The sequence below is a fragment of the Trichocoleus sp. FACHB-6 genome (genome assembly GCF_014695815.1).
GTDB lineage: Bacteria > Cyanobacteriota > Cyanobacteriia > Cyanobacteriales > FACHB-T130 > Funiculus > Funiculus sociatus.
Window position 1 is genome coordinate 57,672 of record NZ_JACJOY010000072.1, and the last position, 113,607, is coordinate 171,278.

General features: G+C 45.3%; 71 protein-coding genes, 1 other RNA gene and 2 pseudogenes (1 of these 74 cut by a window edge). 39 read left to right on the forward strand and 35 right to left on the reverse strand.

The features are described 5' to 3' along the window. Nucleotides 1-877: the 3' portion of an alanine--glyoxylate aminotransferase family protein gene (locus H6F66_RS13450; protein ID WP_190422018.1), read on the forward strand. Its footprint begins 278 nt before the window's first position; only the last 877 of its 1,155 coding nucleotides appear in the window; its start codon lies off the left edge, out of view; the stop codon is at nt 875-877. A 64-nt stretch (nt 878-941) separates the two neighbouring features. Here H6F66_RS13450 and H6F66_RS13455 read toward each other — a convergent pair whose 3' ends face one another. From H6F66_RS13455 to H6F66_RS27655, 7 genes are all read right to left on the reverse strand, one after another. Continuing rightward, on the reverse strand, nt 942-1,079 hold the full coding sequence (locus H6F66_RS13455) for a hypothetical protein (protein WP_190422020.1): 138 nt from the start codon (nt 1,077-1,079) through the stop codon (nt 942-944). 320 nt (nt 1,080-1,399) lie between these two features. Further along, nucleotides 1,400-1,591 (reverse strand): DUF2949 domain-containing protein, encoded by a 192-nt coding sequence (locus H6F66_RS13460; protein ID WP_190422022.1) that lies wholly within the window; start codon nt 1,589-1,591, stop codon nt 1,400-1,402. 612 nt (nt 1,592-2,203) lie between these two features. Beyond that, nucleotides 2,204-2,818 carry a DUF192 domain-containing protein gene (locus H6F66_RS13465; RefSeq protein WP_347269381.1) on the reverse strand — a complete coding sequence of 205 codons (615 nt, stop codon included), beginning with the start codon at nt 2,816-2,818 and terminating at the stop codon, nt 2,204-2,206. 23 nt (nt 2,819-2,841) lie between these two features. Continuing rightward, nucleotides 2,842-3,537: a response regulator transcription factor NblR gene (gene nblR / locus H6F66_RS13470; protein WP_190422023.1), complete on the reverse strand. Its 696-nt coding sequence runs from the start codon at nt 3,535-3,537 to the stop codon at nt 2,842-2,844. Nucleotides 3,538-3,780: 243 nt separating this feature from the next. Continuing rightward, nucleotides 3,781-4,479 (reverse strand): pirin family protein, encoded by a 699-nt coding sequence (locus H6F66_RS13475; RefSeq protein ID WP_190422025.1) that lies wholly within the window; start codon nt 4,477-4,479, stop codon nt 3,781-3,783. A 518-nt stretch (nt 4,480-4,997) separates the two neighbouring features. Continuing rightward, on the reverse strand, nt 4,998-5,474 hold the full coding sequence (locus tag H6F66_RS27650) for a Uma2 family endonuclease (protein ID WP_242019322.1): 477 nt from the start codon (nt 5,472-5,474) through the stop codon (nt 4,998-5,000). Between the two features lie 21 nt (nt 5,475-5,495). Further along, entirely contained in the window at nt 5,496-5,675 is a 180-nt protein-coding gene (locus H6F66_RS27655; RefSeq protein WP_199295464.1) for a hypothetical protein, read from the reverse strand. 98 nt (nt 5,676-5,773) lie between these two features. On the opposite strand from H6F66_RS27655, the gene metH reads away from it, so the two are divergent. Beyond that, entirely contained in the window at nt 5,774-9,358 is a 3,585-nt protein-coding gene (gene metH, locus H6F66_RS13490) for a methionine synthase (protein ID WP_190422027.1), read from the forward strand. A 103-nt stretch (nt 9,359-9,461) separates the two neighbouring features. On the opposite strand, the gene H6F66_RS13495 is transcribed toward metH, so the two are convergent. The 5 genes from H6F66_RS13495 to H6F66_RS28915 form a co-directional block, all read right to left on the reverse strand. Beyond that, entirely contained in the window at nt 9,462-10,199 is a 738-nt protein-coding gene (locus tag H6F66_RS13495; RefSeq protein ID WP_190422029.1) for a Uma2 family endonuclease, read from the reverse strand. 281 nt (nt 10,200-10,480) lie between these two features. Further along, nucleotides 10,481-11,815 carry an MFS transporter gene (locus H6F66_RS13500; protein WP_190422031.1) on the reverse strand — a complete coding sequence of 445 codons (1,335 nt, stop codon included), beginning with the start codon at nt 11,813-11,815 and terminating at the stop codon, nt 10,481-10,483. Between the two features lie 593 nt (nt 11,816-12,408). Beyond that, the gene (locus H6F66_RS13505) at nt 12,409-13,572 is read right to left on the reverse strand and encodes a PepSY-associated TM helix domain-containing protein (RefSeq protein ID WP_190422033.1); all 1,164 of its coding nucleotides are present in this window, start codon (nt 13,570-13,572) and stop codon (nt 12,409-12,411) included. A 37-nt stretch (nt 13,573-13,609) separates the two neighbouring features. Further along, on the reverse strand, nt 13,610-16,420 hold the full coding sequence (locus tag H6F66_RS13510; protein ID WP_190422035.1) for a TonB-dependent receptor: 2,811 nt from the start codon (nt 16,418-16,420) through the stop codon (nt 13,610-13,612). Nucleotides 16,421-16,771: 351 nt separating this feature from the next. Beyond that, complete coding sequence (locus tag H6F66_RS28915) at nt 16,772-16,900, reverse strand: hypothetical protein (protein ID WP_277873963.1); 129 nt, start codon at nt 16,898-16,900, stop codon at nt 16,772-16,774. A 459-nt stretch (nt 16,901-17,359) separates the two neighbouring features. Between H6F66_RS28915 and H6F66_RS28390 the strand changes: the two genes are divergently transcribed. The 13 genes from H6F66_RS28390 (at nt 17,360) to H6F66_RS13575 (ending at nt 60,860) form a co-directional block, all read left to right on the forward strand. Further along, nucleotides 17,360-25,015, forward strand: coding sequence for a non-ribosomal peptide synthetase (locus H6F66_RS28390; RefSeq protein WP_190422037.1), 7,656 nt, complete (start codon nt 17,360-17,362; stop codon nt 25,013-25,015). Next, the gene (locus H6F66_RS13520; protein WP_190422038.1) at nt 25,005-28,154 is read left to right on the forward strand and encodes a non-ribosomal peptide synthetase; all 3,150 of its coding nucleotides are present in this window, start codon (nt 25,005-25,007) and stop codon (nt 28,152-28,154) included. Before H6F66_RS28390 ends, H6F66_RS13520 begins: the two co-directional genes overlap by 11 nt. 162 nt (nt 28,155-28,316) lie before the next feature. Further along, the gene (locus H6F66_RS13525) at nt 28,317-29,756 is read left to right on the forward strand and encodes a condensation domain-containing protein (RefSeq protein WP_242019323.1); all 1,440 of its coding nucleotides are present in this window, start codon (nt 28,317-28,319) and stop codon (nt 29,754-29,756) included. A gap of 127 nt (nt 29,757-29,883) precedes the next feature. Next, on the forward strand, nt 29,884-31,134 hold the full coding sequence (gene ectB / locus H6F66_RS13530) for a diaminobutyrate--2-oxoglutarate transaminase (RefSeq protein ID WP_190422043.1): 1,251 nt from the start codon (nt 29,884-29,886) through the stop codon (nt 31,132-31,134). A gap of 117 nt (nt 31,135-31,251) precedes the next feature. Then, nucleotides 31,252-36,780: a non-ribosomal peptide synthetase gene (locus H6F66_RS13535; RefSeq protein ID WP_190422045.1), complete on the forward strand. Its 5,529-nt coding sequence runs from the start codon at nt 31,252-31,254 to the stop codon at nt 36,778-36,780. Then, nucleotides 36,780-37,826, forward strand: coding sequence for a TauD/TfdA family dioxygenase (locus H6F66_RS13540; protein ID WP_199295465.1), 1,047 nt, complete (start codon nt 36,780-36,782; stop codon nt 37,824-37,826). Before H6F66_RS13535 ends, H6F66_RS13540 begins: the two co-directional genes overlap by 1 nt. A gap of 4 nt (nt 37,827-37,830) precedes the next feature. Further along, complete coding sequence (locus H6F66_RS13545) at nt 37,831-42,408, forward strand: non-ribosomal peptide synthetase (RefSeq protein ID WP_190422047.1); 4,578 nt, start codon at nt 37,831-37,833, stop codon at nt 42,406-42,408. Beyond that, complete coding sequence (locus H6F66_RS13550; RefSeq protein ID WP_190422049.1) at nt 42,405-45,704, forward strand: non-ribosomal peptide synthetase; 3,300 nt, start codon at nt 42,405-42,407, stop codon at nt 45,702-45,704. The genes H6F66_RS13545 and H6F66_RS13550 overlap by 4 nt, the downstream gene beginning before the upstream one ends. A 143-nt stretch (nt 45,705-45,847) precedes the next feature. Next, nucleotides 45,848-47,524, forward strand: coding sequence for a pyridoxal-dependent aspartate 1-decarboxylase PanP (panP, locus tag H6F66_RS13555; RefSeq protein WP_190422051.1), 1,677 nt, complete (start codon nt 45,848-45,850; stop codon nt 47,522-47,524). Further along, nucleotides 47,487-52,256: a non-ribosomal peptide synthetase gene (locus tag H6F66_RS13560; RefSeq protein ID WP_190422053.1), complete on the forward strand. Its 4,770-nt coding sequence runs from the start codon at nt 47,487-47,489 to the stop codon at nt 52,254-52,256. Before panP ends, H6F66_RS13560 begins: the two co-directional genes overlap by 38 nt. Nucleotides 52,257-52,280: 24 nt before the next feature. Then, nucleotides 52,281-53,327: a TauD/TfdA family dioxygenase gene (locus H6F66_RS13565; RefSeq protein WP_190422055.1), complete on the forward strand. Its 1,047-nt coding sequence runs from the start codon at nt 52,281-52,283 to the stop codon at nt 53,325-53,327. A 23-nt stretch (nt 53,328-53,350) separates the two neighbouring features. Beyond that, nucleotides 53,351-59,089, forward strand: coding sequence for a non-ribosomal peptide synthetase (locus H6F66_RS13570; protein WP_190422057.1), 5,739 nt, complete (start codon nt 53,351-53,353; stop codon nt 59,087-59,089). Between the two features lie 364 nt (nt 59,090-59,453). Next, nucleotides 59,454-60,860 (forward strand): aspartate aminotransferase family protein, encoded by a 1,407-nt coding sequence (locus H6F66_RS13575; RefSeq protein WP_190422059.1) that lies wholly within the window; start codon nt 59,454-59,456, stop codon nt 60,858-60,860. A gap of 76 nt (nt 60,861-60,936) precedes the next feature. On the opposite strand, the gene H6F66_RS13580 is transcribed toward H6F66_RS13575, so the two are convergent. Both H6F66_RS13580 and H6F66_RS13585 read right to left on the reverse strand, forming a co-directional pair. After that, nucleotides 60,937-62,970 carry an acylase gene (locus tag H6F66_RS13580; RefSeq protein ID WP_242019324.1) on the reverse strand — a complete coding sequence of 678 codons (2,034 nt, stop codon included), beginning with the start codon at nt 62,968-62,970 and terminating at the stop codon, nt 60,937-60,939. A gap of 771 nt (nt 62,971-63,741) precedes the next feature. Further along, a complete protein-coding gene (locus H6F66_RS13585) occupies nt 63,742-65,133 on the reverse strand; it encodes a carotenoid oxygenase family protein (RefSeq protein ID WP_190422063.1) in 1,392 nt (463 codons plus the stop codon). Between the two features lie 417 nt (nt 65,134-65,550). Between H6F66_RS13585 and H6F66_RS13590 the strand changes: the two genes are divergently transcribed. Continuing rightward, nucleotides 65,551-67,305 (forward strand): DUF262 domain-containing protein, encoded by a 1,755-nt coding sequence (locus H6F66_RS13590; RefSeq protein WP_190422065.1) that lies wholly within the window; start codon nt 65,551-65,553, stop codon nt 67,303-67,305. A gap of 300 nt (nt 67,306-67,605) precedes the next feature. Then, nucleotides 67,606-68,064, forward strand: coding sequence for a YbhB/YbcL family Raf kinase inhibitor-like protein (locus H6F66_RS13595; protein ID WP_190422067.1), 459 nt, complete (start codon nt 67,606-67,608; stop codon nt 68,062-68,064). A gap of 198 nt (nt 68,065-68,262) precedes the next feature. On the opposite strand, the gene H6F66_RS13600 is transcribed toward H6F66_RS13595, so the two are convergent. Then, entirely contained in the window at nt 68,263-68,892 is a 630-nt protein-coding gene (locus H6F66_RS13600; protein ID WP_190422069.1) for a hypothetical protein, read from the reverse strand. A 254-nt stretch (nt 68,893-69,146) separates the two neighbouring features. Further along, on the reverse strand, nt 69,147-69,365 hold the full coding sequence (locus H6F66_RS13605; protein ID WP_190422071.1) for a hypothetical protein: 219 nt from the start codon (nt 69,363-69,365) through the stop codon (nt 69,147-69,149). A gap of 240 nt (nt 69,366-69,605) precedes the next feature. Here H6F66_RS13605 and H6F66_RS13610 point away from each other — a divergent pair, with 240 nt between their 5' ends. Next, entirely contained in the window at nt 69,606-70,712 is a 1,107-nt protein-coding gene (locus tag H6F66_RS13610) for a tetratricopeptide repeat protein (protein ID WP_190422073.1), read from the forward strand. A 324-nt stretch (nt 70,713-71,036) separates the two neighbouring features. Here H6F66_RS13610 and mnmH read toward each other — a convergent pair whose 3' ends face one another. Together mnmH and H6F66_RS13620 are read right to left on the reverse strand one after the other, a co-directional pair. Further along, nucleotides 71,037-72,131, reverse strand: coding sequence for a tRNA 2-selenouridine(34) synthase MnmH (gene mnmH, locus H6F66_RS13615; RefSeq protein ID WP_190422158.1), 1,095 nt, complete (start codon nt 72,129-72,131; stop codon nt 71,037-71,039). Between the two features lie 62 nt (nt 72,132-72,193). Then, nucleotides 72,194-73,375 (reverse strand): aldo/keto reductase, encoded by a 1,182-nt coding sequence (locus H6F66_RS13620; RefSeq protein ID WP_190422160.1) that lies wholly within the window; start codon nt 73,373-73,375, stop codon nt 72,194-72,196. Nucleotides 73,376-73,518: 143 nt separating this feature from the next. Here H6F66_RS13620 and H6F66_RS13625 point away from each other — a divergent pair, with 143 nt between their 5' ends. Further along, complete coding sequence (locus tag H6F66_RS13625) at nt 73,519-74,052, forward strand: DUF3421 domain-containing protein (RefSeq protein ID WP_190422075.1); 534 nt, start codon at nt 73,519-73,521, stop codon at nt 74,050-74,052. Here the strand turns inward: H6F66_RS13625 and rpiA are convergent. Continuing rightward, nucleotides 74,049-74,759, reverse strand: coding sequence for a ribose-5-phosphate isomerase RpiA (gene rpiA, locus H6F66_RS13630; RefSeq protein ID WP_190422077.1), 711 nt, complete (start codon nt 74,757-74,759; stop codon nt 74,049-74,051). The two genes, H6F66_RS13625 and rpiA, sit on opposite strands and share 4 nt — an antisense overlap. Before the next feature lie 298 nt (nt 74,760-75,057). Here rpiA and H6F66_RS13635 point away from each other — a divergent pair, with 298 nt between their 5' ends. Together H6F66_RS13635 and H6F66_RS13640 are read left to right on the forward strand one after the other, a co-directional pair. Next, entirely contained in the window at nt 75,058-76,161 is a 1,104-nt protein-coding gene (locus H6F66_RS13635) for an EAL domain-containing protein (protein ID WP_199295466.1), read from the forward strand. A gap of 37 nt (nt 76,162-76,198) precedes the next feature. Further along, nucleotides 76,199-76,591: a hypothetical protein gene (locus H6F66_RS13640; RefSeq protein ID WP_190422164.1), complete on the forward strand. Its 393-nt coding sequence runs from the start codon at nt 76,199-76,201 to the stop codon at nt 76,589-76,591. 176 nt (nt 76,592-76,767) lie between these two features. Here H6F66_RS13640 and H6F66_RS13645 read toward each other — a convergent pair whose 3' ends face one another. Continuing rightward, nucleotides 76,768-77,310: an RNA-binding protein gene (locus H6F66_RS13645; protein WP_190422079.1), complete on the reverse strand. Its 543-nt coding sequence runs from the start codon at nt 77,308-77,310 to the stop codon at nt 76,768-76,770. Between the two features lie 26 nt (nt 77,311-77,336). Next, on the reverse strand, nt 77,337-78,581 hold the full coding sequence (locus H6F66_RS13650) for a helix-turn-helix domain-containing protein (RefSeq protein WP_190422081.1): 1,245 nt from the start codon (nt 78,579-78,581) through the stop codon (nt 77,337-77,339). Between the two features lie 367 nt (nt 78,582-78,948). On the opposite strand from H6F66_RS13650, the gene H6F66_RS13655 reads away from it, so the two are divergent. Together H6F66_RS13655 and H6F66_RS13660 are read left to right on the forward strand one after the other, a co-directional pair. Continuing rightward, nucleotides 78,949-79,440, forward strand: a complete 492-nt coding sequence (locus H6F66_RS13655) for a YbgC/FadM family acyl-CoA thioesterase (protein ID WP_190422082.1) — start codon at nt 78,949-78,951, stop codon at nt 79,438-79,440. A gap of 237 nt (nt 79,441-79,677) precedes the next feature. Further along, entirely contained in the window at nt 79,678-80,403 is a 726-nt protein-coding gene (locus tag H6F66_RS13660) for a 2-phosphosulfolactate phosphatase family protein (RefSeq protein ID WP_190422085.1), read from the forward strand. Between the two features lie 196 nt (nt 80,404-80,599). Here H6F66_RS13660 and H6F66_RS13665 read toward each other — a convergent pair whose 3' ends face one another. Next, nucleotides 80,600-81,007, reverse strand: coding sequence for a hypothetical protein (locus H6F66_RS13665; RefSeq protein WP_190422087.1), 408 nt, complete (start codon nt 81,005-81,007; stop codon nt 80,600-80,602). A gap of 215 nt (nt 81,008-81,222) precedes the next feature. Beyond that, nucleotides 81,223-82,509, reverse strand: coding sequence for a lipid-A-disaccharide synthase-related protein (locus H6F66_RS13670; RefSeq protein WP_190422089.1), 1,287 nt, complete (start codon nt 82,507-82,509; stop codon nt 81,223-81,225). A 285-nt stretch (nt 82,510-82,794) separates the two neighbouring features. Between H6F66_RS13670 and H6F66_RS13675 the strand changes: the two genes are divergently transcribed. The 4 genes from H6F66_RS13675 (at nt 82,795) to H6F66_RS13690 (ending at nt 88,448) form a co-directional block, all read left to right on the forward strand. Beyond that, nucleotides 82,795-85,089, forward strand: coding sequence for a BamA/TamA family outer membrane protein (locus H6F66_RS13675; protein ID WP_190422091.1), 2,295 nt, complete (start codon nt 82,795-82,797; stop codon nt 85,087-85,089). Nucleotides 85,090-85,208: 119 nt separating this feature from the next. Further along, nucleotides 85,209-86,924: a serine/threonine-protein kinase gene (locus H6F66_RS13680; protein ID WP_190422093.1), complete on the forward strand. Its 1,716-nt coding sequence runs from the start codon at nt 85,209-85,211 to the stop codon at nt 86,922-86,924. Nucleotides 86,925-87,042: 118 nt separating this feature from the next. After that, nucleotides 87,043-87,435, forward strand: a transfer-messenger RNA (tmRNA) gene (ssrA, locus tag H6F66_RS13685). A 467-nt stretch (nt 87,436-87,902) separates the two neighbouring features. Beyond that, the gene (locus H6F66_RS13690; RefSeq protein WP_190422095.1) at nt 87,903-88,448 is read left to right on the forward strand and encodes a hypothetical protein; all 546 of its coding nucleotides are present in this window, start codon (nt 87,903-87,905) and stop codon (nt 88,446-88,448) included. Between the two features lie 103 nt (nt 88,449-88,551). Here the strand turns inward: H6F66_RS13690 and H6F66_RS13695 are convergent, their stop codons facing one another. From H6F66_RS13695 to H6F66_RS13710, 4 genes are all read right to left on the reverse strand, one after another. Then, on the reverse strand, nt 88,552-90,369 hold the full coding sequence (locus H6F66_RS13695; protein ID WP_190422096.1) for a serine/threonine protein kinase: 1,818 nt from the start codon (nt 90,367-90,369) through the stop codon (nt 88,552-88,554). Between the two features lie 89 nt (nt 90,370-90,458). Then, nucleotides 90,459-91,652 carry a 7,8-didemethyl-8-hydroxy-5-deazariboflavin synthase subunit CofH gene (gene cofH / locus H6F66_RS13700; protein WP_190422098.1) on the reverse strand — a complete coding sequence of 398 codons (1,194 nt, stop codon included), beginning with the start codon at nt 91,650-91,652 and terminating at the stop codon, nt 90,459-90,461. A gap of 117 nt (nt 91,653-91,769) precedes the next feature. Next, on the reverse strand, nt 91,770-93,953 hold the full coding sequence (locus H6F66_RS13705; RefSeq protein WP_190422100.1) for a Tex family protein: 2,184 nt from the start codon (nt 93,951-93,953) through the stop codon (nt 91,770-91,772). Between the two features lie 45 nt (nt 93,954-93,998). Further along, nucleotides 93,999-94,442: a DUF4079 family protein gene (locus tag H6F66_RS13710; protein ID WP_190422102.1), complete on the reverse strand. Its 444-nt coding sequence runs from the start codon at nt 94,440-94,442 to the stop codon at nt 93,999-94,001. A gap of 99 nt (nt 94,443-94,541) precedes the next feature. On the opposite strand from H6F66_RS13710, the pseudogene H6F66_RS27685 reads away from it, so the two are divergent. After that, nucleotides 94,542-95,135: pseudogene (locus tag H6F66_RS27685) on the forward strand (restriction endonuclease). 10 nt (nt 95,136-95,145) lie between these two features. Here H6F66_RS27685 and H6F66_RS13720 read toward each other — a convergent pair. Then, entirely contained in the window at nt 95,146-96,171 is a 1,026-nt protein-coding gene (locus tag H6F66_RS13720; protein WP_190422104.1) for a site-specific DNA-methyltransferase, read from the reverse strand. Nucleotides 96,172-96,355: 184 nt separating this feature from the next. Continuing rightward, on the reverse strand, nt 96,356-96,688 hold the full coding sequence (locus H6F66_RS13725) for a hypothetical protein (protein WP_190422106.1): 333 nt from the start codon (nt 96,686-96,688) through the stop codon (nt 96,356-96,358). A gap of 106 nt (nt 96,689-96,794) precedes the next feature. Here H6F66_RS13725 and H6F66_RS13730 point away from each other — a divergent pair, with 106 nt between their 5' ends. Next, entirely contained in the window at nt 96,795-97,757 is a 963-nt protein-coding gene (locus H6F66_RS13730; protein ID WP_199295468.1) for a transposase family protein, read from the forward strand. A gap of 277 nt (nt 97,758-98,034) precedes the next feature. Here the strand turns inward: H6F66_RS13730 and H6F66_RS13735 are convergent, their stop codons facing one another. Next, the gene (locus H6F66_RS13735; protein ID WP_190422109.1) at nt 98,035-98,640 is read right to left on the reverse strand and encodes a hypothetical protein; all 606 of its coding nucleotides are present in this window, start codon (nt 98,638-98,640) and stop codon (nt 98,035-98,037) included. 358 nt (nt 98,641-98,998) lie between these two features. Further along, nucleotides 98,999-99,994, reverse strand: a complete 996-nt coding sequence (locus tag H6F66_RS13740; protein ID WP_190422111.1) for a hypothetical protein — start codon at nt 99,992-99,994, stop codon at nt 98,999-99,001. Between the two features lie 286 nt (nt 99,995-100,280). Between H6F66_RS13740 and H6F66_RS13745 the strand changes: the two genes are divergently transcribed. Then, the gene (locus H6F66_RS13745) at nt 100,281-101,321 is read left to right on the forward strand and encodes a hypothetical protein (protein WP_190422113.1); all 1,041 of its coding nucleotides are present in this window, start codon (nt 100,281-100,283) and stop codon (nt 101,319-101,321) included. A 662-nt stretch (nt 101,322-101,983) separates the two neighbouring features. Here the strand turns inward: H6F66_RS13745 and H6F66_RS13750 are convergent. Beyond that, entirely contained in the window at nt 101,984-102,208 is a 225-nt protein-coding gene (locus tag H6F66_RS13750) for a hypothetical protein (protein WP_190422115.1), read from the reverse strand. A gap of 350 nt (nt 102,209-102,558) precedes the next feature. On the opposite strand from H6F66_RS13750, the gene H6F66_RS13755 reads away from it, so the two are divergent. Continuing rightward, on the forward strand, nt 102,559-103,818 hold the full coding sequence (locus H6F66_RS13755; protein WP_190422117.1) for a DICT sensory domain-containing protein: 1,260 nt from the start codon (nt 102,559-102,561) through the stop codon (nt 103,816-103,818). A gap of 247 nt (nt 103,819-104,065) precedes the next feature. Here H6F66_RS13755 and msrA read toward each other — a convergent pair whose 3' ends face one another. Further along, the gene (msrA, locus tag H6F66_RS13760) at nt 104,066-104,716 is read right to left on the reverse strand and encodes a peptide-methionine (S)-S-oxide reductase MsrA (RefSeq protein ID WP_190422119.1); all 651 of its coding nucleotides are present in this window, start codon (nt 104,714-104,716) and stop codon (nt 104,066-104,068) included. Between the two features lie 275 nt (nt 104,717-104,991). On the opposite strand from msrA, the gene H6F66_RS13765 reads away from it, so the two are divergent. The 6 genes from H6F66_RS13765 (at nt 104,992) to H6F66_RS13790 (ending at nt 110,268) form a co-directional block, all read left to right on the forward strand. Continuing rightward, complete coding sequence (locus H6F66_RS13765; RefSeq protein WP_190422121.1) at nt 104,992-106,041, forward strand: aldo/keto reductase; 1,050 nt, start codon at nt 104,992-104,994, stop codon at nt 106,039-106,041. Nucleotides 106,042-106,263: 222 nt separating this feature from the next. Continuing rightward, the gene (locus H6F66_RS13770) at nt 106,264-106,902 is read left to right on the forward strand and encodes an antibiotic biosynthesis monooxygenase family protein (protein WP_190422122.1); all 639 of its coding nucleotides are present in this window, start codon (nt 106,264-106,266) and stop codon (nt 106,900-106,902) included. Between the two features lie 19 nt (nt 106,903-106,921). Then, nucleotides 106,922-107,668, forward strand: a complete 747-nt coding sequence (locus H6F66_RS13775) for an SDR family NAD(P)-dependent oxidoreductase (protein ID WP_190422124.1) — start codon at nt 106,922-106,924, stop codon at nt 107,666-107,668. 70 nt (nt 107,669-107,738) lie between these two features. Beyond that, the gene (locus H6F66_RS13780; protein WP_190422126.1) at nt 107,739-108,497 is read left to right on the forward strand and encodes an SDR family oxidoreductase; all 759 of its coding nucleotides are present in this window, start codon (nt 107,739-107,741) and stop codon (nt 108,495-108,497) included. Nucleotides 108,498-108,625: 128 nt separating this feature from the next. Then, on the forward strand, nt 108,626-109,819 hold the full coding sequence (locus tag H6F66_RS13785; protein ID WP_190422128.1) for an MFS transporter: 1,194 nt from the start codon (nt 108,626-108,628) through the stop codon (nt 109,817-109,819). Nucleotides 109,820-109,875: 56 nt separating this feature from the next. Next, on the forward strand, nt 109,876-110,268 hold the full coding sequence (locus H6F66_RS13790; protein WP_190422130.1) for a VOC family protein: 393 nt from the start codon (nt 109,876-109,878) through the stop codon (nt 110,266-110,268). Nucleotides 110,269-110,445: 177 nt separating this feature from the next. Here the strand turns inward: H6F66_RS13790 and H6F66_RS13795 are convergent, their stop codons facing one another. Together H6F66_RS13795 and H6F66_RS13800 are read right to left on the reverse strand one after the other, a co-directional pair. Then, a complete protein-coding gene (locus H6F66_RS13795) occupies nt 110,446-111,186 on the reverse strand; it encodes a 4'-phosphopantetheinyl transferase superfamily protein (protein ID WP_190422132.1) in 741 nt (246 codons plus the stop codon). Between the two features lie 260 nt (nt 111,187-111,446). Next, a complete protein-coding gene (locus H6F66_RS13800) occupies nt 111,447-111,842 on the reverse strand; it encodes an AbrB family transcriptional regulator (RefSeq protein ID WP_190422134.1) in 396 nt (131 codons plus the stop codon). Nucleotides 111,843-112,230: 388 nt separating this feature from the next. On the opposite strand from H6F66_RS13800, the gene H6F66_RS13805 reads away from it, so the two are divergent. Then, complete coding sequence (locus H6F66_RS13805) at nt 112,231-113,205, forward strand: alpha/beta fold hydrolase (RefSeq protein WP_190422136.1); 975 nt, start codon at nt 112,231-112,233, stop codon at nt 113,203-113,205. 201 nt (nt 113,206-113,406) lie between these two features. Next, nucleotides 113,407-113,607: pseudogene (locus tag H6F66_RS13810) on the forward strand (IS701 family transposase); the annotation flags it as partial.

A 113,607-nucleotide genomic window follows, 5' to 3' on the forward strand; every position in this document is an offset into this window, starting at 1 on the left:
GGCAGAATTACCCGAAGCTTTCGGTTTAAATGTTGACAAAGTTACAGCCGAATGGGGTCAACCTCTAGATCCAGAACAAATTCGTGCCAAACTCGAAGCCGACACCGACAAACAAATCAAAGCGGTTATTATCACCCATAGCGAAACTTCTACGGGTGTTCTCAACGATCTGGAAACCATTAACCGTCATGTCAAAGCCCACGGCGAAGCTTTAATAATCGTTGATGCTGTCACTAGCTTGGGGGCTGTGAATTTGCCTATTGACGAATGGGGGCTGGATGTGGTGGCTTCCGGTTCCCAAAAAGCCTACATGATTCCCCCTGGTTTAGGCTTTGTATCCGTCGGCCCGAAAGCCTGGGAAGCTTATAAAACCGCTAAGTTGCCCCGCTTCTACCTGGATTTAGGCAAGTATCGCAAAGATGCTGCTAAAAATACTACTCCCTTCACTCCGCCAGTTAACCTGATGGTGGCATTGCATACCGCCTTACGGATGATGAAGGCTGAGGGGTTGGAATCTATCTATGGGCGGCACCAGCGCTTGATGAATGCTACCCGCGAAGCGATGAAAGGGCTATCGTTACCTTTATTTGCCCCTGACGGTTTTGGTAGTCCGGCAATTACTGCTGTGGCACCAACTGGGGTGGATTCCGAAAAAATCCGGTCGGTGATGAAAAAGCGGTTTGACATCGTTCTGGCTGGCGGACAAGACCATCTCAAAGGCAAAATCTTCCGTATTGGTCACTTGGGGTTTGTGAGCGATCGCGATATTCTCGCTGCTGTTGCCTCCTTGGAAGCCACCCTGCGCGAAGTAGGATATGAAGGCTTTACTCCCGGTGCTGGTGTTGCGGCTGCTGCCAGAGTGTTTGCCCAATCTTAAGCGATTAGTAATTAGTTTCATAGGGTGGGCAATGCCCACCCTACAATTATCAAATTGTTGTGACCTAGTCCCAGACTTTAGCTTCCGGAAGTTCTGTGTACTTTGCTTTTAACGTTGGCAGATGTTTTCGCACCAGTTTCACGCCTGTCCAGCCCGGACGACCAACGGGTGTTACCACTATATATTTTATCAAATTTTGCACTTTCAGTTAAGTTGTATTGATGTTAATTAAGCGAAAGCTGCAATTAAAGCAATTCAAGGGTTGGGTGCGGTACTTCTGTAGGGGCTAATTAAGCTAATTAATATATTCCAGGCAACTGACAAACGCTATAAAGACATCTATTACTGAAAAACGAAACCCTTGTCCTAATAACAAAAAAGAGCGGGCCTTTTATCGACCTGCTCTCTTTGTTTGGATAAATTGTAACAGATTGAACCTCCTAGGTCTTCTTCTGTGGGTCAGGATCATACCAAAGCCCAATATTGACATGACTTTTTTGCTCCTCGCCGAGTCATGAATTCTTATGCAGTTTCCAGCCAATCATAAATTTGATCTAACTGTTCTAGCGTTACTAAACCGTACTGCCATAAAATCATCGGCAAAGGCCCTGGATCGTTTTCCCGATGCCGCAAAGCGATCGAAATTGAAGCTTTGGATATTGCCAAATCTTCTTGTAAAAACCGAAGAAACCGAGAATAGCTTGCAGGTGCCATATTAGCTTTCACCACCTTTTATCAAAGTCTGTTTTGTTATTTTGTAATTAAAACGCTGCTTGTTTAAAGTATCGATAGACAGAATCATATCTGTCCACCGTTATCAAAGCTGCTTCCCTACTATTTTCCTTTTACCTGACCGAATTCAGGTGTCACAGATCACCAACTTCCTGTGACAATTGGGCAGATGGTTCTACCATTAACGAAGATAGGGATATAACTGGCTTAGTTTCCAGTTACCTTTGAGCGGGGTTGTTTGGTGACAAAGACACCGGAAACCTAAGTGTGGTTCCATTGTTTCCGCCAAACCCCAACCAATTGTCAAAAAGTAAACTTTGCTTAATATTTTTTTACTTCACCATTTAAATTTCATCCCTCTCTAAAAGGAGAGATTTACTTTTTAAGAGCGCTTCTGTTACACCCACCCCACACCTACACACCGAAACACTCTCTCATCCTTAGAGGAACCAACTCTCTTGAAGCGAGAAGAGGTTTAAGCGTTAACTTTAAATTAAAAATTCACCCTCAAACTCTATCTTGGGAAAGATTACCTTACTTTGGTAACAAATGCGCGAATAGTATGAGTTAAATTTTAAATTGGTTTCATAAGAATTACAAAGCTGGGCGTGTAGGGGTATCCGTATTTGTATCCAGCTGCTCAATGGTAACGCGATCGCCTACTTTTAGACCCAGTTCGGCGGCTCGTCCTCCCCGGAGTTCAATCACCCGATCGGTAGGTGTATCGGGGCCATAGGTAGGACAGATACTGGTAGTGCAGGGAGGGACATTTGCCGCAATAAATTTCACTACACCATCCCGCATAAAAATCATATCTAGAGGGATGAGCGTATTCTTCATCCAGAAGCCAATTGGTCGCGGTGTCCCGAACTCAAACAGCATCCCCCGGTCATCAGCCAAAGACGTGCGGTACATCAAACCCATAGCCTGTTGCTCTGGGGTTCGCGCCACTTCCAACGCGATCGCCTCGCCTGCAATAATAGCTTTAGCAGAAATTGGCAAAGTTTGACCCAAATTATCCTTGATTCCCGAAGCCTGCGCCTCACCAGAAAGCGTTTTAGATTCTAATGGCACTGACAAAGAAGTTGGTGTTGGTGACAACTGCATCTCACCAGAAGGCGTTTTTAGTTCTGACTTTGATACTGGTGGCGAACATCCCATCAGCAACACGCACAGCATTATCCACAGCAAACTAACCCGACTACTCACAAATTCATCCCTCATCCTTATACTTACGCTTCCCGCAAAACATACCCCACACCCCGCACTGTCTGAATCAAACGCTTCTCCCCCTCCTCCTCAATTTTGAGACGTAAATATCGAATATACACCTCAATGACATTCGACTCACCCATAAACTCATAACCCCAAACATTTTCTAGAATCTGTTCGCGGGTCAAAACCTCACGGGGATGGGACATCATATACTTCAACAGTTCAAATTCCTTCATTGTCAGATCAATCGTTCGCCCGTTACGCATCGCTCGGCGAGTAGCTAAGTCTAACACCAGATCGCTAAATCGTAACTGTTCATTAGCACCAGCTTCCGGCTGTAAATAGAGGCGTACCAGCTGCAAAAAGGCATCAGTGCGATAAGGTTTGAGAAAATAATCATCGGCACCAGACTCCAAACAAGCAACCCTATCCTCAACCGTATCCCGTGCCATTAACAGAAGCACAGGCACACGAGAGCCTGCATTTCTCAGCTGAGTACACAACTTTAGCCCAGAATCTCCTGTCAAAACTCTATCTACAACAACCAAAGCTGGCTGGAGTTCGCACGCTTGATGGAAACCGCTAGTGGAGTCGGGCGCAACAACAGTAGTATATCCCGCTTCTCTTAAGTCCAGACTCACACGCTGAACAAGAACTTCGTCTGTTTCCACAAGTAAAACACACGGGCTGCGGTCAAATGCAACATTAGACATAAGCAAAAGTGGCGCAACGCTGCTTTTTTATTTCAGTCTAGCTGAAACCACTGCATCCCTATTTGGAAAGAGTTTTATTTTCTATAGCAGTCCTACATGATTCGTGAAGGCGAGATGCCCGACTTCTCTAAGAAGTCGGGCATCTGAAGGGCTGGCTCACAACTCTACCGAGGATTGCTATAGCACTTCCCTCATCCCCTAACTCGACTACCAAAGGAGAGAAATTAGGGTGGAATTTGCCGATTATGCCATGTCGAAGAGTAGCACTTCTGCCATTTCCTTACCGACTAGCTTTAGTGACTCCTCGTTACTCACAGCCGCACCATCACCTGCTTCTAGCAAGTTGTCGTTCAGCATTACGCTACCTCGCGCTACCTGCACCCAAGCATGACGGTTAGGTTTAAGTTGGTGAATAACTTGCTCACCAGTATCAAGTAAGGTGGTATAGGTATCAACATCTTGATGAATTGTAACTGAGTTACTGCGCCCATCTTCAGAAACAATTAGGCGAAGATTACCCCGTTTTTCCTCATCAGAATAAGTCTTCTGCTCGTAAGTTGGTTTTACCCCTTTTTTATTCGGCAAAATCCAAATTTGCAGAAAATGCACTCCTTCAGTTTGAGAATGATTGTACTCGCTGTGAGCGATACCTGTACCAGCGCTCATTCTCTGCACATCACCAGGACGAATTATCGAACCAGTACCCAAGCTATCTTTATGTTCTAAAGCACCTTCCAGCACATAGGTAACAATCTCCATATCATTGTGGGAATGGGTTGGAAAACCCTTCCCTGGATGTACCCGATCCTGATTAATTACCCGCAGGCTTCTAAAGCCCATGTGAGTAGGATCGTAATAGTTAGCGAAGGAAAATGTATGGTAAGTGTTTAGCCAACCGTGATTAGCGTGTCCTCGATTTTCTGATTTCCGAAGTGTAATCATTTTCTACTCCTATTTACCTCAAAGATGTAGCAGCAGGAATTACAGCTTAAAGTTGGCTATGGCTACCGTCACAATATGGAGAATTACCTGTGTATTTGCAGATACAAATTGCTTTTGGTTGTTTTTCCGTAATCTGAAAAGTCCCAGGAGCAAATTCTGTTACTTTGTGACCGTAAGACTGATTTTTAGATTGTCCGTTACTACACCAGTAATACGTGCCTGTTTCCAGTTCTAAAACAATTGGATTTCTATGAGCGATAACTGGTTATTTCATTGTTGCCGGGTTACTTTTAGATTCAATAATTAAAATATAATCGAGATTGACTAAATTTGTAAAGTATGCACTTAAAAGGAAGATAGTACCCAAAAAGATACTGTATCCAAATAGAAAGCAAGGACAAAACAACCAAAAGACAGGGCAGTTTTATAATTTGATAAAAAAAACGTTATTTAATGGATGAAAACGGTAATTCTGCTGGGGTTATGGGGGATATCGCAGATGAGCCATACTTTCGATATCAACCCGCGTTCCCTGAATTCGGATGTAAAATTTCTTGGATTAGCGCCCGAAATAAACGCACAGTAGCTCTTTGTCCGATAGTTTTAGTTTGTTTAATAAATTCAGGCAATTCTGCTATTGGCAAAAATGGAAAAGCCAGGCTATTTGCCGATAGATCATATTGTCCGTTTACCAAATGATAAACCTCTAGTGTTTGCTTCGTATATCTCCACAGTTCAGGAACACCGAGAGAGGCATAAATTGTAAATTTATCCAGGGAAGAAGTTGTATAGTCAGACTCTATTGCCAAGTCTGGTGGTGGGTCAGTCTGCAAGTCAATTATTTTGCTTCTGACTAGAGATTCATTCTGAATGTAAAAACAGGTATCTGGCTCAATAGCACGGCGTAAATCTTCCCCTTCAAGGAGCAGCGCACCCAGTTCCATAGTCTCGATTTCTAGCAAATCTGCTATGGTTGTGACGAAATACGCCAACATGATTTTAGGTTGTTCATGTTCTTATAATGGCATCCTGATTTCTAAAACTCCTTGGTCATAAGCAATTCTCCAAGCGCGACCATCTCCAACATCTGCCATCAATGCCTTAAAAGTTTGCCATTTAACGCCATTTAAAATAATTGCTTGTGTAGTAACTTGCTCTTGTGGGAGAGTAGATGTATTCGGTGTCTGCACGTTCATCGCTTTGATTACTCCAGAAATCTATTAAATATTGCAAAATATATTAAGCTGATCCTTCAAAGCCTAACTCAATTCATATTTTAAAGCCGTCGCCATCTATGACTAGCCCCTTCCTGACTCGCCTCCACAGTCCCGAACGCCCTGTCATCGTCTTCGATGGCGCAATGGGAACCAACCTGCAAACGCAAAACCTCACAGCTGAAGACTTTGGTGGGGCGCAATACGAAGGTTGTAACGAGTATCTGATATACACAAAGCCAGAAGCCGTAGAGAAGGTACATCGCGACTTTCTGGCGGTTGGTGCGGATGTGATTGAGACGGATACCTTTGGCGCTGCGTCTATTGTGCTGGCTGAGTATGACTTGGCGGATGAAGCGTATAGTTTGAATAAAAAGGCGGCGGAACTAGCCAAACGGGTGGCGGCAGAATTTTCTACGCCGGAGAAACCCCGATTTGTTGCTGGTTCGATGGGGCCAACGACAAAGTTACCGACGCTGGGACATATTGATTTTGACACGATGCAAGCTTCTTTTGCAGAACAAGCAGAAGGGCTGTTTGATGGCGGCGTAGATTTGTTTATTGTTGAGACTTGTCAGGATGTGCTGCAAATTAAGGCGGCGCTGAATGCAGTTGAGTCAGTATTTGAGAACAAAGGCGAAAGACGAGCGCTGATGGTGTCGGTGACGATGGAAACTACTGGGACGATGCTGGTGGGTTCTGATATCAGCGCAGTTTTGACGATTCTGCAACCTTACCCGATTGATATTTTGGGGTTAAATTGTGCCACTGGCCCCGACCGGATGGCGGAGCATATTAAGTATCTTTCCGCACATTCGCCTTTTGTGGTTTCTTGTATCCCGAATGCGGGACTTCCGGAAAATGTCGGCGGTCATGCACATTATCGTCTGACTCCGATGGAATTGCGGATGGCGCTGATGCACTTTGTAGAAGATTTGGGCGTGCAGGTGATTGGCGGTTGTTGCGGTACGCGCCCTGCCCATATTGAACAGTTGGCAGAAATTGGCAAGAGTTTGAAGCCGAAGGAGCGACAGCCTAGCTATGAGCCTGCGGGTGCGTCGATTTACAGCGCTCAGCCTTATGACCAGGATAATTCATTCTTGATTGTGGGTGAACGCCTAAATGCTAGTGGTTCTAAGAAGTGCCGCGATTTGCTGAATGCGGAAGACTGGGATGGGCTGGTGTCTTTGGCTAAGTCGCAGGTGCGCGAGGGGGCGCACGTCCTCGATGTCAACGTGGATTATGTGGGACGCGATGGTGTGCGTGATATGCACGAGTTGGCATCGAGGTTAGTAACAAATGTTACTTTGCCGCTGATGCTGGACTCGACGGAGTGGGAAAAGATGGAGGCGGGGTTAAAGGTTTCTGGTGGTAAGTGTTTGCTCAATTCGACTAACTATGAAGATGGTGAGCCGCGCTTTTTGAAGGTGTTGGAGTTGGCGAAGAAGTACGGGGCTGGTGTAGTAATTGGCACTATCGATGAGGATGGGATGGCGCGGACGGCTGATAAGAAGTTTGCGATCGCGCACCGGGCATATCATCAAGCTGTTGAATTCGGTATTCCAGCTCATGAGATATTCTTTGATACACTAGCTCTACCTATTTCTACGGGCATTGAAGAAGACCGCGCCAACGCTAAAGCCACAATTGAATCTATCCGTCGCATCCGGGAAGAATTGCCTGGATGTCACGTTATGCTGGGCGTTTCTAATGTCTCTTTCGGCTTGAATCCAGCGGCGAGAGTGGTGCTGAATTCCATGTTTCTGCACGAGGCGATGGCGGTGGGAATGGATGCGGCAATTGTTAGCGCCAGCAAGATTCTACCATTGGCAAAAATTGAGCCAGAACATCAAGAAGTCTGCCGCAAGCTAATTTACGATGAGCGCAAATTTGAGGGTGATGTTTGCGTTTATGACCCCTTGGGAGAGCTTACCACACTGTTTGAAGGGAAAACCACAAAACGCGATCGCTCTGGGGATGAAAATCTACCAGTCGAAGAACGTCTCAAGCGTCACATCATCGACGGAGAACGCATCGGTTTAGAAGAACAACTTACCAAAGCTTTAGAAAAATATCCGCCTCTCCATATTATTAATACTTTCCTGCTTGATGGCATGAAAGTTGTTGGCGAGTTGTTTGGTTCCGGACAAATGCAGTTACCTTTCGTGTTGCAATCAGCAGAAACAATGAAAGCGGCTGTTGCTTATCTAGAACCATTGATGGAAAAGAAAGATGCTGGAAATAATGCCAAAGGAACTGTAGTAATTGCCACCGTTAAAGGAGATGTCCACGATATCGGTAAGAATTTGGTGGATATTATTCTTTCAAATAATGGTTACAAGGTGGTTAATATTGGCATCAAGCAGCCAGTTGATAACATCGTTGATGCTTTTGAACAGCACCAGGCTGATTGTATTGCGATGAGCGGGTTGTTGGTGAAATCCACCGCTTTTATGAAAGAGAATTTGGAGGTTTTTAACCAAAAAGGAATTACAGTTCCAGTAATTTTAGGCGGTGCGGCACTAACCCCAAAATTTGTCTATGAAGATTGCCAAAACACTTACAAAGGTAAGGTGATTTACGGCAAAGATGCTTTTTCTGACTTGCATTTCATGGATAAATTGATGCCTGCAAAATCTGCGGGAAATTGGGATAATTTACAGGGATTTTTGGATGAAGTTGCAATATCTGACTCCCTCTCCAACCCTCCCGCGTCAACGACGGAAGGAGAAGAAAGTAACACCCTTCCCGCAGGCGGAGACGGCAAGAATGAGGTGGTGTCCCAACCTGAAGATACACGGCGTTCTGAGGCAGTAGCAACCGATATTGAGCGTCCAATTCCGCCTTTCTGGGGTAGTAAGTTATTGCAGCCTGAAGATATCCCGTTGGCGGAGGTTTTTGAGTATCTGGATTTGCAAGCTTTGATTGCTGGACAGTGGCAATTCCGCAAGCCGAAAGAGCAGTCTCGTGAGGAGTACAATCAGTTTTTGGAGGAGACAGTTTATCCGATTTTGAAGGAGTGGAAGCAGCGAGTTTTAGAGGAGAATTTGCTGCGTCCGCAAGTTGTTTATGGGTATTTCCCGTGCCAGTCTGAAGGGAATTCGTTGTATTTGTACGATCCGGAGGGGATGAACCGCAAAGACGCGAAGGAAGAGAGGGAGAAGAAGGTTGTGGCGACGTTTAATTTTCCTCGCCAGAGGTCTATGCGTCGGCTGTGTATTGCTGATTTCTTTGCGCCTGTTGAGTCAGGACAAATTGATGTGTTTGCGATGCAGGCGGTGACTGTGGGGGATATTGCGACGGAGTTCGCGCAGAAGCTTTTTGCGAGTAATCAATACAGCGATTATCTGTATTTTCATGGTTTGGCTGTGCAGACGGCTGAGGCTGTGGCGGAGTGGCTTCACGCCCGAATTCGGCGGGAGTTTGGGTTTGGTGGTGAGGAACCGGATAATATTCGGGATATTTTGGCGCAGCGTTATCAGGGGAGTCGGTATAGTTTTGGGTATCCGGCTTGTCCGAATATTCAGGATCAGTATAAATTGTTAGAGTTGTTGGGAAGCGATCGCATCAATCTCCACATGGATGAAAGCGAACAACTTTATCCGGAACAATCTACAACTGCGATTATTGCCTATCACCCAGCAGCTAAATACTTCAGCGCCTAAGCGGGTGGCGGGTTAACCTCTCCCTAACCCTCTCCTAGCAGGAGAGGGGAGTCATAATTCCCCCTTCTCTCACAGGGCAGGGATTAGGGGGTTAGGTCTGCCTTCACAACTGTTCCGGGTTAATCCCTCGTTCTCGCAGGAGTTCCTCTAAGGCTTGATAACGCTGTCTTTCTTGTTCCAGCTGAGATAGTGCTTCATCAGCCCGTTGGCGTTCAGTTTCAGCCCTTTGACGTTCCTCATCAGCCCTTTGACGTTCCTGTTCCCTAAGTTGAGCCAATTCAACAAAGGTCAGAAACCGTTCTCCTGTGGGTGAAAAAATTTCCAAATTATCGGATGTCACCTGGAACCTTACCCCTAGACGAGGGCTAACCCATCCGTTCATCTCTTCAATTATCTCTAATTGCTCTCCAGAACGCAGCCAGCCGATTAACTCAATGTCATCTGGATCGTAAATGTAATATTCTTCAACGCCGTAGCGTTCGTAGAACTTTAATTTATGAGCCATTGCTTTAAGACGATTTCCGGGAGATAAGATTTCAAAAACAACCTGTGGGGGAATATTATCTTCTTCCCATTGTTTATAGGAACCCCTATCACCTTTTGGTCTACCAAAGATTACCATTGCATCTGGCGCTTGGCGAGTCTTGTTATCTCCTTCGACGGGATACCAAAGTAAATCACCTGCGACAAATACATCCATGTAAGCGGCAAACAATAATTCTAAGTTTTCCTTAATTATTACAATCCAACGAAATTGTTTAGTGTTGTCTGACATTTGCTGACCGTCGCTGTCAGGGTAGATGATGGCTGGTGCGGTATCTGTTGGTAGTTGTTGTACCATACTGCTGTGTTTGGATCTTGGGGAAATTGTTTTAATTATAGCGATGCCTTCCGCGGGCTTTGCCAACGCATCAATCTCCACAAGCAATCCTATTTGAGTTGTGAAGGATAGCCTTTCAGATACCCGACTTCTCGAAGAAGTCGGGTATCTCGCCTTCTCGAATCATTTAGAACTGCTATATCTCAGTAATTGCTATCTCGTTGAATCCTGAAAAAATTACTTTTAAACGTTTTTTTTAGATTTTATACACCATAAATCTAAAAAAATTTATGCTCATTTTTTCAGGGATTAGGCTCTGTAGCGCGATCGCAGTCTGGGACAATAGTTTCTACATCGCGCAACGCAGGGAAAGCATACCCACCCAAGCCGATGAGCAAACCACAAAAGGAGAAGAGAGTATATTGAAGTGCCATTCCAGATCCAGAGGTAGTACCAAATATACTACCCAAGCTCCCAGCCAGAAAGCCTCCTGGTACCATCCCTGGCTCAAAAACATAGTCAGCTAAAAGTCCAGCGATCGCTAACCCCAGTGGTGCAGTAATCTGAGCAATTAAGTAGCGAGTAGCAAAAACACGTCCTTGGACGTTGGGTTCCACCTTTGATAGCCAAATAGCTTGATTAGAACTACCGATAAAAGGTGAAAAGAAAGCCATAAAAAAGCCAGCTATCATCCAAATTGAGGGCAAATTCCCTAAACCCAACACCATCATGCCAGTAAAGCTCAATGCTGTCCCTAACAACAACCCGTGAATGCGGTGCTGGGAAATGCCCCAAATACTAAGTACCACAGCACCGACTACACCACCTATACCGATGGCGGCTTGTACGCTGGCGAGTACCCCTGCATTATCACCACTACGAGCTAAAATCATCGGAGAATGAATCGCACCATTAGCAGTATCAAATAAATTAGAACTTAGCAGGAAAATAAGGATTGTTAAAAGGCTAGGACGCTTCAAGATGTAACTGAAACCAAATGTCAACTCTTGCTTAATGTTTTGGCTATGGCGACTCTCTTGGCTTTTTTGGGGTTGTGGGATAGCTATAAACCAAAGCGTACTGATAGCGATCGCAAAGGTAATAATATCAATTGTCAGGATTCCTTGGAACCCAATTGTATAGTAAAGCGCCCCCGCTAACGCTGGTGCAATGATACTAGAACCAGAATAGGTGATGTATGAACTCATTGCAGTAGCACGAGTGTAATGCTGTTTGGGTACGATCGCTGACATAGAGGCTGAGTAAGCCAGACTCTGGACGTAGCCAAAGAAACCATTAATGGCTCCTGTCACATAAAAATGCCAAATTTGCAAGTGATTGGTCAACAGTAGTAATAAAATGGCAACTGTCGAGAAACCTGCGGCTGTATCACCCAGCATCATTAAGTATTTACGGTTCCAGCGATCGACAAATAACCCAGCGAAAGAGGCGGCGATTACTTTTGGGATGTGGGTAAAAAATATAATTAAAGACAAGGGCGTTGCTTGATTTGTAAGTTCCCAAGCCCATAAAGTAATAGCAAAGTTAGTCATCTCGGAGCCAAGAACTGATGCCAACTGTCCCATCCAAATAATAAGAAACTTGTTAAGGTTGGTTGGCTGATTTTCTGGTTCCATTAGTTTTTTCTCCTATATAGCAATCCTATTTAATGTGTAGAAACATTGCCTGCAACGCCTCTATTTTTTTTTGACGAACTACTGATACGCTTGACTGATAAAAGAGAGAAATTCATAAATAAATTAATTATTAATTGTAGGTTAGTTTAATCCCAGCATAACCTATGAAAATTAACACATATGCGTTGATTTTTGGTAGGTTTTAGCTAACTTAAGAATATAATTACTGTTTAACCAATCTTGAGATTTTTATGTTAAGAACTTGAGAAAAGAAAAAATTATCAGGTTTTTATAAACTCATACATAACAATTTATGTAGGAATTGCAATCCATGTAGGAATTAAAAAAAATTCGCTCTTTTTTCCAGACTATTCTATATCCCCCAGAGGAGCTGTTTTTTTTACTAAATAAAAATAAAGCTTCTATATAGAAATCCTAACTCATTTACCAACTTCTCTCTTTCCTCCTCCTCTGCGCCTTAGTGGTTCGTTTAAAAGGTAGTCACAGCTCAAATAGGGCTGCTATACACAAGTAAACAGTCAAAGTTTGGATAGGAAAAGTTAAGTTTAAATGGTCGATGGATGTTATAACACTCAAATCCAAGGCCATGCAGTAGTCGTAAGTATCTTTTCCTTCTCTTCTGGTAAGCTTTGGCTTTGGAAAATAGCTTCTTTGCGACGTGCGATCGCCCACTGACGCTGCCGCCACAACGCGAAGCCCGTGATAAATAAAACAGTGGGTGTGAAGCCTATAAACACGTATAAAATTCGCATAGGAATCCCACCAAAGTTACCCATGTGCATAGGAAACAGTGCATTCATAATCTTGGTTCCCAGGGGTAACTTAAGAGAATTTTCTACCCGTAAAACCTCACCGCTGTATTGGTCAACATAAACATTACTGCGACCGCTGGGAGTTGCTTCTTGGGGTAATTTGATGGTGACTCGAAAAGCCACATCCGGTTCGCTAGGAAGGGAAATATAGGTAGCTTCCCCCTCTGGCAATGCTAAAGAAGCTTTTTGTAAAGCTTCATTTAATGCTATTGGTGACTTATTTGGAAAAAGGGTAGATTTTGGTTCGGCGGGTGTTTGTGTATTTGTTAACCCATAAATTACACTTTCAAACTGAGAGTTAAAAGCCAACGCTGCTCCCGTGGAAGCAAGGAGGATTAGGAACGCAGCGGACAAAATCCCTCCTACTTTGTGGATGTCGTAGTTAACCAGTTGCTTAGGAGAATTCCATCGGATTTTGAAACCTTGACCGAACCGTTTCCAACCAGGCCATAGTATTAATCCAGTGATTCCCAGTAGCAGCAGCAATATGCCACAGATACCCACGACTATTTGACCAGTTTCGCCAGCGAGGAGGGTCTTGTGAATGTCATAGATGAAAGTCATCAGAGTTTGTCCCCACTGACGAGAACCTAGAACTGCGCCCGTGTAAGGATTAATGTAAATTTTGTTCCATTTATCATCTTTTGATTTCATCCAGACTTGATGAGTTAATTCTGGCGATCGCGCTAGTTCGATGGAATCAGGGAGAAAGTCTGGGTAGGCTTGACGGGCATTTTTCACTACAGTCTCTAGGGATATGCGATCGCCTTGAGGGACAACTTCCATCAAAGTTAAATTCCGGGAGTGGTCGATCTCGTGCCAGAAGACTAACGCGCTACCAGTCAAGCCAATTACAATCAGCAATAGTCCTACTATTACCCCAACAATTCGATGCAAAATCAATGCGGGTTTGCGTAGTTTCATGTTTCCTATCCTGATTACCCATCTGTGAGCAGTTATATTACCAAGTCAGACGATAGCCAATGCTGATACTTCTACCTCTGGCAGCAAGGTAACTACTATCATCATCACCAGTCGTAGATTGAGAAAATACTGGGAAATATTGATTGTTTAGCAAGTTCTCAATGCCTAGATACAGTTCCCCTTGACCCAACTTTATGCCACTGATGTAGTCAACCACCACGTAGCTGCTGAGTGGTTGACGGAAACCAACCCCATCTTCAAATCCCCGCCTGCGATCGCCACTATATAAAAGTTGCAATCGATTTCGCCAGCCGGGTGTAGTTTGATGTTCAACATATGCTGTGATCTTTATGGGTTGGATGTCGCGGTTGCTAAGAGGTCTAAAATCACCTGTATCTTCTTCATCAATATCGCCTTCAGTCCAACTCACTGTACCACCAAGGGCAAAGCCTCCTCCAGCTTGCCAATCAAGAGTAGCTTCAACGCCGTAGTTCCGTTGTGGAGAACGCAGAAGTTCAAAGTCACCGAAATCATTTCCTGTGAAGCTAAGAACTGAACCTAAAGCTGAGTAGTTGTAGAAACCAGCTATAGATGCTTGCACATTGTTCCAGTTACCTCGTACTCCAATTTCGTAATTATCGACTTTCTGCGGTTCTAAAGCTTGAAAGTCTTTTTCAACTGCAAATCCATCCGGTGGAAAGCCAAGGGCGAAGCTAACGTTAGGTACAGAAAATCCTTGAGAAAAGCTGGTAAACAAACTTACTTCATCTGTTAAGTTATACACGGCACCGATATTAAAAAGGGTGGCGCTAAAGTTTTTCTCTCCCCCTTCAATGTCTCTACCTGGATTTCCCGGCCCTTCATAAGTCGTGTAGTTGTCAATACTTAGACCGCTACGTTCGTGACGCACTCCGCCATTGATTCGGAAGCGATCGCTTAAGTCCCATTGCATCTGGGCAAACAATCCCAAACTTTCAAAGTCATAAGCTGGGGTGTATGGAGTCAGAGAACCAATTTTTCTTAAAGTTCGACCGCCACTGTTGTCAAAAGCTTCTGAGTCAAAAACGTCTACATCGGAAGCCGTATTTTTTTGTTTTTCATAGTCAACGCCCCAGAGTAAACTAGCATTCTCGAATAAGGGCGTGTCTATTTGTAATCGTCCTCCCCAAGTATTCTCTCTTCTCGGAAATTGAGTAATGGCATCAAAGAAGCCGTCATCTCGATAATCGAAAGCAATACTAATCTCTGTATTATCTCGATAATATGCTTGAGCCTGAACGTTACTACCTAAAAGATTTTCATTGGTGTAACCCAAGCTAATCACTGTACCCCGTTGTGCCGGATCGTCTGTGCCGATATAATCTTGTTCTCCAACAAAAATGGCGCGGGGTTTTTGCAAGCCGGGGATACTTTCAATGGTTGTATCTGCTATGTAACTGACTTCTCGGCGATCGCGAGTGTGATTGATCGTAAATTGCAGGCGTTGATTTTCATCAAAGTTCAAACCAACCTTACCCAAGATGCCATAGGTCGTGGTATCGTCTAGAGTCCCATTATCAGTGGGGATGCGATCGCCTTGAGCATCATAAAAGCCACCTGTCCAATTTCCTGAGACGGAAAGCAGATAATCAAAAATCCCTTCTGTACCAGAAAGTGAGTGTTGGAGATTATAGCCAAAACTATCTTCTTCCAAATTCCCCAAAGCAGCTGACACACCAAATTGAGTTGTAGAAGTTAGCCTTTCTTCGCTTGGTCTTCTGGTAATAATGTTAATCGTGCCACCCGTCGCTTGGCTTCCATAGGTTGCACTCGGCCCGCGAACAACTTCGATGCGTTCAATAGCATCAGGAGCAATGTTTCTGAACTGAACAAGTGTAGAGTTATTGTTTTGCTGGGGAACACCATCAATCAAAATCGAAGCGTTACGACCCCGCAAAGTTTGACCATTTGAACGGTTTTGTTGATTGGGAGGGCCAAATCCGGGAACTAACTTGGCAATAGTTTCCCCTAAGTCCCTCGTCAAGGCTGTCTGGCGCTGGATCTGCTCGCTAGTGATTACGGTGACAGAACGCGGTACATCTTCTAGGGCTTCTTCTGTGCGCGTTACCGTTACGATGACCCTCTCCGGCAATATTTCGTTACTTCCCGATGTCCCCCCTGGTCGAGAAGCATCCGGTACAGTTCCAGCAGGTGGCGGCGTTCCCGGTTCAGTTACCGGAGTCTCGGTTGAAGGTGCTGTCGGAGTCTCGGTTGAAGGTATTGTCGGAATTCCGGTTGAAGGTGTTGTCGGAGTTCCAGTTGAAGGTGTTGTTGGAGTTCTGGTTGAAGGTGTTGTCGGAGTTCCAGTTGAAGGTGTTGTTGGAGTTCTGGTTGAAGGTGTTGAAGGTGCTGTTGGAGTTCTAGTTGCAGGTGCTGTCCTTCGCGGAGGCACAACAGCTGTCGCTGATGGTGGCGTTAAATTGAAAACTAAATTTTGGTTGCTTTGAGTTAGTTGTGCTGTAGGTATACCATCTGTACCGATAACTTTAATCCGAATACTATTAGCATCTAGTTGCTGTACTGTCACTGATGCAACATCTTCTGTGGGGTTACTGACACTAAAGCTTTGTCCTGTGGGTAACTTTAGTCGAGTGTTGATGACATCAGTAAAGAACGTGTTGCCATAGCGACCAGTAAAGCTTTGCGCTTCGTTGCCATTGTTAGTTTTGAGGATGACTTGCAAACCATTCGCCGTTTGCTTGAGTTGCACACCTGTTACTTGTACTGTTTGCGCGATCGCAGAAGTGGCCGCTAACAGGGTAGCGGAGCCTGTCAGCAACAGGCTAGAGAGTAATTTATGTAGTTTCAATCCGGTTTCCTCAACACCAATCGATATAGTCAGGTCATAGTGGATGACCCGGCTACTTATTGAAAGTTATTTGCACTAACTTAGTAAAAATAAAATGACTCTACTACCAATGTCAATGGTTATACAGATTTATTTTATTGAGAATTACTATCAGGCTGAGCTGGGGAACCTGCTCACCTCACCCTCTAGCAGCTTTGAACTACTAAAAGAGCTAAGACTGATGGACTGGCACTTTCAACGTTCCAATTGTGGGGAGCCAAACAGATAATTTCGCCAAAAAGAAGCCGAAATGAAGCATTAAGGAAGTTTTTCGAGTCTCTCTTTTAAAGACAGTTGGTTAAGAAGTGTTAACTAATCAGATGCGATCGCCCAAATCCGAAAAATGGCTGGGTAACTTTTCCTTGAAGAAGCCGACACCCCCAAAGGGCCTGTGGCGCGGCGAATAGAGCCGCGTTTGCCACGAAGGTAAAGAAAATCCATCTACTCTTAAACTTATTACCTAGCATCTACCAAAAGGTGTAGAAGATTTAGAATAGCCAAACTCGATTATATTGAATACAAATGATAAAGATTATCTATTGCTAGTTGCCAAAAGTGGATAAAGTTGTTTACTGTAATTGAGACTTATCGAAAATGAGTCGCAATAAGAGCAAAGAATTCACGGTAAAAAACTATCAAAGACTAGCATTGGCTATGACAGCAGCATCGCGAATCCCTGCGATGCTCACTAGCAAGCTTTCATCGATACAACGCTATAAAAAACCTAGCGACGCAGTAGCGTCTCCAAAAGAGAATTGCTCCAACAGCGCAATTGTTCAAAAAACGTGAAGCGTCAAGCTAAGCGCTTCACACAAAAAGAGATTTTCTAGGCTTTGAAGAGATTTGGTTTGACTACAGTCGCCGCATCCGGTCAGGGTTGCATAGAGTACCAACAGCAATATGGCTCAAGCTTCTAATAACTTTCCCAGAATCCCCCGCAGCTGTTCAACTTTAGTAGAGTTACTGCGCTACAGAAGTGCTACACAGCCGGAGCAAATAGCTTTTACCTTCCTCCAAGAAGGCGAAACCCCGGAAATTAGCCTAACTTATCGAGACTTGGACGCAAAAGCACGAGCGATCGCATCCCAACTTCAGACTTTGGGTTTAAGCAGCGAAAGAGCCTTACTGCTTTACCCACCAGGTTTAGATTATATTGCTGCGTTTTTAGGTTGTTTGTACGCGGGAGTAATTGCTGTTCCCGCTTACCCACCGCGCAACCAACGCAACACCCCCAGAATTTTGTCGGTGTTGACAGATGCTCAAGCCGCGATCGCGCTGACGACAACAGCCATCCTCTCCAAAGTACAATCCCTAATTATCAAAACTAACCCAGTCCTCAAGTGGCTCGCTACCGATAACCTAACCCCCGAAATGGAAACCACTTGGCAAGAGCCTTTGATTGAAGGGGATACCTTAGCGTTTTTACAATACACTTCCGGTTCTACTGGAACGCCAAAAGGCGTAATGGTAAGTCATAGCAACTTGCTACACAACGCCACCATGACTTACCAATTCATGGGAAATTCGCCCAGCAGTATATATGTCTCCTGGCTACCTGTTTACCACGACATGGGACTGATCGGCTGCGTACTGCAAGCCCTGTATGGCGGTTTCCCCTGCATTATGATGTCGCCAGCCTCATTCCTCCAGTCTCCTTACCGCTGGCTACAGGTAATTTCCCATTATCGGGCAACCACCAGCGGCGCTCCTAACTTTGCCTACGAACTGTGCATTCAGAAAATTACCCCCGAACAACGGTCAACCCTAGACTTGTCCAGTTGGAGCGTTGCTTTTAACGGTGCTGAACCAATTCGTCAGGAAACTTTAGAGCGTTTTGCCCTTACCTTTGCTGAGTGCGGTTTTCGTCCAGAATCCTTTTATCCGTGTTACGGAATGGCAGAGGCAACTCTGATGGTTTCTGGTGGTGCTAAGGCAGCGTTACCGATAACGAAAACTGTTCAAAAAACTGCTTTTTTAAGCAACCGTATAATTGACGCTCAACCTGATGACCAGAATTCCCAGCGTCTAGTTAGTTGCGGTCAAACTTTACCAGAACAGCAGATTATTATCGCCAATCCGGAAACCTTAACCAGCTGTTCTGAGGATGAAATTGGCGAAATTTGGGTTTCTGGCCCTAGTATTTGTCACGGCTATTGGAATCGCCCTTTTGAGACAGAGCAAACATTTCGCGCTTATCTTTCAGATACAGGTAAAGGGCCGTTTTTGCGGACTGGGGACTTAGGCTTTTTGCAAAATGGCGAACTATTTGTTACAGGTCGAGCCAAAGATTTAATTATTATCCGGGGTCGCAACCTCTACCCGCAAGACATTGAACTGACAGCAGAACGCAGCCATCCAGCGTTGCGTTTGGGTAGTGGTGCAGCCTTTTCAGTGGAAGTAAAGGGCGAAGAACATCTGGTAGTCGTCCAAGAGCTGGAGTTTCGAGCTAAACCGAATGTTGAGGAAGTTATTGCCGCAATTCGTCAGGCAATAACTGAAGAACATCAGGTGCAAGTTTATGCAGTAATTTTAATTAAAGCGGGCAGTATTCCCAAAACTTCTAGCGGTAAAATTCAACGCCGCGCCACTCGTGCAGCGTTTTTGGCAGACACCTTGGAGGTTGCTGGAAGCAGCATTTTAAACAGTACCCATGTAGGGGAAGAAATTAGGCTGACCCGTGAAGCTTTAGTTGCGATCGCGTCCGAAGAACAAGCATCAACTCTGACAACTTATCTTCAGGAAGTAGTCGCCCAAGTCTTGGGAGTTCCGCCATCCCAAGTTAATCCTCAACAGCCTCTTAGTAGTTTAGGACTCGACTCTTTAAGAGTTTTTACGCTCAAAAATCGGATTGAGAGCGACCTGGAAGTTATTGTATCTGTATCAGACATATTTGAAGGCTTTTGCATTACTCAACTGGTGGCGCATCTCCTCAGTCAACTGACAGGGGAAGCTTCTCGTGCGTCGCTGCTTTTTCCCATTGAAAAGTCTGCTTCAGGACATCCACTTTCCTTTTCTCAACAACAACTGTGGTTAGTCCATCAGTTAGAACCGAATAACCTCGCTTATAACATTCCTATAGCCATTCACCTTAAAGGTGAGTTGGATGTAACAGCATTAGAACAAAGTTTAAACGAAATTATCCATCGCCACGAAATCTTGCGGACAAATATTAGAGTTGTGGACGGTCAACCCGTGCAAGCGATCGCGCCCACACTTAGCTTAAACTTGCCCAAGATAGACTTGCGATCGCTATCTCAGACTGAACGGGAAGCTGAAGCACAACACCTCAGCATTGAAGCAGCTAAAATTCCCTTCGACTTGTCACGCGATCGCCTGTTTTCCGCTAAAATTCTCCACCTTACCGAAACAGAATACATCCTAATTCTCACCTTGCACCACATTGTCTCCGACGGTTGGTCAATGGGAGTATTACTCAAAGAACTGATAGAACTTTATACAGCTTTTGCCACTGGAAAAACCTCCCCACTCCCCGAACTTCCGATTCAGTATGTAGATTTTGCTTATTGGCAGCGACAGTCTCTACAAGGGGAAATTTTAGCGTCTGGGCTAAACTATTGGACGCAACAATTAGCGGGAAACCTTCCCGTTCTGAATTTGCCCACCGACCGTCCCCGACCGGCTATTCAAACCTTCAAAGGCGCACGACAAAAGTTTATCTTGCCCCTTGCCCTTACCGAGGCAATTAAGGTACTAATTCAGAAGGAAAATGTCACCTTATTTATGACTTTGTTGGCAGCTTTTAAAACGTTGCTACATCGATATACGGGGCAGGAAGATATTATTATAGGTTCGCCGATTGCCAACCGCAATCGTGTGGAATTTGAACAGTCAATTGGCTTTTTTGTCAACACCTTGGTGCTGCGTACTGACCTCGCTGGAAATCCCAGTTTTCGGGAGCTTCTGCGGCGGGTACGCGAAGTTGCACTGGGCGCTTATGCCCATCAAGATTTATCCTTCGAGCAACTGGTGGAGTCTCTGCACCTAGAGCGGAACCTGAGCCATAATTCTCTGTTTCAGGTAATGTTTATTCTTCAACCTTCTCTAACGTTAACCGCAGAAATTTCAGGGTTAAGTTTGGATATTGAAGAGATTGATAATGAAACAGCAAAGTTTGATTTGACGCTATCAATGGAGGAATCGGCATCAGGATTAACCGGGTTTGTAGAGTACAACACTGATTTGTTTGATGTCACTACCATTAGTCGAATGTTAGGGCATTTCCAAACTTTGTTAGAAGGGATAGTTGCCAATCCTGACCAACATCTCTCGGACTTGCCTTTACTAAAGGTAGTTGAACGACATCAACTGCTAGTCGAGTGGAATCGTACTCAAACTGATTACCCCAAACAATGTATCCACGAACTATTTGAGGCTCAAGTAGAGCGATCGCCAGATACCGTTGCCGTCTGTCAAGACCAGCAATTGACCTATCGAGAGCTAAACCAACGCGCCAATCAAATAGCACACCATTTGCAAAGTTTGGGCGTCAGTACGGAAGTGCAGGTAGGGATATATATAGAGCGATCGCTTTCTATGGTCGTAGGGCTTTTGGGTATCCTCAAAGCGGGTGGAGCCTATGTACCGCTAGACCCTGCTTATCCACAGGAGCGATTGAATTTCATCTTGCAGGATTGTCAAGTGTCAGTGTTACTGACAACTCAGCATCTAGTCGAACGGCTTCCGCAACATGAGATGCAGGTAGTCTGCATAGACGCATGGGATTACAGCCAACACAGTAAGGAGAATCCAGTCAGCAAGACTACATCTGACAACTTAGCTTATGTTATCTATACCTCTGGCTCTACCGGAATGCCCAAGGGAGTCCTGGGTTTGCATCGAGGTGCTGTTAATCGCTTTCATTGGATGTGGGAAACCTATCCCTTTATGCCGGGAGAGGTTTGTTGCCAGAAGACATCTTTAAGCTTTGTAGACTCAGTGTGGGAAATTTTCGGCCCCTTACTACAAGGCGTGCGGACGGTGATTATTCCCGACCGAGTTATCAAAGATCCGCAACAATTTATCGAAACCCTGGAACGCGATCGCATTACGCGGATTGTCCTCGTACCCTCCTTGCTGCGTGTGCTATTAGATACCGACAGCAACATTCAACGCTTGCCGAAATTGAAGTTTTGGGTGGTCAGTGGAGAAGCGTTAAGTGTCGATTTATGGCAGCGCTTTCGAGAAAATCTGCCAGAGAGCATTCTCTTAAACCTTTACGGTTCCTCAGAAGTTTCTGCTGACGTTACTTGCTGCACAAATCAACAAAGCAGCCTTTCTATTGGTCGCCCCATCGCTAATACACAGGTTTATTTACTAGACACTCATTTACAACCTGTGCCTATTGGAGTTCCCGGCGAACTCTACATCGGCGGTGCCGGATTAGCTAGAGGATACCTGAACCGTCCTGATTTAACAGCTGAAAAATTCATCCTGCATTCCTTCACTGATGAACCCAACACTCGGTTGTACAAGACTGGCGATATCGCCCGCTACTTGCCTAATGGTGATATTGAATACATCGGGCGAAGTGACCATCAGGTAAAAATTCGCGGCTTCCGCATCGAGTTGGGAGAAATTGAGGTAGCTCTCAGACAACACCCAATGGTCAAAGAAGCTGTAGTTCTAGTAAAAGAAGATACAGCGGGCGATAAGTACCTGGTAGCTTGTGTTGTCCCGACAGAGGAGACACCGACAATTAGTTGCCTGCGTCGCTTCTTGAAATTGCCAGAATACATGATTCCAGCAACGTTTGCGATGCTGCCGGAACTACCGAGGACACCCAACGGTAAGGTTGATCGTCAGGCGTTGCAAGCACTGGAGACAAGACGGCAACACTCAGATTTTGTGGCTCCGCGCACCTACTTAGAAGAAATAGTCGCCGGAATTTGGGCGAAGATTCTGGGACTGGAACAAGTAGGTATCTATGACAACTTCTTTGAATTAGGCGGACACTCCTTACTAGCTACTCAGGTGGTTTCTCAGTTGCGGCAAGTCTTGGAGATAGAACTACCTGTGCGCTGTTTGTTTGAGTCGCCGACAGTCAGCGAACTCTCCCATCGCATCGAGACGACGATGAAGCTGGGGCAAAAACTGGAGATGCCTATTGAGCGCGTTTCACGGACAATCAATTTGCCCTTATCCTTTGCTCAAGCTAGATTGTGGTTTCTGGAGCAATTGCAGCCTGGTACTGCTGTGCATAACATTCCCGCCGCCGTGCGACTAAGTGGTTCGCTGAATGTAGCTGCGTTGGAGCAGAGTTTTAACGAAATCATCAAGCGTCACGAAGCCTTGCGAACGGTTTTTGTAACGGTGGATGGACAACCATTTCAAGCGATCGCTCCCAGCTTAACCTTAACCCTACCTGTGGTAGACCTGCGCGGGTTGCCAACAATAGAGCAGGACACTGAAGTTCAGCGACTAGCCGCCCAAGAGGCGCAGCGCCCCTTTGACCTAACACAGGGAATGTTACTGCGTGGCACTTTATTGCAACTCGATGAGACAGAATATGTGCTGCTATTGACGATGCACCACATTATCTTTGATGCTTGGTCGATTGGAGTGCTGATTGGAGAGTTAGCAGCGTTATACAAAGCTTTCTGTGCAGGCGTTCCCTCACCACTCCCCGACCTGCCAATTCAGTATGCAGACTTTGCCGTTTGGCAGCAGGAGCGATCGCATCTTGAAGTATTAGAATCTCAGCTTGCTTACTGGAAAAAGCAGCTAGCGGGATTGCCCGTGTTGGAGTTACCTGGCACCAAGCGACCAGCTTCATTAACTAATCAGGGTGCCACTCATTCCTTCGTCGTCTCCCCTGTCCTATCACAAGCGCTCAAGACACTTTCGCGCCAGGAAGGTGTCACCCTATTTATGACCTTGCTGGCAGCATTTGAGGTACTGTTACAGCGTTACACGGGTCTAGAAGATATCGTTGTAGGCACTGATGTTGCTAACCGTAACCGAGCTGAAACAGAACCACTAATTGGTTTTTTTGTCAACTTGCTGGTCTTGCGGACTAATCTAGCTGGCAACCCAAGTTTTCGAGAATTGCTAGGGCGAGTGCGGGAGGTAGCGCTACAAGCATACGCCCACCAGGATCTACCCTTTGCAAAGCTCGTAGAGGCGCTGCGACCGGAGCGCAAAGGAAACCACACACCCCTATTTCAAGTATTGTTTGTTCTGCAAAATGCCCCGATGCCAGCCTTAGAGCTTCCAGGCTTAAGCTTGAAACTGTTGGATATCGACAGCGGCACGGCGAAGTTTGATTTGGCTTTGTTTGTGAGCGAAACCGAGCAGGGAATTGTTGGCACTTGGAACTATAGAACCGACCTTTTCGAGAAAAGCGCGATCGCTCGGATGTCAGGTCATTTAGAAACGCTACTAGAGTCCATTGTGGCTCAACCAGATGCCCGAATAAACACCTTAGAAATGCTTAACGTCGTGGAAAGAACTCAACAAGCTGCTTCAAAAAAAGAGCGCAAAGAATCCAAGCTCAAGCAGTTGATGAACATCCAGCCCAAGGCTGTCAGTTTCTTACCGGAGAAATTGATCCAAACAGAGTTTTTAGGTACTGAAGAAACCCTCCCTCTGGTGATTAAGCCAAACGTTGACGATATCGATCTCATCGACTGGGCTAAGAGCAACCGAGAATTCCTAGAAACAAAATTGCTGCATCACGGTGCGATTCTTTTCCGCAACTTCCGCGTCGCGTCTGTGCTTGAATTTGAAAGTTTTGCTCAGGCAATTGCCACATTGTTCGCTGAGTATGGAGACTTACCGCGTGTGGAAGTCAGCGGCAAAGTTTACGGCTCAACACCTTATCCGCCGGAACAACCTATTTTGTTCCATAACGAAAGTTCCCATCTGCATTGCTGGCCCTTGAAAATCTGGTTCTTCTGCCTGCAACCAGCGCAGCAGGGCGGCGAAACGCCAATCGTGGACTGTCGAAAAGTTTACCAGTTGCTTGACCCCAGGCTGCGAGAAAAATTTCAACAAAAGCAACTAATGTATGTTCGCAACTATACCGAGAACTTTGACGTAAGTTGGCAAGAATTCTTTCACACCAACGATAAAGCTGTAGTGGAGGAATATTGCCATCAAGCGGGCATCGCTTTTGAGTGGCTTTCGGGCAATGGTTTGAGAACTCGCCTGGTTCGTCCAGCAGTGGCTAAGCATCCGAAGACGAATGAGTTGGTGTTTTTTAATCAGTTGCAGTTGCACCATGCCTCATGCCTAGATCCAGCAGTCCGCGAATCCTTATTATCCCTGTTCGGAGAAGACCAGTTGCCGCGTCACGTTTATTACGGAGATGGTTCGCCCATTGAAGACTCTGTAATAGCAGAAATTCGAGCGGTTTATCAAGAAGCCGCGATCGCTTTCCCTTGGCAACAAGGAGACGTATTGATGCTAGACAATATGCTCGCCGCACACAGTCGCAACCCTTATGTAGGTTCCCGCAAGATTGTAGTGGCATTGGGGGAATTAATGCGTAGCGCAGAAATTAAATACAAAGGAATGGTGAAAGCAAATGCACAGTAAAACCCTCGGCGGCTTTCGGCTTTCTCCTCAACAGAAGCGTCTTTGGTTGTTACAACAAGATAGCGCTGCTTACTGCGCCCTTCTTCTAGAAGGAAATCTGAAAGTAGATGTCTTAAAAACAGCTTTAGAGCAAGTCCTCAATCAACATGAGATTCTGCGGACAACCTTCCACCGCCTACCTGGGATGAAGATTCCAGTTATGGTTGTAGCGGATAGCAGCGTTCCCTTGTGGCGAGAAATTGATTTAAGCGATCAGGAACCCCAGCAGCAGGAAGCCAAAATTACGGCACTTTTTCAAGAAGCGAAACGGGCAAATTTTGACTTAGAGCAAGTTTCATTACACTTGTCTTTATTAAAGCTATCAGCAGACAAGTATATTTTGCTGATCAGTTTGCCTGCACTGTGCGCGGATAGCTGGACGCTTCAGAAGTTGGTTGAGAAAATCAGCTTGGCTTATGCTGGGGATTTTTCAACTGAGGAAGTGCAATATGTCCAATTTTCAGAATGGCAGCATCAATTATTAGAAGAAGAGGATGCGACAGGTAAGGAATATTGGGAACACCAGGATATTTCTAATTTAGACAGGATTAAACTACCTTTTGAGCGCAATCTGAAAAAATCAGAATTTGAAATCGATTGTGTTAGTTTAACACTTGATTCTAAAGCGGTTGCTAAGCTGGAAAAATCTGATATTGCTCTCGATATCTGGTTGCTAGCATCTTGGCAAGTTCTGCTGTGGCGGCTCACCGGAGAGGAAATTATTGTTGGCGCATCGGTGGATGGTAGAGAATTTGAAACACTGCATTCGGTTTTGGGACTATGTACGAAATGGTTGCCAATTAAGAGCTGTTTAGAGGCAGATTTGCGCTTTAAAGAAGTTTTGGAACTGGTAAGCCAAGCAATGCGAGAGGCTTCTGAATGGCAGGAGTATTTTGTCTGGGAACCTTTTGATGGGGTGACTAGCAAGGCGCAATTTGCGGTTGGTTTCGAGTTTGAGCAAAGCGTTTTAAAACGCTTTGGCGCAGGGGTGTCATTTTCGCTGTTGAATTTCTACAGCTGCATTGAGCGGTTCAAAATAAAACTGGTTTGCACTCGCGAAAAGGCAGATTTTTACTATGATTCCAACTTGTTCTCAGCCGAGACAATTCAACGGTTGGTAAAGCAATTTCAGACATTGTTTGCCAGTGCTACGGAGAATCCGGAAGTTGCAATTAGTCAGTTAGAGATTTTACAGCCTAGCGATCGCGCTCAACTTTTAGCCCATAACAACACTCAAACCGATTACCCCGAACAGCAATGTATTCACCACCTGTTTGAAGCCCAAGCCGCACAAACGCCGGATAATATTGCCGTTGTTTTTGAAGATCAACAACTTACCTACCGCGAACTCAATGCTCGTGCCAATAAAATTGCCCATCACCTACAGCTGTTGGGAGTGAAACCAGAAGTGGTGGTGGGGCTTTGTTTGGAGCGATCGCTAGATATGGTGGTGGGAATGTTGGGCATCCTCAAAGCAGGCGGAGCCTATCTTCCCCTCGACCCGGCTTTACCCCAAGAGCGTCTGGATTTCATGTCGCAAGTCGCTCAGGTTTTATTGACAAAAAGGCAATTTTGTGGTAATGGTTATGAGGAAAAAACAACGGTATGTTTAGATGAAGACTGGGAAGCGGCTCAACAGAGCAATGCCAATCCCACCAGCGAGGCGAACAGTAAAAATTTAGTTTATGTGCTGTTTACCTCTGGCTCGACAGGAAAACCCAAGCCAGTTGCCATCGAACATCAGCAACTCCTCAATTACCTGAGAGGGATTCTAGACAAGCTGAATTTACGGACTGGTGCCAGCTTCGCACTTGTATCGACCTTCGCAGCAGACTTAGGTAACACCGTTATATTTCCCGCCTTGTGTACGGGCGGGTGCCTGCATATAGTGTCCGCAGAACGCGCTACCGACTCAGCCGCCCTAGCAAACTACTTTGGCCGCTATCCGATTGACTGTCTGAAAATTGTTCCTTCCCACCTAGCCGCGCTTTTGGCATCTTCGCACTCAGCGCAAATTTTGCCACAGCGTTTAGTTTTGGGTGGTGAGGCGTTGAGTTGGCAACTAATAGAGCAAATTCAGCAACAGAAACCTGAGTGCCAGATTCTCAATCACTACGGCCCTACAGAAGCCACTGTCGGCGTACTCACTTATCAGGTAGACAAAGGCGATCGCCATGATTCTGAGACTGTTCCCCTCGGTCGTCCTCTAGCTAACACCCAGGTCTATGTGCTAGATCGGCATCTCCAGCTAGTGCCAGTCGGCGTTTCCGGCGAATTATACATCGGCGGTGCGGGATTAGCACGGGGTTATCTCAACCGAGAAGATTTGACCGCCTTCCGGTTCATATCAAATCCCTTTAGCGACACCGAGGCGCGGCTTTACAAAACTGGCGACCTGGTTCGCTACTTACCGGATGGCAATTTGGAGTTTCTTGGTCGGACTGACGACCAAGTGAAAATTCGAGGCTTCCGCATTGAGTTGGGAGAAATTGAGACACTGCTGAGTCAACACCCATCTGTTCGCCAAGTTGTCATCTTGGCGCGGGAGGATGAACCGGGTGATCGGCGGTTGGTAGCCTATGTAGTTCCGCATCCGGGACAAGTTACCAATACCAATGATTTACGCCACTTCCTGCAACAGAAGCTGCCAGAGTATATGGTGCCATCTGTCGTAATATTGAAGGCTCTGCCACTGACAGCTAATGGCAAAGTAGACCGTGGGGCTTTGCCAGTTCCAGACCAGATCCGGCCTGAGTTGGGATTTGTTGCTCCTGGTACTTCCACAGAGCAAGCGATCGCTAAAATCTGGGCGGAAGTCCTGGGTATCGAACAGGTGGGTATCCACGATAACTTCTTTGAGTTGGGCGGACACTCTCTACTTGCTACCTTAGTTATTTCTAAGTTGCGCCAAGCGTTCCAAGTAGAACTACCTCTGCGCGACTTTTTTGAAATGCCAACTATTGCTGGAGTCGCCAAGAAAATTGAGCAGACGAAGGACAAAGGTGCCTACCTTAATGAACCAGAAATCGTAGCAGTTTCGCGAACGGCGCACCGGGTGAAGCTTTCTTCTTTGAAAGATGGTGATCCTCTCACCTTGTGACTTACGCACTCAACGCTGGGAAATTGATTTCCCAGCGCAAAGCTAAAGTCAGTTTCAACTGACTGAAAACGCAAAAACAACCCATTTCAATCGGTTTTAGCTTTCAGCCGGAACTTTAGTTCACGGGAAGAAAGCTCAAAGCTCAAGTCAGGTATGGTGACGATGAAAGTAGATTTTTCCTCTGATGTTAATACTTCCGAAGAAGATGTCTTTGTATTTCCAGCCTCTTTTGCCCAGCAGCGGTTGTGGTTTTTTGATCGGTTGGAGCCAGGTAGCCTTCAATACATTAGCCCTGTCGCCATACAACTGACGGGTGCGCTTGACGTGCCAGCGTTAGAGGAAAGTTTAAACGAAATTGTGCGCCGTCATGAAGCCTTGCGAACTACGTTTGTGATGGTTGATGGGCAACCTGTTCAGGTGATTGCGCCAAGTTTGAGGTGGAAACTTCCGGTGGTGTTTGTGCGATCGCTGTGCGATCGCGATCGCGATGTTCAGGTGCAAAATGCGATCGCGCAAGAAACCCAACAACCCTTTGACTTGTCCCAAGGGCCTTTACTGCGGACAAAGTTGCTACAGCTGGATGAAGAACAGCACGTATTGCTGCTAACGATACACCACATCATTAGCGACGGTTGGTCTAAGGGTGTGCTGGTTCGCGAAGTAGCCGCACTCTATGAAGCCTTTTCTCAAGGTCGTCCTTCACCGCTTCCCGAACTGCCCATCCAGTACGCTGATTACGCTATCTGGCAGCGGCAAAGGTTGCAGGGACAAGTGCTAGAAGCTCAGATGTCTTACTGGAAGCAGCAGTTGAGTGGCAACTTATCCGTACTAGAGTTACCTAGCGATCGCCCGCGACCGACAGTTCAAACTGGTCAAGGTGCCACCCAATCTTTCGGATTACCTACTAACCTCTCTGAGCAACTCAAGACACTTTCGCAGCGAGAAAATGTCACCCTGTTCATGACAATGCTTGCTGCATTCAAAACCTTACTTTACCGTTACACTAGGCAAGATGATATCCTTACCGGCTCCTCTATTGCTAACCGCAACCGAGCTGAATTTGAGGGTCTAATTGGATTTTTTGTCAATACTTTGGTGATGCGGACTGACCTATCAGGCAACCCAAGTTTCCGAGAACTTTTGCATCGAGTCCGCAAAGTAGCTTTGGAGGCATACGATCATCAAGATTTGCCTTTTGAGCAACTGGTAGAAACACTTCAGCCAACACGTAACCTGAGCTATCATCCGCTGTTTCAAGTGTGGTTTTCGTTGAATAATGCCCCGATGCCAGCCTTGCAGCTTTCAGGTCTAAGCGTAAGTTTGTTAGAGGTTAAAAGTAATACGGCGCAGTTCGATTTGAGCTTCGACATGATGGAGACACCACAAGGACTTATCGGGACGGTGGAGTACAGCACTGACCTGTTTGTTCCCGCCACAATCAGCAGGATGTTAGGACATTTTCAAACTTTATTAGAAGGCATTGTTGCCAATCCTAACCAGCGTCTATCAGATTTACCCTTGCTGACAAAATCTGAGCAGCACATCACTTTCATGCTAGAAAAAGAAGCGACTTTTAACTTCGATTTTGCTTTGACCTTGTAGGTTGGGTTGAGGAACGAAACCCAATACGAACCAGTAATTGTACTAACAAAACCCAACATTAACCAGTCTAATTAAGCTTTTCTTATTACCTCTCACAGCGACCCAATTGCCCAAGGAGAAGAATTATATGAATATCTTTGAAGAACGCGAGTCAAATGTCAGAACTTATTGTAGAAATTTTCCCGATGTTTTCCATAAAGCTGTAGGTTCTACGGTTTATTCGGAATCAGGCGTAGAGTTTATCGACTTTCTTGCTGGTGCTGGCGCTCTTAATTATGGACACAACAATCAATACATAAAACAAAAAGTTATTTCATATTTAGAATCCGACGCGATCGCTCATGGTCTAGACTTACATACAATGGCTAAAAGAGACTTTTTAGAAAAGTTTTCTGAAGCTGTTTTAATACCCAAAAAACTCGATTACAAGATTCAATTTTGTGGCTCTACTGGAACAAATGCTGTTGAAGCAGCTTTAAAATTGGCAAGAAAAGTCAAGCAAAGAACTGGTATATTCTCATTTATGGGAGGATATCACGGTATGACTTTAGGCAGCTTAGCTATTAGTAGCAATAACGGTATTCGCTTAGGGGCCGGAGTAACATCAAGCCATGTAACTTTTATGCCGTTTCCCTATGGATATATGGAAAATTTCGACACCATAGAGTATATGGAAACGGTACTGACTGATGTTAATTCTGGGGTGGAAAAACCAGCAGCAATTATATTTGAAACGGTACAAGCTGAAGGTGGTGTTGTTGTAGCACCGATCGAGTGGATGCAAAGGCTCAGAAATTTGTGCGATCGCCATGATATTTTATTAATTTGTGATGATATTCAAGTCGGCTGCGGTCGCACAGGCCCGTTCTTTTCGTTTGAAAGAGCGAATATTGTTCCTGACATAGTAGCTATCTCAAAATCTATCAGTGGTTACGGGTTTCCCATGTCTTTGTTATTGATTAAGCCAGAGTTTGACATTTGGGAACCAGGCGAACATACAGGCACTTTTAGAGGAAACCAATTGGCATTTGTGGGAGCATCGGCGGCTATAGAGTACAGAGAAAGTATTAATCTTGAATACGAGGTCAAACTTAAAGAATCTTTTTTGAATACTTTCCTTAATGAGGAGATAGCTTGCTTAAGTGAAAAAATAGTTATTCGCGGGATCGGCATGATTTGGGGAATCGATCTGTCGGATAGAGGCGCAAGTTTTGCGAAAGCGATCGCGCAGCGTTGCTATGAACTAGGATTAATCGTTGAAAGGGTGGGAAGAGATGATACGGTAATTAAAATTTTGCCCCCCTTGAATATTGAAATGCCTGTTTTAAGAAAGGGCTGTTCAATTATTAAGCAAGCTTTTTTTGACTGCATTAATTAGAAAGCCGATTTGATTGCTGCCTTTTTTAAATAATCGCCTTGGCGTGCGCTTAAGGTAATTGGTGAAGATTAATGAACGGCAGAACTGACATTTTTAGGCAGGAGATAGACGCAGACGATGACTAAAAATATTAGAAATATTCCTCTTTCTGAAGACTTGTTTACTCAGAAAATATATTGGTTACACAAGTTATCCGGAGAATTACCGGAAACAACTTTGATTGCGGATTATCTAAGGCCAGTACCCTATGGCAAGAAAAACCAATCTATCAGTTTTGAGTTGTCAGAAAATTTATCGGAGGCAATTTTAAAGTTAACTAATCGTTCCTATTTGTCTATCTATTTAGTTCTTTTGTCAGCGCTGAAGATATTACTAAACAGATATACTGGCAATGATGATGTAATTGTCGGTTCACCTGTTTATAAAATAGGAGATAATGAGAAGTTAAATAATTTTGTTACGCTGCGATCGCAGGTAGCAGATAGCCTGACCTTTAAAGATTTTCTTCTACAAGTAAAAGATACTGTTATTGGTGCTTATAGCAATCAAAACTATCCTTTTGATGAATTAGTAGACTTGTTGAAGCTGCCACAAAGTGAGAGTCGATGTTCAATCTTTGACATCATCATCTTGCTAGAGAACATTCACAATCAGCCTAGCTTGGCAGAAACGAAAAACGATATTACATTTTCTTTTGTAGTTAGTGAGAATCGCTTAAAAGGAAAAGTTGAGTACAGTTCACTTCTTTTCAAAGAGGAAACTATCAATCAAGCGATCGCGCACTATATCAACATTCTTGAAATCGCGCTTGGTGACATAAATATTCCTCTAGCCCAGCTTGATTTTCTAACAGCAGCCGACAGAAAGCAATTATTAGAAGAGTTTAATGATAATGCCAAATCTTATCCCGTCACTAAAACAATTCACGCTTTATTTGAAGAACAAGTAGAAAAAACACCGGATCGAATTGCGGTAGTTTTTGAAAACACTCAATTAAAATACTGCGAACTGAACGATCAGGCAAATCAGCTTGCTTTATTTTTGCGTAAACTGGGAATCACAAATGGTAGCTTTGTTGGAATTTTAAAGGAACGCAATCCAAATTATTTAATAGCAATACTGGCTATCTTAAAAGCTGGCGCAGCTTACGTACCTATTGATGTAACTTATCCAGCCGATAGAATCAGATATATGCTATTGAATAGCGAAGTTCAGGTTCTATTAACAGAGTCTTCATCTCTGAATATATTGCCGGAAGTTATATCTGAATGTTCTTGCTTACAATCAATTATTTGCCTAGATGCGATTCCTGATGAGTGCAACCAAAAAATAACCGGAGTAAATTTATATCAGCAAAGCGATTTCCAGCATTTACCGACTGCGATAGATGCTATTAATCGGGGAATCGATGCTGCTTACATGATATATACTTCCGGTTCAACTGGATTTCCTAAAGGTGCAATTATCAGACATGGCGGCGCTATTAATCATATTTATGCCCAATTTGATGCTTTAAATCTTACAGAAAACTTGAGATTCCTGCAAAGCGCCCCGGCTTCATCGGACATTTCTGTATGGCAATTCTTAGCGCCAATCTTAATTGGTGGGACGACAGTTATTGTAGACACGGAAACAGTCTGCAATCCAGAGAAATTGTTTCATGATATCAAAGATAAAAAAGTTACTATTATTGAAATCGTCCCAGTTGTTTTAAGAAGCTTACTAGAATATATTTCCCAACTGTCGAACGACCAAAGACTGTTACCAGATTTGAAGTGGATGATGGTGACGGGAGAATCTGTGTCGGTAGAGATGGTAAATCAGTGGCTTAGTCTGTATCCCGCAATTAAAGTTGTCAATGCTTACGGCCCTACTGAAGCGGCTGATGATATCACTCAGTTGATAATAGACAAGCCTTTAGAGGAACGAACAGTTTCAATTGGTAAACCCTTAGCTAACTTAAATATCTATATTCTTGACCGCAAAATGCAGTTGTTACCCGTTGGGGTTCCTGGGGAGATTTGCGTATCGGGATTTGGTGTTGGTGTGGGGTATTGGAAAAATGAAAAAAGTACCCAGTTAAACTTTGTTCCTAATCCTTTTCCAAATACTGCAAAATGTTTGCCTGGTACTAATAAAGATTTAATTTATAAAACAGGAGATTTAGGAAGGTGGCTTCCCGATGGAAATATTGAATTTTTGGGACGCATTGACCACCAAGTAAAGATTCGTGGCTTCCGGATTGAACTTGGAGAAATTGAGGCTCTACTGAGTCAACACCCAGCTGTACGAGAAACTGCGATCGCATTCAGGGAGGATGTATCAAACCAAAAGCGTTTGGTAGCTTATGTTGTTCCGAGTCCGGATAACCAAGTGCAAAGCGTAGTATCGCAGCTTCGCAGCTTTCTGAAACAGAAGCTACCTGAGTATATGGTGCCATCTGCGTTTGTGCTGTTAGAGACTCTACCGCTGACACCCAGCGGCAAAGTAGACCGTCGAGCTTTACCAGCACCGGATCAAACGCGGTTAGCACCCCAAGAAACGTTTATGTTGCCTCGCACTCCCGTTGAGGAAATCTTAACTCAGGTTTGGGAGCAGGTTTTGGGTATCGAGCGGGTAGGCATCCATGACAACTTTTTTGAATTAGGCGGCGATTCTCTTCTCAGCATTCAGGTGATTGCCAAAGCTCATCAAGCAGGAGTTCAGCTGACCCCGAAGCAAATGTTTCAGCACCAGACAATTGCAGACTTGGCAACGGTCGCTGACACAACTGGGGCAATTCAGGCAGAACAAGGTTTAGTTGTGGGTTCGCTACCACTTACACCCATTCAACACAGCTTCTTTGAGCAAAATTTACTTGACCCGCACCACTGGAATCAATCTCTGTTGCTAGAAGTGCAGCCAGATGTTGACCCGAAACTGTTAGAACGGGCTGTGCAGCAGTTGTCAATCCATCACGATGCTCTCCGCCTGCGGTTTATACAAACTGAGTCTGGTTGGCAACAAATTAATGCCAATTCTGATGATTTGGTGCCTTTCTCCTATGTGGATTTGTCAGACTTGCCAGCAGAAAAGCAAAAATTCACTCTGGAGGCAGCCGCCACTGAACTACAGAGCAGCTTAAACCTATCGCAAGGGCCTCTGATACGAGCAGCTTTCTTTAAGCTGGGTGAAAAAACAAGTCGCCTGCTGTTAATAATTCACCACCTGGCGGTAGATGGCGTTTCTTGGCGAATTTTAGTTGAGGATTTGCAGACAATCTATCAGCAGAACACAAAAGCGAATGCCAACGACACAGGAACGCTTGCCTTACCATTGAAAACAACCTCCTTCAAGCAATGGTCGCAACAGTTGCTTGAGTATGCTCGCAGTACCGCTTTGCTGCAACTAGATTATTGGTTAGCACAAAAGAGCAAATCGGTTTCACGTCTACCCGTGGACTTTCCTGGGGGGTCTAATACAGTAGGTTCCGCCCGGATTTTATCAGTTTCCCTGAGTGTTGCAGAAACCAAAGCTTTGCTGCAAAAGGTGCCTGCTGCCTATCGCACCCAGATTAATGATGTGTTGTTAACGGCGTTGGTGCAAGCATTTGCACAGTGGACGGGAGAACAGTCGCTACTTGTTAACTTAGAAGGTCACGGACGGGAGGAAATTTTTGACAATGTAGACTTGTCCCGTACTGTGGGCTGGTTTACATCAGTTTTTCCAGTGTTGCTGTTGGGAGATTCTGATCCTGGGGAAGCGTTGAAAGCTATCAAAGAGCAGTTGCGGAGCATTCCCAATCGAGGGATAGACTATGGTGTTCTGCGCTATCTGAGTAATGATCCTTTTATAGTCGAATCGCTGCGATCGCTTCCTCAAGCCCAGGTGTGTTTCAATTACTTGGGTCAGTTTGACCAGACGCTTTCATCACCTCTATTTAACTGGTCTTCAGAACCTCGTGGGATAGAACGCAGTTTGCGAGACAATCGCAGCGAACTCTTAGAAATCAACGGTTTTGTGGTTGGCGGTCAGTTGCAACTAGATTGGACTTACAGCCAGAGTGTTCATCACCAATCCACAATTGAGGCTTTGGCGCAAGGGTTTATCGAGGCATTGCGATCGCTTATCGCCCATTGCCAATCTCCGGAAGCTGGAGGCTATACTCCATCTGACTTCCCATTAGCAAAACTGGATCAGCAAACACTTGATGAGTTGTTTGTCCAATCGCAGATAGAGGATATTTACCCTCTTTCGCCTATACAACAGGGGATGCTCTTTCATACCCTTTACGATCCCGACTCTGGAATCTATTGCGAACAGTTTAGCTGCACCCTCAAGGGAAACTTAAATATCTCAGCCTTCAAGCAAGCCTGGGAGCGAGTTGTAGACTTATACCCAGTTCTGCGAACCTCTTTTTACGGAGAAATTGATACACCGCTTCAAGTCGTCCATCGACAAGTGGAATTACCTTGGGAACAGCAAGATTGGCGGGGATCTCTAACCGACCAGGAACGGCTGGAAGCTGTTCTAAAGCGCGATCGTCAAGGCTTCGATTTGTCGCAAGCACCCCTGATGCGCCTAATTTTAATCCAGCTGACCGACAACACCAATCTATTCATCTGGAGCCATCATCACCTATTGCTAGATGGGTGGTCTATGCCCATCGTTTTCAAAGACGCGATCGCATTTTACCAAGCATTCTCTCAGGGACAAGACTTAAATCCCAAACGCCCCCGTCCTTACCGGGACTACATTGCATGGTTACAGCAGCAGGATCTATCCAAAGCTGAGGTATTTTGGCAGCAAATGCTCAAAGGTTTCACAACACCAACCCCCCTAGAAATCAATCCGGTTTCCCAAAAATTGCCCAGCTTAAAAGAAAGCGAAAATAAACAGCAAATCCAGCTTTCAGAAGCCACCGCCACCGCCTTACTACTGTTTACCAAACAGCATCAATTAACTCTAAATACCTTAATTCAAGGAACTTGGGCGTTGCTGCTGAACCACTATAGTGGTGCCGAAGATGTAGTTTTTGGTAGCACCGTTTCCGGCCGTCCGCCCAACCTCGCAGGTTCGGAATCAATTGTCGGGGTTTTTATTAATACTCTGCCAGTGCGAGTACAACTGATTCCTGAAGATTCTTTTGTCTCTTTGCTCAAGAAAATTCAGTTCCAGCAAGTTGAAGCCCGTCAATACGAACACACTCCTTTAGTGCAGTTGCACAAATGGAGCGATATGCCAAGGGACTTGCCTCTATTTGAAAATATTGTTGTCTTCCAAAACTATCCAGTAGATCCATCCTTACGCCAAGGCTTCCGAGAATTTGAATTTGGCAATATTCGCTCTTCCTCAAAAAATAATTATCCTCTGACTGTCAGAGTTCTGTTACCGGACTTGTCGCTGCAAATTTTATACGATTCTTGCCGCTTTCAGCCGGACGCGATCGCTCAAATTTTAGAACATTTCCAAATTCTACTACACCGCGTTTTGGAACAACCTGATGCTAATATCTGCGCCCTTAAAGAAGCACTGATAGAAGGCGACAAACAACAACAAGTTCTGAAACAGAAAGATTTCCAAGCGGTTCGCCGCCAAAAAATAGGAAATGTCAGGCGCAAGACGATTAGCGTTGCAACTGAACAATTAGAACGGGATAACCACTGATGAAAGAATCTACAAATCTCAACACGATGAAGCCAAGCAATGTCAGGCGAAAAACCGTCAGCATCTCCCCAGAGAAATTAATTCAGATAGAGTGCTTTCAGCCTGAACATCCTCTACCCTTAGTAATTAAGCCAGCGGTAGATGGGTTGAATTTGATTACTTGGGCAACAAATAATCGCTCATGGATCGAGACACAGTTATTAGAACATGGTGGCTTACTGTTTCGGAAGTTTGATCTTAAAGAATTACCCGAATTTGAGCAATTTATCCAAGCAATTTCCGGAGAATTACTTGAATACTCCTATCGGTCAACACCCCGAACTCAAGTAAGCGGCAACATATATACGTCAACTGAATATCCTGCCACCCAAGTTATTCCTTTACATAATGAGATGGCTTATTCCCTAGAATGGCCGTTAAAAATTTGGTTCTTTTGCGTCAAATCTGCCGAACAGAAAGGAGAGACACCGATTGCCGATAGTCGTAAGGTTTTTGAACGCATTGATAATAAAATTAAAAATAAATTTATTCAGAAAAAAGTGATGTATGTCCGCAATTATGGTGATAAACTAGACCTTGACTGGCAAAATGTTTTTCAAACAACAAATAAAACTGAAGTAGAAAATTATTGCCGGAGTAAGGGAATTGAGTTTGATTGGAAGGGAAATCAGCTAAGAACTCGTCAGGTTTGCCAAGCTGTCGCCACCCATCCCAAAACTGGCGAACTGGTGTGGTTCAATCAAGCTCATTTGTTTCACGTCTCAAGCCTAAATCCAGAAGTTTATCAATCCCTGCTGGCAACATTTAAAGAGGAAGATTTACCTCGTAATGCTTATTACGGTGATGGCTCTCCGATTGAAACTTCTGTTTTAGATGAAATTCGGGAAATTTATCAGCAGGAAACAGTTATATTTCCTTGGCAAGAAGGAGATATATTGATGCTGGATAATATGCTAACGGCTCATGGACGTATGCCGTTTGTTGGCTCCCGAAAAGTAGTAGTAGGGATGGCAGAACCTTTTACTAATCAAAACAGCGGAGCTTAAGGATATGCAAGAATTATCTATAGAGGGGTTTGAGCTTTCCCCGCAGCAAAAAAATTTGTGGTTGTTACAGCAAAACCAGAGTCAGCCTTATCGGGTTCATTGTGCTGTTTTAATAGAAGGAAATCTCAAGATAAAAGTCCTAGAGGCAGCTTTACAAAAGGTTGTAGAAAGACATGAGATACTCCGGACAATTTTTTGCTGCCTAAGCGGGATATCAATTGCTTTACAAGTAATAAGTGATCGCAATTTACCAGAAGTTAACAAGTGTGATTTAAAGCAGTTAAAATTTGAGGAACAAGAAGCAAAACTAGAGGTACTTTTTCAAGAAGCCAAAAAGCATCCTTTCGATTTATCTCATGGCTCAATCTTACAAGTATCTTTAGCAATTATTTCCCCGGAAAAGCATATTTTACTACTTGGCTTACCAGCTCTTTGTGCAGATAGGATAGCAATTAATAATCTAGTAGGTGAAATTAGCCAATCTTACGCAGCTTGTATCCAGAATAGTCCTTTGGGTGACGAACCTTTGCAATATGCAGATATTGCGGCATGGCAAAATGAGCTGTTTGAAGCTGAAGAGGCAGAAACGGGAAAAGAGTATTGGCGCAATTTGGATTTAAACTTTATCCAAAATACGCTTCCCAATGAAAAACCGTTGATAGAATCAGTATTTAAACCAGAGTCTATTTCTTTAGAATTAAATACTGACATAAAGACAAAAATTGCAGCTTTAGCGAATAAAGAGATATATACTGTTTCTAGCTTTTTACAGGCTTGCTGGCAAATATTACTGTGGCGTATTACGGGTAAATCTGAGATAGGAATTGCTTGTGCTGGCAGAAACCATGCAGAGTTAGAACCTGCAATAGGCTTGCTGGCAAAATATCTACCAATCCAGGGCTGTTTGCAGGGAGAACTTACATTTTATGAAGTGTGGCAGCAGCTTAACAAGATAACCAGCGATGCTTTGAAATGGCAAGAATCCTTTAATTGGGAATATCTTGTTAAAAGTAACACCCCGAATAAAGAAACACCGTTTTTCCCCTTTTGCTTTGAATTTGAATCCCAGCCGCCTCAATATTCTGCGGCAGACCTATTATTTTCCATTTACAAGTCTTACACCTGCATCGACCGATTCAAAGTAAAACTTTCTGTAAAAGAGCAGAATGATTCTCTGACAGCAGAATTGCACTATGACGCTAACTTATTCGAGACAGAAGAAATCGAGCGGTTAGGGGCACAATTTCAAACCTTGCTAACCCATGCCATTGAGAATCCAGAAGTAGCGATCGCGCAATTAGAAATCCTCAACAGCAGCCAACGACAGCAACTATTAGTCGAATTTAACAACAACAAAACCGCTCCTCCCCCCTATTCCTGTCTTCACCACTGGTTTGAAGCACAGGCACAGCTTACACCCAACAACATTGCCCTTGTGTTTGAAGATCGGCAACTCACCTATGCCGAACTCAACATTAAAGCCAATCAACTTGCTCATTACCTACAGCGACTCGGAGTTAAACCCGAAATTATCGTCGCCCTGCACCTGGAAAGATCCCCAGAACTGATCATCGGTTTGCTGGGAATTCTCAAAGCAGGGGGAGCATATTTACCTTTAGAGCCGGCATTACCCAAAGAAGCCTTAGCCTTGCGAATGCAAGAAGCACAGGCAACCATCCTGTTAACACAACAGCACCTTATTGAACTTCAACCGCAAGCGCAAGTAGTGCGTCTGGATAATTGGGATGCGATCGCTAAAGAAGACCACTCCAACCCCATCAGCCATACCACCGCCCAAAACTTAGCCTACGTCATATACACCTCCGGCTCCACTGGCAAGCCCAAAGGAGTTGCTATTGAGCATCGGCAACTTCTCAATTATCTCAACGCCATCCTAGAAAAATTGGTACTGCCAAGTGGTGCCAGCTTCGCCACCGTTTCCACCATCGCCGCCGACCTCGGCAACACAGCCATCTTCCCAGCCCTGTGTACTGGGGGATGCCTGCATATCATCTCTCAGGAACGAGCTACCGACCCAGTAGCACTAGCCCAATACTGCCGCCGCCATCCTATTGACTGTCTCAAGATAGTCCCAACCCACCTAGCAGCCCTGCTAACAACCTCCCATCCAGAGCAAATTCTGCCCCGTCAGTGTCTAATCTTGGGAGGTGAAGCCGTCAGCTGGAATTTGATCTCACAGGTGCGACAACACTCCCCATGTCAGATTCTCAACCACTACGGCCCGACCGAAACCACCATTGGCGTACTTACCTATTCAGTAAAAAGCTTGCCAACCGAGGCGAGTAGAGCAACCGTTCCTTTAGGCCGTCCCCTAGCCAACACCCAGATTTATTTACTAGACACCCATCAGCAACCCGTGCCGATAGGCGTACCGGGCGAACTCTACATCGGCGGTGATTGCATAGCCAGAGGCTACCTAAATCAACCCGAACTAACCGCCCAGCGATTTATACCCAACCCCTTTAATCAGCCTTCTCAAGAACGACTATACAAAACTGGTGACTTAGCAAGATACCGACCAGATGGCACCCTAGAATTTTTGGGTCGCCTAGACCGTCAAGTCAAACTGCATGGCTTCCGCATCGAATTAGAGGAAATTGAAGCCGTGCTGAGTCAACATCCAAAAGTGCGCGAAGTTGTCGTACTGGCGCGAGAAGATGAGCCGGATCAGAAACGTCTTGTCGCTTATGTTGTTCCGGATTCCCATACCGCTACCATCAGCGACCTAAGTAACTTTCTGAAGCAGAAATTACCTGAGTATATGGTGCCTTCTGCCTTCGTACTGCTCAAAGCCTTGCCCCTAACACCTAATGGCAAAATAGACCACAAAAACCTGCCAGCACCGGACGCGACTAAGCCAGAATTTAATCCAGGTTTTTCCGCACCTCGCAATCCCCAGGAAAAGGTGTTGGCGGAAATTTGGGCGCAAATCTTGGGTTTAGAGCAAGTGGGTATTTATGACAACTTCTTTGAATTAGGCGGAGATTCCATTCTCAGCATTCAGGTAATTGCCAGAGCCAATAAAGCAAACTTGCGGCTGACCCCCAAGCAAATATTTGAGTATCCGACGATTGCCCAATTAGCAGCAGTGGCGGATATCGCCCAAACCATCGAAATTGAACAAGGTCTGGTGACTGGGTTTGTTCCTCTTACCCCGATTCAGCACTGGTTCTTTGAGCAAAATTTACCCGATTCGCATCACTGGAATCAAGCTATTCTCCTGCAAGTACAGCATTTAGATCCCAACCTATTACAGCAAGTGGTGCAGCACTTGCTGAAACATCACGATGCTCTGCGTCTGCGGTTTATTCCAGAAGCATCGGGTTGGCGAGCTGTTAATACTGATTATCAGCGAGTAGTGCCAGTAACTGTGCTGGATTTATCGACCCTCTCACCCAGCGAACAAACCGGAGCTATTGAAGCTGCGGCTGGGGAACAGCAAGCTAGTCTGAATCTGTCAGCAGGATCGTTGATGGCGGTAACGCTCTTTAACTTGGGGACTTCTAAACCGAGCCGCTTGTTACTGATTATCCACCACTTAGCTGTTGATAGCGTCTCCTGGCGGATTTTGCTGGAAGACTTGCAAACAGCTTACGAACAGTTAAGCCGGAATGAAACGATACAGCTGCCAGCGAAGACAACCGCCTTCAAGCAGTGGGCTGAATGCTTGCAGGAGTATGCACAATCAACCACACTACGAAAAGAGCAAGATTATTGGTTAGCTCCCCGTCAGCGATCGCATTTGCCTGTGGACTTTCCAGGGGGCGCGAATACGGTGGGGTTAGCTCGCACGGTTTCGGTATCGTTGAGTGAGTCCCAGACGCAAGCACTGTTAAAAGAGGTGCCATCGGCGTATCAAACGCAGGTGAATGATGTGTTGCTGACAGCACTGGTGCAGGCTTTTGCGGATTGGACTCAACAGCGATCGCTTTTAGTTAATCTTGAAGGTCACGGCCGAGAGGAAATTATCAAGGATGTGGACTTGTCGCGCACGGTCGGCTGGTTCACGACTTTATTCCCGGTGCTATTGGAGTTAGAAGCAGCGTCTGAACCGGGAGAGGCACTCAAAGCTATCAAAGAGCAATTGCGCCAGATTCCAAATCGAGGAATTGGCTACGGTGTGCTGCGATATCTCCAGGCAGACACATCAGTAAAAGAGCGATCGCGCCAGCTTCCTCAACCGGAAGTTTGTTTCAACTACCTGGGCCAGTTTGACCCAGCTTTACAACAGTCCTCTTTGTTTAGCTTAGCCCCAGAATCGAGCGGCGCGGCGCGGAGTCCCCAAGGAAAGCGCCCTCACCTACTGGATATCACTGGCTTTGTTGTCAACGGAAAGCTGCAACTAGATTGGACATACAGCGCCGCAATACATAAACATTCAACTGTGTCAAGCCTAGCGCAAAAATTTCTCACAGCTTGCGCGTCGCTCATTGCTCACTGCCAATCTGCCGAAGCGGGAGGCTACACCCCAACTGACTTCCCAAAAGCCCAACTGAATCAAAAAGACCTGGACAAGTTGCTTGCCAAAATCAACCGCACCAGTGAGAAGAAAGCCAAATGAAAGTAGAAAATCTTCAAGATATTTACGAACTATCACCAGCACAGCAGGGCATACTTTTTCACAGTTTGTATACCCCCGAATCTGGAGTATATTTCCTACAGTTGCACTATAGCTTGCAGGGTTATCTTGATGTTTCTGCTTTCGAGCAGGCATGGCAGAAAGTCATAGCTCGTCACCCCGCCTTGCGTACTAGCTTTCATTGGGAAGACCTGGAAAAGCCATTGCAAGTCGTACATCAACATATTAAAGTGCCGCTGGTGCAGCATGATTTGCAAAAGCTTTCTCCCTCAGAACAGCAAGAACATCTTCAAACCTTGCTAGAAATAGATCGTCAAGGCTTCGACCTGTCCGAAGCACCTTTAATGCGCTTGAATTTGCTGCAACTTGGCGAAAAAAGTTACCAATTCATCTGGAGCAAGCACCATCTAATTCTGGATGGATGGTCAACAGCATTGGTACTCAAAGAAGTCGTTGAAATTTACGCAGCCCTTTCTCAGGGACAACAGGAGCCAGATTTGCCCATCAGTAGCTATGGGGACTACATCGCTTGGTTACAGCAGCAAGACTTGTCAAAAGCCGAAGCATTCTGGCGAGAAAAGCTCAAGGGATTTAATCCATTCACAAAACGCTTAGGGTTAGATGTTAGCTCCCGCCTCCAAAAAGACTGCAATCAACAAGTGCTTCAGCTTTCGTCAACTACCACAGCAGCCCTGCAATCCTTGGCACGACAGCATCAACTAACCCTAAATACCCTAGTTCAGGGAGCATGGGCGTTGCTTCTGAGTCGAAGAAGCGGCGAGAACGACGTAGTTTATGGAGCTACCGTCTCTGGTCGTCCAGCCGACTTAGCAGGAGCCGAGTCTATGGTAGGGCTGTTGATCAATACCCTGCCCGTGCGGGTACAAGTAAAGCCGGAACAGCCTCTGTTGGCTTGGCTCAAGCAACTTCAGGCTCAACTGGTGGAGATGCGTCAGTACGAGTACAGCCCCCTGGTAGAGGTGCAAGGGTGGAGCGAAGTGCCACGAGGTCAACCTTTGTTCGAGAGCATTTTAGTGTTTGAGAACTACCCGGTAGATCGAATTTTACAGGAGTGGAAAGTCAATCTAGAAATTCAGAATTTTACTGTTTTTGAAAAAACGAATTATCCCCTAACTGTATTTGCCATCCCAGGTTCAGAGTTGGAGCTGAGGATATTGTACGATTGCTGCCGCTTTGATGCCGCCGAGATCATCCGGATGCTAAGTCATTTTCAAACTTTACTCGCAGGCATGGCAACCAATCCCCAACAGCGCTTATGTGACTTACCGCTGTTAACAGAAGCGGAAGTGCATCAACAGCTAGTTGAGTGGAACAACCAAAAGGCAGATTACCCGAAACAATGTTTGCATCAGCTGTTTGAAGCTCAAGTAGAACGCACACCCGATGCCATTGCCGTCGTTTTTGAAGACGAAAAACTGACTTACCGGGAGCTAAATGAGCAGGCTAATAAAATAGCGCACTACCTGCTGCGGCTGGGCGTGGGAACAGAGGAATTAGTTGGCATTAGCGTAGAGCGATCGCTCCATACTATCATCGCCATATTCGGCATTCTCAAGGCTGGAGCAGCTTATGTTCCCTTAGATCCCGCCTACCCCAGTGATCGTCTAGCTTTCATGCTCAACGATGCTCAAGTGTCAGTTTTACTAACCCATTCTGCACTCAAAGATCGATATTCTGACAAAATTCCTTCATCCTGCCGTTCTGTGTGCCTAGATACCGACTGGGACAGGAACATTGCCCAAGAAAGCTTTCAAAACCCTACTAACCGAGTGACATCTGACAATCTAGCTTATGTCATTTATACCTCTGGCTCCACCGGAACTCCCAAGGGTGTCCTCGGCCGGCACCAAGGCGCAGTCAATCGCTGTTACTGGGCAGCCTATCCCTTCAACACAGATGATATTTGTTGCCAAAAAACCTCTTTAAACTTTGTAGATTCTGTCTGGGAAATTTTTGCCCCATTACTACACGGGTTGCGAACAGTAATCATTGCTGATGAAGTTGTAAAAGATCCGTGCCAGCTAGTACAAACTCTCTCTGAACAGCAGGTCACGCGCATCGTCTTAGTTCCGTCTTTGCTGCGTGTCATCTTAGACACGTTCGCCGATTTGTCCAGCCGCCTTCCCAAACTGAAGTATTGGGTTAGCAGTGGCGAAGCCCTTAGTGTTGAACTTTGTCAACGCTTTCGCCAGAGGATGCCTCAAAGCCGACTGATCAACCTTTATGGCTCCTCTGAAGTGTCTGCTGATGTTACTTGGTACGACACAACAGAAAACGTGCTTGATTCTTGCGTTCCCATCGGTCGCCCGATTGCCAATACGTGTTATTTTCTGCTGGACAGCAACTTGCAACTTGTCCCAATTGGCGTACCGGGAGAGCTATACATCGGCGGTGATGGCTTAGCACGCGGCTACCTCAACCAGCCTGAACTGACCGCCGAGAAATTTATTCCTAACCCTTTTAATCAGGCAATCAAAAGTCAAAAGTCAAAAGATTCTTCCCTTTTAGTTTCTTCAGACCACCTTTATAAAACTGGAGACTTGGCGCGTTACCTGCCCACTGGGGATATTGAGTTCCTCGGTCGTCTAGACCATCAGGTGAAGATTCGGGGGTATCGCATCGAAGTCGGCGAAATCGAGGCGTTGTTGGTTCAACACCCAGCAGTTCGAGAAGCGGTAGTTCTGACACGGGAGGACGAGACTGGTGACAAGCGGCTGGTAGCTTATGTTGTTCCTGACGACCAACTCATCAATTCAAAATCGAGCCAGCTGCGCCAATTTCTCAAAGAGAAGCTACCAGAGTACATGGTGCCATCAGCTTTCGTAATGCTTCCTGCCTTGCCGCTAACGCCCAACGGAAAAGTGGATCGCAATTCACTGCCAGCACCAGAAACTTTCTCAGCCGAACGGGAAACAGTTTTTGTAGCCCCGCAAACTCAAACTGAAAAAGAACTTGCCGAAATTTGGAGCGCAGTCCTAGGGGTACAGGCGGGAATTTATGACAATTTCTTCGATTTAGGGGGTCATTCTCTGATAGCAACGCAGCTGTTATCGCGGGTACGGACCAATTTTGGTGTAGATATATCATTGCGAAATTTTTTCGCGTCTTCCACAATTAAGAATTTAGCTGAGATGGTGGAAGAAGCTCTTTTGGTATCAAGTTCCACAGATATCGATGAAATGCTAGACCAATTGGAAGGACTAGAGGAAGACGAAATACAGAAGATTTTAATTGATTGTCAAAATGAGGGAGATTAGCAAGTATGTTGAGGTAATAAAACCCAAAAAACCTAATATTAGCGTTTGGTTTTATTACCTCAAATGCCACGCCCCTCAACGTAGATTTTTCCTGTAAGTCTTATAAATCTTGTAGTTTTAGCTTGAAAAGGAAGTGTCTTTAGATGAAAGAAACAATTAAAGTGCCAAGCTTACCAAATGAAAAACTATCTTCTGAACGCAACTTGGAGCAAGTCGAAAGCCAATTAATGGAATTATTTTCGGTTTCCGAAGATGGAACCCAGACAGAAATAGAAGCCCGAATTACAGCGATCGCGCAAAGTTTTCTGCATACTAAAAACGTCAGCACTGATATTGAGCTGGATTCAATAGTCGAAAAATTTACCGATAGTAAAATTCCGGTCGAGCCTTCTGATGTGGGAGATTATATCGATTACTTGACTGAAAGTGTAGTTGCCCATTCAATTCATACATCCTCCCCACGATATATCGGTCACATGACCTCGGCACTGCCCCATTTTGTCCTGCCCTTGGGGAAGCTGATCGCAGCCATGAATCAAAACGTCGTTAAGGTAGAAACTTCAAAAGCTTTTAGCCCTTGCGAACGTCAGGCTTTAGCGATGATGCACCGATTGATTTACAAATTTTCTGATGATTTCTATCATCAACATATTCAAGAAAGCGAGAGTACCTTGGGCGCGATCGCAACTGGCGGGACTCTGGCAAATATAACAGCAATGTGGTGCGCTCGTAACGCTTCATTAGGGTCAAAAGATGATTTTACTGGGGTTGAAAATGAAGGCTTACCAGCGGCTCTAAATTTTTATGGCTACAAGGAAGCGGTAATTATTGGCTCTACCTTGATGCACTACTCTTTTGAGAAGGCAGCGGGGATGATGGGCATTGGCGATCGCAACTTGATAAAAATCCCTGTAGATCGTAACCATCGGATTGACTTACTCGCTCTACGGCGAACTGTTGCCGAGTGTCGCGCCCGTAACCAACTTATTATCGCCATCGTGGGTATTGCTGGGTGTACGGATTCGGGAGCGGTAGATCCACTTTTAGAGATGGCGGAGATTGCCCAAAACGCAAATGTTCACTTTCATGTAGATGCGGCTTGGGGTGGGCCAGTTCTTTTTTCAAAGCAACACCAACATAAACTAGCTGGCATCGAAAAAGCGGATTCTGTCACCATCGACGGACATAAACAAATGTATCTGCCAATGGGAATTGGTATGGTGTTTTTCCGCAATCCCCAAATGGCAAATGTTATCGAAAAAACAGCTCGCTATACTGTCCGCAAAGGGTCAATTGATTTAGGAAAGCGCACCTTAGAAGGCTCTCGTCCGGGAAACAGTTTATTTCTACAAGCGGCGCTGAATATTATCGGACATCAGGGTTATGAATTTTTGATTGATAGCGGTATCCAGAAAACTCAATACATGGCAAATTTAATTTGTCTGCGACCTGAATTTGAATTGCTGGTAGAGCCGGAAATTAATATTCTTCTATATCGCTACATTCCCGAACCTTGGCGACAGAAAGTTGCTAAAGGCGAGTTAACTGAAGCCGACCAACAATCAATTAATCAATTTAATGAACTGCTTCAGAATGCTCAGCGACAGGCTGGTCATACATTTGTTTCGCGGACAACATTAGATACCACTTGCTACGGGAAAGGTAAATCTATTGTGGCGTTGCGTGCAGTGTTGGCAAATCCACTCACTACTGAAAGTGATATTGATGCAGTTTTAGACGATCAGATAGCGACGGCTGCAAAGCTACCCGTGTTAACAGGATATGACCAGCTGGCGAGGAGTGTTGCTAATGACGACTAACGATCGCTTAGAACGGCTAAAAAATCTCTCGCCAGAGAAACGCGCCTTGGTGCTTAAGGCATTGCGAGAACAAGCTGTGCGAACTGAGGAGTCTAAAGTTATTCCTCGACGCGATCGCCAGCAGCCTGCGGTTCTCTCTTTTTCCCAGCAGCGATTGTGGTTTCTCGATCAATTGGAGCCGGGACGCTTTACCTATAATATTCCTGCTGCTGTGCTACTCTTGGGTTCGCTGAATATAGCGGCATTGGAGCAGAGCTTTAATGAGGCGATCCAGCGTCACGAAGTTTTGCGAACCACGTTTGCAACTCACCAGGGGCAACCGATTCAGGTAATTGCCCCCAGTTTAAAGTTAACTCTACCTGTTGTAGACCTGCGGCATCTGGCGAAAAGTGAGCGAGATGCAGAGATCCAAAAGCAAGCGATGCTAGAGGCGCAGCAACCCTTTGATTTAGGGTGCGAACCTTTACTGCGTGGTACTTTGCTCCATCTGGACGAAGCAGAGTATGTGCTGCTGTTTACAATGCACCACATCGTCTCTGATGGCTGGTCAATTGGAGTCCTGATCCGAGAATTAGCGGCACTCTACGAAGTTTATGTTGACGGTCAGCCTTCACCGTTACCGGAACTGCCGATCCAGTATGCAGACTTTGCTGTTTGGCAACGGCAATGGCTTCAGGGAGAAGTGCTGAAAACGCAGCTATCCTACTGGAAGCAACAGCTTAGGGGCAATTTGCCAGCCTTGCAGTTACCGACTGACCGACCGCGATCGCCTGTTTCGACTTTTCGGGGTGCCAGCCAATCTTTCGTATTACCAGCGAGTCTTTCTGAGGCACTGAAGGCACTCTCGCAGCGGGAGAATGTCACCCTATTTATGACTCTGCTGGCAGCGTTTAAAGCTCTCCTGTACCGCTACACGCGGCAGGATGACATCCTGGTAGGCACACCAATTGCTAACCGCAACCGAGCGGAAATAGAAGGGTTAATTGGTTTTTTTGTGAATACCTTGGTGATGCGTACTGACATTTCTGGCACCCCCAGTTTTCGGGAGTTGTTGGGGCGAGTACGCGAGGTAGCTTTAGGAGCGTATGCCCATCAGGACTTGCCTTTTGAGCATTTAGTAGAGGAACTTCAGCCAGAGCGAGACTTGAGCTATCACCCGCTATTTCAAGTGGCGTTCGTGCTACAAAATGCCCCAAAAGAGGTGCTGAAGCTGCCAAACTTGAGCCTCAGCTTTTTAGCGGTGGAAAGCGCGATCGCTAAGTTTGATTTAACGCTAACGATGTCTTTCGCCGAGGAAGGACTGATCGGATCGTTAGAGTACAACACTGACTTATTTGATGCCACAACCATCAAGCGGATGTTGGGGAATTTCCAAACAATGCTGGCAGGTATTGTTGCTAATCCGGAAGCCCGGATTTCGGAATTACCGCTGCTGACTGAAGCTGAACGTCAGCAACGACTGACTAGAAATCAGACTTTGTTAGTTCCGCCTTCGTTGTGTTTGCATCAGCTGTTTGAGGCGCAAGTAGAGCGATCGCCCGACGCGATCGCAGTAGTCTTTGAAGACGAGCAGTTAACCTATCGGGAACTGAACCAGCGGGCGAACAAAATCGCTCACTACCTCCAGTCGTTGGGAGTCGGTGCAGAGACATTGGTAGGGATATGTGTAGAGCGATCGCTTTACACAGTAGTCGGGCTACTGGGCATTCTCAAAGCTGGTGGCGCATATGTTCCCTTAGATCCCGCCTATCCAAGTGAGCGTCTAGCCTTCATGCTAGAAAACTCGCAAGTGCCAGTGCTGTTAACTCAGCAGTCGTTGGTAGAAGCTTTACCGACATCTAAAGCTAAAGTAGTCTGTTTGGATACATGGGGCATTGCCCAAGAAAGCGACGCTAATCCAGTCACTCAGACGACAACTGACAACCTGGCTTATGTTATCTACACCTCCGGCTCTACAGGACAGCCGAAGGGCGTATTAATCCCGCACGGGAATGTCGTCCGGCTGTTTGACGCGGTGCAGTCGTGGTATCAATTTAGCGATCGCGATGTGTGGACGCTCTTTCACTCCTATGCTTTCGATTTTTCTGTTTGGGAACTTTGGGGCGCTCTGCTTTTTGGTGGGCGGTTGGTGGTAGTCCCTTACTGGGTGAGTCGTTCGCCGGAATTGTTTTACGACTTATTGTGTAAGCAGCAGGTAACTGTCCTTAACCAAACTCCCTCAGCCTTCCGCCAACTAATTCGAGCAGAAGAATTGGCTAATCCGACACAGGCGTTGTCTTTGCGTTTGGTAATCTTTGGTGGGGAAGCTTTAAACCTCCAAAGCTTGAAGCCTTGGTTTGACCGTCATGGCGACCAGTTTCCTCAGCTAGTCAATATGTACGGCATTACAGAAACCACCGTACACGTAACCTATCGTTTGCTGACAGCTGCCGATCTGAATCTGGTTTCCGGAAGTGTAATTGGTTGTCCAATTCCAGATTTGCAAATCTACATACTCGATAGTCATCAGCAGCCAGTTCCTATCGGAGTTCCGGGCGAGATGTACGTTGGTGGCGCGGGTTTGGCGCGGGGATATCTCAACCGTACCGATCTGACTTCGGAGCGGTTCATCTCCAATCCCTTCAAAATCCACAATCCACAATCGGAACGCCTGTACAAAACTGGCGACTTAGCACGTTATCTAGCCAATGGAGACATTGAATACTTAGGACGAATTGACGACCAAGTAAAAATTCGCGGCTTCCGCATTGAGCTAGGAGAAATTGAGGCGGTGTTGACTCAACACCCTGCTGTTTGCGAAGGGCTGGTTGTAACCCAAGGCGAAAATTCTGGCGAACAACGTTTGGTAGCTTATGTTGTCCCTTACCCAGAACAAGCAATTACTATCAGCGAACTGCGTAGCTTTCTAAACCAATTGCCCAATTACATGATACCCGCCGCCTTCGTACTACTCGAAGCCATACCTCTAACGCCGAATGGTAAGGTAGATCGGCGAGCATTGCCAACCCCCGTCGCCACACCTGAGCGGGATGTCGCCTTTGTCGCTGGGCGCAATTTTGTTGAACAGGTGCTTACCGAAATCTGGGCTCAAGTCCTGGGCGTGCAGTCGGTGGGCATTCATGATAACTTTTTTAACTTGGGGGGCGACTCGATTCGGAGTATCCAAGTTCGCACTCAAGCTCAGAAACACGGGATAGATTTTTCTATCGAACAGCTATTCCGTTATCAAACGATAGGCGAACTGGCTCAACACGCCAATCGGACAGAATCCAGCTTACCTATATCAGAAACAGAACCATTTAGCCTGATTTCCTCAGCAGATCGGTTAAGTTTGCCGGAAAATGTGGAAGATGCCTATCCCCTGGCGATGCTTCAGATGGGGATGCTGTTCCACAGTGCCTATAGCCAGGATTCTACTCTCTTTCATGACATCTTCAGCTTCCACCTGCAAACGCCTCTCGACCTTCAGGTTTTGACGGCGGCTATCGAGCAATTGTTAACACGTCATCCTGTACTGCGTACTTCGTTCGATCTGACAAACTTCTCTGAACCGCTGCAACTGGTGCATCGGATGGTGGAGATTCCTGTGCAGATAGAAGACTTGCGCCGCCTCTCACCCGCCGAGCAAGAGGAAGCGATCGCTAGTTGGATGGAAGCGGAAAAGAAACAGAATTTTGATTGGAATTGTCCTCCTCTACTGCGTTTTCAGGTTCATCGCCGTGGTGAAGCTACCTTTCAATTTACGCTGAGCTTCCACCATGTGATTCTCGACGGTTGGAGTGTAGCATTGTTACTCACAGAGTTATTTGAGCAATATTTCTTCCTTCTGGGTAAAGAAATTGCGCCGCCGTTACCGAACGAAGCGATCGCTTTCCGAAATTTTGTAGCTTTGCAGAAAAATGCGCTTCGGTCGGAGGAATGTAAACGGTATTGGATTCAAAAACTCAGTGACAGCACAAAGACAACATTACCTCGCACTTCTGTTTCCCAAACAAATACAGAGGCGGTTCGCGTACTAGAGATTCCAGTCAGCGCAGAGATTTCCCAAAAGCTCAAGCAGCTGACTCAGGTTGCTGCTGTTCCACTCAAAAGCGTTTTGGTAGCCGCACACCTGAGAGCGATCGCAACTTTGAGCGGTCAATCGGACATTTTAACAATACTTTCAGCCAATGGTCGTCCGGACAGCGGTAGCGATCGCTCTCTAGGACTTTTCCTCACTCCTTTGCCATTTCGGATGAAACTTTCCGGAGGTACTTGGCTTGACCTGATTCGCGAAGCTTTTGCAGCTGAGCGCGAATTATTACCTTTCCGATGGTATCCAATGGCTCAAATTCAGAAAGATTTAGGAAGACAGCAACTCTTTGAAACTTGTTTTAACTTCACTCATTTCCATGTTTACCAGCGTCTAAAATCATTCACCGATTTGCAGGTTTTAGATGATATGCACTTTGAAATGACCGATTTCGCCTTATTAGCTGATTTTGGTTTGAATGTGAATACATCTCAAATCAAACTTTTCTTAAAGTGCCACACCTCTGAATTATCCCAACAGCAAATCGAAGAGATTGGTCATACTTATTTTCAAACTCTTACCACTTTAGCCAACGAACCCACTGAATCTTACCAAGCGCACGAACATAAAAAACCATCGTTGTTGCTCAAACAAGAGCAAATAGAATCAACCAGCTTACAAAAGCTAAAAACCGCCAAAAGAAAAGCAATTCGCGGTTAAAAATCTTCCGGAGCGTAATAGATTATGAAAAAAATAGATTCCCAAATTCCCTTTAATAAAAGGTCGATTACTCGCAAACCCTTCAACCTCTCCCAAAATGAGTTAATTGAAACTGAGGATCTACTCCCTGGTAAAAGCATTCCTCTACTTGTAAAACCAGCCGTCCCAGGTGTCAATTTATTAGAGTGGGCTACAAGTAACCAGGAAACGGTTAAAACCCTGTTACTAAACTACAGAGCCTTACTTTTTCGGAATTTTAATATAAATTCAACGGATTTGTTTAACCAGTTTATTAAAACCACTTCCACCGGAGAACTGCTGGAATATCGCGATCGCTCATCGCCACGCCATGAAATCAGCGGCAAAATCTATACTTCAACTGATTACCCCGCCGAAGAAAGCATCTTTTTACACAACGAAGGAACCTATTGGCTAACTTGGCCTCTAAAAATATATTTTGGCTGTCTTATAGCTCCGCAGCAGGGAGGAGAAACCCCTATTGCTGACTGTCGAAATATTTTTCAGCGCATCAATCCAAAAATTAGAGAGCGTTTTATCGAAAAAAAAGTTTTGTATGTCCGAAACTATAATGATGGATTTGGATTAAGTTGGCAGACAGTTTTCCAAACTGAAGATAAAACTGTGGTAGAGGAATATTGCCGTCGTAATGGGATTGAATTTGAGTGGAAAAGTGGCGATCGTCTCAGAACTCGCCAAGTCCGACAAGCTGTTGCCAAACATCCTCGAACTGGAGAAAATATCTGGTTTAATCATGCTACTTTTTTCCATGTTTCCACACTAGAACCAACGATGCGCGAAACATTGTTGGCGGAGTTTAAAGAAGAAGACCTTCCCAATAATACTTATTACGGTGATGGCTCTCCCATTGAAATATCTGTATTAGATGAACTTCGCGAAGCTTATCTGCAAGAGAGGGTAATTTTTCCCTGGCAAGAAGGCGACGTATTGATGTTAGATAATATGTCAGTCGCTCATAGTCGTACACCTTTTGTAGGTTCGCGCAAGGTTGTAGTGGGAATGGCTGAACCGTTTACTAATCCAGAAATATAGGGTACAGAAAAGGAGTTAAAGATATGCAAAGCGTAGACACAAAAATGCCAGATGAAATCGTGGAAGGTTATCGGCTTTCCCCTCAGCAAGCTCATCTATGGTCATTACAGCAAATTGACTCTAGCCTACCTTATCGTGTCCAATGTACCTTATTGAACGAGGGGCTGGATAAAAAAATCTTAAAAACTGCCTTACAAGAGGTAGTAAATCGACATGAAATTCTTCGCACGAATTTCCGTTCTCTATCCGGGATGGATCTTCCTTTCCAGGTAATTACTCATAGTGTTACACCCTCAATCAATTACTACGATTTAAGCGGTTTACCTCCTGCTACACAAGATGAGAAAGTTGAGGCGCTTTTTAATGAAACGCTAGGTTCTCCGTTAAATTTTGAGAAAGATTTCCTTTTACATCTATCTCTGATTTCTCTATCGTCAAACAAGTATATATTGCTGGTAACCTTACCAGCAATGCTTGCAGATAAGGCGACATTGAGAAATTTAGTACAGGAAATAAATGATGCCTATGCAGCTTGTTTGCGTGGCGAGGAATTCTCAGATGAACCACTGCAATATGCAGATATTGCTGAATGGCAGAATGAGTTACTTGAGGGAGAAGGAGAGTTAGAAAGAGCATATTGGCATCAAAAAGATTTATCAGGGTTGTCAAATTTAAAGCTTAGTTATGAGAATGAAATTTATGAAAATCCGGAATTTCAGCCGCAAGTTTTGACAGCAGCTATCCCTCAGAATTTGATAGCCGCTATAGAAACCTTAGTGGGTAATGATACTTCGGTTTCAGAATTTTTATTGGCTTGCTGGCAAGTTCTCCTGTGGCGTTTGATTGACTATCCAGATATTACCGTCGGGACAGCATATGAAGGGCGGAAATATGAGGATTTACAGCAAGCACTAGGGTTGTTTGCTAAATATTTACCCATTCAAACTCATTTGTCAGAAAATTTACCTTTCAGCAAAGTTTTAGAACTGGTTGATAATTCTGTCAATGAAGGCTATAAGTGGCAAGAATATTTTACTTGGCAACAACAGGTAAATCATTTAGATACACCTTTTTTCCCGTTTACTTTTGAGTTTGAAGAATTTGAACGAGAGCCAAACCAGAACAAAGTATTTACAATTAACAAAGAGTATGCTTGTATAGAACGATTCAAAATCAAACTTTCTTGTATTCGTAGGGACGATTTAATTGCAGAATTTCACTACGATAGCAACTTATTTGCTCTAGAAGATATCAAACGCTTATCAGAGCAATTTGTGAAATTGTTAGAAAGCGTTACTAACAACCCTGACGCATCGATAGCTCAGTTAGAAATATTAAGCGATCGCGAACGACAGCAACTTTTAGTTGACTTCAACAATACCCAAACTGATTACTCACAAAACCAGTGCATTCACCAGCTTTTTGAAACCCAAGTAAATCAAACACCAGACAACATTGCAGTTGTGTTTGACACTCAAGAATTAACCTATCGCGAACTGAATCAGCGGGCGAACAAATTAGCTCATTACCTACAGAAACAAGGCGTAAAACCAGAGGTATTAGTAGGAATCTGTGTAGAGCGATCGCTAGAAATGATTGTTGGGATTTTGGGCATCCTCAAAGCTGGCGGAGCCTACATACCCCTCGATCCAGCTTATCCCCAAGAGCGTCTAGCCTTCATGTTAGAGGATGCTCAAGTATCAGTGCTGTTGACTCAACAGCGGTTACTTGAATTACCCAAACATCAAGCTAGTGTAATTTGCTTAGATGCAGATTGGGAAAATATTGCCTTAGAAAGCGACGAAAATCTTACCCATGAAGCCAAGTCCGATAACTTAGCTTATGTTATTTATACCTCCGGTTCCACAGGCAAACCGAAAGGAGTAGCGATCGCGCATCAAAATTTAGTTCACTCAACCAGTGCGCGTTTAGCTTACTATCGGGAACCATGCGATCGCTTCTTGCTGCTTTCATCATTTGCCTTTGATAGTTCAATCGCGGGTATATTCTGGAGTATTACTCAAGGAGGAATGCTCGTTCTTCCCCAGGAAGGTGTACAACGGGATCTGTCACAAATCCTCGGCTTAATTAGTCAACATCATATTTCCCATTTCTTAAGTCTGCCATCTCTTTACGCTCTCCTGTTAGAACAAGCTCAATCAGAACAGCTTGTTTCACTGCGTACTGTCATCGTCGCCGGCGAACTTTGTCCAAAAGAATTAGTTTCCCGTCACCTAGAACAGCTTCCAAAAACATCCTTGTTTAACGAATATGGCCCAACCGAAGGCACAGTTTGGAGCAGCGTCTACCATTGCCAGTCACCAGAATTAATTCGTCTTCCCATCGGTCGTCCTATTACCAACACGCAGATTTATCTACTAAACTCCGATCTTCGTCCCGTACCAATTGGCGTACCGGGAGAAATATATATCGGCGGCGCTGGCTTAGCTCGCGGCTACTTAAATCGCCCCGAACTAACTGCCCAAAAATTTATCAACAACCCCTTTAAAGCTGATACACGCCTTTACAAAACTGGCGATTTGGCGCGTTTCTTGCCAGATGGGAACCTGGAATTTTTGGGACGAATTGACCACCAAGTGAAAATTCGGGGTTTCCGGATAGAACTGGAAGAAATCGAGGCGGTGTTAAAACAATACCCAGGTGTGCGGGAAACTGTAGTTGTGGCGCGAGAAGATGTAGTAAGCGATCGCCGTATAGTCGCTTATTTCGTCCCGTCCCCAGAATCGACATTCACAATTAGCAACCTGCGCCACTTCCTGCAAGAAAAGCTGCCGGAATACATGATCCCATCAGCTTTTGTGCGGCTGTTGGCTTTGCCACTGCTGCCCAACGGCAAAGTAAACCGCCAGGAATTGCCAGCCCCGAATTCCACTAGCGAACAACTCCTAGAATATACGGCCGCTAAAACCCCGGTTGAAAAGCTGCTAGCTGGCATCTGGGCGCAAATCCTGCGCGTTGAGAGAGTGGGCATCCACGACAACTTTTTCGATTTAGGCGGCGATTCTATCCTCAATATTCAGGTAATCGCCAAAGCCAACAAAGCCGGACTGACTCTAACTCCCAAGCAGCTTTTCGAGGCTCCGACAATTGCCCAATTAGCTGCTCTTGCTGGCACTACCCATACTATCCAGGCAGAACAGGGGATGGTAATTGGACAGGTGCCTCTGACCCCCATTCAGCACTGGTTTTTTGAAGACAATCCCCTCGATCCGCACCACAGTAACCAAGCTGTCTTGTTAAAAGTGCCGCCCGATTTAGACCCACAGCTTTTGCAAATAGTCGTGCAGCACTTGCTTAGACATCACGACGCACTGCGTCTGCGTTTTATTCAAGAAGGCGACGCTCGTCAACAAGTCAATGCTAGTTTCAATGAGGTAGTACCATTTACCTGCCTGGATTTGTCGGCGCACTCCCCCGATGCACAAAAAGCCGCCTTAGAATCCGCCGCCGCCGAAGTACAAACTAGCTTGAACCTATCAGAAGGGCCTTTGGTCAGAGTTGTCTTTTTTACCTTAGGTAACAACCAGCCGAATCGCCTGTTGATTGTCATCCACCACTTAGCTGTTGATGGTGTCTCCTGGCGGATTTTACTAGAGGATCTTCAGACAGCTTACGAGCAAATTAGCCGGGGTGAGACGATCCAACTGCCACCCAAAACAACTTCTTTCCAGCAGTGGGCGCAACGATTGCAGGAATACGCCCACTCATCAGAACTCCAGCAAGAGGAGAATTATTGGTTGACCCAGCTACGGAAACCAGTTTGTCCTCTACCAGTGGATTTTTCTGGAGGTGCCAACACTGTAGCGTCAGTTAGCACAGTGTCCGTAACCCTCTCTCAAGAAGAAACTCAAGCTTTGTTGCAGCAGGTACCAGCAGCTTATGGAACTCAGATCAATGATGTGTTGCTCACAGCGCTGGTGCAAGCCTTCGGACAGTGGACAGGGGATTCGTTATTAGTGGATTTGGAAGGTCACGGGCGCGAAGAAATTTTCGACGATGTAAACTTGTCGCGTACAGTCGGCTGGTTTACTACCATCTTCCCAGTGCGGTTGAGCTTAGAGGAAGCTTCTAACCCTGGAGATGCTTTGCAGGCTATCAAAAAGCAACTGCGTACTATCCCAAATCGGGGTCTTGGCTATGGCGTGCTGCGCTATCTAAGCAAAAATCTGGAAAAGCCTTTGCAGTTGCAAATGCCTCAAGCGGAAGTGATTTTCAACTACTTAGGTCAATCCGATCAAGTATTTCAATCATCGCTGTTGGCTCTAGCCGAGGAATCCAGCGGTCTTGTCCGCAGTCCAAGAGGGCATCGGCGTTACCTGTTAGATATCAATGGGATTGTTGTAGGAGGTCAGCTGCGGCTGAATTGGACGTACAGCGAGGCCGTTCATCGCCGGGTGACAATTGAGAGTTTAGCAGAAGATTTTCAGGAGAGATTGCGATCGCTAATCACCCACTGTCAGACTATGCGATCGCCAGTCTACACTCCTTCTGACTCACAACCAAAGCTAAGTCCCCTGGAAACGCCCCTTCCGGCAAACCTCACCACTAGCAAGGAAATTACTATTGAACAGTTACTTGCTGATGCCATCCTAGATTCCTCCATCCGCCCCAGTACTTCACCTGTTAAAGATTTAACTGATCCAACTTGTATCTTTTTAACGGGAGCAACGGGCTTTTTGGGAGCTTTTCTACTTTATGAACTGCTACAACAAACCCAAGCAGACATTTATTGTCTAGTTCGTTCTCCTAATATCGAATCCGCCAAAAAGAGACTGCAAAGCAACCTGGAATCCTATTTAATTTGGAATGAATCTCTCAGCTCTAGAATCATTCCCGTCTTAGGAGATTTATCCCAACCCTTGTTAGGTCTTTCCCACGAGCAATTTCAACTTTTGGCAAATAAAATCGATGTGATTTATCACAATGGGGCGGCAATAAATCTTGTTTATCCCTACTCAATGCTCAAAACACCTAATGTTTTGGGGACGCAGGAAATCTTGAGATTGGCTTGTCAAACCAAAGTGAAGCCAGTGCATTATGTTTCAACCCTCGCTACTCTATTATCAGCCGACAATGATGTACCAAAGAGTGGCTATGCTCAGAGTAAATGGGTTGCGGAACAGTTGATAATGAGTGCGCGATCGCAAGGTCTTCCCGCCTCTATTTACAGAATTGGTAGTGTATCAGGACACAGCCAAACTGGTGCTTGTAATCCAAACGATCATCTGTGCAGAACCATCAAAGGCTATATTCAACTCAAAAGCGCGCCCGCCGAAAATGGAATATTAAGGACGGCTCCAGTTGATTATGTGAGCCAAGCCATTCTGCATCTATCGCAGCAAAAGAACTTACTTGGTGAAGACTTCCATTTATCAAGTCCACACCCAATCCTAATCAGCGATATTTTCAAGTGGCTGAGTTCATTTGGCTATTCAATTCAGCAAATTTCCTATGCAGAATGGCAAACCAAACTCTCAAATTATGCCGAACATTCTCAGGATAATGCAGTCTCTTCGCTCATACCTTTATTTGAGCAAAGCTTATCTAATCGTGCCAGTAAAGCGGAGTCCTCAACACCAAAATCAAATTCTGTGGAAGATACCAATTTCCAGAATACCCTTGATAAACTTGCCAGCGCTTCAATCTGTTGTCCACCAGTAGATGACAAATTCCTTCATACCTACTTCTCATACCTGATTCAAATCGGCTTTTTAGATGCGCCGCAGCCGAGCGAAATTTAGCGTTAATTATTCGAGGATGTCTGAAAAGTCATAATCGAGACGCTGAGACGGTCTTAATCCCCCTTTTCAAGGGGGACTAAGACTTAATTCTCCCCCCTTGAAAAAGGAGCTGGGGGTATCAAACTAACTTTTGACACTTCTGGGACATCCTCTTAGGTCAGGTATTGTCGATTTAGCCCTGTCAAGGTGAGGAAAAAAGGAAAAATATGCCTTAACCTCTGCATTTTACCTTCGTGTTCTTTGCACCTTCGCGGGTTAAAATCCCGAACACGCGAAGAAAATTATCAGATTGCAATTAACCCCTTGGCAAGACTAACAACGCTTACCCTAACCCTAAAATAAACCAAAAAAGGAGATAAATTTTATGATTTCTCAAGAAACAAATTTACAACGAAAATATTTAAAAGCCTTTATTACTCGCTACAACCAGCGCACAAAAACATCAAAAGAGATGGCGCAAACTTATCGCCCAGTCCTGGCTGATAGTAAAATTTATACAGGATTCCATAATCTTTTTAAAGAAATGGTTTATCCGATTGTAGCCAAGCGTTCTCAAGGCTCTAAAACTTGGGATGTCGATGGCAACGAATATATAGACTTAATGATGGGATTTGGCGTAAATCTCTTTGGTCATAATCCTCCTTTTATTAAAGAAGCACTGCAAGAGCAACTTGATAAAGGCATACAACTAGGGCCACAATCAGAGTTTGCTGGTGAAGTAGCTGAGTTAATCTGTGAACTAACGGGGATGGAGCGGGTAGCATTTAGTAATACAGGCACAGAAGCTGTGATGACAGCAATCCGCTTGGCAAGAGCAGTAAGAAATCGCTACAAAATTGTAATTTTTTCAGGTTCTTATCACGGTCATTTTGATGGCACATTAGTTAAAGCTCAAACGGAGAACGGGAATTTACAGGCATTACCCCTTGCTCCGGGAATACCACCAAATATGGTTGAAGATGTTTTGGTTTTAGAATATGGAAATCCTCAATCGCTTGAAGTAATAAAAGCTCATCAAGAAGAAATAGCAGCTGTTCTAGTTGTACCTGTGCAAACTAGCCGCCCTGACTTCCAGCCGAAAACGTTTCTCATGGAACTGAGAGAACTTACAAAAGAATCAGGGATGGTATTAATATTTGATGAAATGGTAACTGGTTTTCGCATTCATCCGGGTGGCGTACAGGCATGGTTTGGCATTGAAGCAGACATAGCCACTTATGGGAAAATTGTCGGTGGCGGTATGCCAATTGGAATTATTGCTGGAAAAGCTGTTTACATGGATGCAATTGATGGTGGTATGTGGAATTATGGCGATTCATCTTACCCCCAAGCGAAGACAACATTTTTTGCAGGCACCTTCTGCAAGCATCCATTAGCTATGGCTGCGGCAAGAGCCGTTCTTAAGTATTTAAAAACACAGGGCCCTGCTCTTCAAGAGCAGTTGAATCAGCGTACATCCCAATTTATCGAAGCATTAAATACTTATTTTGAAGAAGATAAAGTACCTGTCCGAATGGTGAACTTTGGTTCGCTTTTCGGCTCCGCTTCTTCAAGAAATTCTGTAGCTGCTGAAAATCCTGCTGTCTCAACAAGTATGGATTTGTTACGCTATCACCTGCTTGACAGGGGGATACTTCTGTTGGGAGGAGGTGGCTACTTATCTACAGCACATACAGATGAAGATATTGCTTACATAATTCAGGCTGTTAAAGATAGTGTCAGGGAACTGCGAGAAGGGGGATTTTTACCCGATCCAGCTAAGATTTCATAAAAACGCGATCGCTTCCATTAATTACTCCCTTACGGCTACAGAATAAATAATCTTGTAGCCGTAAGGGAGTAGCCACTTAGAATACTTCGCGCTTTTCCAGATGGGCCACGATATCCTGACGCGATCGCCAAACCGGACGCAACTGTTTTCGAGCGAACATCTGCAACTGCTCGCCAACATGCGGCGAACCCGGCTGGGTTGCATTACCGTAGCTTGTAAGTGCCATCGCTTTTACTGGGTTAGAAAACTCGATTGCAGCAACATAGGAATCGCCATCGAAAGCTGAAAATCGCCCATCTGACGCCGGAGCGAAATTGAGAACGCGGAAAATCCCCAGACTTCCCGGCCCACCATTGGCAGCAAGATCCACATTATTAGACCGCAGCCGGAAGACATCACCCCAAGGTACATCAAGCGCCTTATAAGCTGCCTCCACCTTCGCCGCAGCGGTAGAAAGCGCCTTAGCTGCGCGAGGAGGATCTGCCAAACCGTCTGGCGTGGTGCGTGGGGAATTCTGGTTCCAAGGGGTGCTAAATGCGCTGTCGAAGTCCATCTCTTCAGCCCAGAAGGAAAAGAGTACGGCACCCCTGCTATCTGCATTTGCTGATGCGTCCCAAGCCTCCAGTACATCGGCGGCTCGACGCGCTAATTCATCCCCATGCTTCCGTGCAGCGGGAATCAGGTCATCCAGAAGACGATCTGCCAGTTCCATGCGTGTTGAGTGTTTGTACTTAATCATTTCCTCAAAAGAAATCTTTTTATCCTCATCCAACATCCTCGCGGAACGTTGCGCTCGGAAAGACATAAACTGCGGTGCCATATAGGGCGGGAAATCTGCTGGATTTAGCGCCGCTGGGAAAGTCGTTGTCCAGGGTGGATCGTTTGCATTTTGTAACCAGCCGCTAGGCGGGTCAACTACTCGCGGTAAATCGGTATAAGGGTGAGCTTTTGTCCACAAGGTTGTAGATGTGTCACCAGGGATTATGCCTTCCCAGTATTTAAAGTCTCCCTGAGAGCGGATTGGCACTTGACCGTTGAATAGGTGCATGATGTGTCCCTGGCGGTCTGCATACATTACCGTGAACATCGGAATCTGCAAGCGCTTTAGGGCAGTCTCAAACTCAGAGAGTTTGGTTGCACGCGCCATATCCCACCACTGCTCTAATGCACCCGGTTGTTCAAGTCCCACAACCCGCAACGCTAGGGCTTTTCCATCCTTTTGCTCTACAACAGGCCCGTGTATCGAGCGTTGCACTACAAGTGGTATGGAGCGCAGTGTGCCATCATCCTGTTTCACCTTCAAGATTTTCTTTTCTGTCTCAAAGGCTTGAACCTTGCCATCAAAGAGGTAGCCGCCGTCTTTGAGCTGCAATTCGTAAGCATCCCATCCATCATGGGTGTTTACTGTGTGAGTCCATCCCAGGTTGTTGTTGAATGCGATCGCTAATACCGGAAGTCCGACAAGTGTCGCCCCATAAGCATCGATTCCAGGCGCGGTAATCTGGGCTTCATACCAAACAAATAAATCTGACCAAGGAAGGTGCGGGTTTGCTAGCAGCATCGCGTTCCCACTTGCAGAACGTGCTGGTGCGATCGCCCAACCATTAGAACCGACGGGGTTAGTGCGATCGCTAGTTTCTTTTACACTCTCTGGATTCACAATAAATGTGAAATTCGTCACGCGCTGCTCGTGAGCAATTATATCGACTGGCCGGACTGGCAACACCATCTCAACTTCATCATCAATCAGCTCAGGATGTTTCAAAGCATAGGCATTTATCCCAGCAGCAAAGGCATCTAAATAACTCCGGAAAGCTGGATTTTGCGCTTCATACCACTTGCTGGCACGCTCAGGAATCCCCATTGTTTGTACCCATTCATCTGATTCTAGGTACTCTTTTCCCCAGTATTCTGCACCCTGTCCGCGTGCCTGACCGTAGAGGCGTAAAATCAGGTTTCCATGACTTTGCATCTGCGCCCAACCAAAGGACTGAAATGCACTTTTCGCATCCTTGCCGTAAATATGCGGTACGCCATACGTGTCCCAGAGTATTTCAGTTGAGGAAGGTGATGAGCTATTACTTTGACTCCCCACAAGTAAAACCAGCATGAACCCAAATATCAACGGTAGAAGTCGGAATGATTTCCCTTTCAAACCCCTGACTTTATAGCCTATACCACCCTTGAAAAAACCATTAAGAAAACGCCAACGACTTCTTAGAAAACACCACTTTAAAAGAGATTTAAACATCACCTTTTCGATAAATTAATAATGTATAGACAACAGAGTTTCATTTCTTGAAAATTTGATTGTGCCTTAACAACTGGTTTTACCTGATTATTTTCGCAACTTCCCTCTTGATGTCTTTTCACTTTATTGACCATACATATGTTGAATCCAATACAGACCTAATGATTCAGCTCCCTCCCCGGAATAGGCAAGGGAAAATTAGCCCCTCTCCTTGCAGGGGAGGGGTTGGGGAGAGGTCAGAGTGTACTGCATCCAAACGAGAATTGCTATATTGCCCGATGTCTGCCAATCTGGTACAGCCTCAATGTTCTGAAGGCCAAGCCCGCCTCCTATCTCCACTAAATGAGAAATCTTATCATTATTAATGAAAGATATATGCAAAAGATTCTCATTTGTGAATAAACTACATATGTGCTAACCGGGTTCATCAGCCTGTCAACGCGCAGTCTATTTCTTACCCTCGGCTTCTGACGCGCGTTCCAGCGGGAGCGTTTTACTATTGCTTTTGGTGGTCGCTCCGTCTATGACGCAAATAACATGGCAGGACATGGCATTGCCATGTTCCTACGTAGAAAAACCCAACAAATGCCTATGTTTTGTTGGGTTTCACATTCTGGGGACTAACTTACGCTAACTAGCCAACTGTTCTTCAGAAATCCATGCACCGTGGAAACCGTAAGGCACGCGCTGAGGGATGAGAACCCGCGCCACAGGTTGAGATGTCACGTCTTGGGCATTCACTACCACCAGTTCAGAAGTGTCTGCTTCCCGATCGTGAACGAAGGTGACGAGCCAACCGTCATCTTCAGCAGTAGCATTAGGACGGGGAACAAAGACCGCCTCACCGCCATAGCGTCCGCGTCCGAATTTGTGAGTTTCGGACTTACCACTGCTGAAGTCATACTTGATAACACCTTCAAACAGAGGCATAGGATTATTTGCTATCTTTCCGGTATAACCGTATTGCATCGGTCGTCCCATAAGCTGTTCGTTCAGACGGGGAAAATCTGAGGGTGCATCGTCCAGCATTTCCTCTTTTACCGTACCCGTCTTGAGGTTAAAGCGCCATTGGTACAAACGACCAGCGTCTCCCTCATTTTCACCGGGTGTCATATCAGTCGTTAAGACATTGGTGGAACTCATGCGACAAGCGACAAGCACTACTTCATCCTCTTCCTCGTAGGCGTTGAGGGTATGGAAGACGTAGCAGGGAGGACTTTCAAACCAACGGATGTTGCTGTTATCGCCATGACGGGGGACAATTCCGAAACGACTAGGGCGATCGCGTTCAAACATCAACCCTGGTTTACCCTGCTGCATCCGTACCATGCTGAAGGTTAGCGGCAGATCCATAAAAATGGTGTAGTGTTCGGTGATCGCAAAATCGTGCATCATCACTCCCATCGGCAAGTCGATGGGGACTGTTCGCAATAACTCACCACCTGCTGAAACGACGCTGTATTTTAGGTAAGGTGGAGCAAAGGAGTAGCCAAAGAACATCATTTCGCCAGTTTCAGCATCTACCTTGGGATGGGCGGTGAAAGCAGAAGCCAGTTTGCCATCGTAAGTGTAAGCGCCTGATGTCTCTAAGCTAGGAACCTTAATAGCGTGAGGTTCACCGCCTTCCCAAAGCGCCAGCAGTCGCCCATCGTGCCACACTAGAGCGGTGTTAGCGGTATTTTTAGGAAAATTGTAAGGATTGTTGCCTCGTGACGGTTCCATCATCCCCGTCCAAATCGCCTTACCAGCTTCGCGCTCAATATTAAATCCCCGCGTCCGGATGTAACGGTTGCGATATTCAGCTTTCCCGTTGTTGATTCGCACTCCGTGCAACATCCCATCCCCATCAAACCAGTGATAGTTACCGATAGGTGGAAACTGGGGATTGGGGCCATTTCGCACGAACATTCCGGATAAATCGGGGGGTAGTTCGCCGATTACTTTCAGGTTATCTGCTGCTATTTCTTCTCTTACTGGCGCAAAGTTACCTTCTAGATAGAGATTGACTGCTGTTGTGGTCATGCGTTGTGCTGAGTCAGTTGTCTTTTCTATATTTTGATTGTGCCAAGGCGATCGCGTCTCGCACTATGGTTGTGGAAACACAGTGCTGAAGTAGTTAGGGTGTGTTAGCGCTTAGAGGTGAATGCGATCGCATCATTCTCTACATGGATGAAAGCAAATCGGGAAATATTGTCCTGTCGCGGGGTAGATGATAGCTGCTGCGGTAGCGTTTGGTAGTTGTTGTACCATACTGCTGCGTTTAAAGCTTGAGGTTTAGTCTATTAATTGTAGCGATCGCGCGCTTCGCTAATGCCAATCCATCTACCTTTATCTGAGTGCTTTGTTAACTTTTTGTCACTGTTAGCTGGAGCTTGCTCTTGGGAATACTTTAAATAGAGCTTTCGGATTAGCTCTGCTGTAATCACTACTAGAAACGATATGCCACCAGTTAAAAACTTTGATAGCAAGAGTATCCCATTACATGACCTGTTGCGAAGCACTAAAGATGGAAAAACTCAACTGCCAGACTTTCAGCGTAGCTGGGTTTGGAACGATGACCAGATATGCAGCTTGTTAGCCAGCATTTCACTTTCTTACCCAATTGGAGCAGTAATGATGCTCGAAACAGGTAATCCTGATGTGCGATTCCAACCTCGCCCAATTGAAGGAGTGACACTCAATAATCCGACAGAACCAGGAGAACTAATTCTAGATGGACAGCAGCGCTTGACCTCGCTTTTTCAGACATTGCTATCAGGAAAACCAGTCAAAACAAAAGATACACGGGGTAAAGTAATTTACCGATGGTATTACATTGATATCGCCAAAGCGCTCGACCCAAATATTGACCGTGAGGAAGCTATCATCAGCGTCCCAGAGGATAAGATCATCCGCAATTTTGGTAAAGAAATTGTGGCAGACTACTCAACGCCTGAAAAAGAGTACCAAAATGAAATGTTCCCGGTTTCACAAATCTTTGAGGGCTCCGACTGGATGACAAGCCATAACGAATACTGGGATTACGAAAAAGAGAAAGTTAAGTTTTTTAATAAATTTAATAATGACATTGTAAAACAGTTTGAGCATTACGATGTACCAATTATTTTGCTGCATAAGGAAACACTTCGAGAGGCAGTATGTAAAGTTTTTGAGAAAATGAATTCAGGTGGTGTATCTCTTACCGTTTTTGAGCTAGTCACAGCAACTTTTGCTGTTTATAACTTCAACCTCCGAGAAGATTGGGCAACACGAGAGGAAGAACTGAAGAAGCATCAGGTACTAAGAAATATTGAAAACACTGATTTTTTACAAGCGGTGACGTTACTTGCTACCCTTGAAAAATCCTCAGTAAGCTGTAAACGAAAGGATATTCTGAACCTGTCTTTGGAGCAATACAAGAAATGGGCTGATTTAGTTACTTTAGGGTTTGAGCAAGCGGCCAAATTTCTCCACACGCAAAAGATATTTAGCGATCGCGATCTGCCTTATCAAACTCAGCTTACAGCCCTTGCAGCTATTTTTGCAGCACTTGGCGATCGCACTATTGGCGCGGGAGCAATTGCAAAATTAGCTAATTGGTATTGGTGTGGAGTTTTTGGAGAACTGTACAATAGTGCCATTGAAAGTCGTTTAGCAAAAGATGTACCACAAGTGCGGGACTGGATTAATGGTTGTGGTGCTGAACCTGACACAATCAGAGATGCTAACTTTGCTCCTGACCGTCTTTTGAGTCTCTATACTCGCAGAAGTGCTGCTTATAAAGGCTTGTCTGCTTTGTTGTTGAGGGATGGTGGTTGCGACTTCTTTACAAGTTATCCCATCGACACTCTGATGGAGTTTAATGAAGCTATTGATATCCATCACATTTTTCCGAAACACTGGTGCCAGAAAAACGGCATTGCAGCCGAGGTTTACGACTGCGCGATCAACAAAACCCCACTTTCAGCAAAAACTAATAAGATGATTGGAGGTAAAGCACCAAGCATCTACTTAACCGATATTGAGAAGAAATCCGACATCTTAGAAGACAATCTGAATGAGATTTTGCGATCGCACGTTATAGATCCAGCTAGTTTACGCACAGATAATTTTGATGCCTTCTTCCAAGCTAGAAAAAATGCACTTTTAGATCGGATTGAGAAGGCAATGGGTAAGCCGATTCTGCGGGAGGCGGCTAAAAAGATAGAGAATTAGAATTTGAGTGCGAACAGGACATAGCGCGATCGCGTTTCGCCCATTGGCTGCGGAAAACAGCCAGCTAAAGTTATTGGGGGACGAAAGCCCTACCCTGAATAATTTCTGAGTGCGATTATTGTTCTTTGCACAACGGCAAAATATTAAGCGTGCTTAATCCCCAAGGACGACGCATCTTTCTGCGACAAAGCGCTAATCTACTGGGATTAGCAGGGTTCACGAACAGCGAGTTGCAATTTTACCAATTTAAGCAATTCGCCAGTTACCCCTACCAATCGTCAAAAACTTGCAGTAGAGACGATGAAACTTAAAAGTACAGCTTTTTCTGCCGATGGTTTAATACCGTCTAAATACACCTGCGACGGCGCAGACATTTCTCCTCCTCTGAGTTGGACTATCCCACCAGCAGGTACTGAAAGTCTTGCTTTAATTGTTGATGACCCGGATGCGCCAGGGGGAATTTTTGTTCACTGGGTTCTCTACGATTTGCCACCAGAAATTCTCCAACTACCCGAAGCTGTCCCTACTGAAGCCAATGTGAAATATGGCGGCTCTCAAGGAAAAAATGATTTTGGTAATTTAGGTTATGGTGGCCCTTGCCCTCCCAGCGGTACGCATCGCTACTTCTTGAGACTCTATGCTTTAAATCGCGTCTTAGATTTGGCATCGGGTGTAACTAAAAGCCAGTTGGAAGCGGCAATGGATGGTCATATTCTCGCCGCCGCCAAACTAATTGGACGCTATAGCCGCAAGCGATAACTGACTAGAAACAAGCTCAAAGTTTTAGGTAAGGCGATTAGTAAAAAAAAGCATTTTATGTCCTCTCCTTGCTCCAGGGAGAGATTGCTTTGGAGGTAATTAACCAGAAACAGAAATTTATATACAAAAAAAAGCACTTTAAAGTGCTTTCAAAAGTGCCAAAAACAAGCTTAAGGATTTGATTTTTTACTCAAATTCCTATGTATAAGTGCGGGGGGTACGCGCACCAATAGAAGAACCAATCAATGATGCTGCTAAACCTAATAGAGAACCAATTGTAAACGACCAACCTGCTTTAGCTGTGTTACCAGCAATGTTACGAGCTTGCTGGGCAGTTACGCCCACATTAGGTGCATTGTTAGGTATATCAACCCCGCCTGGTTGTTGTACTTGATTAACAATTTCTCCAGCATTTGACCCCAGGATGCCGAACGCACCTGTTACTCCGCTAGCCAATAACCATGAACTTAATGCCAAAGTAGTAGCCCAAAGAATAGCTCCATTAAGCATAGCTGTGTTGCGGTTCATCGGGCCGCTGGCACGGGCTGCTACCCAACTACCAACTAACAATGAAAGGAATAAAGATATAATCGACCAGATTCCCACTGCTTGACCAACATCAGGTGCATTAGTTCTAGGTGCGCCTGAACCGGCAATGCTAGTAGCACCAATTGCAATTCCTATGCCGCTAAGAATCAGTTGAGTAGCCAAAGCAGTAACGATACCTGCAATGATTGGGCCCCATCTTACACGGTCATGGTACTCAACAATTTGATTGCCTACAGGAGGCTGGACAGCAACCCTATCTTCCCGATTTGCGTATGACATAACTGATTTATCTCCCTTGCCCTTTTAAAGTTACTTCTTCTTGCTCTTCACCCGTTGAGTTTAATTTAAGGCGTTATTTTATTCGCTGCATCTGCCAGTCGGAAGAAGTATTAGGTCTATCGTTAGAAATAACAATTTTATAGGCTATATCTATCGTTAGAAACAAGGGTTATTAAATGTCTATACATCTTGAGAAATAAGTTTTTTATTGAGTGGGAAATTTGTTATCTATAGATAATAAAATTGCCTGAGCTTTACAGCACTTCCTGTGGCGGGAATGAGCAACAAATTACCGGAGTGTTAATAAATGTATCCGGATGGGGTAAAATGTAAGCCGGGCAGGGGACTAAATCCCGTTGCGGGTAAGCGCTACGATTGTGTGTGGCGGGATTGAAATCAATTGCAATTACGGCATCGGCTCCCCTTTTTAAAAGAGGCGTAGGACGAATTACCAGGAGAAGCGATCGCGTCAAAGCTGTTCCGGTTCAAATACACAGCGAATAACCAAGAGTGCGATCGCGCTGTTGTCTCCCGAATCCCAGCAAAAAATCCCAGCTGCTTGAATGACATCAGTTATTGTTACAATCATTTACTGTCCTCAAAAAACCTTCTTTGGTAAATTTGGGACAGAGATCCAGATTTTGCCATTATGGGTTCAATGCGATCGCAGTCGTAGCACTGAGCAATAGTAGAAACTTAAGATAAGATTGACCGTGCAAAAACAGACTATCATAGCAGCCAGTTCCTTGTTGTTGGCAGGAATCGCCACTGTACACCCCCCAGTCGTTCACGCTTCTGAAGCGATGAACTCACTTCGTGTAAAAAGCAACCAACAGGTGAATAACCTGCTGCGCCAAGGGCGTAAGTTGGTGGATGCAAGAGAGATCGCCAAAGCATTGAAAGTTTATCAACAAGCCGCCGAACTGGATAAGAACAATCCCCGGATTTTTTCTGCTATCGGCTACTTAGAAGCACTTCAGGGAAATTACCGCCAAGCAGCTAACGCTTATCTACAGGCTGTCACTCTCGAACCTAAAAATGCTGATTTCCAGTATGCGCTGGGCTACAGTCTAGGGCAGTTAGGAGACAATGCTGGTGCTGCTGCTGCTTACGCGCGTGCTACTGGGCTGGACAGTAAAAATCTCAATGCTTATCTGGGGCTGGGAGTGGTGCTACAGCGTTTAGGAGATTATAACCGGGCGATGCAAGCCTATCAAGGCGCGATCGCGCTCGATCCGCAAAATCTGGAAGCACACAAGTTTATTGGCTCCACCCTGATGAAGCAAGGGCGTTCCAGAGAAGCTGTTCAGGTTCTCCAGCGAGCTGTGGCGCTGGCTCCCAACGATACCAACTTGCAGTTAAGTTTGGCAAGCGCTTACTTGAAGCAAGGCAATGTTGCAGATGGAGTTGCGGGCCTACAACGAATAGCGCAGATGGAACCGCGCAATCCTCAAATAAATCTCCAGATTGGCAAACTTTTACAAGAACAGAATAATTTGAATGGTGCTTTAGAAGCTTATCAACGAGCGGCTTCGTTGCAACCAGATTTAGTGGAAGCACAGGCTGGAGTGGCTGATGTTTTGATGAAGCAGCAGGATTTTCTGATGGCGATTGTCGCCTATCGGCGGCTGATTGAAATCTCGCCGCAGGATGCACAAGCTTACTATAATTTGGGAACAGCACTCAAAAAGCGCGATCGCATTCAAGACGCGATCGCTGCCTTTGAGCAAGCCCGCGATCTCTTCCGTCGTCAGGGACACAAGGAAGACTCTCAGAGAGCGGATTCCGCCCTCCGAGAACTGAAAAAGGAGCGAAGCTGAGGTTATACAATTAACGTTTTCTGACCAATGACTAACTAACAATTAAGAACTTGTTAAAAGTCTGCACTGGTTGGTATTTCTTCGGATAACTTAGACTGCAAGATACCTCCTAAGTGCTTCCTCAGCTCCACTGGTTTCAGAAAGTAGAACATCAGCTGGGGCTTCTGTATTTTGGAATTTGGGCTACCAGTTGACGGGGTTGGCAGGACTTACGCAGTTAATTAGTAAATGCCTGATTCTGTCGTAGGGGCATGGCATTGCCATGCCCCTACAGCGAGTTGACGTGCGTAAGCCCTAGGTTGGTTACTGCACAAAATTCAAACCTCAAAACTCTTTCAGCAATGCGGTAACACTAGCATCGGACAAATCTGGCAGAGAAAGCACCCGCTCTATTTTGGGGAAACAGCGGTGAATAGCATGGTTATAACTGGGGTCGTAGTGACACACTAATAAGTCTCCTACCAAATTTTCCCCTTGCTGGGCATCAATGAGCCTGTACCACTCCTTGATTTTTTCCCCTCCATAACGGGATTTCAGCTTTTCTAGTTTCCCCTTCACAACTTCTGGGTGAGCAATCAATTGGGGATATTCCTGCAATAGCCACTGAATTCTGGCATTTAAAGGTAGCTCAATTTCCACACCACTAGATTGTTGCATCTGTTGCCACAAAGATTTGGGCAAATAAACGCGCCCAATTTTGTTACTTTCCGCTTCCACCCATACTGGCAAGTTGGGGTCAAAGCTTTGCAATTCGTGCAGCACCAGCGATTCAAAGTGTTTTTGCGATGGCTGGGATTGAGGGCTGGGGACTGGGGACTGGGGGAACAACGCTTTTTTTTCCTTGTCTTCGACTCTCCCACTCTCCCACTCTTCACCCAGCAGGGAACCGCGATGGTTAGCCAAACCTTCCAAATCCAGCACCTGGACGCCAAGAGCCGCAAGATGGCGCAGTATGTGGGTTTTGCCGCTCCCAGTCATTCCCGCTAACACCCGGTAGGTAAATTTTTCTGGTAGATCTTCCAGTTGTTCTCGCACATAGGCGCGGTAGGTTTTGTAGCCACCTTCGATGATGGTGACTTGCCAACCTATTTGGCTCACTACCATCGCTAAACTGTTAGAACGCTGTCCGCCACGCCAGCAGTAGATGAGGGGATGGTAGTCTTTTTCTTTGTCTGCAAAGTAAGTGGTGAGGTGCTGGGCGATGTTCTGGGCGACTAGGGCGGCTCCCAGTTTCCGGGCGGTGAAAGGGCATTGTTTATAGAGTGTTCCTACCTTGGCGCGTTCTTCGTCATTCAAGACGGGCAGGTTAATGGCACCTATAATACGATCTTCGGTGAATTCGCTTTGTGAGCGGACATCGATAATGTCGCTATAGGTTTGTGTAAAAGGCAGCTTAGTATAATTAGGCGATCGCAACATTGAAATTTGGGAATGGGGAATGGGAAATATTGAGAAGTTATAATTCAAAACTCCTCACTCTCTTATTGTTGCGAAAGTCTTTTAACAGTTTGACCGCCGAGTAGCCGATGCGCGTCTTCAAGTAAGGCGGGAATCTGGTCAGCGTGGGGACTGTGTGCCAGACATTGCTGCAAATCTAGTTCTCTGACTCGGTCTGCCTTTGCACCTGGAAACCAGTGACTGCCGTTGCCTAGCAGGTTGTAGCGCATTTTGGCGTAGTCAATCATATCGTAGGCGATCGCTAGATTTCTCAACCACAGAATCACCTGGATATTCAACCCGCCGGGAGTTTCTTCGGGTGCGGGTAAGCCAACGTGCCAGGTTTTCACCCAGTCTTCGCCGAAAGTAGCGATCGCTTGCTTCTCCAAACGCTCTAAAATCGGCAACAAAACTGACTCCGCTTTCTCCAACAGCGGCAAAGTCTTCAAATGTTCCTCAAAATCCTGCGGTTTTGATGCCCCAATACTGAGAGTATGCACCTGCGGATGACTCAAACAAAACAAATCATTAAACACGATTGCGCTGAGGGGATAGCACAAATCCACCAATTTTTGCGGCGGTTTAAATAGCATTCCCCCTTTCTCCGAAGGACTGATAATAAAAACGCCCATATCGTGCCGAGAAGCCGCCTCAACTGCTGCCCAATTAAACTGATTAATGTAGTACCAATGCAGGTTGACATAATCAAACTGATCTGTCTCAATCGTCTTGACAATAACATCGGTCGGCCCGTGAGTCGAGAAGCCGATAAACCTAACCTTCCCCTGATCTTGTAGCTGCCGTGCCACAGAAAGACAGCCACCCGGTTTAATACTATCGTGCAGCAATTCGGCAGTATTAATACCATGCAGCCCCAATAAATCAACGTAATCTAACTTCAGATAAGAGAGCGACTTTTCAAACTCCCGCCGAAATTCCTTAGCGTCTGACTTAGGGCTGATTTTTGTCTGCACAATCAACTTTTCTCTGGGAAAAGTTGGCAAAATTCGCCCCAACTGCATCTCGGAGGTGCCATATCCACGAGCAGTTTCAATATGATTAATTCCAACTTCTAATGAGCGGCAAATCGTTGCCTCTAGATTCTTTTGATATTCGCCCGGAATTTCCCACGCCGGGACATCTTGCCACTTAAACTGGTAGCGCATTCCCCCACAGGAAAACACTGGCATCTGTAAATTTGTCCGCCCAAAGCGACGATATTGCATCATAAACACGAGCTAATCAGGAAGCGGCATGAGTGCGCTTGTAGTTTAACAAAACTAAGAGTTTTCACACGATTCAATTGAGGCAGAGGCTTCTGATAAACAATTGTGCTTATCAGTCAACAAAATCATTTTTAAGGTAAACAATGACTACAAAAAGTATCCGTGTTGCCGCTCTCTCTGTTTTACCAATTACTCTAATTCTGACATCTAATTCTACTATTCTGGCTCAGAATCTATCCCAACTTCAAATTTCCTTTGCTTGGGTTGCTGCATCTAACGGACAAGTGCCACCAGGAGCAGTGGTAGGTGGTAAGGAAAATGGCAGTTCCCTGTACATCTGTCGAACAGAATACAAAAATGGGGTGCATCCAGGCAAAGTTGTTAGCAATAATTGTAATTTTGGCTGGGGAGGACAGGAAATTCTACAACCCAACTATGAAGTTCTCACCGCACCCCGGAGCGTCAAAATTAATTGGATAGCTGCATCTAACGGACAAGTTCCAGCAGGGTTTATAGTGGCTGGTTACGAAGGCGGTCAATCCCTCATCCTCTGTCGGGCAGCATACAAAGGTGGGGTTCATCCCGGAAAAGTTGTAGCCAATAATTGTAATTTTGGTTGGGGGGGAAAAGAAATCCTCAGCCCCAACTATCAAGTAGCTGTGCTACGCGATCGCTAAAGTTCGCGAATTACGGGTTTACCATCTACTACTTCACCAACCAGCACTAAATCTGTAACGCCTACGAACAACCCATTTTCCAAAACGCCGGGGATGTTATTGAGGGTTTTTTCGAGTTCGCCTGGGTTGTCAATGCTGTCAAATTTCACATCAATAACCATGTTGCCTTGATCTGTGATCACTGGCCCCGCTTTTTTCACGCCCATTCGCAGTTCTGGTTTACCACCTAATTTTTCGATGGCACGCATGACTGGGGTCATCGCTAGGGGTATTACTTCCACTGGGACAGGGAAGGTGGAACCCAGTCTGTCAACTATCTTAGAGCTATCTACGACGACGATAAACTGCTCTGCCAGGGCATCTACTATTTTTTCGCGGGTGTGAGCAGCACCGCCACCTTTAATCAAGTTGTGCTGCGGATCGACTTCATCGGCTCCGTCAATAGCAATATCAATACGGTCAACTTCATCCAGGGTGGTTAAGGGTATCCCGTACTGTTTTGCCAGCACTGAGGCTTGAAATGAGGTGGGGATGCCTTTGATGTCTTTTAATTCGCCTTTTTTGATGCGATCGCCCAAAAACTCGATCGCATACGCCGTGGTCGAGCCTGTACCCAGCCCCACAATCGTACCAGACTGGACGCGGGCGGCGGCTGCCCTACCTACTTCCTGTTTCATTAACTTAACCGGATCTTGTTCTGCGCTCATTGTGAAAACTCCCTAGAATTTATGCCCCCGGTCAATACCCAGGCTGTGGCTGCTTGCAGTCAGTCTACTATCTAGGTGCGCTTTTTATTACTCTGATACTGAGAAATTTGCCATAAGAAGCAACGCTGCGTCTCATAAGCTACTGCAATCTAACGATTCGGGCTGCACTCTTCCCATTTTTAAAAAATCAACTTATAGTACCTTTGGTAATACCTTTTACACCCTCAGGTAGAAGATATTTTGAGGTTTCGTAATGTATTTTTTAGTTTTGTATATCTTGTTACATAACTTAAAATAAATGGTCGTATCTGCTGTAATGTCGAAAATTAACCCGCTTTATTTAATTATTCAACCAGATGACTGGGAAACAAGTCGTTGTCTTTGTAAAGCTGGTTTTCAGGAGCTTCCTGTCCTTCCTCAACTTTTCTATCGAAGTATAGATAGTCGGAATGAGGTAGCCAGTATTTTTTTAAATATCAGTCAGGCACTTTCTGAAATTAGCCAAGCTGGATCGCGCTTTTTTATTGCGCGATCGCTCTGCGATTTGCCAAGTTTACTGGTAGACTTTTTAAAAGCTCAACCGATAGTAACAATTACCAAGGCTGTTAAATACAGTTGGTTTTTTCATGTTTTATCAAAGCAGCGTATATTTTTCAAGTATCAGCCAATTTTTGACCTGGCATCCGGCGAAGCGATCGCTTATGAATGTCTGGCACGCGCCAAAGACGATGGGGAAGCAGACTTCAACGGTTATCAATTGATTGAAGCAGCTATGTCAACTCAGTTGGCTTGTGAGTTTGATGAATTAGCTCGAACAATTTGTTTGGACTCAATTGCTGCTACTAAAAGTAATCAAAAATTTTTTATTAATATATTACCTAATGCGATTATTCGCGATGCAAATTCTCTGGATCAAAACTTAAAACAAATTTTAGATTTGGGACTACAACCAGAACAAATTGTATTTGAATTAACCGAAGTGGAAGCTCTGCTGAGGTGTCCAAGATTGTTGCAGAATATCAACCGCTTGCGCGAGTGGGGATTTGGCATTGCGGTAGATGATTTATGCGCTTGCGCCTCTACTGAGAACTACTTTATGGAATTTTGTCCAGATGTAATTAAAATAGACAAGCGACTGGTGCATGGTTGCAGCCAGCATGCTCTCAAGCAGGTTATGCTCACAAGTTTGGTGGATTCTGCTCACAATTTTGGCATTAAAGTGGTGACAGAGGGGCTTGAGGATATTGAAGATATTGAATTCTGCCGGGAACTGGGTGCAGATTATGGACAGGGATTTGGTTTGGCAATGCCTGAGATAACTTTACAGCAGCAACGCTTGGATTTAGTTAATTTACCGCTAAGTCTTTTGTCTTACAGCGACTCTTATAATTACAACCATTAGTTGTAAGATGCAAACGGTTACAACCGATATTGTGTGTATGCAGCTTGAATTTGTTCCTGTTGAAGAATTTTATTTTGCTCTGACCTTAGCAGTAAAAACTCTCTTAGATTTAGAGAAACCAGACCTAACAGAGCAAGTGCGATCGCGTCTTGCTCTAAAATGCGGTCAGCCTTCCACGGTTGCAGCCGCCAGCCAGAATACCTTTAACTACGTGTTTCGGGTTCAAGGAATAGACAATAGCCCTGCCAGTGCGCTAATTGTCTCAGTTGCTGACTGGCAGGGCAAATTACGCTTAAGCAGCGATTACGGCTGGACTCTGGATAGCGATCGCAAACCCGTTCGTACCGAACATTTTAACCAGCGACCAGAATTTGCATTGCAGTTACAACACCACCTGCAAGACTGGTTGCAAGTTCCTATTACTCAGTAGTCTGTTGGCGTTTGCAGGTTTAAAAACTGTAAGGTGGGCAATACCACCTGCAAGACTGGTTGCAAGTTCCTATTACTCAGTAGTCTGTTGGCGTTTGCAGGTTTAAAAACTGTAAGGTGGGCAATTTCTTAGGTTTTAACGAATTGCCCACCTTACAAGTTTTTGGTGACTAATGACTAATTGCTTTGTGCAGCCAAAAGCTCCTTCAGCTTTGCCAATTCCCCAGCCCAGCGGGGATCTGGTTGAAAAGCGTCCGAATCAGGATTAACATTAACAGCAGCATTATCGGAGCGTCGAGACTTCTTGCTGCCGCCACGACGACCGCCGCCGCCGCCGCTTGGGCGATCGCTGCTGCGCTCAGTACGCTCGCCACCACCGCTACGCTCGCCACCACCGCTGGCTTTGTTGCTGTCTTTAATGGGAGCTGGAGCTGGGGGACGGGGAGCCTCCTCTTCCCCTTCACCCTTAGCTCTCGGCAATGCCTTTTCTATTTTCAAAGGGCTTTCTTTGAACATCTGACCGTTGAACTTTTCAATAATTTCATCAGCCAGTTCATCCGTTTTCACGGTTACAAAAGCAAACCCTCGGCATTTACCAGTTTTACGGTCTTTAATCACTTTAGTGGAAACGGAATCACTCATTTCCCCAAACATCGTTTGTAACTCTTGACGGTCTACTTCTTCTTTGGGCAGATTGCCTACATATAGACGAATTGACATGGAAAGATACCTCCAGACTCTGATTTTTAAACAAAATTGCTTAGCGGACGACTTAACCCGATTTTCGGTGACATATCCCCCTGCTGAAGCTGACGGGTTATTTTGGGGTTTTTCGTTTCAACAAGGGCTGCATCCCAATTTTGCATACATACCCACAGGCTTTTTTGCCTTGATGCTCTCGCGTCTAAGCCTGCCGACCCAGGCTTACCTAAAGCCCGCAAAAGCAGGCTTAGACGCGAGAGCCGCGACTTTAAGATACTGTTAGCGTCAGACAACCCCATCCCCCAGTCCCCTCTGTATAAGAGGGGGAAGAATTTTGGTTTTCGGAAGGGGGAACCTGCAATCCCCTCCCTGTTTCGAGGAAGGGTCTGCCCTTTCGGGAATTGACCAACAGTATCCTTTAGTCGTCGGGCGTTTTTCCAAAACAGGGATGCTCCCTCAACGGGAGCTTTTTTTTCTCTCCCGATCCGACCTCCAGACAAGATGCCCACCGCTTTTTTTTCCATGTTCCTAACTGCGCTTTCATCTCCTTCGAGATCCTGTCCGCAATTAGGACAGAAATACCATCTGTCAGCCTGCGGTTTGAAAACCGGATCGCCGCCAAAATCTTTTTGATTTATGGCCGATAGGCAATTCTCCCCTGCCGCATTCAAGCATCCAAATGGTAAGTTGCTCTCCACAGCAGTTGCGATCGCTACGATAGATAAGAATTGCTCCTCTACCGCACCAGTAACAAATGTCAATTTGCTTGGGGCGAGTTTTTTGGTATTCAAGTCTTTATCAACAACCATCAATTGCTTCAACAGCCACTTAGCAGTTTGGGAGCGAAAATTTTGACGTTGGGAAGCCAGCTTTACAGGTGCCAATTCAAGTTGTTGGATTTTAACTTGATGCTTACTGCCCTGATGGCGATACAACTGAGGCTGTAATCGCTCAATTTGCTTCTGGGCTTTCCGATTGTATCGAGGGATTGCCACCTGCTCAACGCAGTTTTGTAACCAATGAAAAAAAATGTTTTTATAGAATGGGAATAACTCGTTGGTTTTTTTAAAGTGGCGCTTTTGGATGTAGTAGTTTGGACTGTTTTTTAGCGGTGCGATCGCACAACTGCTTGTGTCATCGCCGCCAATTTTAGAACGGTTTTGCTTCCACCACTTAAAGCCTTCAGCTAACCGATAATTGCACTGCCATCTGAGCGCTCCTATCCACTCCTTCATTGTAACTAACTGGTGTTGAGTTGGGCGCACTCGATACTGGCGGACGATTCTCATTATAGGATTGTATCCTAAATATCTATAATCTTTACACTCGGCTTTTAGAAGATGTCGAGTTTCCGCCAGAGGTTTTCTTTTCGTCCTGTGTTACAGGACGCTCGCACCATTTTTAAAGGTATCACGGCCTTCGGTATGGGGCTAGTTCAAAAAGCAGATTTCCGTCTTTAGCTGGATATTGCTATTGTGGGTTGTCAAATATTCCACTTTTGCTAAGGCATCAACCCTACACATTTCTTACCCCTCTCCCACCCCCTTAGTAAAAAACCCAACGAATCATCCCCACTTGTACTGCCAATTCTGCAAGTAGGAACTTCCCGATGACTCTGTTAAAATCCAGATCGTGTATTGAGTGAAGATTGGCAACGTGTCAGAAGAACCACAAACACCATCACTGCCACCCACGGGGGCTATCGAAAACCTGTCTCTGACAGCAACGACTGAGAACTGGTTTGAATATCCAGTAAGGGCGCAACCTCACCACACTGATTATGGTGGCATTGTCTGGCATGGTTCCTATATTGCTTGGTTGGAAGAAGCGCGGGTGGAATGCTTGCGCTCAATTGGCATCAACTTTTCCGATCTGGTAGCCTTAGGATGCGATATGCCAGTTGTTGATCTTTCTTTGCGCTACCACCGACCGATTCAGATGGGAATGACGGCTGTGGTCAGGGCGCGGATGGCAGAAATCGAGGGTGTACGAATTAATTGGGATTACAAAATTCAATCTACCGATGGACAAACTCTATTTGCTACGGCGCGAGTTACTTTGGTAGTGGTTGACCGGGACAAGGGTAAGATTATGCGCCAGTTACCACCAGCAATGAAGGAAGCTTTGGCGAGACTTTCGGCTACCTAAATTGAGAAGACAAAATATTTGAAGCTAGATCGGCAAAATTAACAGGAATAGGGTTTAAGAATAATATTAAATAACGCAAATAGCCTGAAAAACAAGCATAAAAACCGAGGCTCAATAAATAATAGCTAGATGTTGCCAAGGGATACGTGCAACGCCTTAGGATGAGCGTTGCTATTGAGTGACACTGATAAAGGTAAGATGTTACTCGACAGCTTTCGTTGTAGGTGTAGTTAGCTTGTGAGATTATTTGTTTACCATACCCCTGAACTCACGCCCCCGGATAGTGTTCCCGACTGCGCGATCGCTATCGATGTGCTCCGTGCCACCACTACCATTGCTACAGCGCTAAACGCTGGTGCCGAGGCTGTCCAAGTCTTCAGCGATATGGAAAAATTGATGCTCTTCAGCGAAGAGTGGCAGCCGGATCTGCGGCTGCGTGCTGGAGAACGAGGTGGCGCTAAGGTAACTGGCTGCGATTTGGGCAACTCTCCGCTTGATTGCACCCCAGAACGGGTACAGGGACGGCGGTTATTTATCAGTACCACGAATGGTACCCGCGCCTTGCAACGAGTGCAAGAATCTCCTGTTGTTCTAGCGGCTGCCTTGATAAATCGTCAAGCAGCAGTGCAGTATCTTCTGGATCGGCAACCAGAGAATGTATGGTTGTTGGGTTCTGGTTGGGAAGGCAGTTTTTCGCTAGAGGATACGGTGTGTGCTGGCGCGATCGCTTCTGCCCTTGCAGACAAAGCAAATGTAGACATGGGAAATGATGAAGTGTTTGGCGCGATCGCTCTTTATCGCCAGTGGCAGGACAATTTACTAGAGTTATTCCACCACGCCAGCCACGGTCAAAGGCTTCTACGTCTGGACTGTCTCGAAGACCTTAAATATTGCGCCCAAACTGATATTTTAGATGTTCTCCCGATCCAGCGAGAAGCTGGGGTATTGGTCAAGAACACCTAAGCAGCACTTTCACGTCTTTAAATTGCAATATCAATTGCTCGTTTTTTTGTCCGTTGTCCGCGAATACTTGTCAAGTTAGAAAGTTGGAAAGTTGAAAAGTTGATTAGAGGTAATCTAATAACTTTCCAACCTTCAAACCTTCAAACGCTAACGGACAACAAGAATTATTTAGCCTCTACTCAAGCGGGCGGCTGGCTCATCCTGCTAGAGGTTTATTTTCTTTTTCTTTAGAAGCAAGGAGGCGTTTGATCTCTTTTAAAATTGCATCTATTCCGGCATCCTTGGCGATAAAAGCATCGGCTTCCGGACAAATTTCTCGTCCCACTTCTAAGTTACTAGCACTTAGAAATCCTGTTACTAAAACTAATAAAGGAGGATTAGGAACAGTTTTTTTTATGTGCATGATTATTTCAGAACCATCCATGCCTTTTTCATATGGGGCAGGAGGAATAGAAAAATCCACGATTACTAAATCATATTGATTTATTTCTTGTAAAAAACTAAATACCCTTCTATAGGTAAAAACTTCAAATTCTTTACTTAACAAGCGCTCGATTATCAAACACCAGGTTTCATCATCATCCAATACACCAATTTTATACATGGATTTTGATACCTCAATAATTAACTGCTTAGTTGAACCAAAACAATCTATTTATTGGCAAAAGTGGGCAATTAATTCTAAAATTACCTCTTAGGAGATAAGTCATATGCCTGAGAGGATTTCCCACAGTTTGAAAGCGAAAACAAGTTGCCTCTATAAAGATGGTAATACCTACAGCTACTCCCTGGCATAATAAAATACAAAATGCCCGCTCATCATCTTCCCAAACGCTCTAGCAGACAGGAGGCAATGCGGTACGCGGCACCTGATTCTCCCATACGGCGAAGACCATTTTCAGCAATTAGTTGCAGTCGGTCGGGGTCGCGTAGTACCTGCTGTACGACATGGGCAACTTTAGCTGGCTGGCCAACTAGAATTAACGATGGCCCTAAAAGACGAGATTGAGCTTCCGCAAAGGCTGGGGTAAATTGTGGGCCATTACCGGGAAGGGCGATCGCAGGTTTCCCCAAACCGACAAACTGTTCTGTAGCTGTACCAGCCATAGCGATCGCTAAATCTCCCTGATGCAAGCAATCGTTATAAGCATCTTGGGTAAGAATTACAGTGCCATTTTCTTTTTTAAATACCACTTCAGATGGATGAACAGTAAACGATGAAGCGTCTAATTTACCGCCTTCATCATTTTGCTCGTGCCAGCCTTGTAATTCCAGACTTTGACACAGAGGTTCTAAATTTAATCCTGGTGATATTGCGCCTAAAAACATCACCGGACGAGGTGAAAACGCTTTCATTAAGCTAAGGCAAGACTGAAGAATTTGCTGCCAATTCGCGTAAGCTTCTGGTGGTCTAGAACCTGGGAGAAGAGTAATAATAAGCGATCGCTTAGTTTCTTGCAGTTCAATATCTGAGGCATAAAATACCGATGGTCGTCTAGAAGGTTCCAAACCGTCCATCATCGGGTTCCCCAAATCCAAAGCAGGGATAGAGAACTTTTGTAAAGTCTCGGTTGTCAGTCCATCTCTGGGAAAAACCGCCTTGCAACGCCGACGACTCATTAGCCAACGCTCCCAAGGCAAGTATACAGAACCCGACCAACCTTCCCAACGCTCGCGCCGCGACCGACGCGGCAATATTCCAGCTTCATCTCGCAAATAGTATTCTGACTTAGCGGTGCCGACAAAAGCGTAAGGAACGCCACTCAACCAGGCAAACAGCAGCGGTACAATATCTCCTACCGCCAAGATTGCTCCGCCGCGTTTGCAATATTGGCGGATCGCTTGGTACTGGGCGAGAGTAAGTTGCAGCAAACCGCCTTTGACATCTCGCGCCAATTGCCGCCCATCCATGTATATAAAGCCACCGGAGGGCATCGTTTGCACCTTGCCAATGATGGGGATATCCAACTGGGCGTAGGCGCGTCCATCGCCCACTAATGGTAAAGCAGCTAATTCTAGAGAATCAGACTGTTGCTGGAGTTGTTGCAAAATCGCACAAGCGATCGCATCCTCTCCATGACCATTACTCAGGCATAATACCCTCATCAAATACCTCCTCCACGGATGTTATATTTTAAACTTTTGATGTTTTTTAGCCCCATCTCTCGATTGCGGGGAGGAAGTTGGGGAGCCAGCGACTGGCGTGGCGGGGTTCTAAAAACCTAGTGCAAGTCCCAAATCCCAAATCAGCACCTTGGAACCTGAGAGCAAAAGCAAGGGTCTTTCTTCAACAAAGCTACTTAAGCGATAAACCATTATCCTGTCTTAGCAGAAAATATTCCTTCTTAGGTATTTTCGGCAATGCCTCTACAAAATTCAATTTTTTAGAATATGCGCGTACCATCCCTTGCCATTTATACCTTAGCTGTCCTAGCTGCCGCAGATTTAGGCTCCCACGCTTTAGCCAGTACCACCTCATCACCAACTCAAACACCAGAAGCAGAAGCCACTAACCTTGTAGTCCCGGTTAATAGTGCCACACCAGTAGCAACAACTTCAACCCAAAAACTGGCAGATGCCAACCCAGTTGTCCCGGTTAATACTGCCACACCACAACTGGCAGATGCCAAGGTAGTTGTCCCGGTTAATAGTGCCACACCAGTAGCAACAACTTCAACCCAAAAACTGGCAGATGCCAAGGTAGTTGTCCCGGTTAATAGTGCCACGCCAGTAGCAACAACTTCAACCCAAAAACTGGCAGATGCCAAGGTAGTTGTCCCGGTTAATAGTGCCACGCCAGTATCAACAACTTCAACTCCAAAACCAGCAGATGGTAACAGAGTGGTTGTCCCAGTTAATAGTGCCACGACACAACCAGTTAGGGCAATTGCGGCACCAGAAACTATAAACACGCCTCAGTTTACACCAACAGCTCAGACTCCAAGAGCTACCCCAACTCGCGCTGTCAATTCCTCAGATCTGGTAGTCACAGCAACTGATGTTCAAGTGGTGGGAGTCACAGGGGAATTGCAGCAAGTTGCCCAAAATGCGATTAGCACCCGTCCCGGCGGAGATACCAGTCAAAGTCAGCTGCAAAAAGATGTTGCAGCAATTTTGGAAACCGGCCTATTTGCCGATGCTAATGTGACTACTTATGCTGAGAAAAATGGATTGAGAGCAGTCTTCCAGGTTTCACCAGTGGTAGTGCGAAGCGTTCAACTTTCTGGGGCGCAAGTCCTCACGCCAACAGTTGCCAACGACATCTTCAAATCCCAGATAGGGACAAACATCAGCCCAGCGGCAATAACCCAAGGTGTCCAACAAATCAAACAATGGTATGAGAAAAATGGTTACACACTAGCGCAGGTAATAGCTGTGCAGCCGGGTCGCAATGGAGTGCTAGCAATTCAAGTTGCCGAGGGTATCGTCGGCGATGTCAAAATTCGCTTTGTAGACAAAGAAGGTAATCCAACTCAAGGACGTACTAAAGAAGATTTCCTGCTGCGCGAGATCAAGCTAAAGTCAGGTCAACCATTCCGCGTGGATGTGGCAAGAGGCGACTTGCAACAACTGTATCAGCTGGGACTATTTGAGAACGCCGATGTTTCTCTCAACGGCGACCCTCGAAAAGTGGATGTCACTTACGAACTAACCGAGGGTAAATCCCGTTCTGTCAACGTTGGCGGCGGCTACAGCGACAATAGCGGTCTTTACGGTACGCTTAGCTACAACGATCGCAATTTGGGCGGCACCAACCAACAACTAGGCGGGAATCTCCAGGTAAGCCCCAGAGATGTACAGTTTGATGGTAAGTTTAGCAGTCCTTATCGCGCCAGCAACCCCGACCGCCTGGGATATTCCGTCGATGCTTTTCGACAGCGGGAGCTTTCCGCAACCTTTAATGAAGATGTGAAGCTGCCAAACGGAGATCAAGTTAGGGAAGGACGGTTCGGCGGCGGCGTGACAGTGACGCGACCAGTGGGTGATTTTCAGGGTTCGGTGGGATTGAACTACACCCGCACCAGCATACGCGATCGCGATGGCAATCTCTCCCCAGTCGATGAATTAGGCAATCGTCTTTCCTACAGTGAAAATGGCATTGATGACAAAGTGGCGCTGACTGCTGGAGTCATTCAAGACCGCCGAGACAACCCCGTTAACCCCTCTAAAGGTTCGGTACTCAGTCTTAGTACGGAACAGTCAATTCCAGTCGGTAACGGCAATATTTTGATGAACCGTCTCCAAGCAAATTACAGCCAGTACGTCCCAGTCAATCTCATCGGCGACAAAAACGCAGAAGTGCTTGCCTTTAACGTACAGGGAGGCACAACAATTGGCAACCTGCCGCCCTACGAAGCATTTAATCTTGGCGGTATCAATTCTGTACGCGGTTACGGCAGTGGTGATGTCGCCAGCGGTCGCAGTTTTGTCTTAGCCTCTGCCGAGTATCGCTTCCCGATTTATCAGCCAGTCGGGGGAGTTTTATTCGCTGACTTTGGCTCAGACTTAGGTTCTGGCGATACAGTCCCAGGAGAACCGGGAACAGTGCGCGATAAGCCAGGGGCTGGCTTTGGCTACGGAGCAGGTCTGCGTCTAAGTTCACCTATTGGCTTGATTCGGGCTGACTTCGGCATCAATAACCAAGGCGACAGTAGGCTGCAATTTGGTATCGGTCAACGATTCTAATTTAATTCAAGAGTTTTCTCGTTACCCAGCTTACGCCTGCGAACGCATTCCGTGAGGGCGTAAACTGGGTAACGAGCATTACCTTTAGAATTAATTAGTCCTTCATCCTTTGCGATCGCATGGATACGTTAGTAGGCAAAACTTTGCAGGGTGGCAAATACACTCTCTTAGAAGAACTGGGACGGGGTGGGTTTGGTGTCACGTTTAAAGCTACCCATCACTACTTGGGTCAGTTTGTGGTGATTAAAACCCTCAACGATTCTCTGCGTCAACATCCTGACTTTGCCCGGTTCCAGCGCCAGTTTCAGGATGAAGCAAGGCGCTTGGCGTTGTGCGTCCATCCGAATATTGTTCGGGTGAATGATTTCTTCATGGATGGTGGGTTGCCTTACTTGGTGATGGACTACATCGCTGGTCAAACTCTGCAAGCTGTGGTGTTTCCAGACAATCCTCTACCAGAGACAACTGCTATCCACTTTATGCGGCAGATTGCAGCAGCTGTTAAGGTGGTGCATCAAAATAATCTGCTGCATCGGGATATCAAGCCGCAAAATATCATTCTGCGTGGGGGAACTCAAGAGGTAGTGCTGATTGATTTTGGCATTGCGCGAGAGTTTACGCCCGACTTGACTCAGGCTCATACAAATATTGTTTCTGAAGGCTATGCTCCAATTGAGCAATACTTACCGCAAGCAAAGCGAAGTCCAGCCACAGATGTTTATGGGTTAGCGGCGACGCTTTACGCTTTGTTGACGGCACGAGTCCCAACCCCAGCAACAATCCGAAACAGACAACCGATGCCAGCACCCCGCGATTTGCGATCGCATCTGAGTCCGGCTGTCAATCAGGCGGTGATGCGCGGGATGGCTGTTGATGTTCAATACCGACCTGGAAGTGTGGATGAGTGGCTGTCTCTATTGCCATCTCAATTTGAGAGTCCCAGCAGTACGCCAATTACGGCGATGCCAACAAACACAGCGCCTACAGTTGCTTTTGTGCCTCAGCAACTTGCACCAGAGGCAAAGAAAAATCAACCCCTCCCTAATCCTCCCCGCAACCGGGAGGGAATTAAATTTTCCTCATTACTGAAATGGCGCAGTTTTTTGATTGCTTCAGGAATTGCGATCGCTTCGGGAATTGCGATCGCTTTTAGTTCTAACTGGTTCGCGCCTCCACAAACCAAATCGCCAAACGTTGAACAACCATCAATTGAAGAACCATCAACTCAGGATGCTAGCAGCACTGCTGAACCTGTAGAAAAAGTTAATACCACTGCTACTCAACAGCAACCAGTCCAAAATCAAAGATCGTCCCGCAGAAAAAGATCCCAGCAACAGCGCGATCGCTCTGGCGTACAAACGCCGCCACCTGAAGCTGTTACAATCCCCGCCACGGTTAATCCTGTGCCGAATACTACATCCACTGCTGGTAGTGACTCGAATCAGGAAGCAGCTTCAAAACAGGATGATAACAACTCGCGGATTGAGAAACTAAAAGAAGACATCCTCAAGCAAAGAGAGCAGTATCGCCAACAGCAGGATGGCACGGCAAACTCTCCTAAAGTTCCTGATGTTAACGTGGAAGTTGTTCCTCCTCCCGCACCTGTGCCGCCGCCATTTTCTCGTAGCGATCGCAAGCCCTCGGATTCTGCACCCGCTTCCTCATCTGGGGATAATACTACACAACCACCTTCAATCACTGTCCCGGTTATCAAACCAGAACCTCCACCCGCACCCGTAGCCGACAAGAAGCAAAAATTTGAGCGAGAAAAGCCAGAGAAGCCAGAGAAGCCAGAGAAGTCAGAGAAGCCAGAGAAGGATAAGGATAAAGAGTAGGCGATCGCATTGTCACCGAATCTATGTAGTTCGGATATTACACCCTAAAAATTTATCTGGAAACCTCCCGAAACTCTCCCCACCCCTTCAACAAATATATATAATGGGAGTAAGACATGGGGCCTTAATGGTTTCGACAGGTTGGCGAACGCTGCCCCGTGATTCAGGTCGAGAGTGAGTCTTCTCTCGGAAATACCGGGCTCAAAAAAAAAGTAAATGCGAACAACATCGTTCCTATTGCTCGTCGTCAGGCAGTTGCTATTGCCTAATTTCCTCTAACGAGGCATCGAGCGTCTGTAGTCCGACTCCGTTAAAGACCGCAGACACCAACCCCAACGGATGCTCTAGTAAGGCTTCACTGGTAGACTTGCTAGCTAAGATAAACCAGTGCATCCTGTCATCCGGGATAATGGATGGTTCCCGCCTTGAGGGTCAGATAGGCTAAACCTGTGAATGAGCGGTAGGTTAATATCCAATTTGGACACGGGTTCGATCCCCGTAGGCTCCACTTAAATTAAAACTTTAAAAATCACCTTATCAACCATAAGGTGATTTTTATTTTGGCTGAGTTTTACAAGGAAAAAAATGCTCCCTCAACATATGTTGAGGGAGCATGGTCTTTACTGATGGGTGTGAGAAGCTTTTAGTTCACCTATGCTTCTAAACAAAAGTCTAACGAGCGAATGTGACGTGAATGTGACATTCAGATAGCGATACTGTGACTATTTTTATGCGCTTTAAGTGAGATGCGAAAAGATGTAAAATCGCGGGTTGGCAAAAAACCGGGTTCTTAAATAAAACAAATTTATAGTTGTTGGAACTATTTTAAAAATATTAAGTCAAAAACGGCGTGAAGCTTTCTTTAAAAGCGATCGCTTCTAGCGAATCCCATCCTTATTAAAAAAATACTGCTAAATTAGGCGCTGGCAATTCGGTATTATTAGTAAGGATTTTTACCTCTTAACTTGGCCTTTCTCTATGCAAAAAACCAAGTTGATCCATCAAGTCATCGTTGGTTCAATGTTTTCTTTTGCCCTAGCGACTCTGGGAACCCAGATGGTACAGGCACGGCGGATTATTTCCCTACCGGAAACTAGATGTGTAAGTAGCGGCCCTGGCCGCTGGCGACCGGATAAGTCTGAGGTGGCTATAGGCAGAGCAGTCTATAAAAATGTTTTGCACATGGGGCCTGGTAATACCTATGTGGCAATGACCTGTAAAATCATGCCGGATGGCTATGAAACTTACTTTCAGACACTAAATCTGGAGTATGGAATGCAGGACAATGACAGAGGTAGCCCTGGTAACACGATCAATATTTACTTAGATGGACAGCGGAAAGATTCTCGTACTGTTACGCCCGGACAGAAAGAGTCTGTGTCACTTGATGTTACCAATGTCAAGAATGTGGCGATAGAAACCATCTGTTCTGACCAACCGAACAGAGGGCAATATTGCGGCCGAGTTTATTTCTTTAAAGCTGCCCTGGTGCCTTATCCGCCGCCTCCAGAACCGAAAAAATAGCAAAAGTGCGCTCACCCTAAAGGGTGGCGCAACGCAAACTAAGCCTGCCTCCGCAGGCTTTATATTATAAAGTCCGCGCACTAGGGACTTTAGTCGTGGGGCATCACAAAGATGGTTCAGTTGCTGGGCTTTGTGTAGGGCTAGGACTCTCGGTAGGACTGGGACTTTCAGTGGGAATTGGGGTGGGACTGGGACTCTCGGTGGGGCTGGGACTTTCGGTGGGGGGCGGTTGTTCGTTCAGCTTTTGTTTGGCTGCGGCAACTACTTCCTGTAACTTGTCTTGCCAGTAGCGAATTTGGGGGAAATTAGGGTCTTGGGCGATCGCGATCGCATCTTCCCATCTACCCTCATTAAACGCTTTTTGCACCTCATTAAATTTAGCTTGGGCAGTTGCCCAATTATTCGGCCACTCTTGCAGCACCTCCTTAACTTGCGAGTAAGCAGCACTGCTGGCGGGAATGGATCTTACCAATGCGATCGCGCCCGGCAAATCCCCTGACTGGAATTTTTCCGTTGCTTGCGCTATGATATCTCGTCCTTTATCCACAGGTGGCGGCGTTTCTGGAGGTTTTGTCGGAGTTGGCTTGGGAGTAGGTGTTGAACCTGCCGAGGCAGTAGAAGCACAGTTTATATATTCACTAAACACCCACCCTTTTATCGGCGAACTAATCTCCACCCAGCCATTCTGCTTGCTGCCAGTCACAGATAAACTCGTACCTTGTCGAACACTGTCTAGAATCCTACCCTTAGGGTTAGTGCGGACATTTAATGCTGGAATTGTAACTTTGCAAGTTTCTTGTGATTTCTCTACCCCGCGATTATCAGAATTATTGGCAGTTTCACCCCCGCCCTGTCTTGATTGTTGAGAATAAGCCAAAAACATACCTCCCAACACCAAAGCCATCACCCCAGCCCCGATAATCAGGGGAAACTTATTAGAAGAGGGAGCAACCGCCGGACGACTTGACTGTTGACTAATCGGTGGTGGCGATGGTTGAGGTCGTTGGGGCGGAACAGCCGCAACCGTGTACTGTTCAGACAACGACGGTGGGGGTTGTGAGATAGGTGCCTGCGGCGTTATCCTCACTGGTAATTGCTGTCCGCTTAGAAGATACTGCAAGTCTTGTAGCGCTTCCGTTGCCGACTCGTAGCGGTCTTTGAAGTGGTAGCGGGTCATCTTAGTGAGGACAGTCGCCAACCCTGGACTGACTGATACCAAATGCAGCCAGATAATTTCGCCCGTTTGGGGATCTTCGTGCAATTGCAGGGGCATTAACCCAGTCAACGCCTGGATAGCAATGATGCCCAGCGCATAAATATCGCTGTTAAAGCGGGGTCTACCTTGCGCCTGTTCGGTGGGCATATAGCCGGGAGTGCCAATGGCAACAGTAGCGCTTGCTTGTGCTGGATTTAATGCCTGAGTCCGGAGTTGCTTAACTGCCCCAAAGTCAACCAAGACTAACTTATTATCTGACGAGCGGCGGATTATGTTGTCTGGCTTGATGTCGCGATGAATTACACCGTAGTTGTGGACAAATGCCAGAATACTCAAGAGTTCTTGCAGCATCTGAATTACTTGACTTTCTTGCCAGCAATAACCCGGAGAAAGTTCCGCACTCAAGGGATGTCCATCAATGAACTCTTGCACCAAGTAAAATTCTTGGTTTTCTTCAAAGTAAGCTAACAGCCTGGGAATTTGGTCGTGATTTCCCAGTTGTTCGAGAGTTTCGGCTTCGCTGGTAAATAATCGTCTAGCCGTTTCTAAGAAGTAGGCGTCGCTACTAGCGGGTTTGAGGTGCTTGACAACGCAAGTTGGCGCACCGGGACGACGAGTGTCTTTAGCAATATATGTTTTTCCGAATCCCCCGGCACCCAAGGCTTGGACAACTTGGTAACGCCCGTCTAGTAACTTGCCCAACATGGTTTTTTGCTCAATTATTCTTAAGCATTAGAATCTGTTTAATGCCTTTTTTAGCTTGACATACGCCTGGTTTGTTTGTGTAGAGGCAACTATAGCTCTCTTGTTTCCTTCCCAGCCAGGGCCTGGGAACGAGGGAAGCGATCGCTCATCGGCAAATATCGATAAAGTGTATCCCGTTGTTGATACGGACGACCCAAGCCGCTGATAGTTTCCTGCAAGGTTTCTACGGACATACAAGTACCGCCTTGTGCGCCTGCCATACTGGTGATATGCTCCTCCATTAACGTGCCGCCGATGTCGTTACAGCCCCATCTGAGAGCTTCTTTGGCACCCGCAAGACCAAGCTTAACCCAACTGGGTTGATGATTAGAAATCCAATTTCCTAAGAAAATTCGCGCTACAGCGGTGAGTAGCAGTGCATCTTCTAAAATTGGTTGGTCGCGTCCTACACGACGGCGCAAAGGTTTGGGGGCTTCTTGACCGACGAAGGGCAGCAGAATAAACTCTGTGATCCGGGCGGGATATCCTTTTTCTAAGGCGGTTTGTTGGAGACTTCGCAACTTTTCTAAATGGTCTATTTGCTGTTCTGGTGTCTCTATGTGACCGGAAAGCATGGTGCTAGTGGTTGGCATTCCCAACTTGTGCGCCGTTCCCACAATTTCCAGCCAAGTTGCCGTATCCAGCTTTTCCGGACAAAGGACGCGCCGCACCTCATCATCCAAAACTTCCGCCGCCGTTCCAGGCATCGAGTCAACGCCAGCATCCAAGAACGCCGCAATTACATCAGCATAACTAAGCTTATCTTCCCTAGCAATAAATTGCACTTCTTGAGGCGAAAAGGCGTGCATATGTAGTTGAGGAAATTCCTCTTTAATTGTCTTTACCACTCGCAGATAATAAGGCAAAGACGCACCGTTGAGTTTTGCCTGAAGATTGAGTCCCCCCTGCATACAAATTTCCGTCGCATTCCGCCGGACTGCATCTGTGGCTTTTTCCAGAATTTGAGCGCTATCTAACCAAAATGCGCCGTCTTCCCCATCATCGCGGCGAAAGGCGCAGAAACTACAGTGCTGTTCGCAGATATTGGTAAAGTTAATATTGCGATTGACAACGTAGGTAACGATATCGCCAGCTTGGTTTAGTCGCAGTTGGTCAGATGTTTCTTGAATCGCCGTCTTAATCGCTGGGTCAGTTTGCTTTAATAGTACAACCCCCTCTTCTTTCGACAAATCACAACCCGCGAAAGCCCGGTTAAGAATAGCATCAACAGTTTTAGTAGTCACAGCAATTCCGATAAAAGTAGGAACACCTTTTAATTTTGGCAGGAAATCTTATTAACGTGAAGCTCCCGCCTTACTAATAGCATTCCCAGGCTCAGCCTGGGAACAAGAAATAAACTGCTATCTCCCACCACGTCCGCTATTTGCGGAACCTGCTGATTTCATTGATAGGCTAATTCGCTTCAATTTCTCATTGACTTCTAGCACTCGCACTTTCACAACTTGTCCAACTTTGACAATTTTCTTAGGATCGTCAACAAATCGATCTGCTAATTGCGAAATATGCACTAAACCGTCTTGATGAACGCCAATATCAACAAATGCACCGAAATTAGCTACATTCGTCACAATTCCTTCTAATTCCATGCCTACAGTGAGATCCTTAATTTCTTTGACACCTTCTTTGAAAGTTGCATACTTAAATTGTTCTCTAGGATCTCTTCCGGGCTTTTCCAATTCGCTAATAATATCGCGTAAGGTTGGTTCGCCTACTGTTTCTGTGACGTATTTTTTCAGGTTCATCGACTTAAGCTTTGCTGCAATCTGCGTTATCTGATCTAAAGGAGTATTTAAATCTTTAGCGATCGCTTCCACCACTTTATAACTTTCCGGATGCACTGCTGTATTGTCTAACGGGTTGTCGCCAGCACGAATTCGCAAAAACCCAGCCGCTTGTTCAAATGCTTTTGGCCCCAATTTTGGCACTTTCAAAAGTTGTCGCCGATTTTTAAATGCACCATTTTCGTTGCGATAGTTGACGATATTTTTCGCCACTACTGGTGTCATCCCAGAAACAAAAGTTAGAAGTTCCTTCGAGGCAGTATTCAAATCTACGCCGACGTAGTTAACGCAACTTTCCACTGTTTCATCTAACTTTTTCTTGAGCAAGTTTTGGTCTACATCGTGCTGATACTGTCCTACACCAATCGATTTAGGATCGATTTTAACAAGTTCAGCTAAAGGGTCTTGCAAGCGGCGACCGATACTGATGGCACCGCGCACGGTAAGATCAAGTTCGGGAAACTCTGCGATCGCTACCTCAGAAGCCGAGTAAATCGACGCTCCCGACTCATTCACCATCACTTTAACTGGTTTGCGATCCATTGTTTTGAGAACTTCCGAAACAAACTCGTCTGTCTCCCTTCCAGCTGTACCATTGCCAATAGCTATCAACTGAATATTGTGCTTTTCAATCATTCTTTTGATAGCTTGTGCAGCTTGAGTGCGCTGTGCGGCAGCTTGGTGTGGGAAAATAGTTTGATACTCCAAAAATTTTCCCGTTTCCGAAAGTACAGAAACTTTACAGCCAGTCCGAAAACCTGGATCTATGGCTAATGTCGGTTTCATTCCTGCTGGAGGAGATAGCAGCAGCTCGCGCAGATTGCTTTCAAAGGTTGTGATAGATTCAACATCAGCGTAAGTTTTAATTTCCGAACGCACTTCGCTAATTAAGGAAGTTTTCATCAAGCGATTGAACGCATCTTTGAGCATGGCTCGGTAAAAGTCTCGAATTGCAGGAATTTTCGTTTTAATTTCCTGCGATTCCAGATAGGACATCACAACTGTTTCGTCGAAGGAAAGTTCTAAATTTAACACTCCTTCAGTTTCCCCGCGCAGCAGTGCCAGCATATTATGTGGCGCGATATTTGTCACCCGAATTTGATAGTTTCGGTACATCTCAAATTTGGTCGAACCTTCGGGATGTTCATCTTTGATGCGCGAGACAAAAATGCCTTCCTCCAGCAAATATTCTCGTAGATGCGATCGCAAGTTTGCCCGTTCTGACACTTCTTCTGCCAAAATGTCAGCAGCACCCTTAAGAGCATCTTCAGGAGTTTTTACCCCTTTTTCTTCAGAAACATACTCTGCCGCCGCTTCCACCAAGGACACAGGCTTTGCATTGGGAAGGTTCAACGACTTGATAAGCTCGGCAAATGGCTCTAAACCCTTTTCTCTAGCAATTGTGGCGCGTGTTCGTCGCTTCGCTCGGTAAGGTAGGTAAAGGTCTTCAAGTTCGGTTTTTTGCAAACAAGATTCGATTTGAGCTTTCAGCTCATCGGTAAGTTTACCTTGGGATGCGATCGCTTCCAAAATTGCCGCTTTCCGTTCCTCCAGTTCAGTCAAATAAGCATATCTATCAAATAAATCGCGCAGTTGAACTTCATTCATCTCGCCAGTGCGCTCTTTACGGTAACGTGCAATAAAAGGAATTGTTGACCCCTCACCCAAGAGTTCCAGAGCGTTTTGCACCTGAGAAGGCTTGAGGGAAAGTTCTTGAGCCAGTAGTTGAGGAATATTCAGCATTGGGGTGTCAGCGGTTACGAATCAAACACTTCTGTAGCGATCATTCTACGGTAACAACTGATTTACCAGTCCTAATCCGGATAGCAGTTGTACCGTTAGCAACAATAGCACTAAACCATTGAGAGTTAAATGCACAGAACTAGCCCAAGAAGTGCGGCGAAAGCGCAATATTACCGTTGCGCTAGTAATTACTAAAATAACAACTGCCAATCCAACCAAATTGTGAGGGGAACCAGTAAGCAAGTCATCAAGTGTGAATTCCGCAGTCGTCACCCAACCCAAAAGCCACACACCTATACTGATCGCCAAAAACCCAATCCCTACTTTTTTGTGAATTTTTTGGAGATTGAACGTTTCCATCACATCTAAACCGCTTTTACCCAGCCGTGCATTGCGGTAACGCCAACCATAAGTTGCAGCAGTAGCCGCTAGCGCGATCGCAGCCACTCCGCTTACAGGATGCACCAAGGAAAGCCAATTGAAAGTCACTATATTTGATACAAACGTTTACACTTCCAATTCCACTATAAGCCCTGGTTACGGAAGCCATTCTCTTGGCTTTAGTCTGCTGAAGGAGTAAATAACACTGTGAGAATTGTTCAACAGGTATCGCTAATTAGTCATGGTAGCTTTGAGGAGTCTCAAGAGTGGACGGTTATTGAAAATGAGATCCGTAGTGCTATTGATTTGATCGTTTGGCCTCCTGGCGCATCCAACTTCACGATAAATCCAACACGGCATGGTAACGGCGTAAAACCTATTAAAGACGCTTTTATAGCTGCTCTTAAGGGCGATTTTGGATAGCAACTTGGAACCCAGATAACATATGCCACCAGATCGCCAGGAAGAGTAGATGCGACGAAAACCTTAGATAACCATCTGTTTGCCCTTGAATGGGAAACTGGAAACATTTCATCGAGCCATCGTGCAGTTAACAAAATGGTTCTTGGACTCTTAAGAGGTGTTTTTTTGGGTTCAGCCTTAGTGCTTCCCAGTCGAAAACTTTACCCTTACCTCACAGATCGCATTGGTAATTACGAAGAACTAGAACCTTACTTTGATGTTTGGCGTGCAGTTCAGATACAAGAAGGTTTCCTTGCAGTGTTTGTAGTTGAACATGATGCGGTAGATAGCAGCGTACCAAGAATTACAAAAGGAACAGATGGGCGTGCTTTAATCTAAAAAATTTTGTTTATTGAAATGGCTGCGTAGCACAGGTATCCGGCTTGCAATCCGTACAGGAAAATAATTCTAATTGTGTTGACTCTTTTGGTTTAGTTTGAACTTTTTTCTTTCCTCTTGCTGATTCCCAGTCTTCCACCTGTCCTTTTGCCAGCTTAGTTAGTCGCTTCACTGCTGGCTCTGTGTCACCAATTTCTGTACCTAGCCAATATCGCTGTAGCTTCTGTGCTGCGTAGAATGTGGTGCCAGATCCTCCAAATGGATCGAGCGCAACTTGACCTGGATTTGATCCCATAGCAATAATACGTTCAAGCATAATGGGAGCTAATTCGTTAGCTCCCCTTTTCTTGTGCTGTCGATGTCGTACTGGCGGAATATCAGTCCACATCTCGTCAGATAGCGTCCACAAAATTTCATTGGTATCGCTAGAAGCAGTATCTTCCCAGACATCTTCAGGCGCATCCCAAACATCCATTAAATTGATACCTTTAGGATTTAATTTTTTGCGGTGTCCACCGTAATCTCGGATTTCTCCACCACAATGTCGGCAAACTTGAATTGGTGTATAAACCTTATTGAAAACTGCTGGTTCTCCTTTTGTATAGTAAAGCAATCCATAGTGAGCTGGAGACATTCTTTGACCGCGAGGAAAAGCTTTAGGCATCCTGCAAGCGATCCAGTGACGAAAATTCATTTCCTGTTGATTAAGATATGCACCGTATTCAATGCACCATTTCGGTAAGTTGAAAATGAATAGACTTCCTCCTGGCTTAAGCACTCGAATGCACTCACTAATCCACTGCCTAGACCATGCAAGGTACTCATCAGATTTCCTTTGATCGTTAACGCCCTTGTCATAATTTTTCCCAAGGTTGAAAGGTGGATCGGCAAATACAATATCTACACTAGAATCAGGAATAACGCGCAAGAAGTTGAGACAATCTCCCTGATAGAGAATGCCATAGTCACTTTGATAAACCTCGCGCAATCCTTGATTGGTGGCATTTAAAGGTGATATGAGGAGAAAAGGTTGCATCAAGATATTTTCTGATATGCTGTTATTGAAATAAATGTTATTAACTATATTTGCATATGTCAATATAGTTAAATATAAAAGCTGTAGTACAAGGATAAATTATTTAAGATGTGAAGATGCGATCGCTTCCCTTCTTATAACTTCTAATCCCCCGAAAAACCTATTTCATCAAACTCACCTTGGATCATATCCGTCCGCAAACTCCTGTCTCGTTGAGACGGAAAGTAGCAAATCTAGCCTGCGGATGTTTTTCAAGCGCCTTGTTTAAGGCAGTCATGCTGTCTTGTGCTACGAAATAATCCTCGGTGTTTGGTTCAATGACAATGAACCAGTTGTAGTGATTTTCGATTAAGTGATTTTCGATTAATTCAGGTTGGAGCCGTTCAAAAATTACACGACCTTTCTGGTGAAATACTTTCCTTTCTGATTCTTGCCTAGCTTGTTCTTCTGGAGATATGGTGAGTTCTGGGAATATTCTGCCGCGTCGTGCTTGGCGCTTCGATTGTTGTTGTGTCATATTTATAAACTTACATATGTTTAAAGTGAATTTATCATGACAATAGGAAAACTTATCTTTTATTGAAAAATAGACCTGTCCGAAATATAATCTGCGCCCAAAAAAAATGGTAGAACAGTCTTTTACACCGTCTACCAAAATGAAAAATCCTTTTCATTATATCCAGCAGTACCCAAAACGTACCAAGCAACTGCTGGGCATTAGTCACGAGCAATTTCGACAGCTTTTGGTACAAGCCGAGGCTCGTCATAGCCAGCAGCAAGTTGCGAAGGAAAAAAACCAGGTACGACTCAATGCCAAAGGCGGAGGATGTAAACCTAAACTTTCCCTTGTCGAGGAGGTCTGTTTATGCCTGTTTTACTTAAGACAGTTGCCTACCTTTGAAGTATTAGGACTCCAGTTTGGTATATCGAAAACTGAGGCGAACGATACATTTCATTACTGGCTAAAACTGTTGCGAGAACTCCTGCCAGCCAGCCTTCTCGAGCAAGTGGAGCATTATAGGAGTGACTATGCCCTAGTCGTGGAACTGTTGAGCCAGTTCCGCTTAACTGTAGACAGCACGGAGCAGCCCAGGGAAAGACCAGGGGACAATCAGGCACAACGAGAATGTTTCTCGGGCAAGAAGAAGCAGCACACCTTCAAAAACCAACTAATTACGTTACCAGAAGGCAAAGATATTGTGGATGTGGTTGCGGGAGCCAACGGACCCACGAGTGATATAAATTTATTCCGTCAACAGCAGCAAAAATTTGACCCAGAGCAACCCTTTGAAGGAGATAAAGCCTTTGTGGGAGGCAAGAATATAACAACGCCTCACAAGAAGCCGAAAAAGCGAGAGCTAACTGAGCAACAAAAGGCAGAAAACAAGGTGTTATCTAGCCAGCGCATCTTTGTTGAGCATATCATCCGATTGCTAAAAATCTTCCGCATTGCACGAGAGCGATTTCGCTTACATCCTGACACTTATGAGCAAGTGATTTTAACCGTTTGTGGACTGGTGAGGCTGCGAATCGGTACAGTCGTTTTGCCAGTTCCAGAACAGTTGTCAACAGGAGGGATGATATGAATTAGTATTGCCTCGGTTTCCAGGGGGTTGCTAACAACAACCGTCTCCAACCCTAATTCTTTCGTTCCATCTGGCTGGAAGGAAAACATCTGCCAAGCCAGATACACAGAGCTTTGCAAATTTTCGGACAGGTCTAACATATAAAAGCGATCGCTTCTTTTTTCTAGAAAGCGATCACTACTAATTCAATTTTGTTCTAACAACAAAACTTTGTACTAGTTCAAACACAATAATGCCACGGATTTGTTCCTAAACGTCCCTTTCATCGAAGTTTGCTTTATCCAGCATTACCTTCACTTTCGACTGGCACTAAAATGTATTTTATCTGCTTATCAGATCCCTTAACAATCTGACTACTAGATGGTGTGACATCCTCAGATGAACCCTTCAATGCTTCTCCCGTGGTTCTTACATTCTCGTTAACATTCTCAGCTGCATCTTTAAGTACATCCACTGTACCTTTTACAGTTTCGTTAACATTCTCTGCGGTACCCTTAACTGTGTTAAGCGTATCTTTTACAGTGTAATTAACATCCTGGGTTACACCCTTAACTTTGTCCCCTACATCTATTACTGTGTCATTAACGTTGACAGCTACGTTCTTTACCCCGTCACCTACGCTTCTTACAGTTTGGTTAACACCTTCAGCGGCATTTTTGACTGCGTTTCCTGCACTTTTTACAGTCTGATTAACCCTATCAACAGAACCCTTATTAGCCAAAGCGCCAGCTATTGCACCCACCGTAGCACCAATGAATGCTCCAATCGCTATTTTAGTGAACGCATTATTCATGCCTGTGCCTGCTGAAGGAGCATCATATTCATGCGGAATTTGCTCAACAAATATTTCATCTTCATCCAAAAATTCGTTGCTCTCAATCATAAAAATCGTCTCCTTCCTACTAAATAAAACTGATGAATAGCCGTTTGCTTATACCGTTCAACTTTTTTGCCACTACACTAATCGCTTTTGTTAGCCCACCTTTAAAAGGGGGTTAGGGGTATCAAATGTGTAGCCTTCCAAAAGTAAATTGGTATTAGATAAGCAAAAAGCAATATCTAGTTACCAAACAAATCCAAAAGAATAGTTAGGGAACGGTTAGGCTCAACCCAACAAATTGCGGTTTTTCGGCTTTACATGGGTAAGAGTAAATAGAGAAAAGTTAGGAGTTATGAATTTATGAGTTATTAACTCCTAACTCCTAATCCCATTATCCATTCCCAGTCATCAAAAATTGCTTCTAAATGTCAGCAGTATCTTCATAAGGCTGTATTGCAGGAACTTCTCCTTCTTGGAGATAGGTTGCAACATCTTCCTCCTGGGGGCCGGAAATGTATGCCGTTTGCATATCAATTTCCCTTTCCATGCCGATGTTACCAGTCATCGCAACCTGCGATGTATTTGCAACCGGGCGTTCTATCGCTACCTTAAGGTTCTGATCGTAAGATGGCTTGATATCCTCAGCTGTATCCTGAACTGAGTCCAATGCACCTATTACAGATTGCTTGGCATCCTCAGTTGTATCCTTTACCTGATCCGCTGCACCTGCTACAGCTTGCTTGGCATCTGAAGATGCACCTTTTACTGCATCCAATGCACCTACGACAGCGTGGTTAACACCTTCAGCAGTATCTTGTAATGTGCCTACTACAGCGTAGTTAACACCCTCAGCTACACTCTTGACTGCCTCGCCAACACCTTTGGCTGTCTGACCAACACCGCCAGCTACAGTCTTTGCTGCATCGCCAACACCGCCAGCTACAGTCTTTGCTGTCTGACCAACACCATCAGCTACAGTCTTTGCTGCGTAGCCTACACCTTTGGCTGTCTGACCAACACCATCAGCTACAGTCTTTGTCGCGTCGCCTACACCTTTAGCAGCGTGTTTAACACCTTCAGATGTTCTCCTACCAGCCAAAAGACCAGCTAATGTGCCTAATGTAGCACCGATGAGTCCTCCCATCAGCGCTCTAGATAAGCCTGGATTCATGCCGCTGGATTGTTGCCCAACATTCATACTGCTGGATTGTTGCCCAACATTCATGCTGCTGGATTGTTGCCCAACATTCATGCTGCTGGATTGTTGCCGAGCAACGGGTTGAGGCGTAATGGTAGGACTATTGTCTTCTCTAGCTATCCCAGTACTTATGGTTGTCTCTTCTGTACGAACGTAGGGTTGAGCAGTGGCGCTAGCAACTTGGTCGTCACGTTTATCGAATTGTATGTTATTAGTCATTATTGTCTCCTTTGTTCCCAAGCAGCTAAATTTTGTTTTGGCGTAGCTTGTCATCACTTGCAACTTTAACGAGCCTCAATAAAGACTTAACTGAGCTAAAGGCAGACATATAGTACATCTGTAGTTGTAGATTTTTAGTCCCAATCATCGTATATGGGTATACCTGGGTAGATGTTTAGTAATGTCTCTCTTGAGGTCGGTGTAAGTGTATACGTGCGTCGCTAAATTGGCGATAGCGGCGACATTTAGATCGCTAAGCCGTTTTGGTAGGCAGGAGACGGGCATTATGACACAGAGCAACCAGCCTTTTGATCGGCATGACGAAAATACTGGACGGATTCCGGCACAGTCCAGCATTCCTCCAGCAGAAACTGGCATCGATGGCGCTGATACTACCTTAGATGGAGCGAACGAAGATACTGACGCGGCTCCCGAAGAGTCCGGCATTCAGCCAACAGGCACTCGTAGGCGTGTCGCCAATGCTGCTTTAGCTGGAGCAACCTTTGGTGCTGTTGTCAGCGCGGCAGCTGCGGCGTTTACTGGTAAAGGCGTAGGTGAGGGTCTTAAAGCAATTGTTGAAGGTGTAACGGATTTAGTAATAAAAGGTGCTACTGCGAGTGTTTCACCTACTATTGAAGGTGCAATGGACACACTTAAAGGTGCTGCTGTGGGTGTTCAACCTACTATTGAATATCCCTGGGATACGCTTCAAGGTGCTACGGGTGTTCAACCTGCTATTGAAGATGCCAGCAACACACTTAAAGCTGCTGCTGCGGGTGTTCAACCTACTATTGAAGATGCCAACAACACACTTAAAGGTGCTGCTGCGGGTGTTCAACCTACTATTGAAGATCCTTGGGATACGCTTAAAGGTTCTGCGGGTGTTCAACCTGTTCAACCTACTATTGAAGATGCCAGCAACACACTTAAAGCTGCTGCTGAGCCTGTTGTTAAACCCCCTGTATCTCCCGTTGATTCTATCCCCCCATCTTTAGATCCGCCCCCTGCGACTGGTGCAACTGGTAGTGTTGCTAATGATCTAATGAACAGCTCTGCTTTAGTGCAACTGTTGCTGAGTCAGGTAGGTAGTGAACTGGCGATGAGTTTCTACGAGCAGCTACCAGCAGTTGTCCTTGCTGAAATTCAACGGTTAAGCACTAACCCCACCCCGGAAGAGCAGCAGCGAATAAGAGATAGCTGGACAAAAGCTCTAGAACCTATAGCTATTGCGATTATCCAATCGGGACAACTATTCAAGCCCAGCACTGTGTATCCAACAAACAACGGGCATCGTAAGCATACTGAAGTAACTGGAGGCAATAGTTAATACATTTTTAAAGCCAAGAATGGATACAAATATTGTAAGAATTCACGTCTAAAATTGAGGAACTAGAGACGAAGGTAGATCGCTCTATCGACGTTTTGAGGGTTTCTTGCTTTCTAAATCTTTATTTACTTTGAGGCGCTCGATATCTTATCTGAGGCCATCGAGCATTTTGTGTAGCTGACACAGCGCCCCGGCTTGCTCCACGATCATGCTGACTGGTTCTTGTTTGGAAAACTGGCTAAGGCTTTTCGGGACTGGTTGTTGCGCCTAGCTTTGATCATAGCCAGTGCATCTGTTCAGTTAGGACTATGGTGCTTGTTAAACTTACTGATGAAACGCTTACCTGGTGTACTTAAGCCTAAGTTTTTTGTCCTGGAACAGTGAGGCGGTTCCAGGTAGATTGCATTTCTACATCATAATATTTACACTTTAATTTAGATGCTCTTAGCTTGGTTTAAATAATGTTAATGAGCATACATTAATATGTATTTTTTCTAGGAATAGATATTAATTTATCCAAAAATATACTAATTAGCTAAAAATGTTTTTATGTAAAAATTTTACTTTTTTATATAAGTCTTCGAGGAGATAGATATACTGAAATTGCAAGCATAAGCTGTCTGGATGCCAACAAGATTAAGACTGGTTTTGATTTATGGCTTTTATTTAATCATAAAAAGCGATCGCTTCCACTTTTGTTGATTCAGGACACAGAACGCTAGTTTTAAACAGGGAATGATGCGTGTAGGCGATAGCTCAAATCTTGGAGTGTACAGTTGCATAACGCAGCGATCGCAATGATGCCTTTGGGTACTTCCCGTAAATACAGGCAGCGATCGCGTTCTGCTAGCCTCCTGTGAAGTGCCAATCAAGCAACGCCACCTCACCTTCCACTTCCGGCGCTTTTAGCGGGGGTAACGCCGAAGACATTTCCTAAAAACTAGCAAGCACCTGAAAAACTGAATTTATCAAAATTCTATTTTACTATAAAATTAGCATTTTTTACTTAAAAATAATTTGGCATTTTTATATCAGTAATTATTAATAAACTATATAATAATAAAAATGCTCTCCTGTAATTGTGGTGCTAACGCATCATGCGAATGAGCCAAATCATGGCTTTTAAACTGCTGTTAATTTGTGAATCGTATTATAAATTACTTTTTTAAAGAAAGATAAATCAGGAGAGCAAGCAAAAAATTAGGGTGTTCTTACTACTGAACACAATGCCTGTGTAATGGATATTTCACTCTTCCGCTCGGTTGCTAGTCAGTATCAGCATATACGCCGTGTAAACACAGTCTCAATGATGAATGTCATAAGTCATCAGATAGAAGACCAAGTTATCCAGCATAAACTTTCAGTAGACTTTTACGCGGGCTTTCAAAAATTTTCTAATTTTCCAGATCAACTGCGTCGCTATAGTCGCTTAGGGGCAATATGTAGGCGAGTTTATGTGTTTGGTATTGCCGACTCGGAACCACCTTCTATTCCAGGGGTAGAGTTTATTGAAATTTCACCCAGCTCGGTTCTGTCGCGCGAGTGGTTTTTGTTAGTCAATACTTCGAGTTTTTGGACTACATTGGTTGCCCAAGAAGTAGATGGACGGGACATAACAACGGGCGGACGGCGCTTTGATGGGTTGTGGTCTTTTGACGAGCAAGTAGTTGACCGAATCTCGCTGCTGATATCACAAGTTATGGAGTCATCTTACCAGCCGATTAGAAAGCGCAACTACGAACAGCAAAACATCCATATATCCGACATCAGCAGCCGCATGCTCAGTATGCTGGAACAGGTTGTACTAAATAATCAGCGTCGCCGAGTACACCTCCGCACCTTGCAACAATTTGCGGAAACCTCCTCAAACAATCCAGACAATCTTCTAGAAGATACAGCAGAGATTTTACACAGTATTTTTGGTGCTACGGGTGTTGTCATTGCTGGACTCAACCCGTCTAAGGAAGATTATTCAGTATGTGCTGTAGCAGGCGATGCGAATGGCAAAGGTTGGAAAATGCCTGTGAGTGAGGGATTGATCGGACGAGCAATTCACCAGGCGCGATTGATCCAGGTGGCAAGTGTGCGCCAGAGACACGAGAGCGATCCGCTATTGCCCACTGCCAAAGCGTTGATTGCTGCGCCAATTATAGAAGGTCAGGTTTATGGTGCGATCGCTATTGGCAACACAGAGTCTAATCAATGGGATGAAGATGATGGTCAGACACTGATGGCGATCGCCAGGATGCTAGCAATCCATCTCCGACAGATAGATAATTCTGTGTCTGACCCAACAGAGCAACTATCCACCCATGAGCTGCAACAAGCCGTTGTTGAGCAGCAAGAGGCTGTAGTGCATCTTTTGACACTTCAGAAAAAACTCCGCAGCTTGGGCAACCTTACCCCCATTCAACTTGAAGTTTTACGTCACATGAATAAACACTTTGGTAAGTTAGTCGCGCAGATTAAGATAGCCAGAAACCTGATGCGGAAGTGACGGCCCAACAGATCCCCCAAACCCCTTAAAAAGGGGGCTATTAAGTTACCTCAAGAACATTGTCATCACAATGCGTCTCGTCTCCATGCTTTTTTAAGGGGGGGCTTCTTCCTCGTTCTCAGGCGGAGTCTGAGAACGAGAAATTCATCTACAATAAGCATTTCAGTCCGTTGAAACGGACTTGAGCTTTGAGCCTCGAACTTTAGTCTAGGGCTTGAGCGCAGGGCAAAAGTGAAGTGCCGCTATCTTAAGCCTGTACTCCTACAGGACAAGCAACTTTCGTCCCACCTAAACCACAATACCCACCAGGATTTTTGGCTAGATACTGCTGATGGTAGCTCTCTGCATAGTAGAACTCAGGAGCCTCGATAATCTCAGTAGTGATATTGCCATAGCCAGCCCCATTCAAAGCTTTCTGATAAGCGTCTCGCGATGCTTCAGCCAGCTGCCTTTGACCTGAATACAGGTAAATTCCTGAACGGTACTGAGTGCCAGTGTCATTGCCTTGACGCATACCTTGGGTGGGATTATGGCTTTCCCAGAAGACTTTTAGAAGTGTTTCGTAACTAATAATTTTTGGGTCAAAAACCACGAGAACCACTTCATTATGTCCGGTCATGCCCGTGCAGACCTCTTCGTAGGTAGGGTTTGGTGTTGTGCCAGCTGCATAACCCACTGCGGTGCTGAAAACCCCCTCTTGCTGCCAAAATTTCCGTTCTGCACCCCAGAAACATCCCATGCCAAACATCGCCATCTCCATTCCAGCTGGAAAGGGAGGCTTGAGAGGATGACCGTTGACGTAGTGACCAGCGGGTACTGGCATTGACTCTGCCCGTCCTGGCAATGCCTGCTCAGGAGTAGGTATAGTTTGCTTTTTGCCAAATCCGAATAGCGCCATGAATTTTGATGTATGAATAGGTCGTTACGTTACTTAATACTATTTTAGCGCTTTGGCTTGTGACTCAGATCCAACACTTTTTCTAGGAACAACATTTTTTCAGTAAGCTAAAACTCAATAGGGTTCACTTAGAAGCTCAAAATCCAAAACCTGCGATTTGTTGGGTAACATTCGCGTAAGGCTACGCGAAAGCAAGCTACAACCATTCCCGACAACTATTCTTAAGTAAACGGTCTCGCGCTAAAGCTACATTCGTTCAACAAGGGGAAAAAGCAATGAGATACAAACTCTTGGGTAAAAGCGGATTGAGGGTTTCTGAACTTTGCTTGGGAACAATGACCTTCGGTGAAGATTGGGGTTGGGGCGCTTCCAAAGACGAAAGCCGTCAGGTTTTCGATGCTTTTGTGGAAGCAGGAGGCAACTTTATTGACACCGCCAACGGCTACACCGATGGCAGCAGCGAGAAAATCGTTGGTGAGTTAATTGCCGCAGAACGCGATCGCTTTGTCGTTGCAACCAAATACTCATTCCCCTTGCATATGAGCGACAAGGCAGGCAACCCCAACGGCAGTGGCAACCATCGCAAGAACATGATGCAGTCGGTAGAAGGCAGCCTAAAACGCCTCAATACCGACTACATCGACTTATTCTGGCTGCACGCTTGGGACTTTATGACACCTATTGAAGAAGTGATGCGTGCCTTTGATGACCTAGTACGTTCTGGCAAGGTGTTATATATCGGCATTTCGGACGCGCCTGCTTGGATTGTTTCTCAAGCAAACACCTTGGCGCAATGTTACGGCTGGACTCCGTTTGTCGCTTTGCAAGTCGAGTACAGTTTGGTTGAACGGACACCGGAACGCGACTTGTTACCGATGGCGAAGGCATTTGACTTAGCGGTTACGCCGTGGTCGCCTCTTGGCGCTGGTGTGCTGACGGGCAAATACAATAAAGCCAGTGGCAATAACGAACAAGGACGACTGGCAACTACTTCCGGGGGAAATATTTCCCAACGCCATCTAGCGATCGCAGAAGTTGTGAGTCAAGTTGCCGAAGAAATCGGACACACGCCTCCACAAGTTGCATTAGCTTGGTTGCTTGCTCAAAGTGGCGTTGTCATCCCAATTATTGGCTCTCGCAAAGTATCGCAGATTAAAGATAACTTAGCTTGTCTGGATGTGAAGCTATCACCAGAGCATTTGCAACGCCTCAATGAAGTTAGCAAAGTTGAACTTGGCTTCCCCCATGACTTTTTAAGCAATGACATGATCCGCGATCGCCTTTTTGGTGGCACGTTCGACTTAATCGACAATCACCGCAGCTGAAATTAAATAAGAAAGCGATCGCATTTGGTAATACATCTGTAGGGGCATGAGAATGCCATGCCCCTACCAAACGTCACAACGGTAATATATTCTACCCAAGGGAGAAAAGCCATATTTTTACTGACTACCTAGAAAAATGGCTAGTAGCGTTCTTACAGCATTAGCGCTAGGATGCTTGCAATTTAACGATTTTGGTTCACCAACATCCAAGGAGAAATCAAAATGCCGACTATTGCAAAGAATAACGATGTAATTACGGTGATAATTATCTTCGAGGTAGAGCCGGAACGACAGCAGGAATTAATAGATACTATTGGGGAATTTCTCGAAACAGCGGTGAAAAATCAACCAGGTTTCGTCTCATCCAGCCTCCACAAAAGTATAGACGGTGTAAGGGTGATGAACTATGCCCAGTGGAAAACCTTGGAAGATTACCAAGCTTTTGTCAACAACTCTGAAGTACAAGCAGTTGGTAAAAAGCTTTTCCAGTTTAAAATTCATGAGTCACACGTCTACGAAGTCGTAGTTTCTCTGCCAGATGACGCTGAACTAAAAATTACTAAAGGCGGTTTGATTCACCTGGCAGAATTTAGAGTAAAACCAGAAAATCAGATGCGCCTTGTGGAATTGGAAAGGGAATACTTACCACTCGGTTTGCAAAATCCCGGACTTTTATCTGGTAATTTTCATCGCTCTCTTGATGGTGTGCATAATGTTAACTACGGACAGTGGCGCAGTTTTGAGTATTTTGAGGAACTGCTAAAAGATCCAAAATACAAACCTTTGAGTGAGTATTGGCAAGGTTTAGCTGAAAACGAGTTTCATTTGTACGAGGTTGTGTTCACCGAACCTGCTGATTAATTATAAAGAGATAGCCAAAATGGGCAGAAGTCTGGAAGGGAAAGTTGCTGTTGTTACAGGCGGATCGAAAGGGTTAGGGCAAGCATATGCCAAAAGACTTGCTGAAGATGGGGCAGATATTGCGATCGCTGCCACATCTTTAGCACAGGAAACTGAAAAAATGGTCAAAGATGCTGGGCGTAAAGCTGAAGTTAGCGTTTGTGACGTATCCTCACCAGAGGATGTCAGCAAATTTGCTGCTCTTGTGATGGAGAAATTTGGGCGTTGCGACATCCTGGTTAATAATGCAGGAATCTATCCCTATCAGTCTTTTGACCAGATGAATTTTGACGACTGGCGTAAGATGATGGCAGTTAATTTAGACTCGCTATTTTTAATGTGCAAAGCTTTTTTACCAAGCATGAAGCAGAACGGCTGCGGACGCATTATTAACTTGTCCTCAACTGTAAGCTGGCTAGTAATTCCCGACTATACTCACTACACAACGACAAAGATGGGTGTTATTGGGTTTACGCGAGCTTTGGCATCGGAAGTGGGAGAATTTGGAATTACAGTGAATGCGATCGCTCCCGGTTTGGTTCGCACTGGCACCACGGAAACAAATTCGCCACCAGAAATTTTTGACATGGTGGCAGCAAGGCAAGCGATCAAACGCACGGCAACACCGGATGATGTTGTTGGTGCAGTGTCTTTTCTTGCCTCAGATGATGCTGCTTTTATGACTGGACAAACTTTAATTGTTGATGGCGGACTGGCGCGGGCATAAGTAACTTCTAGGCAATTTGATTCAACTTAGGCGACCTTGGCTAAGTCTTAAGTAAAGGTAGATAACTGTAATGGTGTCTTTAAGTGGAAAAGTAGCAATTGTAACTGGTGGAAGCTCTGGTATCGGTCGGGCGTGTGCGATCGCATTTGCCCGTGAAGGAGCCTCAGTTGTAGTTGCCAGTCGCCGCGAGGATGAAGGGCAGGAAACTGTGCGGCTAATCAAAGAAGCTGGCAGTGATGGCTTCTTCGTCAAAACTGATGTTGCTAAAGAGGCAGACGTTAGCACGATGGTGGGAAAAACTGTCGCATACTACGGTCGCCTCGACTACGCCGTTAACAATGCGGGCATTGAACAAGTACCAAGTCCACTAATCGATCAAACCGAAGAAACCTTTGACCAAATTATAAACATCAATCTCAAAGGCGTGTGGCTGTCGATGAAGTATCAAATCCGGCAGATGCTCACAAACGGCGGCGGTGCGATCGTGAATATATCTTCAGCCGCTGGTTTAGTCGCCATTCCAGGCATCCCTATTTACACCGCCAGCAAACATGGTGTAGTTGGATTAACCAAAGCTGTAGCGGTTGAGTACGCCAAGCAAGGCATTCGCGTTAACGTCGTCTGTCCTGGTTCAATTCAAACCGATATGTATGAGCGTTTTGCCAAAGGAAACGCGCAAGGAATTGAACAGATAAAGCAAATGCACCCCATCGGACGTGTTGGCAAGGCGGAAGAAATTGCCAACGCCGCGATCTGGCTTTGTTGTGATGGTGCTTCGTTTGTCACTGGGCAATCGCTGGGAGTCGATGGAGGATATACCGCCCACTAAGGCAAGCAAGAATAATGCGATCGCTCTCTTGTATTGCCCAATTGAAGTAGGATTTTTTCGGCTGATGGTAGGCGCTACCCACCATTTTATTTTACCAATATTTATTAACCCAAAAAACGAGTAACTTCATGCAATCAACAGAAGGCGATGGTCAGCAACACAACCCCAATAACTTGCTTAAAGACAAAAATCTTCTGATTATTTTTGCGATTTCTCTAATCGCCGTTCTCGGTGTTTCCAGTGTAACTCCGGCTTTTCCGAATCTAGCTAAAGCCTTAAATGTAGCTCCGGAAAATATTGGGTTATTGGTTACAGCCTTCACGCTTCCCACTCTGTTGCTAGGCCCTATTATTGGTGTCCTTGCGGATAGAATGGGCAGAAAGAAGATTATTGTTCCTTCACTGCTTTTATTTGGAATTGCTGGCACAGCCTGCGCCTTTGTGCGTGATTTTAACCTTTTACTGTTGTTCCGCTTATTGCAAGGAATTGGTGCAGCTTCTTTACTTTCTCTCAGCGTCACCTTAATCGGCGATTTGTATGCCGGAGAAAGACGCACTGCGGCAATGGGTTATAACGCCAGCGTCAGCAGTATCGGCACAGCAAGTTATCCAACAATTGGCGGCGCACTAGCAACAATTGGTTGGTATTATCCTTTTATGTTACCTGTGGTAGCTATTCCTATTGCGTTAGTGGTATTGTTTGCTCTGAAAAATCCTGAACCGAAAGGCGAACGTAATCTCAGGGAATATTTAATAAATGCTCGTAGAATTTTGAAAAATCGTCAGTTGGCGGGATTGTTTCTTGCAAGTGCTGCTAACTTCGTTCTTCTTTACGGTGCTTATGTAACTTATTTGCCACAATTGATTAACGATACATTTAAAGCGCCGCCCTCTACAATTGGAGTGATACTCTCTAGTATTTCGGTAGCGATCGCATTCACTTCTTCACAGCTAGGTAGACTCGCCAGACGTTTTAGAGAAACAACTTTAATTAGAGCATCTTTTGTTTTCTACGCCATCGCTCTATTTATTGTTCCCTTCGTAACGAATATGTGGTTACTATTAATACCAACCACGATTTTTGGGATTGGGCTTGGCATTGGATTTCCCAGCATTCAAACTCTGTTAGCAGCTCTGGCACCCAGAGAGTATCTAGCTACCGTCATAGCTGTAAACGGCACATTTTTTGGATTAGGGCAAACTTTAGGTCCGCTACTGATGGGAATTGCCTTTGGCATTGGTGGAATTCATAGCGTATTTTTTGCGGGTGTTGGGTTTGCAATTATTACCCTAATTGTGTTCAGATATTGCACCTGTATGTAACAATATAAGTTTACAAGCGCCTTCTTAAAGTATCACTATCATCAGGTAAAGTAGTTATGATTGGTTTTGCCTATACAAGACTGCTGGTAAAGGACTTAAAAGCTTGTTTTGACTTTTACAAAGATGTCATGGAATTTGACGTTACCGTAGAAGATGAAAAAAGCGGATATGCTGAGTTTAAAGCTGGAGATATGAGACTTAGTTTATTCAGGCGGCAAGAAATGGCGCAAATGATTGGCAATGCTGACAAGCCAGAAAATGCCGAATGTCAAGACAAGGTAGCGTTAGTTTTTACTGTGCATGATGTAGATCAGGTATATCATAAATTAAGGCATAAGGGAGTCAACTTTACAACAGAACCAATGAGCAATCCCTACTACGGAATTAAAACAGCTTATCTTCGCGATCCCGACGGAAATCTTATAGGTTTATATCAGTCTTTAGACTAATACGCTTTAATAAACGTAGGGGCATGGCACTGCCATGCCCCTATCGCCATGCCCCTACAAAACGTAAGTTTTACCAGTTATTTAATCCATATTCCTAAAAATTAGATAAGACTTTTACCCAATTTTTAATTACGAGAAGCTATGTTTAATTACCCCTACCTGCTTAATAACTAATGACTATAGAAATTGCCAACTCCTGAGATGCCAACCTTGTCCAGCAACAACAAGAGCAGCCACATAGTTTGCAGTAGGTGTTAACTCTTGGAGAACCCAGTCTTGAGTACCTAAACTGCTGGGGAGACGAAGTTCGCTGGCTGGTTTTTCAGGAGCAAGCAAAATTTCAATTTGGTCTAGCTGAGCCAGTCCGTCTCCAGTTGCTTTGAGATAAGCTTCCTTGCAAGTCCAGTAGCGAAAGAATGTTTCCTGCTTCTGCGAGGGAGGTAGCGCACGAATTACAGCATATTCTTGGGCAGAAAAAAAGCGTTTAGCGAGTTGTTCAGTATCGGAGATAGGACGGATATATTCCAAGTCAATGCCAAGGGCGCGATCGCGTCCAACAGCATACAAAGCGAGTCCCTGAGAGTGAGACAAGTTAAAACAGAGCCTACTGTCACCGGATGTTTCAGCCAAAATTGGTTTACCACGCGGTTCATACCCAAATTGCACCTCAGACGGATCGATACCCAAATAGCGAGCCAAAATGGTTCTGAGAATACCGCGACCAGCAATGAAACGATTTCGATGTTGCTCAAAATAAAACCGCTCAGCCCGATTTCGTTCGTCGGCCGAGAGGGTTTTTGCCAACAATTGAAGATGCGATGTCGGTGGGTCAAGGTCAGCCCGCCAAACATGAATTTCATCCCTCGACAAGGTTAAATCGGCCGATGGATTAAGCCATTCATTATCAGAAGTAGTCATTCGATTTTGGATTTCTGCTTTCTTACTCCTCAGCAGTCCTCCTGTCTCAACCCAGGATAGCCCAACTGGGCCTTCGAGCAGTTAAAATACCCCAATCAAAATATCTTAATATCAACCAAGAAGCCTTAAGCTTTGTAGTTGCTCAAGGCTTCTTGGAAGTGGATGGCTCTCTAGATTTCTACCTTGGTTGTGGTTGGAGCGATCGCGCTACCAAGCCTGAAGAATCCTTCTAGCCTGCTATTGCGGACAAAGCCACATGTTTAAGCAGACGTTGGCAGTTCTTCTGCATCAACTTGTTGCAGCTTGATATGCTTGCGTCCTAGAGAGATTTCAAACTCATCCCCGGCTTGAAGTCCCATTTGCTTAGTATAAGCCGAGCCTATTAGCAAATTGCCGTTGGACTGCACCGATATCCGGTAGCTGGCGCTACGTCCGCCGCGTCCTGTACCTTCTTGTTTACCATCTAATTCAATTCCCTCAGCATCTATGAGAGCGTTTAGGAATTTCATCATGTTCACGCGCTCCACACCACCTTTTGTGACAGTGTAGTATCCGCAGGCTCTAGCCTTTTCTTCTTTGCTCAAAGAGCCTATTTCTTTGACTTTTTTGATCAGCGCCTCTCCTGTTAAAGGCTCTGGTTTTTTCTTTTTGTCCATATTAGCTCTAATGGTTTCCTTGTTAATTACAATAACATCTTGCACAAAAAACTTCTATAAACAAGTAAATTTATTCTTATGGTAAAAACGCGATCGCATGATTACCCCTCTGGCGATGACTAAGTATTCGGGCGACAATTAATCAGGATCAACTCTAATTTTTGTCTTTGAATGCAACGCCACCTGCTACATCGGGGAAGGGTGAAGCTTTCCCCTATCAAATTTGTAGTTCCCAGGAAAGATACTTACGGCAGACTAAATGCCTGTTATACACTAATTGCAGGCTTCTAGTCTGCCCCACAAGAAGTATATTCGCAAAAACAGGATTAAGTAATATGACAATAAAAATGTGTAACTTAGTTATCTTGTAGCGGGAAACAACCTCTATATGTCCAACTATTTCAGCCTAACATCAGCAATCATTCGAGAAACAAAAGCGCATGAAGATGCACTGCCCCTAATGGATGAAGGCTGTCGCTCTCGGTTTCTTCTTCACCAAAAACCTACCGAGAAGGTATGTCTCTTCTTTCATGGGTTTACTGCCTCCCCAGAGCAGTTTGTACCTATAGGAGAAGCTTTTTTTAAAGCTGGCTACAACGTTTTAATTCCTTTGTTGCCAGGGCATGGTATTGCCGGGGAATGGGATGCAGACAACCCCCCTCCCCTGCCAGAAAATCAACAAGTTTATCAAGAGTTTGGTCTTCGCTGGCTAGACATTGTACAACCTTTGGGGACGAAAGTGATTGTGGGGGGACTATCTGGGGGCAGCACATTGGCGGCTTGGCTAGCACTAGAACGTAATGCACAAATTAATCGGGCTTTGCTATTTGCGCCTTATTTGAGCGGCAGCAATAAAGTGGTAGATTTATTTGTGGAAATCTTTAATATCTACTTTAAGTGGCGAACTGAACCAGGATTAGCCAGTTTTGGCTATCCTGGCTTTCTGATGCCATCTTTGCGCGTTTTTTTAGATATGGGACAAGATATTCTGGGACGTGCTGAAGAAAGTTTGGCTGCGCCGATGTTTATTATATCGAGTGAAAGCGATCGCGCTGTCGGTAAAGAGGAGCATGAAGCTTTATTTGAAGCCGCACTCAAGTCTCAACCCTTTACTTGGTATCACTCCTTTGACCGAGTTCTGGATGTTCCCCATAATATGATGACAAAAGCTGAGGGAAACGACCATCTAGACTTGCTCATTGCGATAGCGAAAGCCTATGTAGAAAGCGGTTTAACCTGGGCTGAAGTTCAAGAAATTAGTTCACGCATGAAGCAAGGCTACTCTTTTGACACCGTGGTTGATGAACTCCATCTGCGTCAGTTAGTTCCTCCCAATTTTGCCCCCATAATAGCAAGGCTCTAGGTGGTTTTTTAGCATAGAAAGGTGACTAATTTAAGCTAAAACGCCAATTTATTCCTATTAAAGGAGGATGCAATGCTCACAAGATCAGGAGTTACGCAGTTGAACTGAAGATGCGGTAGAAGGAAGGAATGAATTGTTAGCTTCCATCGTTTCCAGTGCCTCTATGTGAACGTTGAACTGAAGATGCGGTAGAAGGAAGGAATGAATCCACCGAAATACACAGCTATTGAATACATCAACTTCCTGATTGCGACGCAAAAGTCCTATAGCTGTAGCGAAGCAGAGCGGGTTCAACCGACAACAGAGTCGGCGGCAGGGCACGATGCGGTCAACCGTTTGCTGCATCGACTTGAACCAGACCCCAAGGAGCTTTGGCAAGAGGCGAAAGCCTATGTTGAGTTA

What these genes read in the sequence shown, in the direction of transcription:
- H6F66_RS13705 (WP_190422100.1), bottom strand. Translation starts at nt 93,953, where the DNA reads ATGCTGAATATTCCTCAACTACTGGCTCAAGAACTTTCCCTCAAGCCT.
- H6F66_RS13535 (WP_190422045.1), top strand. Translation starts at nt 31,252, where the DNA reads ATGACTAAAAATATTAGAAATATTCCTCTTTCTGAAGACTTGTTTACT.
- panP (WP_190422051.1), top strand. Translation starts at nt 45,848, where the DNA reads ATGAAAGAAACAATTAAAGTGCCAAGCTTACCAAATGAAAAACTATCT.
- nblR (WP_190422023.1), bottom strand. Translation starts at nt 3,537, where the DNA reads ATGTCTAATGTTGCATTTGACCGCAGCCCGTGTGTTTTACTTGTGGAA.
- H6F66_RS13795 (WP_190422132.1), bottom strand. Translation starts at nt 111,186, where the DNA reads ATGACTACTTCTGATAATGAATGGCTTAATCCATCGGCCGATTTAACC.
- H6F66_RS13745 (WP_190422113.1), top strand. Translation starts at nt 100,281, where the DNA reads ATGACACAGAGCAACCAGCCTTTTGATCGGCATGACGAAAATACTGGA.
- H6F66_RS13560 (WP_190422053.1), top strand. Translation starts at nt 47,487, where the DNA reads ATGACCAGCTGGCGAGGAGTGTTGCTAATGACGACTAACGATCGCTTA.
- msrA (WP_190422119.1), bottom strand. Translation starts at nt 104,716, where the DNA reads ATGGCGCTATTCGGATTTGGCAAAAAGCAAACTATACCTACTCCTGAG.
- H6F66_RS27650 (WP_242019322.1), bottom strand. Translation starts at nt 5,474, where the DNA reads ATGTTGGCGTATTTCGTCACAACCATAGCAGATTTGCTAGAAATCGAG.
- H6F66_RS13780 (WP_190422126.1), top strand. Translation starts at nt 107,739, where the DNA reads ATGGTGTCTTTAAGTGGAAAAGTAGCAATTGTAACTGGTGGAAGCTCT.
- H6F66_RS13720 (WP_190422104.1), bottom strand. Translation starts at nt 96,171, where the DNA reads ATGCAACCTTTTCTCCTCATATCACCTTTAAATGCCACCAATCAAGGA.
- H6F66_RS13500 (WP_190422031.1), bottom strand. Translation starts at nt 11,815, where the DNA reads ATGGAACCAGAAAATCAGCCAACCAACCTTAACAAGTTTCTTATTATT.
- H6F66_RS13540 (WP_199295465.1), top strand. Translation starts at nt 36,780, where the DNA reads ATGAAAGAATCTACAAATCTCAACACGATGAAGCCAAGCAATGTCAGG.
- H6F66_RS13775 (WP_190422124.1), top strand. Translation starts at nt 106,922, where the DNA reads ATGGGCAGAAGTCTGGAAGGGAAAGTTGCTGTTGTTACAGGCGGATCG.
- H6F66_RS13645 (WP_190422079.1), bottom strand. Translation starts at nt 77,310, where the DNA reads ATGTCAATTCGTCTATATGTAGGCAATCTGCCCAAAGAAGAAGTAGAC.
- H6F66_RS13625 (WP_190422075.1), top strand. Translation starts at nt 73,519, where the DNA reads ATGACTACAAAAAGTATCCGTGTTGCCGCTCTCTCTGTTTTACCAATT.
- H6F66_RS13665 (WP_190422087.1), bottom strand. Translation starts at nt 81,007, where the DNA reads ATGTATAAAATTGGTGTATTGGATGATGATGAAACCTGGTGTTTGATA.
- H6F66_RS13635 (WP_199295466.1), top strand. Translation starts at nt 75,058, where the DNA reads ATGGTCGTATCTGCTGTAATGTCGAAAATTAACCCGCTTTATTTAATT.
- H6F66_RS13505 (WP_190422033.1), bottom strand. Translation starts at nt 13,572, where the DNA reads ATGAAACTACGCAAACCCGCATTGATTTTGCATCGAATTGTTGGGGTA.
- H6F66_RS13790 (WP_190422130.1), top strand. Translation starts at nt 109,876, where the DNA reads ATGATTGGTTTTGCCTATACAAGACTGCTGGTAAAGGACTTAAAAGCT.
- mnmH (WP_190422158.1), bottom strand. Translation starts at nt 72,131, where the DNA reads ATGTTGCGATCGCCTAATTATACTAAGCTGCCTTTTACACAAACCTAT.
- H6F66_RS13670 (WP_190422089.1), bottom strand. Translation starts at nt 82,509, where the DNA reads ATGAGGGTATTATGCCTGAGTAATGGTCATGGAGAGGATGCGATCGCT.
- H6F66_RS13495 (WP_190422029.1), bottom strand. Translation starts at nt 10,199, where the DNA reads ATGGTACAACAACTACCAACAGATACCGCACCAGCCATCATCTACCCT.
- H6F66_RS13805 (WP_190422136.1), top strand. Translation starts at nt 112,231, where the DNA reads ATGTCCAACTATTTCAGCCTAACATCAGCAATCATTCGAGAAACAAAA.
- H6F66_RS13545 (WP_190422047.1), top strand. Translation starts at nt 37,831, where the DNA reads ATGCAAGAATTATCTATAGAGGGGTTTGAGCTTTCCCCGCAGCAAAAA.
- H6F66_RS13800 (WP_190422134.1), bottom strand. Translation starts at nt 111,842, where the DNA reads ATGGACAAAAAGAAAAAACCAGAGCCTTTAACAGGAGAGGCGCTGATC.
- H6F66_RS13525 (WP_242019323.1), top strand. Translation starts at nt 28,317, where the DNA reads ATGAAAGTAGATTTTTCCTCTGATGTTAATACTTCCGAAGAAGATGTC.
- H6F66_RS13520 (WP_190422038.1), top strand. Translation starts at nt 25,005, where the DNA reads ATGCACAGTAAAACCCTCGGCGGCTTTCGGCTTTCTCCTCAACAGAAG.
- rpiA (WP_190422077.1), bottom strand. Translation starts at nt 74,759, where the DNA reads ATGAGCGCAGAACAAGATCCGGTTAAGTTAATGAAACAGGAAGTAGGT.
- H6F66_RS13650 (WP_190422081.1), bottom strand. Translation starts at nt 78,581, where the DNA reads ATGAGAATCGTCCGCCAGTATCGAGTGCGCCCAACTCAACACCAGTTA.
- H6F66_RS13785 (WP_190422128.1), top strand. Translation starts at nt 108,626, where the DNA reads ATGCAATCAACAGAAGGCGATGGTCAGCAACACAACCCCAATAACTTG.
- H6F66_RS13475 (WP_190422025.1), bottom strand. Translation starts at nt 4,479, where the DNA reads ATGATTACACTTCGGAAATCAGAAAATCGAGGACACGCTAATCACGGT.
- H6F66_RS13740 (WP_190422111.1), bottom strand. Translation starts at nt 99,994, where the DNA reads ATGACTAATAACATACAATTCGATAAACGTGACGACCAAGTTGCTAGC.
- H6F66_RS13460 (WP_190422022.1), bottom strand. Translation starts at nt 1,591, where the DNA reads ATGGCACCTGCAAGCTATTCTCGGTTTCTTCGGTTTTTACAAGAAGAT.
- H6F66_RS13585 (WP_190422063.1), bottom strand. Translation starts at nt 65,133, where the DNA reads ATGACCACAACAGCAGTCAATCTCTATCTAGAAGGTAACTTTGCGCCA.
- H6F66_RS13690 (WP_190422095.1), top strand. Translation starts at nt 87,903, where the DNA reads ATGCAAAAAACCAAGTTGATCCATCAAGTCATCGTTGGTTCAATGTTT.
- H6F66_RS13695 (WP_190422096.1), bottom strand. Translation starts at nt 90,369, where the DNA reads ATGTTGGGCAAGTTACTAGACGGGCGTTACCAAGTTGTCCAAGCCTTG.
- H6F66_RS27655 (WP_199295464.1), bottom strand. Translation starts at nt 5,675, where the DNA reads ATGAACGTGCAGACACCGAATACATCTACTCTCCCACAAGAGCAAGTT.
- H6F66_RS13620 (WP_190422160.1), bottom strand. Translation starts at nt 73,375, where the DNA reads ATGCAATATCGTCGCTTTGGGCGGACAAATTTACAGATGCCAGTGTTT.
- H6F66_RS13725 (WP_190422106.1), bottom strand. Translation starts at nt 96,688, where the DNA reads ATGACACAACAACAATCGAAGCGCCAAGCACGACGCGGCAGAATATTC.
- ectB (WP_190422043.1), top strand. Translation starts at nt 29,884, where the DNA reads ATGAATATCTTTGAAGAACGCGAGTCAAATGTCAGAACTTATTGTAGA.
- H6F66_RS13550 (WP_190422049.1), top strand. Translation starts at nt 42,405, where the DNA reads ATGAAAGTAGAAAATCTTCAAGATATTTACGAACTATCACCAGCACAG.
- H6F66_RS28390 (WP_190422037.1), top strand. Translation starts at nt 17,360, where the DNA reads ATGGCTCAAGCTTCTAATAACTTTCCCAGAATCCCCCGCAGCTGTTCA.
- H6F66_RS13770 (WP_190422122.1), top strand. Translation starts at nt 106,264, where the DNA reads ATGCCGACTATTGCAAAGAATAACGATGTAATTACGGTGATAATTATC.
- H6F66_RS13600 (WP_190422069.1), bottom strand. Translation starts at nt 68,892, where the DNA reads ATGTCATACGCAAATCGGGAAGATAGGGTTGCTGTCCAGCCTCCTGTA.
- metH (WP_190422027.1), top strand. Translation starts at nt 5,774, where the DNA reads ATGACTAGCCCCTTCCTGACTCGCCTCCACAGTCCCGAACGCCCTGTC.
- H6F66_RS13595 (WP_190422067.1), top strand. Translation starts at nt 67,606, where the DNA reads ATGAAACTTAAAAGTACAGCTTTTTCTGCCGATGGTTTAATACCGTCT.
- H6F66_RS13590 (WP_190422065.1), top strand. Translation starts at nt 65,551, where the DNA reads ATGCCACCAGTTAAAAACTTTGATAGCAAGAGTATCCCATTACATGAC.
- H6F66_RS13735 (WP_190422109.1), bottom strand. Translation starts at nt 98,640, where the DNA reads ATGATTGAGAGCAACGAATTTTTGGATGAAGATGAAATATTTGTTGAG.
- H6F66_RS13755 (WP_190422117.1), top strand. Translation starts at nt 102,559, where the DNA reads ATGGATATTTCACTCTTCCGCTCGGTTGCTAGTCAGTATCAGCATATA.
- H6F66_RS13675 (WP_190422091.1), top strand. Translation starts at nt 82,795, where the DNA reads ATGCGCGTACCATCCCTTGCCATTTATACCTTAGCTGTCCTAGCTGCC.
- H6F66_RS13680 (WP_190422093.1), top strand. Translation starts at nt 85,209, where the DNA reads ATGGATACGTTAGTAGGCAAAACTTTGCAGGGTGGCAAATACACTCTC.
- H6F66_RS13580 (WP_242019324.1), bottom strand. Translation starts at nt 62,970, where the DNA reads ATGCTGGTTTTACTTGTGGGGAGTCAAAGTAATAGCTCATCACCTTCC.
- H6F66_RS13565 (WP_190422055.1), top strand. Translation starts at nt 52,281, where the DNA reads ATGAAAAAAATAGATTCCCAAATTCCCTTTAATAAAAGGTCGATTACT.
- H6F66_RS13730 (WP_199295468.1), top strand. Translation starts at nt 96,795, where the DNA reads ATGGTAGAACAGTCTTTTACACCGTCTACCAAAATGAAAAATCCTTTT.
- H6F66_RS13765 (WP_190422121.1), top strand. Translation starts at nt 104,992, where the DNA reads ATGAGATACAAACTCTTGGGTAAAAGCGGATTGAGGGTTTCTGAACTT.
- H6F66_RS13570 (WP_190422057.1), top strand. Translation starts at nt 53,351, where the DNA reads ATGCAAAGCGTAGACACAAAAATGCCAGATGAAATCGTGGAAGGTTAT.
- H6F66_RS28915 (WP_277873963.1), bottom strand. Translation starts at nt 16,900, where the DNA reads ATGGATTTTCTTTACCTTCGTGGCAAACGCGGCTCTATTCGCCGCGCC.
- H6F66_RS13575 (WP_190422059.1), top strand. Translation starts at nt 59,454, where the DNA reads ATGATTTCTCAAGAAACAAATTTACAACGAAAATATTTAAAAGCCTTT.
- H6F66_RS13640 (WP_190422164.1), top strand. Translation starts at nt 76,199, where the DNA reads ATGCAGCTTGAATTTGTTCCTGTTGAAGAATTTTATTTTGCTCTGACC.